This window comes from Pseudomonas sp. NFACC32-1 (genome assembly GCF_900101215.1).
Lineage (GTDB): Bacteria > Pseudomonadota > Gammaproteobacteria > Pseudomonadales > Pseudomonadaceae > Aquipseudomonas.
In genome coordinates this window covers 168,445-282,043 of the sequence record NZ_FMUL01000003.1, presented here as the reverse complement: position 1 = coordinate 282,043, position 113,599 = coordinate 168,445, and the positions used below count along the sequence as shown (strand labels likewise).

Genomic DNA, 113,599 nt, shown 5'->3' with positions numbered 1-113,599 from the left:
GGCCGAGAAGATCCTGCGCGAGCGCCCGGACCACGACATCGACGTGGTGATCCCTATCCCGGACACCAGCCGCACCGCGGCCCTGGAGCTGGCGAACCACCTGGGCGTCAAGTTCCGCGAAGGCTTCGTGAAGAACCGCTACATCGGTCGCACCTTCATCATGCCGGGCCAGGCCGCGCGGAAAAAATCCGTACGCCAGAAGCTCAACGCCATCGAACTGGAATTCCGCGGCAAGAACGTCATGCTGGTGGACGACTCCATCGTGCGTGGCACCACTTGCAAGCAGATCATTCAGATGGCCCGCGAAGCCGGCGCCAAGAATGTGTACTTCTGCTCGGCGGCCCCGGCCGTGCGTTACCCGAACGTCTATGGCATCGACATGCCGAGCGCCCATGAGCTGATCGCCCACAACCGCACCACCCAGGAAGTCGCCGACCTGATCGGCGCCGACTGGCTGATCTACCAGGACCTGCCGGACCTGATCGAAGCGGTAGGCGGCGGCAAGATCAAGATCGAGCAGTTCGACTGCGCGGTATTCGATGGCAAGTACGTCACCGGCGATGTCGACGAGGCATACCTGAACAAGATCGAAAGCGCCCGCAACGATGCATCCAAGGCCAAGACCCAGGCGGTCAGCGCGATCATCGATCTGTATAACAACTGAGTGACGAACCGGCCCCGAGGGGCCGGTTTGCGTTTAACCGAGGAGTGGCAGCATGAGTCAGGATTGGGATGCCGGTCGGCTGGACAGCGACCTTGAAGGCGTAGCGTTCGACACCCTGGCGGTTCGCGCCGGTCAGCACCGCACGCCGGAAGCCGAGCACGGCGATCCGATGTTCTTCACCTCCAGCTATGTATTCCGTACCGCTGCCGATGCGGCGGCGCGGTTTGCCGGCGAAGTGCCCGGCAACGTCTATTCACGTTACACCAACCCCACCGTGCGGGCGTTCGAAGAGCGCATCGCCGCCCTCGAAGGCGCCGAGCAAGCGGTTGCCACCGCCACCGGCATGGCGGCGATCATGGCGGTGGTCATGAGCCTGTGCAGCGCCGGCGACCACGTACTGGTGTCGCGCAGCGTCTTTGGCTCCACCATCAGCCTGTTCGAGAAGTACTTCAAGCGCTTCGGCGTGGAAGTCGACTACGTGCCCCTGGCGGACCTGTCCGCCTGGGATGCGGCGATCAAGGCCAACACGAAGCTCTTGTTCGTCGAATCGCCCTCCAACCCATTGGCCGAGCTGGTGGACATTGCCGCCCTGGCGGAGATCGCGCACGCCAAGGGCGCCATGCTGGTGGTGGATAACTGCTTCTGCACCCCGGCGTTGCAACAACCGCTGAAGCTGGGGGCGGACGTGGTGGTGCATTCGGCCACCAAGTTCATCGATGGCCAGGGGCGTTGCATGGGCGGCGTGGTGGCCGGTCACAGCGAGCAGATGAAGGAAGTCGTGGGCTTCCTGCGCACTGCCGGGCCGACCCTCAGCCCGTTCAACGCCTGGATCTTCCTCAAGGGCCTGGAAACCCTGGGCCTGCGCATGAAGGCGCATTGCGCCAACGCCCAGGCCCTGGCCGAGTGGCTGGAGCAGCAGGACGGTATCGAGAAGGTGCATTATGCCGGCCTCAAGAGCCATCCGCAGCACGACCTGGCCGTGCGCCAGCAACGGGGGTTCGGTGCGGTGGTGAGTTTCGAAGTCAAGGGCGGCAAGGAGGGCGCCTGGCGCTTCATCGACGCGACCCGGTTGATTTCCATCACCGCCAACCTGGGCGACAGCAAGACCACCATCACCCATCCGAGCACTACCTCCCACGGTCGCCTCTCGCCCCAGGAGCGTGAGGCGGCGGGCATCCGTGACAGCCTGATCCGCATCGCGGTGGGCCTGGAAGACGTGGCGGACCTGCAAGCCGATCTGGCTCGTGGGTTGGCGGCCTTGTGATCGAAGGCACTCATGGCCGGGTCGCACTCGTAACGGGTGCCGCCCGGGGCATCGGCCTCGGCATTGCGGCCTGGCTGATCTGTGAGGGCTGGCAGGTGGTCCTGACCGACCTGGATCGCGAGCGCGGCTCCCGGGTGGCCAAGGCCCTGGGGGATGGCGCCTGGTTCATTGGCATGGATGTGGCGGACGAGGCGCAAGTGGCGACGGGCATCGCCGAAGTCCTCGGGCAATTCGGACGGCTCGATGCGCTGGTGTGCAACGCAGCCATTGCCGACCCGCACAACATCACCCTGGAAAGCCTCGACCTGGCCTACTGGAACCGGGTCCTGGCGGTGAACCTGGGCGGCCCGATGCTGCTGGCCAAGCACTGTGCGCCTTACCTGCGCGCTCACAACGGCGCCATCGTCAACCTGGCCTCGACCCGCGCCGCGCAATCGGAGCCCGATACCGAGGCCTACGCGGCGAGCAAGGGCGGCTTGCTGGCCCTGACCCACGCTTTGGCGATCAGTCTGGGGCCGGAAATCCGCGTCAATGCCGTCAGCCCTGGCTGGATCGACGCCCGCGACCCGGCCCAGCGCCGCGCGCAGCCGCTGACCGACGCCGATCACGCCCAGCATCCGGCGGGCAGGGTAGGGACGGTCGAGGACGTGGCGGCAATGGTGGCATGGCTGCTGTCGCGTAACGCCGGTTTCGTCACGGGCCAGGAGTTCGTGGTGGACGGCGGCATGACCAAGAAAATGATTTATGAATGAACAGCAGCCACAAGTCGCGAGCTACAAGCGGCAAGTGGTTATGCGGTGTTGGGGCTTGCGAGTTGCCGCTCGAAGCGTGCAGCTCGAAGCTGTTTTTGAAAAAAATCCAACCCTGCTATTGACTTAGCTTCGGCACCTGCGTAAATTTCGCGGCCTCAGCGAAGCAAAGGGTGATTAGCTCAGCCGGGAGAGCGTCTGCCTTACAAGCAGAATGTCGGCGGTTCGATCCCGTCATCACCCACCATGTTCCATGAGAGTCTTGCGAAAGCAAGATGGAAGCCGTCAAAAGCCTCCACCGACGCGCAGCGGTAGTTCAGTCGGTTAGAATACCGGCCTGTCACGCCGGGGGTCGCGGGTTCGAGTCCCGTCCGCTGCGCCATATTTACCGAGTCAGGTCAGCCTGGTTCGAGATCGAGGCTTCAAAGGCCCTGGTCAGACGAGTTAACTGGACGCAAGTCCATAGCGATACGCAGCGGTAGTTCAGTCGGTTAGAATACCGGCCTGTCACGCCGGGGGTCGCGGGTTCGAGTCCCGTCCGCTGCGCCATATCTGCTTCGAGGCCCACTGAACGCCTTGAAGCCAGGAAGAAAGCCGTACAGCGGACTTCTGATCGATAGCAAAGACCCTGGTCGAAAGACCGGGGTTTTTTGTTTCTGGTGTAACGATATTGCGAAGATCGGAACAAGCCCGTGATAAGCGAGCTTGCTCCCGCTGGGCTGCGAAGCAGCCCTTGCTTGCTGAGTTGGCAAGACTCAGGGGGCGAGCCTCAGAACCCCAATCTATCCCGCAGCCCGTAATACCACGCACCCATCGCCGCAAACGGCGTGCGCAACAGCTGGCCGCCAGGGAAAGGGTAGTGGGGCAGATCGGCAAATGCATCAAAACGCTCAGCCTGACCACGCAGCGCCTCGGCCAGGACCTTGCCTGCCAGGTGCGTGTACGTCACGCCATGGCCGCTGCAGCCCTGGGAGTAGTAGATGTTGTCGCCCAGACGCCCCACCTGTGGAAGACGCGACAACGTCAGCAGGAAATTTCCGGTCCATGCGTAATCGATCTTCACATCCTTGAGCTGGGGGAAGGCCTTGAGCATCTTCGGACGGATGATCGCTTCGATGTTCGCCGGATCCCTCGCGCCATACACTACGCCGCCGCCGAAGATCAGGCGCTTGTCGCCTGTCAGTCGGTAATAGTCCAACAGGTAGTTGCAGTCCTCGACGCAATAATCCTGGGGCAACAGGCTGTGGGCCAACTCTTCCCCCAGAGGCTCGGTGGTGATCACCTGGGTGCCGCAAGGCATCGACTTGGACGCCAGCTCCGGCACCAGATTGCCCAGGTAGGCATTGCCCGCCACGATGATGAACTTGGCCCTGACCTTGCCTTGTGGCGTATGCACCACCGGGCTTGCACCGCGTTCGATGCGCACCGCCGGCGATTGTTCATGAATGACCCCGCCAAGGGACTCCACCGCAGCGGCTTCGCCCAACGCCAGATTGAGGGGATGGATATGCCCGCCGCTCATGTCCAGCATGCCACCCACGTACTCTTCGCACGCCACCACTTCGCGAATGCGGCGTTGATCCAGCAGCTCCAGCTGGGTATGGCCGAAACGCTCCCATAGACGTTTCTGCGATTCCAGATGCCCCATCTGTTTAGCGGTAAGGGCTGCGAAGACGCCACCGTCCTTCAAGTCGCACTGGATCTGATACTTCGCCACCCGCTCACGAATGATCCGACCGCCCTCGAAGGCCATGTTGCCCAGCAATTGTGCCTGCTGCGGCCCGACACTGCGTTCGATCACATCGATGTCGCGGCTGTAGCTGTTGACGATCTGCCCGCCGTTGCGACCCGATGCGCCAAACCCCACCTTCGCGGCCTCGACAATCGTGACCTTGAAGCCGTTCTCCAGCAAAAACAGGGCAGAGGACAGGCCGGTATAGCCAGCGCCGATCACACACACATCGGTTTCGACGTCACCTTGCAGGGCCGGGCGCGACGCAGCCGGGTTGGCCGATGCGGCGTAGTAAGACGCTGGATAAGGAGTGTTCGCCATTCTGCAACCTCTGTTTTATATTTTTTACGAATGCGCCGATCCTACCCGAGATAAAAATCCGCCGCCAGCCACCGCAAATACTTCATTGCCCCGGCGAAATTAAATATTTTGCATATTCATAGGGTTAGGTGAAAAAAAGGTGTTGACACCCCTTCGGAATTCCGTAGAATGCCGCCTCACAGCAGGCACGTAGCTCAGTTGGTTAGAGCACCACCTTGACATGGTGGGGGTCGTTGGTTCGAGTCCAATCGCGCCTACCAAACAAAATCCGCTCTGCTGGGCGGTCTAGAAGGGTCAACCGAGAGGTTGGCCCTTTTTTGTTTGCCGCTGGAAAAAGTCCAGTCCCATCCAGCCGCTCTGGCTCGGCGCAACAATCCCAACAAACTCCTCCCTCTGCGAATAGACAGAAAAGTGGCGTAGGCGCTGTTCCGTCATTCTTTAGCCGTGAGCGACTATAGGGGGACCGTGGCACCGTAACGCTGGTTGATAGGTGGCTTCTTTTCGACAGTGGCGTACGTAGAGACTGGAAAGAGCTCATCGAACGGTGCAAGTCACGGAGGGGAACTATCGAGTAGCGATGGTGAAGGCTTGCGTTGAACCTGGATCCCGAGAAAAAGCCCGGCGCACCGGGCCTGATCGGGGCCAATTTTCAGCGGGAAATTTCTTTCTCTGTCACGCCGATGGCTGATCTTTCCCTGCGTCTGCGAAGCCAGCTATAGAGTGCATGCACGGGGTGCAGAAATGCCGCAAGCACGGCCACCAGCATGACGATGAAGATGATGATCAGTGGGACGCTTTCGTGCGAAAACATGGTGGTCACTCCTGTAGTCACTATGTTGGAACCCGCAGGGTAGACGCATCGGACCTTGCTTGCGGTGAACGTATGTTCATCATGGGACGCTTGATTTGTGCTAAGGCAGGGCTCGAAGAGTGATTGGGTCGAGTATGCAGTCCCAGCGTCGTCACGATGGAAAGCTCCGTATCGGCGAGAACCCGTGTAATGTTCGAGCGTGAGGCGCTCGTGGGGGAGGGAGTGAAGGTTGGCTGCTTGCCGGCTTGGACATCCGCATGGTGTTCTGTTGTTGTGTATTCGCATTGAAGCGGGTGACGCAACACCCTGGAGATAGGTTGATCAATGCCAAAGAAACATCAGGAAAGCAAAGCAGTGACGGCTGCTGATATCGAGCGCTCTATCCAGGCGCTTAATATCATGGCGGAACGCCTCTGGGGCGATGGGCGGGAAGCGGAGGCGAAAGCTCTGCTCAATGCCCTGGATGCCTTAAACAGGGCACTGGATCGGATCAGGATTGGAGAGAGTCGCAGGGTTCTTCATTGAACGGAAAAGGCAGGGTTCTCCTGTAAAAGACTGACCGCTTCGTCAGCTTCTTGACCCGGCTAGTCCTGGGTAGACTTCGCAGGTTGGCTGGATTGGCCGGTCATCTATATGGATTTGGAAATTATGGATAATCCTGCACCTCTGGTTAGGAATATCTCACGCTCGGTCCTGGCAACCTCGCCGTGATCTACTGCCTTTTTCGTACATTCAAAAAATGCCTGCTGGCTGGTCGGCGAGGGCTGGAGCCAAGCCAGAATGGCCGATATCGCGCTCATTAGTCGGCTCCACCTGCTTGCTGCTGGCAATCGCCGGCCTGTTGCTATGGCGGCGTAGCGCAAAGTCATCCTGGGTCCTGTTGGGGGCATTGTTCCTGGGGCTGACATTGATTCCGATCATGCTGCCTGACATCTTCCATATGCCGGCCAGCCTTTACATCCAGCTTGCCTGGTGCCTGCTGCCGGTTATCCTGCAAGCCGTTCTGCTGGTTGCGGTATGGGGCTATAGCCTGCCGGTGCGTAAATCCGGTTATCTGAAATAGAGCTTTCAACTTCGAAGCCCAGCCTATCCCGCTGGGCTTTTTAGTTTCTGGTTCCTCTCTTCTTTCTTCGGCTTTCATGCGATTCGGGGTTTCTTTTCGAGGGCCTCGAAAAATCGAACTGCCAACGCCTTGCATGGCCAAAACCCTTATCCACCCCAGAGGACACTGCAATGGCCGATGAAAAGCAAAAAGACCCGCCCAAGAACGACACCCCTGCGCATTCCACAGAGCAGGAACGGGAGCGTCTGAAGGACTTCAACAAGGACGGTATTCCGCCGGGGGCGTGCTGATCTGGTGATCTGGCATGCTTCGTAATGTTCGAGGCGGTCCCTCCAATGGGGTGGCAGACGGTCGAAAATGTCTTGCTTCGATGAAGGAGCGGTGCGCGCGTCCTCAATATTCATCTCAGGTCCTTGGGGGACCGTTAGCAAGTCATGGACGTGCTAAAGGCATTGTCTGGGATACGGCGCAAGGGCGTCTCCCTGCCGCGCGGGTTGCAGTCCTTCGGGCCGAGCTTTTGTTTCCAACCGTATCTCGCTTTGTTACCGTGACGGCCTTTTGCATGCTGGGAAGAACAGAAGAGATGGTTCCATTAAGAATGCTGGCAATTGCCATTTGGGCATTGCTCAGCGCTGAGGCGCGAGCGTGGTATGTCGAAAATCCGGTCGAGAGAGCGTTGACCGCTACGACGCTGGTGCCGACTATGATCGTTGGCGCAACGACGGCCTTCACCGTAGATGGGCCGGCCATATTCAAGTCCGCCAAGAGTGATGCGATTGTATTCATCGGATCAGATGGCGAGATCAGAGGGGCGCATTTTGAGCAGGCCTCCCGTTACTATCGAGCGACTCACAGCTTGCCTCTGATGTCAGATCGGCAACTGGCCCGAGTGATCGTAACGTCTTACTGACCGATTCTCACCTCCCATGCTCAAGCGGCTCATGCTTGGCGACGCCTCATACTTTTCGCAGAGCCTGGATGAAAATGTTCTGGACTCGTTCGACCTGCCGCTCAGCCTCTTCGCCGATACGCTGTTCCTACCCCGTACCGTCTTTACTCGTCTTGGTTCATCCGCAACAGTATTCAGCGAATATCAACGGTGAATTCTTTGGCAGTGGCTTCGGTACGTTCACATTGGCCTGATGCCGTGAAGCAGAAATAATCCCGCTGTCGGGTGGGGAAGCCCCGGCATATCAGCCGGGGCTTTCTTCGCCCGTGCTGGGAGGCTCCGGTTTTTCTCTAGACGCTCGTTAAAGCCGTCAGATACTCCACGGCCTTGCGATATTTCTCTACCCGCTCCAGGTCTTTCGGTCCGGGCCTGTCGATCCGTGACAAATCGCTGTTTTCCGCAAGATCGGCCAGTTTCACTCGACGAGCCAGGGGATTGCGGGCAGCCCGTTCGATGAAGATTTGGTAAGGCTCGCCTTCGTGCCTGGTGAGAGACTCGATGGCGGCGAGGATCGTTTCGCTGAAGCCATCCTTGCGCAGATCGGCGATGCTCACCCGGGTGTCTTCGATCACATCGTGCAATACCGCGACGATCCGTTCGTCCTCATGGGCCAGGCGCCGCATGACGTTCAACGGATGCAGGATGTAAGGCGCGCCGCCTTTGTCGGTCTGCCCTTCATGGGCCAGAGCGGCAATCGATATAGCCTTTTCAAGTGTGCTCACGACCTTTCCCTCGTCCGCTTTCGATTGTTGCCGGTAAGCGAGAATGTCATGCCTTTTCGACGATTACACCCCGGGACCGTCGGGCTCGTCATTCATCTGAGGTGTCTGCACAGGGACGGCGCCTGATACAGAGGGCGCATTGCACTTGATTGTTGTTCGAGGGAATGAATCCTGGCCGGACGAGACCGAACCACTGCCCAGTCGCCCGCGCAAAAGCGGGCGATGGCTTCCTCAATAGCCAGCCTCGGCAATCAGGCCACGCAGCCAATTCCCTCCGCGAAGCCATGTTCCTGCACCGCGGCCATGAAGTGCAGTGGCATGTCCTGTTTCACTTCGATGGCCGGCATTTCAAAGCCGCCCACGATTTGTCCCTGAAGCCCACTCAGCCGTATCGACTCTTCTTCCTTTGCCTTTGCCATTCTCGCGTGGTTCGCTGCGATTTCGTTGAGAGTTGACACGGTACATCTCCGATGACTGACCAAGCGGTAATTAAAAGGCCGCCGCGTCAGGGTTACGTCGTCCTGAGGCTGCCATGCCAGGTCGGTGCAAGCCTTGAGCCAGACGTGGCGGCTGACGGTGCATGCGGTTCCATTCACGACGAATGGTACGCACGCACAAATTCATACCGGTCACAGATGAATATTTGAAGACGTCAGCCGTCCGTATCGACCCCGTAGCCCTGCGGGCTGCCTTCCCTGTGGCTGAACAACACCAGTACCGCCAGGCCTGTCAGGCTGGTGGCGAGGGCCAGCAGCAGGATCACCTGGCGGGTGCCGAGTGGCGCGGCCAGCAACGCGACCAGCAGGCCCGCCAGGGGTTGCGACAGATTGTTGAGCAGGGTGATGACGCCGACGGTCTTGCCGAAGTCCTGGGGCGGAATGATTTTCTGGCGGACACTGCGCATGTACACGTTGAACATCTTGTCGAAACCGACGATCAGCAGGAAACCAACCACATAGCCCCACGCGGATGGGCTGAGCGCGGTGATGAACGCGCCTGCGGCGATCAGGCTGTAGGACAGGACTCCCAGCAATTTCAGGGGCAAGGTGGCGCGGGCCAGGAAGAACAGGATGAGAATGGTGGTCACGGCTCCGGCGGCTTGCAGTCCGGCATAGTCATCCTTCGTGGCGTCGTATTGACCGATCGCCATGGCGGCGGAAGTGGCGAGGGTGACACCGATGACCAGATTGACCCCGGCTGCCAGGCAGATGAGTTTTTTCAGCTGGGTGAATTTGCCGATGTGGCCCAAAGCAATGCGCAGCGGGCTCAGCCAGGCGTCGTAGCGTTGTTCGAAGATTTGCAGCGTGACCGGGCTGCTCCGCTGCCAGGACAGCATCGCCAGGTCCGCCAGCAGGAACAGGCCGGCAATCGCCAGCACTACCCAATGCCACGCCCATGCCTCGAGCATCAGCGCTGCCACCAGCGGGCCCAGTACCAGCCCGGCCTGGTCGGCGATCTGCGAATAGGACAGGGTCTTGGCATAGGTGTACTGCTTGAAAATGTAGGGCATCACCACTTCGCGGGCCATGATGCCCTGGGTGGTCAGCACGCCGCACAAGGCGGACAGCGCGACGATCCAGTAGACCCCGCCAAAGAGCCCGTAGAGTCCCACGCCGACGATGCACGCCACGGCGCGATAGACCTGGCTGATGTGCAGGATACGAATCGGCGAGAATCTATCGCACAGCGCGCCGCAGATCGGGAACGACAAGTAACGCGGCAAGGCTTCGGCGAAGAAGGCCAGGCCCGCCCAGGACGCACTGCCGGTGGTCTGGAACACCATCAGCGGGACGATGAACAGGAGGATCTGGTCGGCCAGCCGGGAAAGAAACAATGAGACGAAAAAGGCCAGGTAATCCTTGCGCATGAAGCTCCTTGGTGACTGTGACAGCGGTTATCCGGTCCAGGCAAGCGACGCACAGTGTGATATGGAACTAATATCACCGTTAGTCTCTATATCTTTACAGGCAAACCCCTTCTTGAGAGAACGGCCATGTTCAAATCGCGTTCGTTGATTGCTGCAGTTACCTGTTTCGCCCTGGCGGCGGGCCCTGGCATTGTTGTCGCGGACCCGGGCAACGGCAAGGGAAACGCTCAATTCGATCAAGGTCCCGGTCAAGGGCAGGGAGGCAAAGGCGGGCAGGGCAACAAGGGCGGTCAAGCAAATCCCGGCCACAAGGGCAATCAGGGCGGCAAGGGAAACCAGGGAGGTGGCGGCGATTGGCACAACGGCCCGAGCATCGACCGTAGCGGCATCCTGGGGGTGATTGGCGGTTATCGCGATTATTGGAGCCCCGGCCCGGCGTTGCCACCCGGCATCCAGAAGAACCTGGCCCGGGGCAAGCCGCTGCCGCCGGGTATCGCCAAGAAGCTCGATGGCCGGCTGCTGGGGCATCTGCCGCACTATGACGGATATGAGTGGCAGCAGGTAGGCACTGATCTGATCCTGGTGGCGATCGCCAGCGGCATCATCTATGAAGTGCTCAGCGGTGCGTTCGACTGACCCTTTGCCTCAGCGACATGGCAGCCTCTTCGGAGGCTGCCTTCGTATCAGCCTTCAAGTTGTCGCAGGCGTTTATACAGGGTGTTGCGGCTGACGCCCAGCCGTCGCGCCAGATGTGAAATGTTCCCGCCCACCGCCTGCAACTGACGGTTCAGGTCCTCGGCATCGTTCAGGTCCACCGCCAGGGGCTCCGGCTGTTCCACGGGTTCCATTTCCAGGTCGACGAAAAAGTCGTCCGGCAGGTGTTCGGGTCGGATCGGCTGTTCCTCGGCCATGGCGAGGGCCACCTGCAATACGCTGCTGACCTGTCGCAGGTTGCCCGGCCACGGATGGCACTCGAAGAGTTCCAGCACCTCGCGGCTCAGGCCGGCCCACTGGGTCGGTTCGCGATGATGTTCCCAGAGCCGCTTGAACAGGGCCTGCTTGTCGCTGCGCTCCCGCAGGGGCGGCAGCTCCAGGGTCAGGCCGCCGATACGGTAGTAGAGGTCTTCGCGGAACCGGCCCAGTTGCACCTGTTCGCGCAGGGAGCGGTTGGTGGCGGAAATGATGCGGATGTCCACCGGGAACAGCTCGGCGCTGCCCACCGGTTGCACGCAGCGTTCCTGCAACACCCGCAGCAGCCGGGCCTGGGTTGGGAGCGGCATGTCGCCGATTTCGTCGAGGAACAGCGTGCCGCGGTCGGCCTTGCGGATCAGGCCGATGCTGCCCTTCTGGTTGGCGCCGGTGAAGGCGCCTTTTTCGTAGCCGAACAGCTCCGATTCCACCAGCTCGGCGGGGATCGCCGCGCAGTTGACCGCGATGAACGGTTGCTTGCAACGGGAGCTGGCCTGGTGCAGGGCTTTGACGAAGACTTCCTTGCCCACGCCCGTTTCGCCGTGGATCAGCAGCGGAATGTCTTTTTCCAGCAGGCGCTCGGCCTGGCGCACGGCTTTTTCCACGCGACTGTCACCAAAATGCAGGGTGTTGAGGCTGATGGCGTTGCCGGCGGGCGCCGGCGCAGGTGTCGGTTCGGCAAACACGCGCGGCTTGATCGACAACTGGCTCGGACGCTTGAGCATGCACTGGAAACGATTGCGCCCGGCCGCCTGCAAGGAAAACGGCAGGCCGTCGGGTTGGTTCAGCAGGTCCAGCAGCGACACCTTGAACAGGCTTTCGATGCTGACCCGGGACAGGCTCAGCCCCAGCAGGTTGTCGGCCCGGCGGTTGGCGGAAAGCACCTGGCCGGTCTCATCGAAAATCAGCAGGCCGGCCCACTGGCTGTCGAGGTTGTTCAACCCGGTGTTGAACGTCAGCTGGAAATGCTCACCGCGAAACAGGTTGAGGATCAGCCGGTTCTCCACGGTCTGGCTCATCATCTTGACCATGCCCAGGGTATGGGAGGGCGGCAGGTAGCTGTCGCTGGAGACATCCAGCACCGCGATGACCTTGCGCTCGGCATCGAAGATCGGCGCGGCGGAACCGGTCATGAAACGGTTGGCCTTGAGAAAGTGTTCATCGTGTTCGATGTGCACCGCCTGTTCACAGGCCAGCGCCGTGCCGATGGCGTTGGTGCCGGTGCAGCGTTCCATCCAGCTCGCTCCGGCGCTGAAACCATGGGCCAGTTTCGGCTCGATGAAACGCTGGGTACCCCAGGACGTCAGCACCTGGCCCTGGTTGTCCGCCAGCATGATCAGGCAATTGGAGTTGCTCAGGATGTTCTCGTAGTACGGCAGGACTTCCTGGTGAGTGGTCTGCACCAGGGAATGCTGGCTCTCCAGCAACTGGGCGACGCCCTCGGCGGGCAGCGGGTCGAAGGAGGGCACGCTCTGATGGTCGAGGCCGAAGGCACGGCAACGGGACCAGGAGGCCTGGATGATGGCGTCATGGGACAAGACTGGGGCAGGTGCGGCCATGGGGCACTCTCGCAGGAGCTGTTTATTATTGTTGTGGTAAGTCTCGCACAGACTCCTTGTGCGGGGGCAGGCCTGAATAGCACGTAATACACAGCCCCTTGTGGGAGCGGGCGCCCACAGGGATCGAAGTCAGGCCAACCGAAAGCGTTCATTCAGTGTTGTTCAAAATTGTTCATTGTCAACCGGCGAATTGTTCAGTTGTTCAGTTCTGGTTGTTCATTTCTGTTCATCAACGAACGTATTTTTCCCACGATTATTGAGAAAAACCCACTACATCAACGTGTTGTGATTCCTGGCACGGCTTTCGCTTTCAAGCTTCGGTCGCTTGACTCCAAAAATAAAAAGGCCGAGCCATGTCATTAACGCTTGAGCACATCTGTCGCACCGTCGAAGGCCAGATCTGGATCGACGATGCCAACCTGAATTTCGAACCCGGATCCTTTAACGTCCTGCTGGGGCGCACCCTGTCCGGCAAGACCAGCCTGATGCGGCTGATGGCCGGCCTGGACAAGCCCGACAGCGGGCGCATCCTGATGAACGGCGTCGACGTGACCCACCGCCCGGTGCGGTTGCGCAATGTGTCGATGGTCTATCAGCAGTTCATCAACTACCCGACCATGACGGTATTCGAAAACATCGCCTCGCCCCTGCGCCAGGCCGGTGTGGCCGACGAGGTGATCCAGGACAAGGTGCTGGAAACCGCCCGGATGCTGCGCATCGAAAAATTCCTCAAACGCCATCCGCTGGAGTTGTCCGGGGGCCAGCAGCAGCGCACGGCCATGGCACGGGCCCTGGTCAAGGACGCCGAACTGATCCTGTTCGACGAACCGCTGGTGAACCTGGACTACAAGCTGCGCGAGGAACTGCGCCAGGAGATGCGCGAACTGTTCCAGGCCCGCCACACCATTGCTGTCTATGCCACCACCGAGCCCAACGAGGCCCTGGCCCTGGGTGGCACCACCACGATCCTGCACGAGGGCCGGGTGATCCAGAGCGGCAAGTCGTCGTCGGTCTATCACCAGCCGCAGACTGTCCTGGCCGCCGAATTGTTTTCCGAGCCGCCCATCAACCTCATGCCTGGTCGTATCGCCGGCAATGAAGTGAGCTTCGCCAATTTCGTGCACTTTCCGCTGAACGTCGACCTGCGTCCGGTGGGCGAGGGTGAGTTCCGGTTTGGCGTGCGCCCCAGCCATATCTCCCTGGTGCCGAGCAACGACGATGACCTGGAGTTGGCGGTGACCGTCGAGGTGGCGGAGATCAGCGGCTCGGAAACGTTCCTGCATGTTCGCAACGAGCATTTCCTCCTGGTGCTGCACTTGCCGGGAGTGCATGAGTACGACGTGGACGCGCCGATCCGCATCTACATTCCGACCCACAAACTGTTTGTCTTCGATGCCTCGGGCAAGTTGGTCCAGGCTCCCGGCCAGCGTATCGCGAGGGTTGCCTGATGGCTGAAATACGTTTGCAGAACCTCGCCCACAGCTACACCAGCACACCGGCGGGCCCAGAGGACTACGCGATCCGCGAGATGAACCACATCTGGGAGCAGGGCGGTGCCTATGCGCTGCTCGGCCCGTCAGGGTGCGGCAAGTCCACCTTGCTCAACATCATTTCCGGGTTGCTCAGCCCGTCCGAGGGCCAGGTGCTGTTCGACAGCAAGGTGGTCAACGAGCTGAGCCCGGAGCGGCGCAACATCGCCCAGGTGTTCCAGTTCCCGGTGGTGTACGACACCATGACGGTGTTCGACAACCTGGCGTTCCCCCTGCGTAACCAGGGTATGGCCGAGGCGAAGATCCACACCAAGGTGCAAGAGATCGCCGAGGTCCTGGACCTGCAGAACCTGCTGGACAAAAAGGCCCGCAACCTCACCGCCGACGAGAAGCAGAAAGTCTCCATGGGCCGTGGGCTGGTGCGCGACGACGTGTCGGCGATCCTGTTCGACGAGCCGCTGACGGTGATCGACCCGCACCTGAAATGGAAACTGCGGCGCAAGCTCAAGCAGATCCATGAGCAGTTCAACATCACCATGGTCTACGTCACCCACGATCAGTTGGAGGCGTCCACCTTCGCCGACAAGATCGCGGTGATGTACGGCGGCCAGATCGTGCAGTTCGGCACGCCCCGGGAGTTGTTCGAGCGCCCCGGCCATACCTTCGTCGGATACTTCATCGGCAGCCCGGGCATGAACCTGATCGAGGTGACCGCCCAACCGGGTGGCGTCGGTTTCGCATCCACCCATCTGCCCCTTTCCGACACCTTGCAGCGTCGGGTCGCCGAAGCGCAGGGCAAGCGCCTGAAAGTCGGTATCCGGCCGGAGTTCGTCCATGTCTGGGACGGCCCCTACGACGATGCGATGCGGGCCGAGGTGGTACACGTCGAAGACCTGGGCACCTACAAGATCATGACCCTCAACCTCGACGGCGCGCCGCTGAAGGTACGCCTGGCCGAAGACAAGCCTGTGCCGGAGGGTACGGCCTATATCAGTTTCCCGGCGCAATGGCTGATGGTCTACGCCGATGAATACCTGCTGGAACCGTTGAGCGAGGTGCAGCGATGAACAAGGTGCAGAACAACAAGGCCTGGTGGCTGGTATTGCCGGTGTTCCTGCTGGTGGCTTTCAGTGCCGTGATCCCGATGATGACCGTGGTCAACTACTCGGTGCAGGACATTTTCGACCAGTCCAGCCGCTACTTCGTCGGTGCCGACTGGTACAGGCAAGTGCTGATGGACCCGCGCCTGCACGACTCGCTGTTGCGCCAGTTCATCTACTCGGCCTGCGTGCTGCTGATCGAGATTCCCCTGGGCATCGCCATCGCGTTGACCATGCCGACCAAGGGCAAGTGGTCGTCCCTGGTGCTGATCATTCTGGCGATTCCGCTGCTGATCCCGTGGAACGTGGTGGGCACCATCTGGCAGATCTTCGGCCGCGCCGACATCGGCCTGCTGGGGTCCGTCCTGAACAACCTGGGGATCAACTATAACTACGCGGCCAACACCATGGATGCCTGGGTCACGGTGCTGGTGATGGATGTCTGGCATTGGACGTCCCTGGTGGCGCTGCTGTGCTATTCGGGGCTGCGGGCGATTCCGGACGTGTATTACCAGGCCGCGCGGATCGACCGGGCGTCCAATTGGGCGGTGTTCCGGCACATCCAGTTGCCGAAGATGAAGAGCGTGCTGCTGATCGCGGTGATGCTGCGCTTCATGGACAGCTTCATGATCTACACCGAACCGTTCGTGCTTACCGGCGGCGGGCCGGGGAACGCCACCACGTTCCTCAGCCAGACCCTGACGCAAATGGCCATCGGCCAGTTCGACCTCGGCCCGGCGGCGGCGTTCTCCCTGGTGTACTTCCTGATCATCCTGTTGGTGTCGTGGCTGTTCTATACCGCCATGACTCATTCCGACGCCAACCGTTGAGGCCCGTGCGATGAGCAAGAGAAAGCTGATTCCGTTGCTGATCTACATCCTGTTCCTGCTGGTGCCCATCTACTGGCTGCTGAACATGTCGTTCAAGAGCAATACCGAGATCCTCGGCAGCCTGACCCTGTGGCCCCAGGATTTCACCTTCCACAACTACAAGGTGATCTTCACCGACCCGAGCTGGTACACCGGTTACCTGAACTCGCTGTACTACGTCAGCCTGAACACGGTGATTTCCCTGTGCGTGGCCCTGCCGGCGGCCTATGCGTTTTCCCGCTACCGCTTCCTGGGGGACAAGCACCTGTTCTTCTGGCTGCTCACCAACCGCATGGCACCACCGGCGGTGTTCCTGTTGCCGTTCTTCCAGTTGTACTCGTCCATCGGACTGTTCGACACCCATATCGCCGTGGCCCTGGCCCATTGCCTGTTCAACGTGCCGCTGGCGGTGTGGATCCTCGAAGGCTTCATGTCCGGGGTGCCGAAAGAAATCGACGAGACCGCCTACATTGACGGCTACAGTTTCCCCAAGTTCTTCGCCAAGATCTTCATCCCGTTGATCGGCTCCGGCATCGGCGTCACGGCGTTTTTCTGCTTCATGTTTTCCTGGGTCGAACTGTTGCTGGCCCGCACGCTCACCTCGGTGAATGCCAAGCCGATCGCGGCGGTGATGACCCGCACCGTGTCGGCCTCCGGCATCGACTGGGGCGTGCTGGCGGCGGCGGGGGTATTGACTATCCTGCCGGGCATGCTGGTGATCTGGTTCGTTCGCAACCACGTGGCCAAGGGCTTTGCCCTGGGCCGGGTCTGAGGAGTCGATGATGGAATGGATGAACTGGACCGTCCCTACGGCGGCCTTCTTTGGCGTCATTGCCCTGTTGCTGGCGGGCATGACCACGTGGGAAATGCGTTCGCCGAGTATTCCCCGGCGAGGTTTCCTGCCGATTGCCACCACCCGTGGCGATCGGTTGTTTATCGGTCTTCTCGGTAGCGCCTACCTGCACCTGCTGGTGATCGGCGCGACCGACTGGAGCATCTGGATAGCGTTCGCGTTGTCTTTGGTGTGGCTGTTGGCAGTGATGCGGTGGGGCTAAGTGGCCTGTGTGGCTAATTCGTGCAGTCAGATTAACCGTACAGGCCACGTCGAAGGTTCGACGATCAGGCTCTTAAACCCAAACAGGAGGTCTCTATGTTCGATAAAAACAATAAGCTGCGACATAGCGTTTCATTGGCAGCCATGCTGGCACTCAGCGGGCTGAGCGCTGCGGCCTGGGCCGACGCCTATGAAGACGCCGCGAAGAAATGGATCGGCAGTGAATTCAAGCCGTCAACCCTGACAGCCGAGCAGCAACTTGAAGAACTCAAGTGGTTCATCAAGGCGTCCGAGCCGTTTCGCGGCATGAAAATCAACGTGGTGTCGGAAACCATCGCCACCCACGAATATGAATCCAAGGTGCTGGCCAAGGCGTTCTCCGAAATCACGGGCATCCAGCTGACCCACGACCTGCTGCAGGAAGGCGACGTGGTGGAGAAGCTGCAGACCCAGATGCAGTCCGACAAGAACATCTACGACGGCTGGGTCAACGACTCCGACCTGATCGGTACGCACTTTCGCTACGGCAAGACCGAGTCGATCACCGACCTGATGGCCAACGAAGGCAAGAACTTCACCTCGCCGACCCTGGACCTCAAGGACTTCATCGGCATCTCCTTCACCACCGCGCCGGACGGCAAGCTCTATCAACTGCCCGACCAGCAGTTCGCCAACCTGTACTGGTTCCGCGCCGACTGGTTCGAGCGTCCGGACCTGAAGGCCAAGTTCAAGGAAAAGTACGGCTATGAGCTGGGCGTACCGGTGAACTGGTCGGCCTATGAGGACATCGCCAAGTTCTTCTCCGAGGACGTCAAGGAGATCGACGGCAAGCGCGTCTACGGCCACATGGACTACGGCAAGAAAGACCCGTCCCTGGGCTGGCGCTTCACCGATGCCTGGTTCTCCATGGCCGGCGGCGGCGACAAGGGACTGCCCAACGGCTTGCCGGTGGACGAGTGGGGCATTCGCGTCGAGAACTGCCATCCGGTGGGCTCCAGCGTGACCCGCGGCGGCGATACCAACGGGCCGGCGGCCGTGTTCGCCACCACCAAGTATGTGGACTGGATGAAGAAGTACGCACCACCGGAAGCGGCGGGCATGACCTTCTCCGAATCCGGCCCGGTGCCCTCCCAGGGCAACATCGCCCAGCAGATCTTCTGGTACACCGCCTTTACCGCCGACATGACCAAGCCGGGCCTGCCGGTGGTGAATGCCGATGGCACGCCGAAATGGCGCATGGCGCCGTCGCCACGCGGTCCGTACTGGGAAGAAGGCATGAAGCTGGGGTATCAGGACGTGGGTTCCTGGACCTTCATGAAGTCCACGCCTGAGAAACAGCGCCTGGCCGCCTGGCTCTATGCGCAGTTCGTGACGTCCAAGACGGTGTCGCTGAAGAAGACCATTGTTGGCCTGACGCCGATTCGCGAATCGGACATCAACTCTCAGGCGATGACCGACCTGGCGCCGAAACTCGGTGGCCTGGTGGAGTTCTACCGCAGCCCGGCCCGCGTGCAATGGTCGCCTACCGGGACCAACGTACCGGACTACCCACGCCTGGCACAGTTGTGGTGGAGCCATATCGCCGAAGCGGCCAGCGGCGAGAAAACCCCGCAACAGGCCCTCGACGGCCTGGCCAAGGACCAGGACGCGATCATGACGCGCCTGGAACGCTCCAAGGCCCAGGCCACCTGCGCACCGAAAATGAACCCCGAGCGCGACGCGCAATACTGGTTCGACCAGCCGGGCGCACCGAAGCCGAAACTGGCGAACGAGAAGCCTAAAGGCGAAACGGTGAGTTACACCGAACTGCTGAAATCCTGGGAGGCGGCACGCAAGTAAAACGGCATCGCCCATGAACGAACGGCACCGAAAGGTGCCGTTTCTGTTTGTGTGCCACAGGTTGGATGCAACGCCACAGACACCCCAAGTGGTCGTGGATCAACCCGCTTTGGCCGGGCTGGCCTGGGCGTTTCCGGCCACGGGCGACGGTGCGCTTTTGAGCAACGCCTCCAGCGCCTGCCGGTACGTCCGGCCCGCCAGGCTCATGCTGTTGTTATGCGTGGCGCCCGGTACCAACAGCAGACGCTTGGGTTCGCGGGCGGCGTTGAACAATTGTTCGCTGAAGCGTGGCGGCACGTAGCGGTCGGCAGCGCCGTGGACCACCAGCAGCGGCATATTGATCTCGCCGATCTTGTCGATGGAGTCGAATTTCTGCGACAGCAGCCAGCGCACCGGCAGGGAGGTGTTCGCCATGGCGGTGGCGACATCCCCCAGGGACGTGAAGGTCGATTCGATCACCAGGCCTCGAGCGGGCACCGGTTTGCCATGTCTTGCCGCCTCCTGACCCAGTTCCGCGGCAAGATCCACCGCGACGGCGCCACCCAGGGAATGGCCGTAGATCAGCCGCAGGGCCGGGTCGGGTTGCAACACCTCGAGACGCTCCCAGGCGATTCTTGCATCTTCGTAGACGCTGGCTTCGCAGGGCAGGTCCCCCTGGCTTTTGCCGAAGCCACGGTAGTCGATCGCCAGAACCGAATAGCCCAGCGCCCGCAATTGCTGGATGCGCAACAGCTGCCCGGTCAGGTTCCAGCGCACGCCGTGCAGGTACAGGATCGCCGGTGCGTCCCGGCGCTCGGCCGGCCACCACCAGCCGTGGATATTTTCCCCGGCCTTGAAGTTCCTGGGCTTGAGATCGAATTCCTGGACACCGCTGGGCAGGCCGCTGAACCAGCTCGCCGTGCCCGGTTCGATGCGGAACACCAGTTCGCGCTCCTTGTGCTGCAAAACCCCACAGCCCACCGGTAGCCCGACCACCATCGCGGCCATGAAAAACCAGGCCAGCCAGCGTTGCCTGAGGCGAGAGAGTAAGGATGAAGGCATCGGCGCGATTCGCTACTCGGAACGGAAAGTTGCCTTTTAGCAGATTCCTGGGAGGGCCCGCAGGGATTTCGGACGGTTTGCCCATGGTGAGGGAATCTGCCGCGCCAGCCTGTCTCAGGAGAAAACCCGATCGAACTCTCGCCGTTTCGCCCCACTCGAAACTCAATACTCATCCATATCGAGGAACGATGCCATGACGAGTGAGCATTCCAAGGGGCAGGCCCAGGCCGGCAACGCTGCGCCAGCGAAGGACGCTACCGGCGAGCCGGTGGATGTGGTGGAGCGCGATATTCGCCACCCCGATCCGACCACCGACAAGGTGGATAAGACGATCACCCCCAAGTCTATCAAGAGCCACGAGCAGGATGCCGAGAAATTGCGGGACAAAGCCACGGACGTGGAGAAAAAGCTCAACCGATAACCGGGTCGTCAATTTTTTCAATCAGCTTATGAACGACACCGCCTCAGGGTTCGGAACGTGTGCACCGGGTATCTCAACGGCAAGGGCGCGATGCCTGAGAATCTTGTGAGACGGGCGTAGCTCGATCTCACAAGATAAAGGCTTTCATACCAGAGGTGTCATTACGCATCCTCAAGCTGGACGGGTTCGAGCATTCGTTCAGTTTTGCCATACCCCACCTTGGGCACCCCCGCCAGGCGCTGATGCAGTATCTTGCTCAATGAGCAACCAGGAGGCAGGTAGCTATCGCCGAAGTCCCCTTTCAGCTGCGTCGGATGAGTGATCACTTCCAACAAACCGTATTGCGGTGCCGCGGTGTGTTGCAAGTCGGCCGACGTGCAGACGTAGTCAGCCGTCGCGCCGCATAGACGACGCAGGCGGCGGTTGAGCAGGGTCTTGAAGATACGCTTGGCTACATTCAGGTTCGCCCCAACGTTGCGTGCCAGGCGAATGGGCACACCTTGCTGCGCAGCGAAGCGCGCAACCAGTTCGCCGATGGGCCAGATGTTGTGTACATGCTGATGAGAGTCCAGGTGGCTTGGACGCAAACCGTGATCCAGGCAGTGCTGCCATTGCGCCTGAAGTTCGCCCTCGATTGCCGCCAGGTCTTTCGAGCCCAGGCGCAGGCAATAGCGCGACAGGCTGAAATCGAACTGGCCGTGCGCATCGCAAAATGCCCGACGCGATTTTATGGCCTGGCTCAACGGCCACCCATGGCTGAGATTGAAATGCAGGCCGACGCGTCCTTTGAGGCGCGGCCGTCGGGACAGGACACACGCCTGTTTGAAGCCCGGCATATTGGCCATTATGGTGGCGGAACTGATGAGACCTGCTTCGAAGGCTCGAACGATTATCATGTTTTCACTGACGCACAGTCCGAAGTCGTCAGCGTTGATGATCACTTGGCGCGGCATGGGGAATCTCCTTTTCCTTGGGGATAGAAGGTGAATCTGTCGCTTTGGTTTTTTGTGGTGCTTTTTTACGAAGCCAGGGTTTAAGACTTTTCCAGAGACGCAAGGCAAGCCCGAGGACCAGGCCATCGGGTTGCCAGGAATAAAAACTCCAACGCCAATGCTCCAGTTGTCCGGTCATGCGTTCGTGCAATTGATGACTGGAGTTATCGAGACTGACCCGTGACGCATCGATCCACCGCCAGTTTTCCTCCAGTCCCCAGCGGATCCATTCCTCAAGCAATACCCGGCCACTGCCCAAGTCCGAATGCTGCGGCAGGAACGCCAGGTTGTAGTCGTACAGTCGACCTTGATCCAACAGACCGAGGCGATAGCTGATGCACTCGCCATCCAGCTCCAGCATCACTACCCGTACCAGGCCCTGGGCGGCGAGGGCGGTAAAGGCGTGGTTCATCCATTGCCGACGCATGGCGTCAGCGAAGATGCCGACACCTTCCTCGCCTTTCCAGCTGGCGGCCTCGACATCGGCAAGTGCCCGTAGCACCTGTCCCATGCTGATAGCATCCGGGGTCACTCGGCGGATCTGGGCACCGCAGGCGGCGATTCGCTTGCGCGCCCGGCGCAACTTGTAGCGTGGATCACCGGAAATTTCCTGATGATCGCTGTCGCTGATCAGGTGCACCGGCACCCGGCAACTCAGGCGCCGCTCGCCCGTGGAGCTCATGGCCATCCAGGCACTGAGCACGCTTTCTTCCCCGACCGGTTCGGTCAGCTCATTGAATTGCAGCAGTGCGTGGGGCAGGTGCTGGCGAATCTGCGTCAACGCCTGTGCCATGCCTTCGGCATCCAGGCGCACCAGCAGCGCGATGCGGTCGGCCAATGGATAACCCAGGTGGCGCAGTACCCGGAAGCGCAACCCGCCGATACGCTCAAGTCCTGATATCAGGGGCAGGCAAAGGCACAAGGTCTGATCCTGCCAGCCCAGCAGCACATGTAATTGCTGCTCGGGCGACAAGGCGAACTCCGCCGCTTGCAGCCAGGCCAGGGTATTGAACGGTGTCGCGTCGGCCACCCGGGTTCGCAGCTGTTCATAAGCTGTCGCGGGAAAATCCTCTGCGCCCAGGGAGCTACACCATTGGAACCGGATCGCCATGGAAGTCAGGCCGCCGCAGTGGATGCAACCGGCTTGGCCGGTTTGCGAAAAGAGTCGAGGAGCGAGCCGGTGTAGAACGTGTCACGGAAAAACCGCCAGCGGCCGAACAAGCAATACATGTGAGTGATCTGGCCGCGCTCCTGATAGTCCATGCGCAGATGCAGCTTGGCGGCTGGAACGTTGCTCAGTTCGAAGACATCGACCACTTTGTTGCAACCCTGCTCGGCCATGGCTTTCCACAGATCCAGCTGGATATCCACCGATAGCAGGGTCCCCCAGTAAGCGCGGTACAGCTCACCGCCGAACTCGAAGAACTCGCCCGGTCTGACCGGGAACCAGCAGCGAAAGAAATGGCGGTCGAAATAGTCCCGTGTACTGCCCCAGATGAAAGCGACGACGTCGTCCTTGTCGTCCAGGTACATGAGCCCGGTATGGCCTTCGGCAGCCAGTTCGCGCATGGTCTCGACGCGGTCGCCAAAGTACGTGGCGAAGGCATCGGCATTGCCGGTGGTAATGTTCTCCCGGCGCAGCGGCGCATAGGGCCTGAGGTTATTGGGCCGTATCGGACTGACCAGATCGCGTTCCATCCACACCAACTGTTCGTGGAAATACACGTAGTGTCTGCACAGCTGATTCAGAACGGCGCGCAGACCTTTTTTGCGAATGCGATCACGCAGTTTTTGCAGAACGTTCATGGTGCCTCCTGGCGTGGGGCGGGTTGGGGATAAACCCCCTCGCGAGCATGCTCGCGAGGGGAGGTTGAAGCGTCATGGACATCAGGCCGGCGCTGTCGACGCAAGCGGCTGGGCCGGTTTGCGAAAGGCATCCAGTGCCGAGCCGCGGTAGAACGTGTCGCGGAAAAACCGCCAGCGACCGAACAGGCGATACACGTGGGTGATCTTGCCGCGTTCCTGGAAGCCCATGCGCAGGTGCATCTTGATCGCCGGGATATTTTGCAAGTCGCAGACATCGACCATCGTCTGGCAACCTTTGCCTGCCATGACCTTCCACATCTCCAGCTGCATGTCCGCCGACATACTGGAGCCCCAGTAGGCGCGGATCATCTCGCCACCGAACTGAAAGTATTCGCCAGGCTTGATCGGGAAGTTGCAGCGATAGAAATGGCGGTCGAAATAGTCTCGCGTACTGCCCCAGGCGAAACCCACGGTGTCGCCCTGAGCATCCAGGTACATCAAGCCCGTATAGCCTTCGGTTGCCAGCTCGCGCATGGTCTCGACGCGGTCGCCGAAGTGCCGGGCAAAAGCATCGGCATTGCTGGTCGTGATGAATTCCAGGCGCATTGGCGGGTAGGGCTTGAGGTGATGCGGGGGCAGTGGGGTTCGCACATCGTGCTCCAGCCACACCAGTCGGGTGTGGAAAAACACGTAGCGCCTGAACAGTTGTTTGAGGACGGCGCGCAGGCCTTTTTTCCGAATGCCATCACGTAATGCTTGCAGAACGCTCATGGTGCCTCCTGACGGGTGGCGGGTTGGGGGAAAGAGAGGGCGGTCCAGCCCAGGGCAAACACCGTTTCTGCTGGCAGGAGAAAACGGGTCTGCCCGGCCTCGCAGTTGAACGGGGCGCTACGGCTTTGGTTGTCGGGGCCGAAATACATCAGTTCGGCTTTCGCCTGGGGACAGGGCCCGCCGTCCAGGCTGACCTGTTGTGGGCGTGTGCTTTTGTTCACGCCCAGCAGGCTGCGCCTCGCGTCGGTGGCCATGGCCAGCACGTCGACTTCGAAGGCGTCGTTATCCAGGCGTAGCACCTGGCTGAGCCAATGCTGTTGGATGAACTGCTGGGCCAGCCCCACCGGCTTGAGTTCGAAGCGCTGGCTGTCCAGCACCCGGACCATGCCCTTGGGGTACTCGGGTTCGTCGGCGAGCATGAACCAGTTGAGCATGTCCAGCCAGCCGTCGGCCGAGGCGTTGACCACCACGGAGGTCCACCACAGGGCGGCGTAATGGGTTTGCTGCTCATAGGGGCTAAGGCTCGAGCCGCTGGACATGTTGGTCTGGTCCAGCAACAAGGCTTTGCGCGGGCGCCCCTGGCTATCCAATCCCACCAGGCGGGCGGCCTGACGAACGCTGTCGCGATAGGCCCGAGTTGCCAGCAGGTCGCGGATCATCCATTCGTGCCAGGCCAGGGCATCTACCTGGTCGCCGTGCTTATCCAGCAAGCGTCGCGCCCAGTCGATGCCACGCTTGTCGGCAGCGTTCTCGGCCAACGGACCGTTGGTGAAACGTGAGCTGGCCGGTATGGCGATACGAACCCCGGCGCGTGCGTTGGCAGGATCGGCGCGGACCTGAGCCGCCATGCTCTGGAAAACCTGCTGGAAGCTGGTGAAGTCCGGGTAGTTCAGGTTCGGCTCATCGGCAAAGCTGATGTAATGGATGCCTTTGCCGCCCAGGGCGCGGGTCGCGGTGAGCCAGGCTTGCAAGCCGCTGTGGCTGGTCCGGTCGGCCTGCAGGTCGGCCCGACGTTGGCTCCCGGCCAACAAGGTGATGTCCCGGTCGATGACGAAGCGATCCTGATACAGGCGCCGGAATGCGTCTTCATGACTCGCCCTGGCCGCCATGACATCGACCAGGCTGTAGAAGGAAGCCGCTCGGGGTTTGATCGCATCGAGCAGGGGGTAGCTGGACGGCGGCGGCAACACATAGGGCAAATACACGCCCAGCCTCGGGGTTGGGCCGAGCGTCTCGTGGTACAGCATCAGGTGGGTCAGCCCCGGATCCTGGCGCAGCGGCTGCAGGTGCGCCGGGTTCTGGGCGAACAGGTTGGCGCTGCCGTCCAGCCAGAATGCCACCTTGCCATTGCCCTCCAGGCGCAGGCGCCAGATCTGCTCGACGTCGGCAACGGGCAGCGCCAGCTGGTCGAACTGCCAATAGGCGGGGTGCGGCTTGAGGTTGAGCTCAAGCTGCTTGCCGTCGGTGACGCGTCGGGCCTGCAGGCTGCGCACGCCATTGTGGTACTTGCCCGCCAGTACGGCCCGCTCGCCGGGCGCGACCTTGAAATACAGCTCATCGCCATCGTGGGTTTCGGCGCTGAAATGCACCTTGGCCGGCGCGAACAACGCCCGGGTGCGCGCATCGTGCTCGACGCTGTAGCGACGGAAACTGTAGCCGGGAATCTCCAGGCGGTAACTGGCGTCGGCGGGCGGCAGTGGCCACGTTTGCTCGCCACGGGTCTGGGCCGGCTCCACCTGGCGTTCACCCACCAGGCGACCCTGGCCATCCAGCAGGAACAGGTGTTCGGTATTGGCGTCGGCCTGCCAGGCCGGTACCCAGCGCACGACCAGCTGGTCCGGCCGGTCGGTCTGCAGGTACAGGCTGCCGTCGCGGATACCGGTCCATTGCATGGATGCGCCCTGGGCCAGAAGAGCCAGGCTCCAGAGGCATGGAGCCAGAGCCATTCTCCAGCAGAGCCGGACCGGTCCCATCGCGAGCCAGCTCGCGATGGCGGCTGGACTGACGATCACCTTCATGCCGATTTCCCCAGCAGCATCTGCCGCATCGGCAACAGGTCACTGGGCAGGATGATCAGCGTCTGCCACCACGGCACGCCGCTGAGACGGCAATACATCGTCAGCAGGGCCAGGGTCACACCCAGATACGCGATGGAGGAGGCGGCGGCCGCGCCGACAATGCCATAGCGTGGAATCAGCAACAGGTTCAACGCCAGGTTCAACAGCGCGCCGGCGCCCATCAGCCACGACACCAGGCCGGGGCGGTCCTTGCCCAGCAGGTCCAGGCGCAGGATGCTGGCGTAGCACAACCCGAACAGCCCCGGCAGCAACGCCAGCAAGGCCGGGTAGGCAGGCTGGTAGGCGATGCCGAACAGTGTGACGATCAGCCACTGGCCGATCAGCGCCATGCCCAGGCACGCACCGAGCATGACCGTGGCGGTCAGGCGCAGGGCCAGGGGGGTCAGGCGTTGCATGTCCCTGTCCTGTTGCAACAGGCGTTTCATCAACGGCGTAGTGACCGCTTCCGGCACGATCAGCAACAGTTCGGCGGCGGCGCTGGCCATGGCGTAGTGACCCAGGGCCGTACTGCCCAGCAGGGCACCGATAAACAGGAAGTCCGAGCGTAGGATTATCTGCTGGAACAGCAGGTCCGGGTGACTGCGGGCGCCGTAGAGCAGCAGCTCGCCCTGGCCGCTGCGATCCCAGCGCAACGACAGGTCGTGATCGCGTCGCAGCCACATCCAACCGGCCAGCACCACCAGGCTCAGGCCCGCGAGCCAGCTGATCAGCGCCGCCTCCAGGGCGGCATCCTTCCACAGCCAGAACAGCGCCAGGAACAGCAGCAACGGCGCCAGGGATTCGATCAGCCGCAAGGCATTGAAGGCCCCCACGCCGCCGGAGGCATTGTGCAGGGTCAGCAGGCCGCTCTTGAGCACCGTCAGGGGCACGGCCAGCAACAGCAGCCAGGCCAGCAGCCCCAGCTGCGTAGTGATGTCCAGTTCGCTGCCGAACTCCCGCGCCAACGCCACCACCAGCAATGTCAGCAGCCCGGCCATCAGGCAGCCGAAGATCAGCACCTGGCTGAGCAGCAGCCCCATGGAGCGTTGCTGGGCCGCCTGATAGCCCACGGCACTGTTCAGGCCGCCGCTGGTGACGGCGCTGATCAGGTCCGGCAGGGTGCTGAGCAGGGCGAACAACCCGCGTTCGCTGGGTCCCAGGATCCGGGCCAGCAATACGTTGCGCAGCAGGCGCAGGCCGATCATCGCCAGGCGCGTGCCCATGCTCAGGAGCAGGTGCTTGAGGTAATGGGCGCGGCTCATGGGCGTGCTCCGCGGCGGATGCGCCAGGCCAGCAATTCGGGGTGTTGGGCGTTGCGCTGGCTGACACCGAAACGCGGCAGGTTCAGAGGATCGCCGTCGCTGCGATACAGCCCGGTCTCGGTGCCCAGGGCGAACGCAAAGCCATGGGCCGCTACCTGCCGGCGCACGCGTTCGTCGTGATCGCCGTTGGGGTAGCAATACACTGGCAGCGGTTGTGCGCAGCCATTTTCCAGCGCGATGCGGCTGCGGCTGAGCTCCTCATGCAGACGCTGGTCGTCCAGCGCAGTCAGGATCGCATGGCTGGCACCGTGAGGGCCGAAGCGGACCAGGCCGGAGTCTTCGAGCATGCGCACCTGGGTCCAGTCCAGCGCCTGGGGCTGGGCGCCACTGGGACAGGCCTGGTTGAGATCGCTCAACACCTGCGGGTCGAGGGTCTTGAGGCTTTGCAGGTAATGCAGCAGCGACAGGCTGCGACGCTCATCGTCCAGGTCATCGAGCATCACCGGCAACGGTCGGCCAGCCTGTTGCAATTGTTCGATCAACACATGCCGCGCCAACTGGCCATGGCTGCCCCACAGGGTTTCGCCAATGCTTTCCCACCAGAAGTGCTGGCGGCTGCCGATGAAGTCGGTGGACAGGAAAATGCTCGCCGGCACCTGGTACTGGCGCAGCAGGGGAAAGGCGTTCATGGCGTTGTCACGCCAGCCGTCGTCGAAGGTCAGGGCCACTCGCGGGCGGTCCGGGACGCTGGCGGGGTCGGCCAGCAGCAGGGTCATCAGCGGCACGCATTCGAAGTAGCGCTGCAGCCAGATCAGCAGGTGCTCGAAGGCTTCCGGTCCCACGCACAGTTCGTTGCGATGAGGCAGCTCGGCGGCGCGGTCGTTGCTCAGCACACGGTGCAGCATCAGGATGATGCCGGCGCCGCGCAACGGGCCACGTCCCAGGGACGTGTTCAGGTACAGCCAGCCGCCGGTGCGCTTGAAGACTTGTTTGATCGACATCGGCCATGCTCCTCAGCGGTTCTGCTCGGGATTCCATTGGCTGTAGCGCTGGCCGCGCAGGAACTGCCACAGGCCCAAGCTCATGCCCGTCATCGTCACCAGCACGAAAGCGGCCAGGCGAAACGGCCGGGGCAAGCGATGACGGCGGTCCAACAGGCCGACCAGCGCCATGGCATAGCCGAACAGTTGCCCGGCCAGGGTCAGGCGGTAGAACGGGTGGTCGTCCCACAGCCAGGCGTTGCTGAGCAAGAGCGGCAACAGCAATACCGGCGCCAGGCGGCGGATCAGTTTGTGGCTGATCAGGCCGACGGCGTAGAGCCCGTGACGCAGCGGGTTGAGCAACGCCCGGCGATGGGCCAGGCTCAGCAGGCCGCCGACGGTGACCCGCAGGCGCCGGCGAAACTGCTTGTCGGCCTCGTCCACACCCTGGTCGATTACCCGGGCCTGGGGCACGTAGACGATGGACTTGCCGGCCGCCGGGGCGCAGGTGCTGAGAAAGAAGTCATCGTTGACCTGCGCCGGGATCGGCTGGAACAACTCGCGACGCAGGGCCAGCAGGGCTCCGTCGGCCGACACCATGCAGTCGGTGCGGCTCTCTACCCGGCGCAGCCAGCCCTCGTAGTGCCGATACAGGCTGTCGCCCAGGCTCAGGCCCTTGCCCGGCACGGGGATCTCCATATGTCCGGCGCAGGCGCCGACTTCCGGATCGCCCAGGGGCGCCAGTAAATGGCCGAGGGTGTCGTGGGCCCATTGATTGTCCGCGTCGGTGAACACCAGGATCTCGCCACGGCTGTGGGCCACTCCGGTATTGAGGGCGGCGGCCTTGCCCAGACGTGGCAGGTCGAGCACGCTGATGCGCGGGTCGACCACCTTGCGCGCGCAGGCCACCGTGTCATCGCTGGAGCCGTCGCTGGCGAGAATGATCTGCAGCGAACGGGCGTTGTAATCCTGGGCCAGCAAGGTGCGCAGTTTATCTTCGATATGCCGCGCCTCGTTATGGGCGGCGATGACGATGCTGATGTCCATCGGCAGGGCCTTGCCGTAGCGCCGAACAGGAAACAAGGGCGACAGCAGGCTCAACATCAGGGGATAACCGAGGTAGGCGTACACCGGCAGCAACAGGCAGGCCCAGTAAATGAATTCAGCCACGGGCAGGTCTCCTGACAGTCCAATGACACAGGTTGAGCAGCAAGGCGGCGCCGGTCAGGTGCAGGCGCACACCATGCAGGGCCCACAATTGCAGGGTCAGTCGCGGGTCGCGTCGGCTCTGGCGCAGGCTGAGGATCAGGGCCGGCAATGACATCGCCAGCAGGATCAGCAGCGCCAGGCGCGGTTGGCCCTGCAGCAGCGCCACCAGGGCCAGGAAGTCCAGCCCCCAGGCGCCGATGGACAGCGCGGGGAAACGCAGCAGGCGCAGGCTCGGGCCATGGCTGCGCAGCAGTTGCAGATGACTGCCCTGGCGCCACAGTTCCTTGCTCATCCATTCGCGCCAACTGCCTTCATAGCCCCAATGCAGGGCCAGGCTATCGTTGACCAGCAACAGTCGCGCGCCGGCCTGGCGCAGGCGCAGGGAGAAATCCTTGTCCTCGCCGGTGCGCAGGGTTTCATCGAAACCACCCACCCGATCGAACCACGAGCGACGCATCAGCAGATTGGCGCTGGGCAGCCATTGCACCCGGTGCAGGGGGCGGGAATCGGCACGCTGGCTACGCCGTTGCCAGGCTTCGGCGAACCAGGGGGCCTGGCGCGGGGTGTCCAGGTCCAGGCCGAGCACATCGCCTTGGCCTTCCAGTTCCAGCATCAACGTGAGCCAGTCGGCCGGCATCTCGATGTCGGCGTCGATGAACGCCAGCCACTGGCCGCTCGCGAGCGCGGCCCCCCGGTTGCGCAGGGCGCCGATATGGACGCCGGGCACGATCAGCACACGCGCCCCCAGTTCGTTGGCGATGCGTGGCCCGTGGTCGTCGGAACCGTTGTCCACCACGATCAGCTCGCATTCCAGCTGTGCCTGGCGAGCGGCTTGCTGCGCCGCCAGCAAGGTGCGGCCGATGTGCCGCGCCTCGTTGTACATCGGGATCACGATGCTCACCAGGCTCATGCGCGAACCTCCTGGGGGGCGGTCTGCTCGGCGTCATGGCGCAGCACACTGGTGAGGGCGAGCATGATCCACAGCAGCTTGTGGTTCGGCGCGCTGAGGAACATCAGGAACAGTGCCAGCGACAGGAAGCTCATGCCCAGGTGGGTCAGCAGGTCCGCCTGCGCCCAATCCCGGCGACGCAACCAGAGCTGGCGGGCGCGCAGCAGGTTGTACAGGCCCAGGCCGAGCATGCCGACGAACATCAGCCCGCCGGGAATACCGATTTCGCTGAAGATCTCCAGATAGGTGTTGTGAGCCCGGCGGTACAGGTCGCTGAGCTTGCGGTTGGCCGAAAACGCCTTGGCGTAGCCGGTGGGGGCGTAGTGCAGGGGGAAGGTCCCGGGACCGGTGCCCAGCACGGGATTGTCCTGGATCATCCGACTGCCGACGACGATGTACGAGGCACGCCGGCCCAGGGATTCGTCCTGGTGGGCACGGGCGCCATTGCTCAGGATGCTCAGGGACTGGATGCGCGCTACATAGCCGTCCGGCATCACGGCAATCGCCACGGGAATCAGAAGGGCCAGCCCGAGCATGGCGAATCCCAGGTGCCGCGGGCGGATGCGCGGCAGTTGGGCGCGATAGTGATACAGGCCGATCATCAGGCTGAGCATCAACACAACCAGTCCGGAGCGTGACTCGGTCTTGGTCATGCCGCCCAGCAACAGGATGAAGCAGCCGCCCCAGAACAGTCGATGCAGCAGGTTCGGGCCGCGCACCACCAGCAGCAACGCCAGGGGGATGGTAAAGGCAATCAGCAGGGCGAAGGAGTTGGGGTCTTCCAGCAGCCCGGAGGCGCGGCCCTGCTCCTGGTACCGGGCCGAAAACATCGCCAGCACGCAGGTGGTGGTCACGCTCAGGGTCACCAGCCGGCAGAACAGGTCGAGGTTCAGTTCGCGACCGATCAGCAAGGTGATCACGAAGAGAATCAGGCCCACCCTCAACTCGCGAAAATGGGTCAGGGACAGGTCCATGTTCTGCGACAGCAACAGGCTCAGGCCATAGAGCATCATGAAGCCCACCAGAGGGCGCCAGATGTTGCTGCGCAGGCGGGTCCCGGGGATCTGGTGCAGGGCCAGCTGCAACATCAGGATCAGGATCAGCGCCACCCCAAGGAACTTGCTGCCGGAAAGGGAGTTTTCCTTGAACAGGCCTTCGAAGGGCACCAGCGCGGCAATGCCCAGCAAGCCCCAGGCGGGCTTGCGGTACAGCATGGCGACCCCCACCAGGCCCAGCACAGCGCCCGGCGCCAGGAACGGGTAGGGGCTGGCCAGCAATGCCAGGCACACCAGGCCCAGCAGGCTGACGAGCGAGAGCGGGACAATCATGGGCGAGCCTCCCTTGCCGTGCGGATATAGAGCTGCGACCAGCGTTCGGCCAGCGTGCGCAGGTCGTAGCGGTCCCGTTGGGTGCGGCGCGCGTTGTCGGCCAGGATCTGCGCCAGGCGCGGTTCGCTGAACAGGGTTTCGATCTGCCTGGCCAGTGCGGCGCTGTCGGCCGGCGTGGCGAGCAGGCCGTTGTGGCGGTCCTGCAACACGTCGGGGATGCCACCGACGCCGAACGCCACCACCGGCACGCCGGCCTGCATGGCTTCGAGCAGGATCATCGGCGTACCTTCGGTGCGCGAACTGATCACCAGGGCATCGAGGCGGCTCCACCAGGCATTCATGTCGGTCTGGTACCCCGGCAGCTCGATGCGCGTAGGCAATCCGGCATCGGTGATGCGCTTGAGCAGGGCCTGGCGTTCCGGGCCGTCGCCGAGCATCACGGCGTGCAACGACCCATGGCGCTGGCACAGCGGGATCATGGCGTCGAGGAACAGGTCCGGGCCTTTCTCACTGCTCAAGCGGCCGACGTAGCCCACTCGCCAGCGCTGCCCGTCGTCTCGGTGGGGCAAAAGCGTGGTGGTGGCCGGCAGGCCGTTGGGGATCACGTCGAGTTTTTCCGCCCGCACGCTGGCCTGGCGGTGCAGCGCGGCGATGCTTTCGGCCACGCAGACCACGCGCTTGACCGAGGCCGTACGGCACAGCTGCAAGCTCAACCAGGTATAGAAGCGCTGCTTGGGGCTGCGCGGCGTGAAGCCATGCTGCGTGATCACCAGCGGCAGGCGCAGCAGCGTGGCGGCCGCCCAGCCGAACAGCAGCCCTTTGAAGTTGTGGGTATTGAGCAGCGGTCGTTCGTGGCGCCGCTGGCGCAGGTGCCGCAACAGCTCGGCCCACGACCCACAGTGGTGGCAATCGACCCCAGCCTGGCGGAAGCGCGTGATCAAGGTCGGCGGCGCCGCCAGGAACAGCACCTGGTGCTGTCCCGGCGTGGCCAGGCAATGATCGAGCAGCATCCGCTCGGCCCCGTAGAAGCCGCCGCTGTCGAGCAAATGAATGATCGGCAGGGGGCTGCTGCGGTGGGACGGGCCGAACGGCGCGTTCAATTGCGCACCCAATGGACAAGGCTGGGCAGGCTCCAGTTGCGATGCGGGTTGACCGGCTCCGCAGATTGCTCGTTGATCACCAGCAGCACCGGTACCTCAAGTTGCTGGCTGATCTGTGCTGGATGCTTGAAGCGATGGTCGAAGAACTCACGCACGTAGACCAGGGCGATGGCCAGCAGCAGGCCGCTGAACAGGCCGAAGACGATGATCAGCATTGGCTTGGGAAAGGCCGCGGCCGTCGGTTCGAAGGGCGGGCTCAGCACCCGGGCGTTGGACAGGTCGTTGTCCAGCGAGCGGGCGGTGCTGGCTTCGGCGAACCGCTGGGCATAGGTGGAGAACGCCGCATGCAGGGCATTGATCTCGGTGTCCATCTGCCGCAGTTTGCTTTGGGCCTCCTGCAGTTGGTGGATACGCTCCTTGAAGGCGCCGATGCGTGCGACCTTCTGATCGATCACCGAACCGACCACCGCCAGGTCGGTGGTGCGTTCCTGGATCCGGTTGTTCACCACCTTGAGGAACTGCTGGCGGGTCCGGACGATCTGTTCGCGGGCCAGCAGCATCGGTTCGCTGCCGGGCTGGAAGATCGCCAGGTCATTCATGTAGCGGCTGACCTGACTGGTCAGTTGCTCGCCCAGTTGCTTGATCTCCCGGTCCTCGAACGCGATGTTGTCCACCGTGGTGGTGAACGTGAACGGGAAGGTGTAGTCGCTGAAGCGCGAACTGTTCGCCGAGGCCAGGCTGGCCTTGAGGTAGTCGAGCCAGCGCTGGCTTTGCAGCAGGCGGTCGCGGTACAGGTTCAAGGCCTGTTCTTCGGTGTTGATGGCATTCAGGCGGAAGGTGATTTCTTCCTTGGGATCGGACGAGCCGACGCCTTCCAGCAGCGCCAGTCGATGGCCTTCCAGGCCGTCGAGCCGCTGCTGGTACTGGGTCTTCTTCTGTTCGTAGAAGGTTTGCGGCAGTTCGATCGATTGCAGTTCCTGGCGCCCGGTGAGGTAGTTCTGCAGCAGCTGCGCCACGAAGCGCGTGCCCTGGGCCGGATCGCCGAAGCTGTAGACGATGGAGATCACGTTGGAGCCGGGCAGGGTCTCGATCTTCAGGTTTTCGATGGCCTCGTCGGTCAGGGTGTCGAGCACGGTATCGCGCACCGGGTCGACTTCCAGTCCCAGGCCATCGCGCAACGGGTTGATCACGTATTCACGCAGCGGCGTGGTGATATAGCGCTTGAGCGGGTCGCTCACCCACTTGTTGAGGATGCCGGGGCTGGGGGTGTACTCGCCCTGTTCGCGCAAGGTGGCGATGGTCTGCCGGATCAGCGCCGGAGAACGCAGGATATTGCTTTCGGTTTCCATGTCCGCCAGGGACGGTGGAATGAAGGTGGCGTTTTCCTGGTTCAGCGACGTGGTGGCGTCGCCCTGGGAGAGCTTTTTCGACTGGACGATCACCTGGGCGGTGATGTCGAAGCTCTGCTTGAGCATCAACGGCAGCACCAGGGCGATCACGGCGAAGATCAGGAAGACGCGCTTCACCCACTGCTTGTTGGCGAAGAAGATCCTGAAGAACTCGTGCAGATAGTTTTCCTTGGGGTTCATGATCGGTCACCTGAGATTCAGTTGTCGCTGCCTTTGTTGTCGACGCGGTAGCCGAAGCTGAACCCCACGCCCTGGAACAGCACCACATCGGCCAGTTGCCGGGCCAGCTCGCCGGCACTGGCAAGCTTGGTCTTGGGCACGAAGAGCATGTCTTCCGGCTGCAGGTAGGCGATCTGCGCCGCGTCGCCGCTCAAGGCTTTTTCCACGTCGTAGTGCCGGGCTTCGACCTGGTTGCCGTTACGGCGCATGATCACCACCGAGTCGAGCCGGGCCTTGACGTTCGTGCCACGGGCCAGGGTCAGCGCCTCGAGTACCGAGATCGGCCGGCGGATCGGATAGGAGCCGGGCTGCGCGACTTCACCCAGCACATAGATTTCGTTGCCGGCGGTGGACTTGAGCAGCACATCGACGGTCATGCGCCCGGGCAGCTTGGCGTAGCGCTCGTTGAGGAAGGCTTCCAGCTGGTTGACGGTCATGCCTTGCAACGGGATGGAGCCGATTTCCGGGAAGCTCGCATACCCGTCGCTGCCCACGGTGATTTCCCGGCTCATGCCGGTGCCCGGGTGCGTCAGAGTGTTCCTGAGGTTCGTCTCGCTGCTCAGTGGGCTGGTCACCAGCACCGTCAACTGGTTGCGGTTGGGCTGGAACAGCATTTTCTGATCATAGGCACGCTGCACCGTCAGGCGGGCTTCGTCGGTGGTCTGGCCGGCGATCTTCACCGAGGTGTTGGCCCCCGGCAGCTCGATGGTGCCGTCGGGCATCACCTGTTGCGTGCCGTTGAGCTGGCTGGCGGCAGTGAAGTTCAGCGCGACCTGGTCGCCGGGTTGCACCCGATAGGACTGGGGGCCGGTGGTGCTGATGTGGAAAATCACATCCAGCACGTCCTGGGGCCGCAGGGTCTTCTCCACCTTGGGCATGTCGGTGGCCTGGGCGTTGGCCGGTGCGGCCGTGAGGATCTGCACCGGCATGGTCATGTTTTCGTTATGGCTGGAGCAACCGGCAAGCGGCAGCAACAGCAGGACAAGCAGTCTGGCGTTCATCTCGTCATCCTTCTGCAGGCTTACAGGTTGTTGTAGAGCCACTTGGGCATGTAGTACTTGCGGCGGTTGAACACGCTGCCCACCACCTTCGCGCCGGCCTGGGCCAGGCGTTGGCGCGCGGCCTGGGCCACTTCCCAGCGGGTGTCTTCACCGCGTACCACCAGCACCACGCCGTCTGCCTGGGTGCTCATGACCAGGGTGTCGGAGGCCGAGTACACCGCGTCGGCGTCCACCACCACAAAGCGGTATTGCGCCGCCAGCTGCCTGAACAATGGACGCAGTCGCTCGGGGCTCAGGCGTTCGGCGTTGTGCCCCAGGCGGCCGTTGGGCAGCACGTCGAAAGGCATGCCGGAGGCCTGCACCACGCAATCCTGCAGCAGGGGCGGGGCGAGGCTGTTGAACAGCATGTCGCTGAAGCCACGCTCCTTGTGCAGCAACAGTTGCTGGCTGAGGCTGTGCGGCGACTGGCTGGCATCCACCAGCAATACGCGGCCGCTGCTCATCTGCGCCAGTTGGGCGGCCAGTGCCATGGCACTGGTGGTGGTTCCGGTGCCGGTGTTGGCGGCTGTCAGAAGCAGAATCCGCAAGGAAGGGTCGAGCACGGTCGAGGTCAGGTTGGTCTCGCTCGGGCTTGCGATGGTCAGGATATTCGTTGAACCGTCCATTTAACTCGCTCCGTGGCCGCTGAACACTTTGAAAGGGGTAATCATCAGGATCTTCAAATCCAGCAACAGGCTCTGTTCGGCGATGTAGCTGAGGTCCAGTTCCACACGCTGGTCGAAGTCGATATCGCTGCGCCCGGAGATCTGCCAGAGGCCGGTGAGGCCGGGGTAGATGCTCAGGCGCGCGAGGTGGTTGTCCTTGTAGCGATAGGCGTTGAACGAGGTCGGTCGTGGACCTACCAGGCGCATGTCGCCGGTCACTACATTGATCAGGTTCGGCAGTTCATCGAGGCTGCTGCGGCGCAGGAACCGGCCGATGGGCGTGATGCGCGGGTCGTTGTCGATCTTGAAGTCGATGGCATCGGCGCCGTGTTTGTTGAGGTGGCGCAGCGACTCCTTTAGCGCTTCGGCATTGGCGATCATGGTGCGGAACTTGTACATGCCGAAGACGCGGCCTCGGTAGCCGGTGCGTTTCTGCACGAACAGCACCGGACCGGGGCTGGAGACCTTGACCAGCACCGCCAGGCCCAGCAGCAACGGGCTGAGCAGCACCAGCAGCACCAGCGCGCCGAGGCAGGCCACCACACGATTGGTCCGCGAAACGGTCCAGGGTCGCCCGCCATGGCGCCCGGTCAGCCAGCCACGGCCCTGCCGGTGGATGGCGGCATCCAGGCGCCGGCGATGTTCGGGGTCGACACGCTTGTCGCCGGGGACATTGATGGGAATGTGCTGTTCATGTCGGGTCATAGACTCCTCCGTTGAAGTTCGGCCGCAACGGGCAGGTGGGCAACAGGCAGCGCGTAGTAATCGAGGAACCACCGGGTGAAGCGACCCAGGCCCTCGTCCAGCCCGATGGCGGGCTGGAAACCGGTGGCGCGTGCCAGGTCGCTGGCATCGGCACAGGTGTTGAGCACGTCCCCCGCTTGCAGGGGCAGCAGTTCGATGCGAGCGGTCCGGCCCAGGTGTTTTTCCAGCAGCGCGACATAGGTGCGCAGGGTTATCGGGTGCTGGCCGCCGATGTTGTAGATCCGCCACGGGGCCCGGCTGGTGGCCGGGTCCGGTTGTTCGTGATCCCACAGGGGCGTGACCCGGGGCGCTTGGTCGATCAGCCGGGCGATGCTCTCGATGATGTCGTCGATGTAGGTGAAGTCGCGCTGGTGCTCGCCATGGTTGAACAGCTGCAGCACTCGGTCTTCGGTGATCGCCCGGGCGAACTGGATCGGCGACATGTCCGGCCGGCCCCAGGGACCGTACACGGTGAAGAAGCGCAGGCCCGTGCAAGGAATGCCGAACAGATGGCTGTAGCTGTGGGCCATCAGTTCGTTGGCTTTCTTGCTCGCCGCGTACAGCGACAGTGGGTGGTCGACGCCATCCTGCACGGAGTAGGGCGTGCGCTGGTTGGCGCCGTATACCGAGCTGGAGGAGGCGTAGACCAGGTGCCTGACCGGATAGCGCCGGCAGTTTTCCAGGATGTTGAGAAAGCCCGTGACATTGCTGTCGATGTAGGCTTGGGGGTGCTCCAGGGAATAGCGCACCCCGGCCTGGGCAGCCAGGTGGATCACCACGTCCGGGCGGCGCGACTGGAACAGCGCGTCGATGGCCGTCGCGTCGGTCAGGTCCGCCCGCACCAGGGGAAACTCGCCGGCCTGGTCCTGCACCCAGGCCACGCGGTCATGCTTGAGCTGGGGATCGTAGTAGTCGTTGAAATTGTCCAGCCCGCAGACCCGGTGGCCGTCGCGCAGCAGCCGCAGCACACAGTGGGCACCGATGAAGCCGGCCGCGCCGGTCACCAGGATGTTCATGCTTGCGGCCCTTGGACCGGTACCGTGTGCCGCAGTCCGATCCCGCGGTACAGCAGCCCGGCGGCCGCCAAGTGCTCGGGGTTGTACAGGTTGCGTCCGTCGATGACGAGGCGGGCCCGCAGTTTGCTGGCCAGCAGGTCGAAATCCACCACGCGGAAGTTCTTCCATTCGGTGCAGATCACCAGGGCGTCGGCATCCTCCAGGGTGTCGTCACGGGTGGCGCACAGGTTCAGGTCCTTGCGGTAGCCGTAAATACGCCGGCATTCGGACATGGCCTCGGGGTCGTAGGCCTGGACCCGGGCACCTTCGCGCCACAGTGCCTCCATCAGGTAACGGCTGGGGGCTTCGCGCATGTCGTCGGTGTTGGGCTTGAAGGCCAGGCCCCAGATGGCGATCGATTTGCCCGCCAGGCCGTCGGGGAATTGCCCGGCGAGCTTCTCGAACAGGATATGCCGCTGGCTGTCATTGACATCGGTGACGCTGCGCAACAGGCGCAGCGGCATGCCGCTCTGTTCGGCCGTGTGCAGCAGGGCGCGCAGGTCCTTGGGAAAGCACGAGCCACCGAAACCACAGCCGGGGTAGATGAAGTGATAACCGATGCGCGGGTCCGAACCGATGCCCTTGCGCACGGCCTCGATGTCGGCACCCAGGCGCTCGGTGAGGTTGGCCAGTTCGTTCATGAAACTGATGCGAGTGGCGAGCATGGCGTTGGCGGCGTACTTGGTCAGTTCCGCGCTGCGGTTGTCCATGAACATCAGCTTTTCGTGGTTGCGACAGAAGGGCGCATAGAGTTCGCTCATCTGGTCGCGGGCCAGCGGGTCGGCCGTGCCGATGATGATCCGGTCCGGCCGCATGCAATCGGCCAGGGCGCTGCCTTCCTTGAGAAATTCAGGGTTGGACACCACGCGCACGTTCAAGCGTTTCAGGCCGCGCCGGGCCAGTGCCTGGCGGGCGCATTCGGCGACTTTGTCGGCCGTGCCCACCGGCACCGTGGACTTGATGATCAGGGTGCGGTCGCTGTCCATGAAATCGGCGATCTGCCGGGTGACCGCCAGCACATGGCTCAGGTCCGCCGAGCCGTCTTCATCGGCAGGGGTGCCCACGGCGATGAAGATCAGCTCGCCATGGTTGACCGCGTCGCTGGCCTGGGAGCTGAACGACAGGCGCCCTGTCTTGATGTTGTCTTCAAGCAGACCGGACAGCCCCGGCTCGCTGATTGGCGGTACCGCTTGCTGCAGTTGCCGGATCTTGTTCGGGTCGATATCGATGCACAGGACGCGGTGGCCTACATCGGCCAGCGCTGCTGCCTGGATCAACCCAACATACCCCGTCCCAAATACGCTCACGTCCATTTTGGCGCGCCTCGTAAATCGGTTGATGTAACTCGGATGAAACTGTTAGAGGGGGTATAGCGCAGCTTCAGAAAAGCGTGTCAGCAAAATGACAGTTGTCAGTGTTGGCAAAACTAGAAAGGTTCGGGCCTTTTGATATCAAGTTATTGACTGCCTTGAGAAAGTCCCGGTTTTAAAGGGTGAAAATGGATTTTAAGAAAGCGATGAACGGTATTTATCCATAGGTTTTGACGATTTGTGTCTCAAAAGTGTGTCATTTTTGGGCTAACTTTTTTTTGACGCTTGCGCCGTTCGTCTCTTTTCTTGCGCATTAGAAAGTCGCTGCTACTGTGCAGAAACGAACCGTTTCTCAACGTCGCGATTTCTGCCGAGACAGACATGGGCCGATACATCAAGGAACTGCTGCTGGCGCTGTATCTGATTCGGGGGTACGACTATTACGTCGACCGCCTGGCGACGTTGGGCCTGGGTTTGGCGACGATCCTCTTCGGTGCGATGTTCGTGGCGCTGGTGGTCGCGCTGTGGATGACCGCCCACATTCGCCATGCCTTCATCCGGCATCTGTTTGCGCTGGCGATGTTTGCCTCGGCGGTATTCTTCGAGGTCTACACCCGGGTCACCGATAGCTACCTCACCTACGCACAGTTCGTGTCGCTGGTGTATTCCGGTGGCTTTATCCAGGAGGCCGCCTGGCAGTATCGAGAAGTGATCGTCAGGGCGATGGCGGCCGGTTTGTTGCTGTTGTTGGGAATCGGGCTCAAGCCGCGTCGCCGGGTGCCGTTGCCGGGTTATCTGCCCATCGCCGCGCCCATGCTCGGGGTGCTGTTGCTCAGTGCCGTGCTGTTCCTGCGGGCCGGTGAGGGCGCGCGCGGTTTGCCGGTGATGTACACCCCGCTGGCGTACCTGAACCTGTTTGCCTATGAGAGCCTGCACAACACCGTTGGCCCCCGGGAGCCGATCCGCCTGGCGCGGCGAACGTCAGCGATCGGGCATGACCTCGTGCTGATCATCGACGAAAGCATCGCCGGCAACTACCTCGATATCAACACGCCGTACGGGGTGCACAGCGGGCTCAAGGCGCCGGTGCCGGGCGTGGACATATTCAATTATGGTTTCGCCGCCTCTATCGCCAACTGCAGCGCCGATACCAATGTCACGCTGCGCTATGGCGGCACCCGGGCCGATTACATGCGCATCAACAGCACCCAGCCGTCGATCTGGCAGTACGCCAGGGCCGCCGGGTTGCGCACCGTCTACATCGACGCCCAGCGCACCGGAGGCAATCTGCAGAACCTGATGACCGAGCTGGAAAAACAGGACATCGACGAGTTCGTCCAATTCGACCAGACCCGCGTGCGCGACCGGGACATGGCGGTGGCGGACAGGCTCATCGCATTGCTGGGCAACGACCGCGCCGAACTGGTGGTGGTCAACAAGATGGGCGCGCATTTTCCGGTCCATGACAAATACCCCGACGACTTCATGAGCTACCGTCCGGCCCTGCCGCGAGGGCACTTCCAGGAGGTCGCCGATACCGGAAGCCGCGATGGTTTCAACGGCCGACAGGAGGACTGGGTGTTGTACCGCAATGCATACCAGAACACCGTGCTGTGGAACGTCGGCGAATTCTTCCAGCGCCTGTTCCGCCAGGGCGACCTGAGCAACGCTGTGCTGATCTACACCTCCGATCACGGCCAGGACTTGCACGAGCGCGGCAACCCGGGACTCAACACGCATTGTGGTGGCGACCCGGTGGAGGAGGAAGGCCTGGTGCCGCTGGTGCTGATCCAGGGCAGCCAGTTGCAGACCCTCGATTGGCACGGAGCCCTGGCGCAGAACAAGGACCGCTCCAGCCACTACAACATCTTCCCGACGCTGTTGCAGTTGATGGGCTACGATCCGGCCGGTGTCGAGTCGGCTTATGGAAAATCCCTGAACCAACCGACCGAGGACGCGTTCACCTTCAACTATCGCTTCAACGCCCGCCTCGGCGCAAAACCGGCCTGGAAGCACATTGACCTGGACAGCATCGTGACACCTCCACCGGCACAGACTGAAATGGCGGCGGGGCATTGACGGCGACCGCGTCGGGCATCAACCTCGCATGGGGGTGGTCGCGGTATAGGGCGGTTCGTGGGTGCGATGGTCCACCTTGCGCTCAGTCCGCTATCCTGACGCTCACGATTATCCAGTGAGCCTCTTCATGCTTGAAGTCCGCGATGTCTTCAAAAGCTACGCCACGCCCCAGGGCCCCTTGCCGGTGCTGCAGGGTGTCGACCTGACGCTGCCTCCTGGCAGCAGCATGGCGTTGATGGGGGAGTCCGGAAGTGGCAAAAGTACCTTGCTGCACCTGGTCGCCGGGTTGGACAAGGTCGATCGCGGGAGCATTCGCAGCGGCGAATACCGGCTCGATGGCATGAGCGAAAGCCAGCTCGCCCATTGGCGACGCACGGAGATCGGCCTGGTGTTCCAGCAGTTCAACCTCATCAGCAGCTTGTCGGTGGAAGACAACCTGGCGTTCCAGGCGCGCCTGTGCGGTCGCCATGACCCGCGCTGGCACGCGCACCTGGTGCGGCGACTGGGGCTGGGGGAATTGTTGCAGCGCTATCCCGAACAGCTTTCCGGCGGGCAGCAGCAGCGGGTGGCGTTGGGGCGGGCGCTGGCTTCTCGGCCCCCCCTGTTGCTGGCCGACGAACCCACCGGCAGCCTCGACGAGGCGACCAGCGACGAGGTGTTGCGACTGTTGCTGGAACTGCTCGATGACAGTCCCACCAGCCTGCTGATGGTGACCCACAGTCCGCGGGTGGCGGCTCGTCTGGCCCACCGTGTGGTGCTGCAACGCGGGCGGCTGGCGCCGATGCGAGCGCAGTGATGATTTTGCGCCAGACCCTCAAGGCCTTGCTCAGCCACTGGCGCCAGCATCCGGTGCAGTTCTTCAGCGTGCTCACCGGCCTGTGGCTTGCCACCAGCCTGCTCACCGGTGTCCAGGCACTGAACAGCCAGGCTCGGGACAGCTACGCACGTGCCAGCCAGCTCATCGGCGGCGAACCCCAGGCCAGCCTTGATGCGCCCGGCGGTGGCACCTTTGCCCAACAATGGTTCATCGACCTGCGCCGCCAGGGGTGGCCGGTTTCGCCGGTGCTGCAGGCCAGGGTGACCCTGGAAGGGCACGAGGACCAACGCCTGCAATTGATGGGCATCGACCCGGTGTCGCTTCCGCCCGGTGGCGCATTGGCAGGGCAGGCGCGGGAGATGAGCGAGGTGGTGGCGTTCTTCACCGAGCCCGGTCGTACCTGGATTGCCCCGCCAACCCTGCAGGCCCTCGGGCTGCGAGAGGGCGACCGGCCCCGGACTGTCGAGGGGCAGACGCTGCCCCCCCTGCATACCCAGCCGGACATGGCGCCGGGCATCCTGCTGATGGACATCGGGTTCGCCCAACAGGTGTTGCGGTTGCCGGACCAGTTGTCGCGGCTGTCGCTGCCCGCCAGTTTCTCCGCCGCGCTACCGGAGGCCTTCAACGGTCGGCTGCAATTGAAGCACGCCAATGAAGAAAACAACCTGTCGCGCCTGACCGAAAGTTTTCATCTGAACCTGGATGCTCTCGGGTTCCTGTCCTTCGTGGTGGGGCTGTTTATCGTCCACGCGGCCATCGGCCTGGCCCTGGAACAACGTCGTGGTCTGCTGCGAACCCTGCGTGCCTGCGGCGTCAGTGCCCGCTTGCTGATCGGCAGCCTGGCCCTGGAACTGGGGGCGCTGGCCCTGCTCGGCGGAGTCGCCGGGGTGCTCAGCGGCTATTGGCTGGCCAGTTTGCTGTTGCCCGATGTCGCGGCCAGTCTGCGAGGACTCTACGGCGCCGAGGTGGCCGGGCACCTGAGCCTCAGCCCGTGGTGGTGGCTCAGTGGTGTGGGCCTGAGCCTGCTCGGGGCAGTGCTGGCCGGGGCTGACAGCCTGTTGCGCGCCGCGCGCCTGCCCTTGCTGGCCCTGGCCAATCCTCAGGCATGGCATCAGGCCCACGCACGTTGGTTGAAACGCCAGGGATGGATCGCGGCCCTGGCGGCGCTGGTCGCGGTTTCAGCGCTGATGTGGGGCGATAGCCTGGCCAGCGGGTTTGTCCTGATGGCGACGTTGCTGCTGGGGGCGGCCCTGGCCTTGCCGGTGTTGCTCAATAGCGCCTTGAACCTGCTGCGTCACCGCACCCACGCCGTGCTCGGCCAGTGGTTTCTCGCCGATTGCCGGCAGCAGTTGCCGACATTGAGCCTGGCGCTGATGGCCCTGCTGCTGGCGCTGGCGGCGAATATCGGGGCCGGCAGCATGACCTCCGGCTTCCGCCAGACGTTCAATGACTGGCTCGAACAACGGCTCTCCGCTGAGTTGTACGTCAGCCCGCAGAGCCCGGCCCAGGCCGGCGAGCTGCAGGCCTGGCTGAAGCAGCAACCGGCGGTCACCGCCATCTTGCCCAACTGGCAGGTGTCGATTCCGTTGCAGGGATGGCCGACGGATATCTTCGGCATCGTCGACCATCCCGGCTATCGCCAGCACTGGCCGTTGCTGGAAGCCGCCGGCGATAACCCGTGGGAGCAACTGGCTGGCGCCGACACGCTGATGCTCAGCGAGCAACTGGCCCGGCGCCTCAGGCTCGGCATCGGCGACCGGCTGAGCGTGCCGACGCCGCAGGGGCCGTGGGTTGCGCGCATCGTTGGCATCTATGCCGACTACGGCAACCCCAAGGGGCATGTACTGGTCAATGCCGAGCATTTGCTCAGGCATTGGCCAACGTTGACGCCGTATCGCTTCAACCTGCACATCGAAGCGTCGGCGATTGCCGCATTGGTGACGGACCTGCAAGCGCGATTTGCCCTGGATGACAGTCGTATCGTCGATCAGGCCCGGCTCAAGGGGTGGTCGACCCAGATCTTCGAGCGCACCTTCGCCGCCACCGCTGCGCTCAACGGCCTGACCCTGGCCGTGGCCGGGGTGGCGCTGTTCATCAGCCTGCTGACCCAGAGCCAGAGTCGTCTCGGCCAGTTGGCGCCGCTGTGGGCATTGGGGGTGACGCGCCGGCAGCTAATGTTGCTCAACCTGGGGCAGACCTGGCTGTTGGCGCTGTTGACGTTGGTGCTGGCCTTGCCGCTGGGGATCGCCCTGGCCTGGTGCCTGGATGCGGTGATCAACGTGCAGGCCTTTGGCTGGCGGCTGCCGCTACGGGTATTTCCACTGCAACTGGCGCAACTGCTGGCCCTGGCGATGTTCGCCACGCTATTGGCGTCGGCCTGGCCGCTGTACGCGTTGTATCGCACGCAGCCGGCCGATCTGCTGAGGCGCTTTTCCCAGGAAGACAGCCCATGAAATTTCGAATTGGCTTGATGTTGCTGGCGCTGTGGCTGGGCGGCTGTGATGACGCCTCGTCACCCAAGGGCTTTGCCGGTCTTGGTGGCGAGGCCGTTGCGTTCACGCCGGTGGTGCCGGGGCGGGTGTTCGGTTTTCCCCGGGATCACGGAGCCCATGAGGGGTTTCGCATCGAATGGTGGTACGTCACCGCCAATCTCAAGGATGCCCAGGGCCGCGATTTCGGCGTGCAATGGACGCTGTTCCGCAGCGCCCTGAGCGCCGCCCCACAGGCCGAGGGCTGGCGCAACCAGACAATCTGGCTCGGCCACGCCGCCGTCACGTCCGCCACCGTCCACCACGCCGCCGAACGCTACGCCCGGGGCGGGATAGGGCAGGCCGGGGTCCAGGCGAGCCCTTTCGATGCCTGGATCGATGACTGGCGGTTCGCTACCCAGGCCTCGGGAAACGATCCCTTGGCAGACATGCAGTTGAAGGCTCGCGACCCGCGTTTCAGCTATGAGCTGCGGCTCGTTTCAAGCCGGCCGCTGGTGTTGCAGGGAGAAGCCGGTTTCAGCCAGAAATCCGAACAGGGCCAGGCGTCGTATTACTACAGCCAGCCTTTTTTCCAGGCCAGCGGTCACCTCGATATCGACGGCCAGCGCTATCAGGTCAGTGGTCCGGCCTGGCTCGATCGCGAATGGAGCAGCCAGCCGCTGACCGCCAACCAGACCGGATGGGACTGGTTTTCCCTGCACCTGGACAGCGGTGAGCACGTGATGCTCTATCGCATGCGACACAGCAATGGCGAGCCCTACCTCACGGGCACCTGGATCGATGCCCGGGGCCAGGCGCAGACCCTGCATGCCGGGGAAATCAGCCTGGAGCCACTGGACAGGGCCAAGGTCGCCGGGCGAGCGATGCCGGTGCGCTGGTCCATCAAGATTCCCGGCAAGCAGCTGGACATCACCACCGTCGCCCTGAATCCCGACGCCTGGATGGACCTGCGCATTCCTTATTGGGAAGGGCCGGTGAAAATGAGTGGCAGCCATGGCGGCACCGGTTACCTGGAAATGACCGGCTATTGAGAATCCCGGAACTCCCCGCCGACGCCAGCCCTCATAGCTTATGAAGCACCTCATCAGGAGCCCGTCATGAGCGATGACCTCAAACCTCCGTCAGTGGCCGATTGGCAGCGGCTGTTCGACGACAAGGCCTACTGGCAGCAATCGCCCGATGCGCATTTCGCCGAATTGATGCGGGTGGCCAATGATCTGTTCGGCCAGGGGGCCGTCGATCTGGCGCAATGGCAGGACCTCAAGACCCGGGCCGAGCAGCTTCACCAGCGCTCGCCGGACGCCAACGTTGCCGAAGAAGTCGCCGACCCCGAAGCCTGAGCATCCCAGGAGATACCATGAAACCTTCCACCCAGAACCCCGATGAGCCGGCGATGCCCGGCGAAGTGGAGCGCGATAACGACGCCCTGCGTCCCAATGATCCGGCCAAGCGCAAACAACAGCAGGGCGAGCCAGGCGCCGAAGACACCGATGCACAGAAAACCGGACGGCACCCTTCAGGTCATCGCCCGGTGTAGATCGGTCCCGGTAGTGACACTTGCAACTTGCCAGCCGGGGAGTGATAAGTTGTATTTGTACTACCCCGGCTTATTTGTATAACTGTTTGTATAACTCACTGGGATATCTGGAGAAATTGGCATCCAGATTAAATAATTATTTAACTGGGCGGCCGGACATCCTCCTGGAGTTGCTCTATTATTGCTTTCGTTCGCCCAGTGTCTGGCTCTTTACCAGTGCATGGAATGCCGAGGCCGTTGCACTGGGCGAACACCGTTCGAACTTCTCGCCCGTTCTTGTCGGGCTCGCCCATCCCGGCGCCGACAAACCCTAAACCTGAATGTTCAATGCCTCCCTGCATTGATCGATGGAGCGCTGTTGCGTCTCGGCATACAACCGCAGTTCATCGATCGTCGCCCGTCCCAGTGCATCTTCGAAGGCCTGGCGGTTGGACTGCCCGGCATAATGGCTCTGGGCGTCGTCGCCGAGGTTCGACTGGAAGATCCCCGCGGCACTGACCGGCAGGAAATCCTCGTACACCAGAGGCTCGGCGCGCAGGTAACCCTGTTCCACCAGACGTTCCAGCTCAGTTGATTGCTCCAGTGTGCCCTTGGCGGCCAGGCCTTTTGGCGTGACGAAATAGCGGAAGTACGCCAGTGCCTGTCGACGCAATTGATCCTGGTCGTCAGGGAACTGCAGGAAGTGCTCGGCCATCAGTGTGTTGTAGCGCTGGGCATTGGCCTCGTTGGGAAATTCCCCGAGGGCGTCCCGGGCTGCGTTCAGCAACTGATCGTAGAGCGCGCGCCCCTTGGGCGTGAGGGCGGCGCCTCGTTGTTCGATTTCACCAAAGCGGGCGCTATGGCTGCCCTGGGTGCCGGCTGGGTCGGTGAACGCGACTGGTTCGTCCAAGGCTTTGAAACTGGTCTGGCGCAACAGGATCGGACACCGGCGGCGAGGTGGGCCTTCGACCACCGCTTTGGGAGTGATGCCGTGGACGGGCATCTGGGCCTGGACGATGTCGATGTCCAGGGTGCGTGGCGTCAGGTGGTTGATGTGCGGGCCCTTGAAGGCCACCACGTCAGCGATCAAGCGATGCTGGGCGCTGAGTTGACGGTACTGCTCGGCCGTGACGGTGGCGTGGCTGTGCCAGCGAAACGTCTCCAGGGCCTGCAGGACGAAGTCTTCGGCTTGTGGTTCGTTCAGGCCACCCTGGCGCTCGGCAAGGTCGATGAGCTGAAGGGCCAGGGGCGTGAAAATCTGTCGTTTATCCAGCACCGATCGGGCAAAGGCCCGAAGCTCGCTGTTCTCGATCAGTTCCAGGCGCAGCAACGAGGTGAATACCCGGAACGGACTGACCTGCAGTGCGCTTTCATGCACGGCGCGAAACGCGGTGGAGTGCACCGGCACCCCGGCCGGCGTCAGGTCGTAGTAACCCACCGGTTGCATGCCCATGACCGCGAACAGCCGGGCCAGGGTGGCCAGTTCCGTCGCGGTGCCGACGCGGATCGCCCCATGGCGCTCCATGTCCAGGCGTTGACGTTCGCCAGTGCTGTCCAGGTGCTCGGCCAACTGTGGATCGTTGAGCAACACCTGGGCATTGGTGTGCTCCACCAGGTTCATCAGTGCGCCGTACAACGGCACCTCGTCACGGTACATCTCGGACATCGCCTTGGAGAAGCGTTGGCGGATCAGGTCGGGACTGACGAAGCTCATGGCGGGATTCCTGGTTCGGGCAATGGAAATCGGGGGGCAAGTGCAACGAAAGATCGCAGCCTTCGTCAGCGGCGACAAACGAAGAATCTTCACGACTTCATTCTGTGAGGGACTGATCCACCAGTTCGATCCAGTGTCGCACGGGGGTACGCCCGGCGCCGTCCAGGTGGTTCTGGCAACCGACGTTGGCGGTGACGATCAGTTCCGGATGGCCGCTTTCCAGGGCATTGAGGCGGTTGTCCCGCAGCTGTCGCGCCAGGGTCGGCTGGGTCAGGGAATAGGTGCCGGCCGAGCCGCAGCACAGATGGCCGTCGGGAACCGGGGTGAGGTTGAAGCCCAGCCGTGCCAGCAAGGCCTCGACGCTGCCGCCGAGTTTCTGTGCGTGCTGCAGGGTGCAAGGGCAGTGGACCGCGATGCGACGGTCTTTCGCTGCGCAGATCTGTTCCAGGGGTTCGCTGCCGAGCACTTGCACCAGGTCCAGGGCGCGCGCGCTCACCTGTTTCGCCTTGGCGGCATAGTCGGGATCGTGCGCCAGCAGATGGCCGTAGTCCTTGATGAAGGCACCACAACCGCTGGCGGTCTGGACGATGGCTTCGGCGCCATTGGCCAGGTGCGGCCACCAGGCATCGATGTTGCGTCGGGCGCGGTCCAGCCCGGTGGCCTGGGCGTCGAGGTGATAGTCCAGCGCACCGCAGCAGCCCGCTTCTTCACAGGCGACGACGCTGATGCCCAGGCGGTCCAGCACGCGTGCAGCCGCCGCATTGGTGTTGGGAGACAGGCCCGGTTGCACGCAACCTTCGAGCATCAGCACGGTGCGCGTATGGCGCGCCACCGGGCGCTCGGAGAGGCGCGCGTGCGTACGGGGCAGCTTGGCGCTCAACGTCGTTGGCAACAGCGGACGGAACACGCTGCCCAAACGCAGCAGGGCCTTGAACCGCTCGGGGCTGGGAGCCAGGCCCCGCAAACCCAGGCGCAGCGCACGTTGGCCGGCGGGGCGCGGTACCGCGGCATCGACCACGGCCCGACCGATGTCCAGCAGGTTGTGGTAATCCACGCCCGACGGGCAGGTCGTCTCGCAGTTGCGACACGACAGGCAGCGGTCCAGATGCAGTTGAGTGCTGGTGGTGGCCGGTTGGCCTTCGAGCACTTGCTTGATCAGGTAGATGCGGCCTCGCGGACCGTCCAGTTCGTCCCCCAGCAATTGATAAGTCGGGCAGGTGGCGTTGCAGAAGCCGCAATGCACGCAGCTACGCAGGATCCGTTCGGCTTCTTCGGCGCGGGGAAGTTGTCGGGCTTCGTCGCTGAAACGGGTTTGCATCGCAAGGGACCTCCAGGCTCTGTCTGAAATATATCCGTACACGGCCATACCGCGTTGAAACCGGCCTCGCGCACACAGTCCGATCAGAATGCCCATGTGCTCCAGTACACTGCGTTTACTCGCCGTTTTTTGCCTTGCCTGACCGTCATCTCAAGGCTTTTCAAACAGAGCCTAGAACTGCGGATACATCCGTCCCGGGTTGAACAAACCCAGGGGATCGAGCTGGGCCTTGAGGCTGCGGTGGTAGCGCAGCAGCGCCGGGGCCAACGGTTGAAACGGCGTGTCGGTGGCGCCATGACTGTAGCAGGTGGCATGGCCGCCCACTTCCCGGGCCAGGGCCTGCACCGTATCGGCGTCGGTTTTCAGCCAGCGTTGCGCGCCGGCCCAATCGAGCAGCTGCGGGCCTGGCAGGTCCAGCGGGCCGACGTGGTTGGGCACTGACAGGCGCCACAGGGGAAGTCCTTCATCGAAGAAAACCAGGCGATGTTCATTCAGGTCCGACCAGTACCGGCTGTCGATCACTTCGCCGCCGAACCGCTGGTGAGCCGCGCTGACCGAGCCTTCGCCACCTTCCAGGCGCAGGTGCAGGCAGTCGCCGTCATGGCTGGCGGCACTGATGGGCAAGGGCTGCCGGCCCCATTCGGCGAGGTTCTCCAGCGCTTCGGCGCTGCCCATTTCCAGGCGGATGCTCAGGCTGTGGCGGGGCTTGGGCAGGACCTTCAAGGACACTTCGATGATCACCCCAAGGCAACCCAGGCTGCCTGCCAGCAGGCGTGACAGGTCATAACCGGCAACGTTCTTCATGACCTCGCCGCCAAAGCGCAGCAACGTGCCGTGGCCGCTGATCAGGCGGGTCCCCAGGACGAAGTCGCGTACCGATCCGGCCCAAGGGCGGCGTGGCCCCGACAGCCCGGTGGCGACCATGCCACCCACGGTGGCGTGCTCGCCGAACGCCGGTGGTTCGCACGGCAATTGCTGGCCGGCGTTGTCCAGGGCCGCGAGCAGTTCGCGCAGCGGGGTGCCGGCGCGGACGGTAACGACCAGCTCGGTGGGGTCGTAGTGGACGATGCCCCGATGGACCCGGGTGTCCAGCACCTCGCCGGCCACCTCCCGTCCCAGGAAGGCCTTGCTGTTCGAACCCTGGATGCGCAACGGCGTCGTGTTGGCCCGGGCACGGTTGACCTGTTCGAGCAACAGGTCGCTGGCGTCGCGGTCGACTTCGCCGCTCATCAGAAACGCTCCAGTTCGGGGAAGGGCAGTTGCCCGCCATGGATATGCATCGCTCCGAATTCGGCGCAGCGGTGCAGGGTAGGGATGTTCTTGCCGGGATTGAGCAGGCCGGTAGGATCGAACGCCGCTTTTACGGCATGGAACAGGTTCAGTTCGTCGCTGTTGAACTGCGTGCACATCTGGTTGATCTTTTCCCGTCCCACGCCATGTTCACCCGTGATGCTGCCGCCCACCTGGACACAGAGCTCGAGGATCTTGCCGCCCAGGGTTTCGGCGCGCTCCAGTTCGCCGGGCTGATTGGCATCGAACAGGATCAGCGGATGCATGTTGCCGTCGCCGGCATGAAACACGTTGGCGACCCGCAGCCCGTGTTCGGCGCCGAGGCTGGCGATGCGCTGCAATACTTCGGGCAGGGCGCGCCGGGGAATGGTGCCGTCCATGCAGTAGTAGTCCGGCGCCAGTCGGCCCACCGCCGGGAAGGCGTTCTTGCGTCCGGCCCAGAACCGCAGGCGCTCAGCCTCGTCCCTGGCCTGGCGCACCTCGGTGGCGCCGGCCTGGTGCAATACCTGGCGGACCCGTTCGCAGTCGTCATGGACATCGGCCTCGACCCCGTCCAGTTCGCACAGCAGGATGGCTTCGGCATCCACCGGATAACCGGCGTGGATGAAATCCTCGGCGGCGCGGATCGCCAGGTTGTCCATCATTTCCAGGCCGCCAGGAATGATGCCGGCGGCGATGATATCGGCCACCGCCCGGCCGGCCTTCTCCACCGAGTCGAAACTGGCCAGCAGCACCCTGGCGACCTGGGGACGTGGCAACAGTTTGACCGTGACTTCGGTGATCACTCCCAGCAAGCCTTCTGAGCCGGTGAACAGTGCCAGCAGGTCCAGGCCGGGGGAGTCCAGGGCCTCGCTGCCCAGGGTCAGGTGTTCGCCTTCGATGGTGAGCATTTCCAGCTTCAACAGGTTGTGCACCGTCAGCCCGTACTTCAGGCAATGCACGCCCCCGGCATTTTCAGCGACGTTGCCGCCGATGGAGCAAGCGATCTGGGAGGAGGGGTCCGGTGCGTAATACAGCCCGAAAGGCGCCGCCGCCTGGGAGATCGCCAGGTTGCGCACGCCGGGTTGCAGGCGTGCGGTGCGAGCGTCGGGGTCGATGTGCAGAATCTGGTTGAAGCGGGCCATGACCAGCAGCACGCCGCTTGCCAGGGGCAGGGCGCCGCCGGACAAGCCGGTCCCCGCGCCCCGGGCTACCACCGGAACGTTGCGCTCATGGCACAACTTGAGTAGCGCCTGGACCTGTTCGACTCGCCGCGGCAACACCACCAGCATGGGGGTAGTGCGATAGGCCGAGAGGCCGTCGCATTCGTAGGGCTTGAGGTCTTCCTGGCGATGCAGGACTTCCAGGTCCGGAACCTGGGTCAGCAAGGCCTGGAGAAGGGCCTGTCTGTCCACCTTTGGCAGAGTGCCGTCGAGGTGTTCGTCATAGAGAATGTTCATCGCGCGTGTTCCCGTTCAGCGACCGGCCCCGGCATTGGATGACTGTCGTGGCGGGCCAGGCAGTCGGGGAGAAATCCTCCTGCCAGAGCAAGTCGCAAGAGCCTTGAACCATCGTAGGTCATTGCCCTAGTCCCTTGAGAAAATCCCGATACAACGCCGCAGTCCTTGCTGGTTTTTCCATGGGCGGCAAGTGGCCGAGGCCGTCCCAGATTTCCACTCGCAAATCCGCGATGCCCTTGCTCCATACAGGGACGCAGCTGACGTCGATCATCCGGTCTTGCCGACCCCAGACAAGCAACGACGGCGCAGGGATATCACCCAGGCGCGGTTCCATCGGCGGGCTGGCGGTAAAGTCCGCGTAGATCTCCGCCAACTCTTCCCGGCGCTGGACATACTGCTCGGCCACCGCCGCCAGTACCACTTTCGGCACCCAGGGCGGCGAGGCCATGGTCAAGGCGTAGAACGGTGGGAAATCATCCCGCGAACCCATGAGGGACGGGTTTCGGCCGGCGGCCACCAGGCGATCCATGTCGCTGGGTTGCGGGGACGTGACGCCGGCTGGATTGAGCAGCGCCAGGGTCAGTACGCGCTCCGGCGAAGTGGCCGCCAGCCATGCGGCGAGATAGCCGCCCATGGAGTTGCCGATCACGTGGACCTTGTCCAGGCCACAAGCGTCGAGCAGTTCGATCACCCGCCTGGCCTGGGTCGGGATGTCGTAGCCACCACCAGCCTTGAAGCCGGTTTCGCCATGGCCGGCCAGGTCGGGAATCACCACCCGGTAGTCATTGACAAAGGACCTGGCCATGCGCAGCCAGAGGTTCTTGTCGGCACTGTAGCCGTGCAGCATCAGTATGCTGGCGGACGCTTCGTAAGGTCCGCCTTGCAGCGTCGATACCGTCATCTCGCTGATCGGCACCGTGATCTTGCGCAACCGGGAGAGGCGCGTTTCCAGTGCCATGCTCAAGTCGAACAGTACCTGGCCAATACCCGGATAGGTCAGCCAGCACCAGGCGACAAACACGGCGAGGAGTACCCACAACACCAGCATGTATGACCTCCATGAGTCACGACAGAATTCGATTGCCCAGCCTTGGGCTACCTGTATAGCAGTAGTAAGTGAAGCTCAAAGGCGGGCACACCGCGACGGCAGGGTTGCTTTTGCTTGGGTGGAAGTTGTGAAAGCCATGGCATTCCTGATGGTGCGTTGCTTCTTGTTGTGAGTCATCTGGAGTGGCGCGGCTTCTGGTAGCTGTCGAGCGGGACGTGAGGAGGCGAGAGCAAGGGATGTCCCCGGCTTGTACCGGGGGTATGTCGCTTCTTTAATTGGAGGAGTGGTCACCAATGACAGTGATGGATCAAGGCATATCTGAGGTCAAATCTAGTTTGATTCCTTTCAATTCTCCGTTTGTTTTGTAATATGCGGTGTTTCTGTATTTGTAGATCGTATCCAGGGTCGTAAGTTTTACTCTTCCTGGCAGAACTGTTCGGACAGCATTGGGGCTTTTGGTTACAAGAAATGGATGGGATGATTTGATTTTATCAAGTGCCTCAACGGGGTCGTTAATTTTTTCCATAAGGAAATATCGATAGATGAAAGGGACGGTCGCTCCGCCTGAATTGTAAAGTACTTCGTAAATAGCGCCTGTTGAGTCAACAGGGGTTACTGAAATTATTTCTGACGGTTCCGGTGTAGCGGGGGACTCCATGTAAATGTATATCGCCTGCATAATGCAGACTGCTGACAGAATCAGGCAGGTTCGTTTAGATGTCCTTGCTTTGAGCATACCTTATCCCTGCTTTTATCCAGATTTGGTCCAATTCGTCATCGCCGTAAGGCGATTCTGCCCACCACTTTCCAAACTCTTCCTCTGACGTCCCTGCTATGGATTGAGCCGCTCCTGCCGCTCTTAGTAGGATCTGTTCTGAAATTCCTGCTACTGTGCCGGTAGCGCCATAATTGAAATTTCCAAATTCCTCATATTCCCTGCCGCGCTGTTCGGCCTGGACTCTTTTCTCCAGGCTGGCCTTGTCCAGTTGATATCGATTGATAATGGCATTTCTTTCCTGGTGTATCGGTTGGTCCAAACGGCTATATGTTGTTTCTCTTAGCTCCTGTGGTTGCGATGGTTGAGGCGAGTTGCTTGGATTTTTCCGTAAGAATTTTTATTTTTGCGGCAAACATCCTGGCCGTGTACGTAGCGGTGATGGAGGTAAGCCATCTGTTGTAGGTTGTTAGTGAAGGCGCTCTGCTTGTGTGAAAAATATTTACAAAGTCAACGGCGTTTTGTTTGAAGTCTTTATCGAAAGGGCTTCTTCCATAAAAAGTCTTCGCTGTCGCAGTGATTTTTTGCAGTTCGCTGTTCTTGATCTTAAGAAGTTCATCGACGATAGATTTTTCATGTTTGTATTGCTTTAGTGCACTTGGTTACCAGGGGCTGGTTTTTTGGCAATTTCCTCGTCAAGCTCGGACCTGAAAAACGGAGCGTGTGAATTATAGGTTTTTCTATTCTGTTTAGTTGAGTGGCAATGGTAGCGAAGATGATTGTCGATTGATCGGGATGCTTGATGTTTTTCTTACTGAAGAGCGTGTTTATTTCAGGTTGTTCAACAACTATTCCGCTCCAAGGGAGCGGTTTGGCGGTGTACCCAGGGGGATTTTCGGCGAACTGAGCAGTGGCGACGGTTGTGGTGGCTCGGGCGTAACAACTATGGGTGGCAGATTTATTGTTTTAGGTCTGTTTGATTTTTCAAAATGCCTCCCTGGCAATGAGTTTGTAGAGCGTTCGCTAATAACTACGCTAAACGTCCGCCTTCCGAGCGGCAACCTGAAAGGTGCGTCGGAAAGTTCTGGGGAGTTTGTCGTATCGCCCTGCATTTCTTTATTTTGCTTCCCTCGTTTCTACGACTGTTGTCGGTAGAGGACTCGTCCGAGAGGGCTTGTTGATTGTATGGCTAGAGCCTTGCGTCATTGTCGGGTAGGGTGCCAAGGCACTCACTCGATACGGAACAAGGATGAAATCATGACGATTACCTCGCTTCGCTCCCGTCTGGCCGTCAGTCTCGGCTTGAGCCTGGCCCTCGGCGCCTTCGCCCCCGTTGCCTTCGCGCAGCCTCATCAACCGGTATTGACTCAAGCTGAACAGTACAAGGGCGAGGCCCTGAAATTGCTCGAACGGTTGGTGAACATCGATTCCGGTTCCGGCTATGTACCGGGGTTGACTCAGGTCGGTGAGATCGCCATCGATGAGCTGAAGAAGCTCGGCTTCAGCTTCGAAAAGGTGCCGAATTCGGATGGCACTCAGCATGTCCTGGCAACCCTCAAGGGCACCGGCAAGGCGAAGATCCTGCTGATGGCTCACATGGACACGGTGTTCAAGGAAGGCTCGGCCGCCGAGCGGCCTTTTCACATCAAGGACGGGCGCGCCTATGGGCCGGGGGTGATGGATGACAAGGGCGGCATCGTCGCCGGGATTTATGCGCTGAAAGTGCTGAAGAATCTCGACTTCAAGAACTACGCGCAGATCACTTTCCTGCTTGATGCCAGCGAAGAGACCGGCTCGGACGCCGCCACCGACCTGATCAAGAAAACCGCCAAGGCCCACGACGTGACGCTGAACCTTGAACCGGGGCGCCCGGCCGATGGCCTGGTGGTATGGCGCAAGGGCAGTGCCACGGCGCTGGTGGAGGTCAAGGGCAAGGCCTCCCATGCCGGTGTCGCGCCGGAACTGGGTCGCAATGCGGCGATGGAAGCGGCACACCAGATCCTGCAACTGGGCAAGCTCGGCGATGCGGAGAAGAAAACCACCATCAACTTCACGGTGCTCAACGCGGGTGACCGGACCAACGTGATTCCCGACCAGGCCAGCGCCAAGGCCGATGTGCGGGCGGCGGTGCCGGAAGAGTTCGACCGCATCGAAAAGGACCTGGCCCGTGTGTCGCAAGACAAGCTGATCCCCGACACCGAGGTTACCACCAGCCTCAAGCGTGGCTTGCCACCCATGCCGCAGACGGCCGAGTCGGATCGCCTGATGGCCATGGCCCAGGGCATCTATGGCGAGCTGGGGCGCAAACTGACCGAAGAAGGCAGCGGCGGGGCGGCGGATGCCAGCCTGTCCGCCGGCGTCGGTACGCCGACACTGGATGGTTTCGGCGTCGTCGGCGGCAACATTCATACGCCGCAAGAGTACGCGGAAGTTGAGAGCGTGGTACCGCGGATTTATCTGTTGTCGCGGATGATCATGGAGTTGGCTGATCGATAGCCGTCAGCCTGCACAACCTGCCTGCGACAACCCCCTGTGGCGAGGGGATTTATCCCCGTTGGGCTGCGCAGCAGCCCCACACCGGACGCCACGGAGAACAGATGAACCGCGTCGGCTGGTTGACGACTGCTGCGCAGCCGAGCGGGGATAAATCCCCTCGCCACAAAGCTGGTTTCCAGCGATGATAAGTCCCTCGCCACAAGAGTGGCGTCTGTCTTGATATCGCTAGTAGACCCAAACCTCCACTCGTCGATTCCTGATCCTTCCTTCATCTTCGTTGTTGGCCGCCACCGGCATCAGCGCGCCGAAGCCGCGGACTTCCCGCAGTGTCACGCCGTACTTGACCAGTTCACGCCGCACCGCCATGGCCCGCAACCTGGACAGCAGGTCTGCCCGCGCCGGGTCGTCCTTGGCGTCGCCGAAACCCACCAGCGTCACTCGGCGCTCGGTCTTGCCGTGCCTCTGGATATAGTCGAGCACCCGGCCCAGGTCCTGATGAGCCTTGCTGTCCAGGCTGGCGCTGCCTTCCTCGAAGCGGAAATTCACGCTCAGGCGCTGGGCGTGGCGGCTCAGGGCCTGGTAGCCCTCGGGCATCAGTGCATTGGGGGTAACGGCCATGGCCTGGACTGTCTGGGCAATGAACCCGTTGGCCGCGACGATGGCCTGGCCCTGGTCGCTCTGGGCGAACTCCACCAGCGCCTCGGCCCAGGGGTTGTTCGGCGATGCAGGCAGATAGAAGAACAGGCGCCGGGACAGAGGATAGTCTTCGGTGGCAATCAGGCTGTTGAGTGGCAGCATGGGCTGGGAGTCGCCATCGACGATCGCCACTGCCTTGGCCTGGCGGACATAGGGCAGGCCGATGAACCCGATTCCTTGCGGATCCTGGCTGACGGCGTCAGAGAGCTGTTCGCTGGATTCGTAACGTCGGGCTGTAGGATCCAGCCGTTTACCTTGCCGGCTCAGGACCAGTTCCTTGAAGGTATCGTAGGTGCCGGACTGTTCGTCCCTGGCATACAGATGTATGGCGCCGCCAACGCCGCCCAAGGCTTTCCAGGTTTTTGCCTCGCCGCTGAATATTCGGGCGAGCTGCAAGGTATCAAGCTGACGCAACGGGTTTTGGGGATGAAGAATGATCGCCAGGCCATCGATGGCGATGACTTGCTCGGCGCCGGGACTTTTCAAGTCGCCGAGGGACTTCAGTTCCTGCAGCTCGCTGTCCTTGATCGGTCGGGAAGAGGCCGCCAGATCGGCGCTGGCCTGCTTCAGGGCGGCGAAGCCGGTGCTGGATCCGTGGGCCGCAATGTCGATTTCCACGCGCCGGCCTGCGGCGGTCTGGCCGACGATTCGTTGTTCGTTGTCACGTCCGGTGATTTCGCTGCTGACTTCGAGCAGTCCGCGCTCGATCATCAGGCCCCTGACCAGGGCCGGCCCCAGCGCCGCGCCAATGGTATTCGAACCCTGGATGCGCAGCGCCGGCCCGTGCTCGGGGATTGGCAATGCGCTGGCGCAGGCCGCAAGGGGCAGCCAGAGGCCCACGAGAAAACCAATCCACAGCCGCATGCCGGTACCTTCGGAACCTGGGAAGTGCTGGAAGATTAAGTCAATCAGGTTGCTGAAATATGACGGGCGTGCGACGCGGCGCGAATGACAGAGGCGATCCAGTGGGAGCGAGCAGGTTCGCTCCCACCCGGACGGGGTGCGGCCGGTGTCAGCTCAATTCCAGCCAGATCGGCGCGTGGTCCGAAGGTTTCTCCATGCCCCGCAGCTCATAATCCACACCGGCATCCTTGACTCGCGGCAACAGGCCGTGGGAGGCGAGGATCAGGTCGATGCGCAGGCCGCGCTTGGGCTCGTCCTCGAAGCCGCGGCTGCGGTAGTCGAACCAGCTGAAGCGGTCGGCGACGTCCGGGTTCAAATGGCGAAAACTGTCCACCAGGCCCCAGTTCTTCAAGCGGGCCATCCATTCGCGTTCTTCCGGCAGGAAGCTGCATTTGCCGGTCTTCAACCAGCGTTTCATGTTGTCCGGGCCGATGCCGATGTCGCAGTCTTCCGGGGAAATGTTCACGTCGCCCATGACCACCAGCGGCTGTTCGTTGCTGAAGCGGCTTTCCAGCAATTGCTGCAGGTCGCTGTAGAAACGCTCCTTGGCCGGGAATTTGGTCGGGTGATCGCGGCTTTCACCTTGTGGGAAGTAACCGTTCATGATGGTCACCGGCACGCCGTTGGCATCGGCGAAGGTGCCCCAGATAAAGCGCCGCTGGGCGTCTTCATCGTCGCCTTCGAAGCCTTTGTACAGGCTCAATGGCGCCTGGCGGGAGAGCAGGGCGACACCGTAGTGGCCTTTTTGCCCGTGATAGTGAACGTGGTAGCCCAGCGCTTGCACTTCGGCCACTGGAAACTGCTCGTCGTGGACCTTGGTTTCCTGCAGGCCGATCACGTCCGGCTGGTGCTTCTCGATCAGCGCCGCCAGCTGATGGGGGCGGGCGCGTAGCCCATTGATGTTGAAGGAGACGATCTTCATGGTCGGCTGTCCTGGCAAAACTGCGATGCTAGCTGACATGTCGGAACGGGGATAGTGGCCTGTGAGGCGAGCCACCGCGTGGCAGTGGGACAAATGCGCTGCTAATGTCCTTGGCGTGTAGGAACGATCGTAACCTTATCGGGTTCGTACTCAATAAGAGCAGGGCCTCACCGAGCCCCGCCCAGGAGATCCAACGCCATGCCTGAGACCGCCACCGCTGATGTCCATATGCTCGACAGCGGCTATTCCCGCGAAGCACGTTCCCTGCTGTACCAGGCCTACCGCCATGAGCCGACCTTCAGCTACCTGTTCGAATCCGAGCGCCCCGGTTATGAGCAGCGGGTACGGGCGACGGTGCGCGAACTGGTCAAGCAGCATTTTCTCCAGGAACTGCCGGCCATCGGCCTGCTGGTCAACGACAGGCTGGTGGGCATTGCCCTGATCGCCCCGCCGCAGCGGCGCCTGGGCATTACCGAAAGCTGGGCCTGGCGCTTGCGCATGGTCCTGAGCACCGGGTTCCGCTGCACCCGGCGCTATCTGGACTACCATGCGGCGGTGCTGGCGTGCCTGCCCTCGGATGCCGTCCATGTACTGCCGTTGCTGGGCGTTCACCCACAGTTCCAGGGCAAGCATCTGGGCGAGCAGTTGCTGGAGGCCGTGCACAATTGGTGCGCGGTGGACCCGAATTCCCAGGGAGTGGTGCTCGATACAGGCAACCCGCGTTACCTGGAATTCTATAAACGTCAGGGCTACGAGGAAATTGGCGAAATTGCTGTAGGACCGATCCGCGAGCATGTGTTTTTCCACGCCAGTCCTCAGGTCGTGCAAAGCGCCACGGGTTGAGTCGGCGAACTTTTGAGACATGTCCGGCTCTATCAGGCTCCCAACCCCGTGATAGCATCCGCGCCATGAAACTCCCAGGAAGAATGACCAGCGGCGCGCTCCTGCTGTCCCTCAGCTGCGCGGCGCTGGCACAAAGTGAATTGGATGTACGGATCAAACCCTCCAATGACGCGCTCAAGGCCAACGTAGAAGGTTATATCGGTGGGTTGGGCGATCGTGACGAGGAGGCATTGCTGCGCTTCAGTCGCGGTGCCGAAGAACAGGCCCGCAAGGCCGCCCAGGCGCTGGGTTACTACCAGCCGCAGATCGACAGCGAGGTCAAGGGCGGCGAGCGCCCGCGCCTGATCCTGACCATCGACCCCGGCGAGCCGGTGCACCTGCGCAATGTCACGGTGCGCATCGATGGGCCAGCGGCTTCCCTCAAGGCTTTCCGTGTACCGGACAACGATGCCCTCAAGCCCGGCGCGGTGCTCGATCATGGGCGCTATGAAGACGCCAAGCGCATGATTCAGAACCAGGCGTCGCGCTATGGTTTCTTCAGCGGGCATTTCGCCAGCCAGCGATTGCTGGTGGACCCCCAGGCCGGCGTCGCCGATATCGAGTTGATCTACGACAGCGGTCCGCGCTATGCCCTGGGGCCGGTGAGTTTCGAAGGCGACACACCGTTCGACGAAGACCTGTTGCGACGCATGGTACCGTTCAAGGCGGGCACGCCCTACGACTCCGAGTTGATCGCCGAGTTGAACCAGGCATTGCAATCGAGCGGCTATTTCGAGGGGGTTCGTGTGGACGCGGCTCCCGCCGCAGCCACCGACAATGTGATCCCGGTGGCGGTCCGCCTCGACACCCGCAAGCCACGCACCATGGGCCTCGGCCTGGGGTTCTCCACCGATGTCGGGCCACGGGCCAAGGCTAACTGGACGCGCCATTGGGTCAACCCCCAGGGCCACAGTTACGGCTGGGAGGCGGAAGTGTCGGCGCCCCGGCAGAACGTCGGCCTGTGGTATGACGTGCCGCTGGATCCGCCGTTGACCGACAAGCTGCGCTACGCCGGGGGGTACCAGTACGAAGAGCTGGCCGGCACCGACAGCCTCAGCAAGCTGCTGACCGTGGGACCTGAGTGGCACAGCAAGTTGCCCAGCGGCTGGCAGCGGGTGGTGTCGCTCAAATGGCAGCGCGAGGAATATCGCCTCGGCGACGATGCGGGCCTGAGTACCTTGCTGATGCCCGGCGTCAGTTATTCCTACCTGCGCAGCGACAACCGCATCGACCCGCGCAACGGCTACCGCTTGCAGTTCGACACCAAGGTCGCCAAGGAAGGGTTGGGATCGGACAACAACCTGTTATACGGCACCGCGATGGTCAAGGGCCTGACCACCGTGTTCGACAAGCATCGCCTGCTGGCCCGGGCCCAGATCGGCGGCAGCGCCACCAATGGCTACAAATCCATACCGCCGTCCTTGCGCTTTTTTGCCGGCGGCGACCAGAGCGTGCGTGGCTACGACTACCAGAGCCTGTCGCCGGAAAACTCCGAGGGCGATCGCATCGGTGGCCGCTACATGGTGGCCGGCAGCCTCGAGTATCAATATTCCATCGCCGAAAAATGGCGGGTGGCGACGTTCGTCGACCAGGGCAATTCCTTCAACAGCCTTGAGCTGCCGAGCCTCAAGACCGGGGTCGGGGTCGGCGTGCGCTGGGTATCGCCGGTAGGCCCGATCCGCCTCGACCTGGCCCATGCCATGGACGACGATGGAGGCATTCGATTGCATTTTTCCATGGGGCCCGAGCTGTGAATCGTGGTTTGAAAATAACGCTGCTGGCGCTCGCTGCGTTGCTGGCGGTGTTGACGCTGGCGCTGGGTGTCATCCTCGGTACGCAATCGGGTAGCCGCTGGGCGCTGGCGCGGGTGCCGGGGCTGGCGATGGAAAATTTCCAGGGGCGCCTGGGCGGCCATTGGAGCGCCGATCATGTGTCGTGGCAACAGGACGGCAGCCGGCTCGAAGTCGATGGAGTGCTGTTGGCCTGGTCGCCCCTGTGCCTGATGCGCATGACCCTGTGTATCGAACGACTCAAGGCCGACAGGATCAGCCTGCAATTGCCGGCCTCCACCGATGCGCCAGAAAGCGGCCCGATCACCTTGCCCGACCTGGACCTGCCGGTGGCCATCGAGCTGGGCGATGTGCAGGTCGGCAGCCTGCTGTTCAACGGCAGCGAACAGCTCAAGGGGTTGCAACTGGCCGCCCATTGGACCGCCCAGGGCATGCGGATCGAGTCGCTGCGGTTGCAGCGCGACGAACTGAGCCTGCAACTGTCCGGCCTGCTGCAACCGGGGGGCGACTGGCCCCTTCAGGCCCAGGGCCGATTGATCCTGCCGGCGCCGGGCACTACGCCCTGGGCGCTGGATTTGCACGTCGACGGCGACCTGCTCAAGACCCTGCGACTCAACGCCGACAGCAGTGGCTACCTGCAAGGCCGACTGACTGGCGAGCTGCAACCGCTGGCGGACAATCTGCCGGCCAAGGTGCGCATGACCGCCGACGGTTTCAGGGCCAGCGCCGATCTGCCGGACACGCTGTTGCTCAACCAGGTGGAGCTGACCGGCGAGGGAGATCTGGAGCATGGTTATCAATTGCTGGGCAGCGCCAAGTTGCCTGCCGAGCAGGGGTCCGTGGCGCTGCGGCTGCAAGGCAAGGTGGACGCCGACGGCGCGCAGATCGCCGGCCTGGACCTGAACGCCAGCGACCAGCAGCACCTGAAGCTGACCGGGCAGATGGATTGGCGCGAAGGCCTGAGCGCCGAAGCGAAGATCGCCTGGCTGGATTTCCCCTGGCATCGCCTCTACCCGTTGGTCGAAGAGCCGCAGGTGGCATTGCGCAGCTTCAATGGCGAAATCTCCTACACAGATGGCCAATACCTGGGCAACTTCCAGGCTGCGCTGGACGGACCCGCCGGAGCTTTCAGCCTGGACAGCCCGTTCAGCGGCAACCTGACACAAATCCACTTGCCGCAGCTCAAGCTCGTTGCGGGGCAGGGCAAGGCCGAAGGGCACCTGAACCTGCAATTCGCCGACGGCATCGCCTGGGATACCGCACTGCAATTGTCGGCCATCGACCCGGCTTACTGGCTTGCCGAGCTGCCCGGCACCCTGGCCGGATCCTTGCACAGTCAAGGGGCGATGAAAAACGACAGCCTCGACCTCGACGCGAAGCTCGACCTCAAGGGCAGATTGCGTGGCCAGCCTGCGTTGCTCCAGGCCACGGCCCGCGGTGCCGGCGAGCATTGGGATCTCGGTGCACTGGACATGCGACTGGGGGATAACCGCATCAACGGCAGCGCCAGTCTGCAACAGCAGCTCACCGGGCGGATCGACGTCAAGCTTTCCCGCCTGGCCCAGCTCTGGCCGCAGCTGCGCGGCCAGGTCACGGGCCGAGTCGATGTCAACGGGACGCTCAAGGCGCCCCAAGGCAAGCTTGGCCTGCAGGGCACACAGCTGGCGTTTGAGGGCAATCACCTGCAAAGCCTGAACCTGGATGCGACCCTCGACAACGCGCAACGGGGCAAGATCGACCTCAAGGCCAGCGGCATCCGGGCAGGAGAGACTTCGCTGGGCGTCCTGACGGTGAGTGGGCAGGGGGATGTCAGACAGCAGAAACTGAACCTGGATTTGCAAGGCCCTCAGCTGGACACGACCCTGGCATTCGATGGCGCGCTCGACCAGGGCAACTGGCGCGGGCGCCTGGCCAGCGGCGTTGTCCAGGCCGGCGGCCAGGGCTGGCGCCTGCAGGCGCCGGCGAAGCTGGAACGCCTGGCCAACGGCACGCTCAATGTCGGCGCCCATTGCTGGCGTTCCGGGCAGGCCAGCCTGTGCGGCGAAGACCAGCGCCTGATGCCGGAGCCCAAGCTGCGTTATCACCTCAAGCAGTTCCCCATCGAAAGCCTGGCCCAGTGGATGCCCAAGGATTTCGCCTGGCAGGGCCGGCTCAATGCCGACCTGCTACTGGACCTGCCGGCCAGCGGCCCGAACGGTCGCATCCAGGTGGATGCCAGCGCAGGCACCCTGCGTATTCGCGACAAGGCCCGCGATACGGCGCCATGGCTGGACTTCCCCTATCAGACCTTGACCCTCGACAGTCGCCTGACGCCCAAGCGCATCGACACCCAGTTGAATTTCGTCGGTACAAGGCTGGGTGAGTTGATGCTCCAGGCCCAGATCAATCCCTTGCCCGCCAGCAAGCCCCTCAGCGGCTCGTTCCGCCTGACCGGCCTGGACCTGTCGGTCGCCCGGCCGTTCCTGCCGATGGTGGAAACCCTCACCGGGCACCTGAACGGCAGCGGCACGTTGGCAGGTAGCCTGTTGGCGCCCCAGGTCAACGGCAGCCTTGTGCTCAGCGACGGCCAGGTATCGGGCCCGGAGTTGCCGGTCAGCCTCGAAGCCTTGCAGATGCGGGCCATGATCGCAGGCGATACGGTGCGCCTGGACGGCGACTGGAAGAGCGGCAAGAACGGTCGGGGCAGCCTGGTGGGAAGCCTCGGCTGGGGCGAGGCCCTGAGCATGAACCTGGCCCTCAAGGGCTCGCAGTTGCCGGTGACCGTCGAGCCTTATGCACAACTGGACGTGGCTCCGGACCTGGACATCACCCTGCAGGGGGGGCGCCTGTCCATCGCCGGCAAGGTCCTGGTGCCCAAGGGCGACATCACCATCCGCGAATTGCCACCTTCCACCGTCAAGGTGTCGGATGACACGGTGATCGTCGGCCACCAGACCGAAGAGGGCAAGGTGCCCATCGCCATGGCGATGGACATCGATGTCATCGTCGGTCAGGAAAAACTGGCGTTCTCCGGGTTTGGGTTGACCGCCAACGTGCAGGGCCAGGTCCACATCGGCGACAACATGGATACCCGTGGCGAGCTCTGGCTCAACGATGGCCGCTACCGGGCCTATGGGCAGCGGCTGACGGTGCGTCGGGCGCGGTTGCTGTTCGCCGGGCCCATCGACCAGCCTTACCTGGACATCGAAGCAATCCGCCAGACCGATGACGTGATCGCCGGTATCCGCCTGAGCGGCAGCGCCGAGCAGCCGACCACGCAAATCTTTTCCGAGCCGGCCATGAGCCAGGAGCAGGCACTGTCCTACCTGGTGCTGGGGCGACCGCTCAGCACCACCGGCGAGGACAACAACATGCTCGCCCAGGCGGCATTGGGCCTGGGCCTGATGGGCAGTTCGGGGGTGACCACCAGCCTGGCCAATAACCTGGGCATCGACGACTTCCAGCTCGACACCCAGGGCAGCGGCAATACCACCAGCGTGGTGGCCAGCGGCAACCTGTCGGAAAAACTCAGCCTGCGCTACGGCGTCGGTGTGTTCGAGCCGGCCAACACCATCGCCCTGCGCTACAAGCTCAGCAAGAAGGTCTACCTCGAAGCCGCCAGCGGCGTCGCCAGCTCCCTGGACATCTTCTACAAGCGCGATTTCTAGCCTTTCTCCCAAACCCGTGTGGAGCCAATCCCTGTGGGAGCGAGCAAGCTCGCTCCCACAGGGGTGTCTGCGTTTCGTCTGCTAGTTAGTAGCTAGCTATCTATTTGTTTGACATTTGCTGCCTAAGCAGTAATATCTCGACATACATTCACTGCCTAGGCAGCAAACGGTGCCCAGATGAAGCATTTCACTCCAGATGAATTCCACAATTGCCACCTCGGCATGCTGCTCGGACGTGCCGCGCTGCTCAAGGACCGGATCATCGACACCCACATGGAACCCGTCGGCATCACCGCCGCACAGTTCAAGGTGCTGATCATCATGGCCCAGCATGGCATCGACACGCCGGCCGAGCTGTGCCGATACCTGTCCCTGGACAGCGGCTCGATGACACGCATGCTCGATCGCCTGGAACAGAAGGGCTTCCTGGTTCGCCATCGTTCGGCGCAGGACCGCCGCCAGGTGCAGCTGGTCCTGACCGACGCGGGCCAGGCCCTCGCCGATCGCTTGCCGTATATCGGCGCCGACGCCATGAACCAGCTGGCCGGTGCCATCAGCCGCGAGGAGCTGCAAACCCTCGAACAGATCCTCAAGAAAATTCTGCTCGCCGCCGGTGATCCCATCACGGTGCTGCGATTGGGGGACAAATGAAGCGTAGAACCTTGCGTACCCGTTTGAGCCTGGTGCTGCTGGCCATGAGCCTGGCCGGTTGCGCCAGTTACAGCGGCCTTGAAACCCAAGGCGTCAGCCTTGAAGCCCAGAGCCTGAAGGCAGGGCAATCCTTGAATGGCGTCACGCTGTCGCCGGCCTCATGGCCCAAGCGCGACTGGTGGAGCAGCCTCGGCGATCCGCAGCTCGATGGCCTGATCCGTGAAGCCTTGCGCGACAGTCCGGACATGCAGGTCGCCAGTGCCCGCGTCCATCAGGCCAGCGCCGCGGCGTATGCCGCCAATGCGGCGCGCATGCCCACCCTGGATGCCAGTGGCAGCGTCAGCCGTTCTCGGCTGGCCCGGGACCAGGACCCGGCGGGGCAGGGCGGGGCGTACAGCACGCTGCGTTCGCTGAGCGTCGACTTCAATTACAACTTCGACCTCTGGGGCGGCCAGCGTGCCGCCTGGGAAGCTGCTCTGGGCCAGGCCCGCGCGGCCGAGATCGACCGCCAGGCCGCACAGTTGACCCTGGCCGCCGACGTGGCCCGGGCCTATAGCGACCTGGGTCAGGCCCACATCATTTATGACCTGGCTGACGAAGACCTCAAGCGCACCCGGCAGATGCTTGACCTGAGCAAGCGCCGCCTCAGCGCCGGGATCGACAGCGAGTACCAGTTCCAGCAGACCGAAAGCCTGGAAGCCAGTGCCGATGCCTCTCGCATCGACGCGGAAAAACGCCTGCAAAGTGCCCGGATCGCCCTGGCGGTGCTGTTGGGCAAGGGCCCGGACCGTGGCAATGAAATCGCTCGGCCCAACGTGCTGAAAGCCAGCGCGGTCGCCTTGCCATCGAACCTGCCGGCTGAGCTGCTGGGCCGTCGTCCGGACCTGGTGGCGGCGCGCTGGCGGGTCGAGGCGGCGGGCAAGAACATCGAGGCCGGCAAGACCAACTTCTATCCCAACCTCAACCTGAGCGCGGCGGCGGGAGTGCAGTCGCTGTTGGGTGATGCGATGTTCGGCTCGCCCAGCCGCTTCTTCAACGTTGCGCCCACCGTATCGCTGCCGATTTTCGACGGCGGGCGGCTGCGGGCGGACCTGGATGCCCGCGACGCCGATTACGACCTGGCGGTGGCGCAATACAACCAGAGCCTGGTCAGGGCCCTTGGGGATGTCAGCGACACCATCAACCAACTGCGCGACATCGCACGGCAGATCGGTGCCCAACAGCATGCGACCGATATCGCGCAGAGCTCCTACGACACCGTGGTCCAGCGTTACGGCTCCGGTATCGGGAATTACCTGGACGTGCTGAGCGTCGAGCAGCAACTGCTCCAGGCCCAGCGCCAACTGGCGACCCTCAATGCCGAGCAGATCGATCTGTCGATCCAACTGATGCAGGCCCTGGGCGGTGGTTTCGAGACCGACACACTGGCCTCGGCCACGCCGGTCTCCACCACGCCGAATAACTGATTCGAGGTATATGTCATGGCGACTGCCGAAACGACCCAATCCGAAAATGTCCAGGACAACAATCCTCGCAAGCGCAAGGTGATGTTGCTGGCCCTGGCGCTGGTGGTGATCCTGGGCGGCCTGGGTGTCTGGGCCTGGCACGAATTGTACGGGCGCTGGAACGAAAGCACCGACGATGCCTATGTGAACGGCAACGTGGTGGAAATCACACCGCAGGTCAGCGGCACCGTAGTGAGTATTGGCGCCGATGATGGCGACCTGGTTCGCGAGGGCCAGGTGCTGGTGCAATTCGACCCGAACGACGCCGAAGTGGGGCTGCAAAGTGCCCAGGCCAACCTGGCGCGTACCGTGCGCCAGGTGCGGGGGCTGTACAGCAACGTCGACGGCATGCGAGCGCAGGTCAATGCGCAGGAAGCCGAAGTGCAGAAGGCCCAGGAAAACTACAACCGCCGCAAGAACCTGGCGGCGGGCGGCGCGATCTCCCAGGAAGAGCTGTCCCATGCCCGGGACGACCTGACCTCGGCCCAGAACGCCCTCGCCAATGCCCGGCAACAACTCAAGACCACCAGCGCCCTGGTGGACGATACGGTGGTGTCGTCCCATCCCGACGTGCAGTCCGCCGCTGCGCAACTGCGCCAGGCTTACCTGGCCAATGCCCGCAGCACCCTGATCGCGCCGGTCACAGGTTACGTCGCCAAGCGCACCGTGCAACTGGGGCAGCGGGTGCAGCCGGGCACCGCACTGATGGCGGTGATTCCCCTGGACCAGTTGTGGATCGACGCCAACTTCAAGGAAACCCAGTTGCGTGACATGCGCATCGGCCAGCCGGTGGAGATCGAAACCGACCTCTATGGCAGCGATGTGAAGTACAGCGGCACGGTCGACAGCCTCGGTGCGGGAACCGGCAGCGCGTTCGCCCTGCTGCCGGCACAGAACGCCACCGGCAACTGGATCAAGATCGTCCAGCGGGTGCCGGTGCGGATCCATGTCAACGCCGAGGAACTGGCCAGGCATCCGTTGCGGGTCGGCCTGTCCACCGAAGTCAACGTCAACCTGAGGGACCAGAGCGGCCCTGTGTTGGCCCAGCAGCCCCCGCAGAAGGCCACGTTCAGCACCCAGGTCTACGAACGGCAACTGGCTGATGCCGACGCGATGATCACCCGCCTGATCCATGACAACAGTGCGGCTGCCAGCAAGACGGTGCAACGCTGACGAATCTGTGGCGAGGGATTTATCCCCTATGGGCTGCGAAACAGCCCCATCTGATTGAAGCGTTGACCCTGACACTCCGAGCCGCAGGTTCAGGGGCGGCTTCGCAGCCCAGCGGGGATAAATCCCCTCGCCACAGAGGTTAACCATGTTCCTGGTCCAAACAGGGCTGAGTCCGGTCCACTTTGCCCGCGATTTCGCCACCTTCGCTTCATAGGATTTCGTAATGAGCAATAACGCGTCCTTCACGCCGCCCAGCCTGTTGCTCAGCACCATCGGGCTGTCGCTGGCGACGTTCATGCAGGTGCTCGATACCACCATCGCCAACGTCGCCCTGCCGACGATATCCGGCAACCTGGGGGTAAGCTCCGAGCAGGGCACCTGGGTCATCACTTCGTTCGCCGTGAGCAATGCCATCGCCTTGCCGTTGACCGGCTGGCTCAGTCGTCGGTTTGGCGAGGTCAAGCTGTTCTTGTGGGCGACGATGCTGTTCGTGCTCGCTTCATTCTTGTGTGGCGTTTCCACTTCGATGCCGGAGCTGATCGGCTTCCGTGTGCTTCAAGGGCTGGTGGCAGGGCCGTTGTACCCGATGACCCAGACCTTGCTGATCGCGGTGTATCCGCCCGCCAGGCGGGGGATGGCCCTGGCATTGCTGGCGATGGTCACCGTGGTGGCGCCGATTGCCGGGCCGATCCTGGGGGGCTGGATCACCGACAGCTACAGCTGGCCGTGGATCTTCTTCATCAACGTGCCCATCGGGATTTTCGCGGTGATGGTGGTGCGCCAGCAGCTCAAGGCGCGACCGGTGGTCACCAGTCGCCAACCGATGGATTACGTCGGGTTGATCACGTTGGTCATCGGTGTCGGCGCGCTCCAGGTGATTCTCGACAAGGGCAACGACCTGGACTGGTTCGAATCGAATTTCATCATCATCGGCGCCCTGGTCTCGGTGATCGCCCTGGCGGTGTTCGTGATCTGGGAAATGACTGACCGGCATCCGGTGGTCAATCTGCGGTTGTTCGCCTATCGCAACTTTCGCATCGGCACCATCGTGCTGGTGGGCGGTTATGCCGGTTTCTTCGGCATCAACCTGATCCTGCCGCAATGGCTGCAGACGCAGATGGGCTATACCGCCACCTGGGCCGGGCTGGCCGTGGCGCCCATTGGTATCCTGCCGGTGCTGATGTCGCCCTTCGTCGGCAAGTACGCCCACAAGTTCGACCTGCGCCTGTTGGCCGGGCTGGCGTTCCTGGCCATCGGCCTGAGCTGCTTCATGCGCGCCGGGTTCACCAATGAGGTGGATTTCCAGCACATCGCCCTGGTGCAGTTGTTCATGGGCATCGGCGTGGCGCTGTTCTTCATGCCGACGCTGAGCATCCTGATGTCCGACCTGCCGCCCCAACAGATCGCCGACGGCGCGGGCCTGGCGACATTCCTGCGGACCCTGGGCGGCAGCTTCGCCGCGTCCCTGACCACCTGGATCTGGATCCGTCGGGCCGACCAGCACCATGCCTACCTGAGCGAAAGTATCAGCACGTTCGACCCCGCCACCCGCGAGGCGCTCAACCAGCTCGGCGGCGCCAGCACACCGGCCTATGCCCAGCTCGACCAGATTCTCAACAGCCAGGCGTACATGCTCTCCACCGTGGATTACTTCACGCTGCTGGGCTGGGCATTCATGGGGTTGATCATGCTGGTATGGCTGGCCAGGCCGCCGTTCGCGGCGAAGGCGGGGCCGGCGTCGGCGGGGCATTGATCCAACGATTCAATAATCCAGTGTGGGAGCGAGCTTGCTCGCGATGGCGGCATGACAGTCAACTTTTATGCTGACTGAAAACACCGCTATCGCGAGCAATCCCGCCCCCCACAGGGGAATTCAGGTTTGGCTGGGAGGTGTCTCGGGTGCCGATAGCAGCGGCGGTGGGGCGAACCCAAACGAGGCCAGCGCGAAACCCTGTTCATCCACCTGCAATGCCCAGCCTTGCTTGTCCCAGTCCCCTAGCACGATGCGCCGGGCGGCCTGTTCGCCCAGTTGCAGCTTGTGGATGGCGGGGCGGTGGGTATGGCCGTGGACCAGGGTTTTCACGCCGTATTGCTGCATGACCCGCGGGACTTCCTCGGGCGTGACGTCGATGATGTCGTTGGCTTTCATCCGGGTCTGCGTGCGACTTTCGCTGCGCAGCTTGCGCGCCAGTTTCCGGCGGCTGCCCAGGGGCAGGTGGCGCAGGATGAACAGCGTGAGCGGATTGCGCAGCCAGCGTCGCAACTTCATATAGCCTTCGTCGCGGGTGCAGAGACTGTCGCCGTGCATCAGCAGCACCGGCTCGCCGTTGAGCTGCACGACAGTCGGGTCCTTGATCAGGGTGCAGCCGGCCGCTTTGCAGAAGGCCTGTCCCAGCATGAAGTCGCGATTGCCGTGCATCAGGAAAATGGCCGTGCCGCTGTCGCTCAAGGTGCGCAGGGCCTGGCAGATGGAGCGCTGGAAGGGTGTCATGGCATCGTCGCCGATCCAGGCTTCGAAGAAGTCCCCCAGAATGTAAAGCGCTTGCGCCGAACGGGCGCGTGTGGCGAGTAAATCCAGAAACGCCCGGGTAATGTCCGGGCGCTCCTCTTCCAGATGCAGATCTGAAATCAGCAGTATCACTCAATGATCTCGGCTTTCTCGATGATCACGTCGTCTGCCGGGACGTCCTGGTGGCCGGCCTTGGACGTGGTGGAGACGCCTTTGATGCTGTCGACCACATCGGTGCCCTCGATCACTTCACCGAACACGGCGTAGCCCCAGCCCTGGACGGTCTTGGCGCTGTGGTTCAGGAAGCTGTTGTCGGCCACGTTGATGAAGAACTGCGCGGAGGCCGAATGCGGCTCCATGGTACGGGCCATGGCGACGCTGTACTTCTTGTTCGGCAGGCCGTTGTCGGCTTCGTTCTGGATGCTTGGGCGCTTGTCTTTCTTTTCTTTCATGCCCGGTTCGAAACCGCCGCCCTGGATCATGAAGTTGCCGATGACGCGGTGGAAAATGGTGTTGGTGTAGTGACCGGCCTTCACATACTCGAGGAAGTTGGCGACGGTCACGGGGGCTTTTTCGGCGTTCAGTTGCAGAACGATGTCGCCGTGGTTGGTGGTCAGTTTGACTTTGCTCATGATGACTACTCTTTCATGGAATTCGTGGGTTCTGGGGCGCGAACGCCGGCAACCGATCTGGCTTCAATCGGCCAGGCTGGGCAGTTTAGCGTGCCAGGCACGAATTTCGAGGCTGTTTTTCGTCTGGCAGCCGAATAAATTCAATCGTTTGCCGGGCCTGGCGCTGTCAGCGGCTTGACAGCATCGGCTATGATACGGGTTTTGATTTATCAGGCCGCACCCGGCCGCGCACTTGTCTGTTCAAGGATCCTATGAGCAAGCCCACTGTCGACCCTACCTCGAATTCCAAGACCGGCCCGGCCGTTCCGGTCAATTTCCTGCGCCCGATCATCCAGGCGGACCTGGATTCGGGTAAGCACACGCAGATCGTCACCCGTTTTCCGCCTGAGCCCAACGGCTACCTGCACATCGGCCACGCCAAGTCGATCTGCGTGAACTTCGGCCTGGCCCAGGAGTTCGGTGGCGTCACGCACCTGCGTTTCGACGACACCAACCCGGCCAAGGAAGACCAGGAATACATCGACGCGATCGAAAGCGACGTCAAGTGGCTGGGTTTCGAATGGTCCGGTGAGGTGCGCTATGCCTCGCAATATTTCGACCAATTGCACGACTGGGCGGTGGAACTGATCAAGGCCGGCAAGGCCTATGTGTGCGACCTGACCCCGGAGCAGGCCCGGGAATATCGCGGCAGCCTGACCGAGCCCGGCCGCAACAGCCCGTTCCGCGAGCGCAGCGTCGAGGAGAACCTGGACCTGTTCGCCCGCATGCGCGCCGGTGAGTTCCCGGATGGTGCGCGGGTGCTGCGGGCCAAGATCGACATGGCCTCGCCGAACATGAACCTGCGTGACCCGATCATGTACCGCATCCGTCACGCCCATCACCACCAGACCGGCGACAAATGGTGCATCTACCCCAACTATGACTTCACCCACGGTCAGTCGGACGCCATCGAAGGCATCACCCATTCGATCTGCACCCTGGAGTTCGAAAGCCACCGTCCGTTGTACGAGTGGTTCCTCGAGCACCTGCCCGTGCCGGCCAAGCCGCGCCAGTACGAGTTCAGCCGCCTGAACCTGAACTACACCATCACCAGCAAGCGCAAGCTCAAGCAGTTGGTGGACGAGCAACACGTCAACGGCTGGGACGACCCGCGCATGTCGACGCTGTCGGGCTTCCGTCGGCGTGGCTATACGCCGAAATCGATCCGCAATTTCTGCGAGATGGTCGGCACCAACCGTTCCGACGGCGTGGTGGACTTCGGCATGCTGGAATTCAGCATCCGCGAGGACCTGGACCAGAGCGCCCCGCGTGCCATGTGCGTGCTGCGCCCGCTGAAAGTCGTGATCACCAACTACCCGGAAGGCCAGGTCGAGAACCTCGAGCTGCCTTGCCATCCGAAGGAAGACATGGGCGTGCGCGTCCTGCCGTTCGCCCGGGAAATCTACATCGACCGTGAAGACTTCATGGAAGAGCCGCCCAAGGGCTACAAGCGCCTGGAGCCGGCCGGTGAAGTACGGCTGCGCGGCAGTTATGTGATCCGCGCCGACGAAGCCATCAAGGATGCCGACGGCAACATCATCGAGTTGCGTTGCTCCTACGACCCCGACACCCTCGGCAAGAACCCTGAAGGGCGCAAGGTCAAGGGCGTGATCCACTGGGTGCCGGCGGCCGCCAGCGTCGAGTGCGAAGTGCGCCTGTACGATCGCCTGTTCCGTTCGCCGAACCCGGAGAAGGCCGAAGACAGCGCCAGCTTCCTGGACAACATCAACCCTGACTCCCTGCATGTACTCACTGGTTGTCGTGCCGAACCTTCGCTGGGCAACGCACAGCCGGAGGACCGCTTTCAGTTCGAGCGCGAAGGTTACTTCTGCGCGGATATCAAGGACTCGAAACCCGGTGCCCCGGTGTTCAACCGTACCGTGACCTTGCGCGATTCCTGGGGTCAGTGATCAAGTCTTAAGGGAAACCCTGTGCTTACGATCTACAACACGCTCACCAAGAGCAAAGAAGTCTTCAAGCCGCTGGATGGCAACAAGGTCCGCATGTATGTCTGCGGCATGACCGTGTACGACTACTGCCACCTGGGCCACGGTCGCAGCATGGTTGCCTTCGACCTGGTGACCCGCTGGTTGCGTTTCAGCGGCTATGACCTGACTTACGTGCGCAACATCACCGACATCGACGACAAGATCATCAACCGCGCCAACGAGAACGGCGAGTCGTTCGAGGCGCTGACCGAACGCATGATCGCGGCGATGCACGAGGACGAGGCACGTCTCAACATCCTCAAGCCGGACATGGAGCCGCGGGCCACCGACCATATTCCCGGCATGCACGCGATGATCCAGACGCTGATCGACAAGGGCTACGCCTACGCACCGGGCAATGGCGACGTGTACTACCGCGTCGGCAAGTTCATGGGCTATGGCAAGCTGTCGCGCAAGAAGATCGAAGACCTGCGCATCGGCGCGCGTATCGAAGTGGGCGAGTCGAAGCAGGACCCGCTGGACTTCGTGCTGTGGAAAGCCGCCAAGCCGGGCGAGCCGAGCTGGGATTCGCCGTGGGGCAAGGGGCGTCCAGGCTGGCACATCGAGTGCTCGGTGATGTCCACCTGCTGCCTGGGCGAGACCTTCGACATCCATGGCGGCGGCAGCGACCTGGAGTTCCCGCACCACGAGAACGAAATCGCCCAGAGCGAAGCGGCCACCGGCAAGACCTACGCCAATGCGTGGATGCATTGCGGCATGATCCGGATCAACGGCGAGAAGATGTCCAAGTCCTTGAACAACTTCTTCACCATCCGCGACGTGCTCGACAAATACCATCCCGAGGTGGTGCGTTATCTGCTGGTGTCGAGCCACTACCGCAGCGCCATCAACTATTCGGAAGACAACCTCAAGGACGCCAAGGGCGCCCTGGAGCGGTTCTACCATGCGTTGAAGGGCTTGCCCGCCGTGCCGGCCGCCGGTGGCGAAGCGTTCGTGGCGCGATTCACCGAGGTCATGAACGATGACTTCGGCACGCCGGAAGCCTGCGCGGTGCTGTTCGAGATGGTGCGTGAGATCAACCGCCTGCGTGAGAGCGACATCAACGCCGCGGCAGGTTTGGCCGCGCGCCTGAAGGAGCTGGCCAGCGTACTGGGTGTGTTGCAGCTCGAGGCTGACGACTTCCTCCAGGCCGGTGCCGAAGGTCGCGTGGACGCCGCCGAAGTCGACGCGCTGATCCAGGCGCGGCTGACGGCGCGGGCCAACAAGGACTGGGCCGAATCCGACCGTATCCGTGACCAGCTCACCGCCATGGGCGTGGTACTGGAGGACGGCAAGGGCGGCACGACCTGGCGCCTGGCGGACTAAGATCTTCTAAAGCTCGCCGTACCCCTGTGGGAGCGAGCTTGCTCGCGATAGCGGAATGTCAGGCAACATTGTTGTCGATTGATACACCGCCATCGCGAGCAAGCTCGCTCCCACTTTTTTTGTGTCCGGCCTGGCAATCATTTTCTTATGAGCTAGTACTGTCAGGTCGATTCGACGTTCCCTGACAGGATTTTTCCATGTGGGCTCATTGGTCTCTGGCGGCAATTCATCTCCTGGCCTTCGCCCTCGGGCTCTGGGCAGTGCTCACGCGCGGTACGGCCCTGCGGCGCCTGGCCGGTGGCGTGGATGCGGTACGCAATGTGCTGGTGGCCGATAGCGTGTGGGGAGTGTCGGCACTGGTCCTGCTGGTGACCGGTGGGATGCGTGCTTTCGGCGGATTCGAAAAAGGCTCGGACTATTACCTGCACCAGCCTCTGTTCCATCTGAAGATGACCCTGCTTCTGCTGATCCTGCTGCTTGAACTCGTTCCCATGATCACATTGATCAAATGGCGGATGGCCCTGGGCAAGGGGGTGGCCATCGATGCATCCAGGGCAGGCCGACTGGCCCGGATCAGTCATGTCGAAGCGTTGCTGATGATGCTGATGGTGGTCGCTGCCACAGGCATGGCCCGTGGCGTGAGCTTGAGCTGACCGGCACTGATACCCGCTTCGTCGCCATTAAAACGAAATGTCCGACAGCCACGCCAGGGTCATGGCACTAATATCGGTTTCGAGGGTGTGGCGGAAAATCAGAAGCCGGATGGAGCAGGGATGGCGTGGGTGCGCCTGAATCTTTAGCCAGCCATTGCGGCGATGCAAACGGGCTGGCTGCGGACTGCTGCAGGGCTCAGGGAGTTTGCGGCTTGTCGGGGGCGGTAAGGCCGGCCTGAATGCGCTGATAAATCTCTTCGCGATGCACCGCAACGTTTTTCGGGGCATTGATGCCGATCCGGACCTGCTGGCCGCTAACGCCCAGAATGGTGATCGTGATGTCGTCACCAATGTTTATGCTTTCACCGACTTTGCGGGTGAGTATCAGCATGGTGTTCTCCTTGATTGCTTTATAGGGCACCTGATTCAGGCAGTGCAGATGTCGGTACTGCTTATAGATTAGTGCTAAGCGTCACAATGTGGGTGCCTCTTTGTGACGCGCAGACGTAGCATTAATTCCCAGGGTGCGACTATACAGAGACGTCGTGCAGGATTCTCGTGTTTTGAGCATTGTTTGCGGGGTTCTTGGTGGGCGCGGGTGCTAAAATCGCCTCCTCATGTCTTCCAGAGGAAATGTTGTGCGCACATTGGCTTGGGTAATCGCGGTATTGATGCTGGCAGGATGTGGCGAGGGACGTGAGGTGGAAGCACCGAAACCGAAGCCATCCTTGGCTTCCACTCCGGCAGCCGCTGCCGCGCCGCAGTGGGGTGTCGAGGTTCGGGGCGAAACACCTCAAGCGGTCAGTGACCTGACCGGATGGCTCATCGAACACAGCTTCATGTCGACCGTGGTCAAGGAGAACGGCAAGGACCGGGTCCTGGTAGGACCGTTCAACTCCCGGCCCGAAGCCGAAGCCGGGCAGGAGAAAATCAACGCCGCCCTGGTTCGGGCGAAAAAGCGCAACATCGAGACATTGGTGGTGGATTTTCCGGTCACCCGATAACCGGACGCATACCAAAAGGCCCCGGACGCTGGACGTCCGGGGCCTTTTCATTCTCATCAGCCGCAGGCTTTCAGATCCACCGGGCCGACAAACTCGTTCCCGCGACCCATGACACACGCCACGCTCTGGTTTCGTTGGCGCTCCCAGCTTTCCACCGGGTAGGTCTTGTCCCAGGCTTCGTACAGGCGTCGGTCCTGTTTCGAAAGACGCAAGCCGTACTGTTTGCTCATGTAGAAATAGGTCCGGGCGATCATGCCGCGAATGGACGGACGAGGCATGACCTTCTTGGCCTTGAAGTCCACCTGGGTCAGGCAGGAACCATACTGGCCTTTCTGCACCGGCAACCAGCCGAAGCTGAAATTGCTGCGATCACCATTCACTTCCCCGATGCTTGGCACCAGATTGTGAAGGTCGGCTTCGGCCCGCTGGTAGACCGGGTCGTAACGCGTGCAATTCTTGCGGCCGCCTTGCTGCCAGCACTGACGCTGATGACCGATCTGCCACGCCGGGACGATATGTTCCCACTCGATGCGGGCGGCACGGCTGGCGTTCTTGCGCGGTAGGTAGCCGCAAGCCGCCAGGTTCACGCGATTGCCGGTGTACTTGCAACCGCAATAGAACTCGGTGGATTGAGGTGCGTAGAGTTTCCAGGCGATTTTCTTGGCTTCGTTGAAAGTCCGGGGCGCCGCGGCCTGGGCGCCCGTGGCGATGAATACGAGCAATAACGCAAAACAGCGAACGATCATCAGGTTCAATCTTCCTTCGGCACTACCCAGAAAACCTGTACGCCACCGTCATCGCGATAGGCGAGGGTGACGTTGTCGTTCTCATCGATCTCTTCCAGCAGGCGTTCCCATTCCTCCACTGGCTCGTCGGGAAGCCGGAAGATCAGCGCGGCCTTGGCTTTCTGGGCGATGGGAGAGTTGATGATTTTCGAGACCCGCAGGCCGATTCGTGTATAGGCGTCCAAGGGGGTCGCTGCAGTGGAGGGCGTGGCCACAGGATTATCCTTATTTAGGCTGTACGTGCATACAGTATTTAACCGTAGGCATTTACGCAACTGCTTAAAATTCAAGAAAATCGTCTGACAGCGCTTTTTTGGTTTTGATGTAGGAAGTGGGATCTTTTTTTGCCAGTCAGGCAACCAGGCGAGATACTCGATGACCTCGAGCGTTGACAAATGACCGAAGCGTTACCATAGTTCACTTCACGCAAACGTTTGCGCGGCATCCGCACGATGCTTTTGCCCACAATAATCATAAGATCGGAGTGAACCCATGAAGCTGCCATTCGCTGGACGCCTTCTCGCCGTCGCCATGCTCGCGACCGCATCCGCCACGCTGCCTTTCTCCTCGGCATTCGCCCAGACCACTGAAAAACCCAAGGTCGCCCTGGTCATGAAATCCCTGGCCAATGAATTCTTCCTGACCATGGAAGACGGCGCCAAGGCCTATCAGAAGGAACACTCCGCCGAATTCGACCTGATCTCCAACGGGATCAAGGATGAAACCGACACCGCCAACCAGATTCGTATCGTCGAGCAGATGATCGTGTCCAAGGTCGATGCCCTCATCATCGCGCCCGCCGACTCCAAGGCGATGGTGCCGGTAATCAAGAAAGCCGTCGACGCCGGCATCACGGTGGTCAACATCGACAACCAGCTCGACCCGGACGTGGTCAAGAGCAAGAACATCACCGTGCCGTTCGTAGGTCCCGACAACCGCAAGGGCGCGCGCCTGGTGGGCGAGTACCTGGCCAAGCAACTCAAGGCCGGCGACGAGGTGGGGATCATCGAGGGCGTGTCCACCACCACCAATGCCCAGGCACGTACCGCAGGCTTCAAGGATGCAATGGAGGCGGCGCAGATCAAGGTCGTGTCCCTGCAGTCCGGTGACTGGGAAATCAACAAGGGCAACCAGGTCGCGGCGTCGATGCTCAGCGAATACCCGAACATCAAGGCGCTGCTGGCCGGTAACGACAGCATGGCGGTCGGCGCAGTGTCGGCGGTGCGTGCAGCGGGCAAGGCGGGCAAGGTGCAGGTGGTCGGCTACGACAACATCAATGCCATCAAGCCCATGCTCAAGGACGGTCGTGTCCTGGCCACGGCTGATCAATTCGCAGCCCGGCAAGCGGTATTCGGTATCGAGACCGCGCTGAAAATCCTCAAGAAAGAAAAAGTCGAAAGCGGCGCCAACGGCGTTATCGAAACTCCAGTCGAGCTGGTTACCAAGTAGCTGTCCTGGCGACACAACGGCGCTCGCTCATCCGGGCGAGCGCATGGAGAGTCTTTTTATGTCCGTTTGCGATCCGAACGCTGTCCTGACCGTCAGCGGTATCGGCAAGACCTATGCCCAACCGGTGTTGACCGACATCGACCTGACGTTGATGCGCGGCGAGGTGCTGGCGCTGACCGGCGAGAATGGTGCCGGTAAAAGCACCCTGTCCAAGATCATCGGCGGGCTGGTGACGCCCACTACCGGGCAGATGCAGTTCCAGGGGCAGGCCTATCGTCCCGGCAGTCGTAGCCAGGCTGAGGAACTGGGCGTGCGCATGGTCATGCAGGAACTCAACCTGCTGCCCACCCTTTCGGTGGCGGAAAACCTGTTTCTCGACAATCTGCCCAATAGTGGCGGCTGGATCAGCCGCAAGCAGTTGCGCAAGGCAGCGATCGAGGCGATGGCCCAGGTCGGGCTCGATGCGATTGACCCCGATACCCTCGTGGGCGAGCTGGGTATCGGCCACCAGCAGATGGTCGAGATCGCGCGCAACCTGATCGGCGATTGCCACGTGCTGATTCTCGACGAACCGACCGCGATGCTGACGGCCCGGGAAGTCGAGATGCTTTTCGAACAGATCACCCGCCTGCAGGCCCGGGGCGTGTCGATCATCTACATTTCCCATCGTCTCGAAGAACTGGCGCGGGTGGCCCAGCGCATCGCAGTGCTGCGCGACGGAAACCTGGTCTGCGTCGAACCGATGGCCAACTACAACAGCGAGCAACTGGTGACGCTGATGGTGGGCCGCGAGTTGGGCGAACACATCGACCTGGGGCCGCGCAAGATCGGCGCGCCAGCCTTGACGGTGACTGGCCTGACCCGCTCCGACAAGGTTCGCGACGTTTCCTTCGAAGTGCGCAGCGGCGAGATATTCGGCATCTCCGGACTGATCGGGGCAGGGCGCACCGAGTTGATGCGCTTGATCTTCGGTGCCGATGCGGCCGACAGCGGTACCGTGGCACTGGGTTCACCGGCCCGGGTCGTCGATATCCGGTCCCCGGCCGATGCGGTGGCCCATGGCATCGCATTGATCACCGAAGATCGCAAGGGCGAAGGGCTGCTGCTGACCCAGTCGATCGCCGCCAACATCGCCTTGGGCAACATGCCGGAAATCTCCAGCGCCGGCATCGTCAATGGCGGCGAGGAACTCTCCTTGGCCCAGCGGCAGATCGACGCCATGCGCATCCGCAGTTCCAGCCCGACACAGTTGGTGTCCGAACTCTCGGGTGGCAATCAACAGAAAGTCGTGATCGGCCGCTGGCTGGAGCGCGACTGCTCGGTGCTGCTGTTCGACGAGCCGACCCGGGGCATCGACGTCGGCGCCAAATTCGATATCTACGCCTTGCTCGGCGAACTGACCCGCCAGGGCAAGGCGCTGGTGGTGGTTTCCAGCGACCTGCGCGAGCTGATGCTGATCTGTGACCGGATCGGTGTGTTGTCCGCCGGGCGCTTGATCGACACCTTCGAGCGCGACAGCTGGACCCAGGATGACTTGCTTGCCGCCGCATTCGCCGGCTATCAGAAACGTGATGCGTTGCTCAACGAAGCAGCGCCTAGGGAAATTTCATGAAAACCGCATCTGCCGTCGGTAAACCGAGTGGTAACTTCTATGGCCTCGGCACCTACCTGGGGCTGGCCGGCGCTCTGTTGGCCATGGTTGCGCTGTTCTCGGTCCTGAGCAGCCATTTCCTGTCCTACGACACCTTCAGCACGCTGGCCAACCAGATCCCGGACCTCATGGTGCTGGCGGTGGGCATGACGTTCATCCTGATCATCGGCGGCATCGACCTGTCGGTAGGGTCGGTGCTGGCGCTGGCGGCATCCACAGTGAGCGTGGCGGTGCTGGGCTGGGGCTGGAGCGTCTGGCCTTCGGCGCTGCTGGGCATGGCCGTGGCTGCGCTGGCGGGGACCGTCACCGGTTCGATCACCGTGGCGTGGCGGATTCCCTCGTTCATCGTGTCCCTGGGTGTGCTGGAGATGGCCCGCGGCCTGGCGTACCAGATGACCGGCTCCCGGACCGCCTATATCGGCGACTCCTTCGCCTGGCTGTCCAATCCCATCGCATTCGGTATCTCGCCGTCATTCATCATTGCCCTGCTGGTGATTTTCATCGCCCAGGCGGTGTTGACCCGTACCGTGTTCGGCCGCTACCTGATCGGCATCGGCACCAATGAAGAGGCGGTGCGCCTGGCCGGTATCAACCCAAAGCCGTACAAGATCCTGGTATTCAGCCTGATGGGGCTGTTGGCCGGTGTCGCGGCGCTGTTCCAGATTTCGCGCCTGGAAGCGGCGGACCCGAACTCCGGTTCGGGCCTCGAATTGCAGGTCATCGCCGCAGTGGTGATCGGCGGCACCAGCCTGATGGGCGGGCGTGGTTCGGTTATCAGCACGTTCTTCGGCGTACTGATCATTTCCGTGTTGGCGGCGGGCCTGGCGCAGATCGGTGCCACCGAACCCACCAAGCGCATCATTACCGGTGCGGTGATCGTGATCGCGGTGGTGCTCGACACCTATCGCAGCCAACGCGCCAATCGGCGGGCCTGAGCCATGGCGACGATCAAGGATGTAGCGGCGCTCGCGGGGATTTCCTATACCACGGTGTCCCATGTGGTGAACAAGACGCGACCGGTCAGCAAGGAAGTACGGCTCAAGGTCGAGGAGGCCATCGCGCGCCTCGACTACGTGCCCAGTGCGGTAGCCCGTTCGCTCAAGGCCAAGACCACGGCCACCATCGGCCTGCTGGTGCCCAACAGCCTGAACCCATACTTCGCTGAACTGGCCCGGGGCATCGAGGATTATTGCGAGCGCAACGGTTACTGCGTGATCCTGTGCAACTCCGACGACAACCCGGACAAACAGCGCAGTTACCTGCGAGTGCTCCTGGAGAAACGCATCGATGGCCTGATCGTCGCTTCCGCTGGCGGCGATGTCGGCCTGGCCGAGGGACTGGCCAGCGTGCGTACGCCCATGGTCATCGTCGACCGTGGCCTGGACGGCCTCGAGGCGGACCTGGTGCGCATCGACCACGAGTATGGCGCTTACCTGGCCACCCGGCACTTGCTGGAGTTGGGCCACCGTGACATCGCGTTCATCGGTGGCCCGGCGGACACCAGCGTGGCTCAGATGCGCCAGGCCGGATACTGCCGGGCCCTGGAGGAGGCGGGGATCGAGCTGGCGACCGGGCGCATGCTCGATAGCGATTTCACCAGCACCGGCGGCTATCGCGCGGCGGCCAGCCTGCTCGAACACCAGCCGCCCAGTGCGATCTTCGCGGCCAACGACATGATCGGCATCGGTGTGCTGCGGGCCGCCGCGGAACGCAATGTGCGGGTGCCCAGCGAACTGTCGGTCATCGGGTTCGATGACATCCAGATGAGCCGGTATGTCTATCCGGCATTGACCACGGTAGGGCAGTCGATCCTGCAGTTGGGCGAGATGGCGGCCGAGGTGCTGCTGCGGCGTATCGCTACGCCCGCGCTCGCCACCGAGCAACGGATCGTCACGCCCAGCATTGTCTTGCGAGAGTCGACCGCGCCGTTGTCCGGTGCGTTCGCCCAATACCGCTGAACCGAATTGATGAGTGATGATGTATGCCAGCAAAAGTAGTGGTGATAGGCAGCCTGAACATGGACCTGGTGACCCGGGCGCCGCGTCTGCCCCGGGGAGGGGAGACGCTGATCGGTGAATCGTTTTCCACCATTGCAGGCGGTAAGGGTGCGAACCAGGCCGTGGCCGCAGCGCGCCTGGGGGCGCAGGTCGCCATGGTCGGTTGCGTGGGCAGCGACGCCTATGGCCAGCAGTTGCGCGGCGCGTTGGTGAACGAAGGCATCGATTGCCTGGCGGTCAGCGTCGTGGAAGGTTCCAGTGGCGTGGCGCTGATCGTGGTCGATGACAACAGCCAGAATGCGATCGTGATCGTCGCCGGAGCCAACGGCGCGCTCACTCCAGCGGTCCTGGACGGTTTCGACGAGGTGCTGCAAAGCGCCGACGTCATCGTCTGCCAGCTGGAAGTCCCGGATGCCACCGTCGCCCATGTGCTCAAGCGCGGCCGTGAGCTGGGCAAGATCGTCATCCTCAACCCGGCACCGGCCTCCCACGCATTGCCGGCCGACTGGTACGCCTGTGTCGACTACCTGATTCCCAACGAAAGCGAAGCCGCCATGCTGAGCGGTTTGGCGGTGGACTCCCTGGAAACCGCCGAAGCCGCCGCGGCGCAATTGATCGGTGCCGGCGCGGGCAAGGTGATCGTGACGCTGGGCGGCCAAGGGTTGATGTTCGCCAACGGTTCGAGTTTCGAGCACTTCCCGGCGCCGCGGGTCAAGGCCGTGGACACCACGGCGGCGGGGGATACCTTTGTCGGCGGGTTCGCTGCCGCCCTGGCCAATGGGAAAAGCGAGGTGGAGGCCATTCGTCTCGGTCAGGTGGCCGCCGCGCTGTCGGTCACTCGCATCGGGGCACAGCCCTCCATTCCCACGTTGCAGGAAGTACAGGCTTTCGAATCATGAAAAAGACTCCGTTATTGAATGTGGCCCTCTCTCGGTTGATCGCTTCCCTCGGTCATGGCGACAAGGTGGTCATTGGTGATGCCGGCCTGCCCGTACCGCCGCAGGTCGAGTTGATCGACCTGGCCCTGACACCTGGAATTCCCGATTTCATCAGCACGCTGAAGGTGGTGCTCAGCGAAATGCAGGTGCAAAGCCATGTGCTGGCCGAGGAGATCTACGATAAGCAGCCGTCGGCCCTGGCGGCGCTCGAGACGCTTCATGCCCAGAATGCGCTGGGGACGCGGGAATTGGTCAGCCATGAGCAATTCAAAGCCCTTAGCCGACAAGCTCGGGCGATCATTCGCACAGGAGAATGCTCTCCGTACTGCAACATCGTGCTGATCGCCGGAGTAACGTTCTAACTGCCGAGTTCTGTCAAACCCTGCACAAGGAGTGCGCCATGCACCGCTATGCTCAGAAAATGCGCCAACTGTTTCGGAGTCTGCTGCTGTTGTCACTGATCACTGCTACAAGCGCCCAGGCGGCGGAAAAGATCGATCTGATCATCGACACCGATCCCGGTGCCGACGATGTGGTTGCCCTGCTGTTCGCCCTGGCCTCTCCCGAAGAGCTGCATATCCGTGCCCTGACCACCGTTGCGGGCAACGTGCGCCTGGACAAGACCTCCCGCAATGCTCGCCTGGCCCGGGAGTGGGCTGGCCGCGAAGACGTTCCGGTCTATGCCGGCGCGCCCAAGCCGATGATGCGTACCCCCATCTATGCGGAAAACATCCACGGCAAGGAAGGCCTGTCGGGAGTCACCGTGCATGAGCCCAGGAAAGGGCTGGCCAAGGGCAATGCGGTCAACTACCTGATCGATACCCTCAAGGCGGCCAAGCCCCACAGCATCACCATCGCCATGCTCGGGCCGCAGACCAACCTGGCCCTGGCGCTGATCCAGGAGCCAGACATCGTTCAGGGCATCAAGGAAGTCGTGATCATGGGGGGTGCCCATTTCAACGGCGGCAACATCACGCCGGTGGCTGAATTCAACCTGTTCGCCGACCCGCAGGCGGCCGAAGTGGTAGCCAAAAGCGGGGTGAAACTGACCTACCTGCCACTGGACGTTACCCACAAGATCCTCACCAGCGAAGCGCGCCTGAAACAGATCGCCGCAGTGAACAACAATGCCAGCAAACTCGTAGGCGATATTCTCAATGAGTACGTCAAGGGCGACATGGAGCACTACGGCATGAGCGGTGGCCCGGTGCATGACGCCACGGTGATTGCCTACCTGCTCAAGCCTGGGCTGTTTACCGGCCGTGCGGTCAATGTGGTGGTGGACAGTCGCGAAGGCCCGACATTCGGGCAGACCATCGTCGACTGGTACGACGGCCTGAAGGCACCCAAGAACGCATTCTGGGTGGAAAACGGCGATGCCCAGGGTTTCTTTGACCTGTTGACCGAGCGTCTGGCGCGCCTCAAGTAAAGCGTCCTGGCCTACCCGCAGGCTTGTCCCGCGGGAAAGGCCTGCGTTTCAGTCCGTGGCCAGGCTGGCGTCGATGAGAGTCGGGTAGCGTTCGAATGCCTGTTGGATGAAATTCCGCGCGACCTCCGTCCCCAGTTCCCTCACCAGCAACTCGATGCCGATGATCGCCAGCTCCTCGGGACTGCCCGGGCTGTAGGAACTATGGCCCTCCAACCATTTGGCGTTGATGGTGGCTTCGATGCTGACGATGCTCATGATGGCGGCCCGTGACGTGGGAGGTGTGTAGGCTGAGTTAACCATTTTTGCCCCAGCTTTTGCACTGCGACTTAGGCATCAGGATGGGGCTGTGCGACACTTGTTTTTTGATTGCTCAAGGACCTTTTCCGTGCAGATCGATTTGAACGCACCTGACGGGCTGACCCTCGAGGCGGTTCGTCGGTTGCTGGCGTCGGCCAGCGACGACGAGCACACCCAGTTGCGCGTGACCAAGGCCGGGATTGCCTATCTGTCCTCGGGCGTGGTGGGTGGCACCGACATCGACGGCTTGCTGTTTCGGCTCGAGACGTGGGCGAAAGGCTCGGGATACGTCGGGCGGGTCGCGGCCAGTGATGAGGTCTGGGTCATGCAAATCTACAATGCCCTGAAGGAAAACTGGCCGAGTCCGCCCTTCGACTATATCGATGTCTACTGACGCTATTCATATTCAGTCACGATTCATCCCTGAACAGCGGCCCCGGCTCAGGCAAACTGCCGTTCTCCGATGAAGGCATGCTGATGGCTCCGGTGTGAAACCAAGTTTCGTTTGGGTTGTCGCACGCTCTCTCTAACATCAAGAAAAGGAGGCTTCATGCCTTGGAAGCTCGCGTCATTGAGCACTGTACTGGCTGCCGTCGTGTTGAGCGGTTGCAGCAGCACCGCTGAAACCACCGCTGACCCTGTGGCAGGTGAGGCGGGGAGTGGGCGCTGCGAAGCGAAGGCTGCCGAGTTCGCCATCGGTAAACAGGCTTCGCCGCAGTTGCTGGAGCAGGCCCGCAGCCGTTCCGGCGCGCAGGTAGCCCGGATTCTCAAGCCCAACGACATGATCACGCTCGAGTACCGCTCCGATCGGCTGAATCTCAATACCGATGCCAAGCTGGTAGTCAATCGGGTGAACTGCGGCTGAGCCACAGGTTTCGACCGCCCATAAAAAACCCCGTCACATGGACGGGGTTTTTTAGCGCGCCGAGAAATTACTCTGGGCGAACCTGTGCAGCTTGCATACCCTTTTGGCCTTTCTCAGCCACGAAGGAAACGGTCTGGCCTTCTTTCAGGCTTTTGAAACCGTCAGCTTCGATAGCTTTGAAGTGTACGAACAGGTCGTCACCGCCACCTTGAGGAGTGATGAAGCCGAAGCCTTTTTCATCGTTGAACCATTTAACGGTGCCGGTTTGGCGATTAGACATGGTGTATCTCCAAGAAACATATATTTTCAGTAGTGCTGTGCTGCTCAGGCCAACTGGGCACACCGGAGTATCATAGTCGAAATGTTCGATTTGGGAGCCCCCCGGACGTGCGGTTTGCCAATCAGTCGTGTTTTCCCTATCCCCTTGATTGGCTGGAGGCCCCGGTTTTAAAGGCTTTCAGTCGAATGTAAAGAGGATAAAAAAAGCTGTAAAAACAGCGAAAAAAGTACGGAAAAGCGATTTTTCGACGGGTTTTATCGCTCCCCATTCGCTGAAATAACCCAGCATTCAATTATTTTTTGGTGTTGCTGCCGGCCTTGCAGGAAGCGATCTGGCCCAGTGCCTTTTGCTGCAGGTCTTTGCTGGCCTTGTTGTCCATCAGCGCCTGGATATCCTTGGCCGGGTAGGATTTGATTGCATCGGCGCCACAGGCGCAGTGGGATTTCGCGGCGGCGGCTCCGATCTGTGGCGCGGCGGCTTCAATGCACTGGGCCATGTATTTTTCACGTTCGCCCTTGGGCCATTCGGCGTGGGCGGCCAGCGGGAGCAGCAGGGCGAGGGGGGCGACTACTGTCAATAGGGTATTCAGACGCATGCTGGGATGCTCCTTTTACGGTCAATGTCTTGTTATCTGAGGCGTCATGGGCGTTTCAGTTCAGCACTCTGGCATAAAATCCGGCACGAGGCTGCGAATAACCCTCGCATCAATCGGACGCGGCGATGACCGTTCATCTGTGCTAGCATGCCGGGCTCGGGTATTTTCAGGCGCCGGACTCCGACAGGTCTCGGTGGCGACAAATGTTCGAAACAACCCTGATTTGAATCCCAGTCACTCTGGTTTGGTTTCCCGGTTGGCCGAAAGGCTCCTGCCGCTGTAAGGCAGGCGTTCATCATTGAATGGCCTGGACTGGATCTTGTACTGGCTCATCCCAACCCACGTGACCTTTGGTAGGGGTCACCACTAGGAGAGGAGGCGCCATGCCAACTATTACTCTTCCCGACGGCAGTCAACGCTCATTCGATCATCCGGTCTCCGTTGCCGAGGTCGCCGCATCCATCGGCGCAGGCCTGGCGAAGGCCACCCTGGCCGGCAAGGTCAACGGCAAGCTCGTCGACGCCAGCGATGTCATCGACAGCGACGCCACGCTGCAAATCATCACGCCCAAGGACGAAGAGGGGCTGGAGATCATTCGCCACTCTTGCGCGCACCTGGTCGGTCACGCCGTCAAGCAGCTATACCCGACCGCGAAAATGGTTATCGGGCCGGTCATCGACGAAGGCTTCTATTACGACATCGCCTTCGAGCGTCCTTTCACGCCGGACGACATGGCGGCCATCGAACAGCGCATGCAACAGCTGATCGACAAGGATTACGACGTCATCAAGAAAGTCACCCCGCGTGCCGAAGTCATCGAAGTCTTCAAGTCCCGTGGCGAGGACTACAAGCTGCGTCTGGTGGAAGATATGCCGGACGAGCAGGCCATGGGCCTGTACTACCACGAAGAATATGTCGACATGTGCCGTGGTCCGCACGTGCCCAACACCCGTTTCCTGAAATCCTTCAAACTGACCAAGCTGTCCGGCGCCTACTGGCGTGGCGACGCGAAGAACGAGCAGTTGCAACGCGTCTATGGCACCGCCTGGGCCGACAAGAAGCAACTGGCGGCCTACATCCAGCGCATCGAGGAAGCCGAGAAGCGCGATCACCGCAAGATCGGCAAGCGCCTGGGCCTGTTCCACACCCAGGAAGAGTCGCCGGGCATGGTGTTCTGGCACCCGAACGGTTGGACGATGTACCAGGTGCTCGAGCAGTACATGCGTCAGGTCCAGCGTGAAAACGGCTACCTGGAAATCAAGACGCCGCAAGTAGTGGACCGCAGCCTGTGGGAGAAATCCGGGCACTGGGCCAACTACGCCGACAACATGTTCACCACCCAGTCGGAAAACCGCGACTACGCCATCAAGCCAATGAACTGCCCATGCCATGTGCAGGTGTTCAACCAGGGCTTGAAGAGCTACCGCGAACTGCCGATGCGTCTGGCCGAGTTCGGTGCCTGCCACCGGAACGAGCCGTCGGGTGCGCTGCACGGCATCATGCGGGTGCGTGCGTTCACCCAGGACGACGCGCACATTTTCTGCACCGAAGAGCAGATGCAGGCCGAATCCGCCGCCTTCATCAAGCTGACCATGGATGTCTACCGTGATTTCGGCTTCACCGAAGTCGAGATGAAGCTGTCCACTCGTCCGGAAAAGCGTGTCGGTTCCGATGAGCTGTGGGATCGCGCCGAAGCGGCACTGGCGGCTGCCCTCGACAGCGCGGGCCTGGCGTACGAAGTGCAGCCGGGCGAAGGGGCGTTCTACGGTCCGAAGATCGAATTCTCGCTCAAAGATTGTCTCGGTCGGGTCTGGCAGTGTGGTACCTTGCAGCTCGATTTCAACCTGCCGATCCGTCTGGGCGCCGAATACGTGTCCGAAGACAACAGCCGCAAGCACCCGGTCATGCTTCATCGCGCGATCCTAGGTTCCTTCGAGCGCTTCGTCGGGATTCTGATCGAACACTACGAGGGTGCGTTCCCCGCGTGGCTGGCGCCGACCCAGGCAGTGATCATGAATATCACTGATAAACAGGCAGATTTTGCCGCCGAGGTCGAAAAAACTCTCAACCAAAGCGGATTTCGTGCCAAGTCTGACTTGAGAAATGAAAAGATCGGCTTTAAAATCCGCGAGCATACCTTGCTCAAGGTTCCCTTTCTTCTGGTTATTGGAGATCGGGAAGTCGAGATGCAGACTGTCGCTGTGCGTACTCGCGAAGGTGCTGACCTGGGCTCTATGCCCGTCGCCGAATTCGCCGAGTTCCTCGCGCAAGCGGTTTCCCGGCGTGGTCGCCCAGATTCGGAGTAATTATTATTAAGCGTGAAATGAGACAAGATAAACGAGCTGCACCGAAAGCCCCGATCAACGAGAATATCTCGGCACGCGAGGTTCGGTTAATTGGCGCTGACGGCGAGCAGATTGGCATCGTCTCGATTGATGAAGCGCTTCGTATTGCTGAAGAAGCCAAGCTTGATCTGGTAGAAATTTCCGCCGATGCAGTCCCACCGGTTTGCCGGGTCATGGACTACGGCAAGTCGATCTTCGAGAAGAAGAAGCAGATTGCCGCGGCGAAGAAGAACCAGAAGCAGATTCAGGTAAAAGAAATCAAGTTTCGTCCAGGGACGGAGGAAGGGGATTACCAGGTAAAACTGCGCAACCTGGTACGTTTCCTGAGTGACGGGGACAGGGCCAAGGTATCCTTGCGATTCCGCGGCCGTGAGATGGCCCACCAGGAGCTGGGGATGGAACTCCTCAAGCGGGTCGAACAAGACCTGCTCGAGTACGGTTCGGTCGAACAGCATCCTAAGATGGAAGGACGCCAGCTGATCATGGTCATCGCCCCGAAAAAGAAGAAGTAATCACCAGGGCACGGCAGGCCTTGCGATTATGTTTATCAACTGAATGCGGAGTATCCGAACATGCCAAAGATGAAAACCAAAAGTGGTGCTGCCAAGCGGTTTCTGAAAACTGCTAACGGCATCAAGCACAAGCACGCTTTCAAGAGCCACATCCTGACCAAAATGTCGACCAAGCGTAAGCGTCAACTGCGCGGTAGCAGCTTGCTGCATCCGTCTGACGTGGCAAAAGTCGAGCGCATGCTGCGCCTTCGTTAATTTTTGGATCAAGAATAGAGGAAGTAACTCATGGCTCGTGTAAAGCGTGGCGTCATTGCCCGTAAGCGTCACAAGAAAATTATGAAACTTGCTAAAGGCTACTACGGTGCGCGTTCCCGCGTATTCCGTGTTGCCAAGCAAGCCGTAATCAAGGCAGGCCAATACGCCTACCGTGACCGTCGTCAGAAAAAACGTCAGTTCCGCGCTCTGTGGATCGCTCGTATCAACGCTGGTGCGCGTATCAACGGTCTGTCCTACAGCCGCCTGATCGCTGGCCTGAAAAAAGCGTCGATCGAAATCGACCGCAAGGTTCTGGCTGATCTGGCAGTGAACGAAAAAGCGGCGTTTGCTGCGATTGTCGAGAAAGCTAAAGCCATCCTGGCTTAAGTACCCCCGACAGTCACCGAGGCCCACCTCTGTGGGCCCAGGTGCCAAACGTCTTAAATAGGGGAAGAGCCTTAAAGCTCTTCCCCTATTTTGTATCTGGAGTCTGTACATGGAAAACCTGGATGCGCTGGTCTCTCAAGCACTAGAGGCTGTGCAAAGCGCTGAAGATATCAATGCCCTGGAGCAAATCCGGGTTCACTACCTTGGCAAGAAGGGCGAGTTGACCCAGGTGATGAAGACCCTGGGGAACCTGCCGGCCGAAGAGCGTCCGCAGGTCGGTGCGCTGATCAACGTTGCCAAGGAGCGTGTCACAGAGGTCCTCAATGCGCGCAAGGCGTTGTTCGAGGAGGCGGATCTGGCCGCCAAGCTCGCCGCCGAGTCCATTGACGTGACCCTGCCTGGCCGTGGCCAGACTTCCGGAGGCTTGCATCCGGTGACCCGGACCCTGGAACGCATCGAGCAGTTCTTCACTCGCATCGGCTACGGCATCGCCGAGGGGCCCGAGGTCGAAGACGATTATCACAACTTCGAAGCGCTTAACATCCCGGGCCATCACCCGGCCCGTTCGATGCACGATACCTTCTATTTCAATGCCAACATGCTGTTGCGCACCCATACCTCGCCGGTACAGGTCCGCACCATGGAGTCCAAGCGTCCGCCGATCCGCATCGTCTGCCCGGGGCGTGTGTACCGTAGCGACTCGGATATCACCCATTCGCCGATGTTCCACCAGGTCGAAGGCCTGCTGGTGGATCGCGATATCAATTTCGCCGACCTGAAAGGCACCATCGAAGAGTTTCTGCGGGTGTTCTTCGAAAAAGAGCTGGCCGTGCGTTTCCGCCCTTCGTACTTCCCGTTCACCGAGCCATCCGCTGAAGTCGACATGGAATGCGTGATGTGCAGCGGCAAGGGTTGCCGGGTGTGCAAGCAGACCGGCTGGCTGGAAGTCATGGGCTGCGGCATGGTTCATCCCAATGTGCTGCGCATGTCCGGGATCGATCCGGAAGAGTTCTCGGGCTTTGCCTTCGGTATGGGGGTCGAGCGCCTGGCCATGCTGCGTTACGGTGTGAATGACTTGCGCCTGTTCTTCGACAACGACTTGCGGTTCCTCGCGCAATTTCGCTAGGGCTTGTACGAAAAGTCGCCGAGCGGCGATCAGGCAAGGCGAAAACAGGCGAGGAGGATGAGTTTACTGGTTGTAAATGAGCATCCGAGCCTGTTTTAAACGCAGCATGGTCGTCGCGCAGACACTTTACGTACAACGCCTAGGTCGCGGTAACGAATCTATTAGGAGAACAGGATGAAATTCAGTGAACAATGGCTGCGTGGCTGGGTTAGCCCGCAGGTAAGCCGGGACGAGCTGGTCGCTCGTCTGTCGATGGCCGGCCTTGAGGTCGATAGCGTGACGCCGGCCGCCGGCGAATTCAGCGGTGTGGTGGTGGGTGAGGTGTTGAGCACCGAACAGCACCCGGACGCCGACAAATTGCGGGTTTGCCAGGTCAGCAATGGCGTGGAGACCTTCCAGGTGGTCTGCGGCGCGCCAAACGTGCGTCCAGGCCTGAAGATTCCGTTTGCGATGATCGGTGCCGAGCTGCCGGGCGACTTCAAGATCAAGAAGGCCAAGCTGCGTGGCGTCGAGTCCAACGGTATGTTGTGCTCTCAGGCCGAGCTGCAGATCGGCGAAGGGAATGATGGCCTGATGGAGCTGCCGGCCGATGCGCCGGTGGGCCAGGACATCCGCGAATACCTGGACCTGGACGATGCCAGCATCGAGGTCGACCTGACTCCGAACCGTGGTGACTGCCTGTCCCTGGCCGGCCTGGCCCGCGAGGTCGGTGCCCTGTATGACGCCCCGGTGACCCGTCCCGTGGTCGCCTCGGTCCCGGCCGTGCACGATGAAGTGCGTTCGGTCGAAGTACTGGCGCCAGCGGCCTGCCCACGTTACCTGGGTCGAGTGATCCGTAACGTCGACCTGTCGAAGCCGACGCCACTCTGGATGGTGGAGCGTCTGCGTCGCGCCGACGTGCGCAGCATCGATGCCGCGGTCGATATCACCAACTACGTGATGCTGGAGTTGGGGCAGCCACTGCACGCCTTCGATCTTGCCGAAATCAACGGCGGCATTCGCGTGCGCATGGCCGAAGAAGGTGAGAAGCTGGTCCTGCTGGACGGTCAGGAAGTCACCCTGCGTAGCGATACCCTGGTGATCGCCGATCATACCCGCGCGTTGGCGATTGCCGGCGTGATGGGCGGCGAACACAGCGGCGTTGGCGAATCGACTCGCGATGTGTTCCTTGAAAGTGCCTTCTTCGACCAGATCGCCGTGGCGGGCAAGGCCCGTTCGTACGGCCTGCATACCGATGCGTCGCACCGCTACGAGCGTGGCGTGGACTGGCAACTGGCCCGTGAAGCCATGGAGCGCGCCACTGGCCTGCTGCTGGATATCACGGGTGGCGAAGCCGGCCCGATCATCGAAACCGTCAGCGAACAGCATCTGCCTCGGATTGCGCCGGTCACCCTGCGCGCCCAGCGCATCTCCCAGATGCTCGGCATGGACATGGATTCGGCCGAAGTCGAGCGCCTGCTGGGAGCCCTGGGCCTGAACATCAGCGCCGACGGGGCAGGGCAATGGCGCGTCGAGGTGCCAAGTCATCGCTTCGATATCAGTCTGGAAGTCGACCTGATCGAAGAGCTGGCCCGCCTGTACGGCTACAACCGCCTGCCGGTTCGTTACCCCCAGGCTCGCCTGGCTCCCCAAGCCAAGGCCGAGGCCCGTAGCGACCTGCCGGAGCTGCGTCGCCTGCTGGTGGCGCGCGGTTATCAGGAAGCGATCACCTACAGCTTCATCGATCCGCGCCAGTTCGAACTGTTCAACCCGGGCGTCGAGCCGCTGCTGTTGGCCAATCCGATCTCCAACGACATGGCGGCCATGCGCTCGTCCCTGTGGCCTGGCCTGGTCAAGGTGCTTCAGCACAACCTGAACCGCCAGCAGGATCGCGTGCGTCTGTTCGAAAGCGGCCTGCGCTTCGTCGGTCAGCTGGAAGGCTTGAAGCAGGAGCCGATGCTGGCCGGCGTCGTTTGTGGCAGTCGCCTGCCGGAAGGTTGGGCCCAAGGTCGCGATGGCGTGGACTTCTTCGACGTCAAGGCTGACGTTGAGGCCGTGCTGGGCTTCGCTGGCGCCCTCGACGCCTTTACTTTCGTACCTGGCAAGCATCCGGCGCTGCACCCTGGACAGACCGCGCGCATCGAGCGGGAAGGGCGCGAAGTCGGTCATATCGGTGCCATTCACCCAGAACTGTCGAAAGCGTTGGGGCTGGATCGCCCTGTCTTTGTCTTCGAACTGGTCCTGAGCGAAGTGGCCCTGGGTAAAATGCCTGAATTCCAGGAGTTATCGCGCTTTCCTGAAGTGCGTCGTGACCTTGCCTTGCTGGCTGATCGCGAGGTTGCCGCCAGTGCCGTACTGGACGTAATCCGTGAAAATGCAGGTGAATGGCTGACGGACCTCAGGCTATTTGACGTGTATCAGGGTAAAGGCATTGATCCGCATAGAAAAAGCCTTGCAGTCGGCTTGACCTGGCAGCATCCATCGCGCACTCTTAACGACGATGAGGTGAATACCGCAACGCAGAACATCCTCACCTCGCTCGAACAAAGGTTGAACGCCACGTTAAGGAAGTGACGTATGGGGGCTCTGACGAAAGCTGAGATGGCGGAACGTCTGTATGAGGAGCTGGGCTTGAACAAACGGGAGGCCAAAGAACTGGTCGAACTGTTTTTCGAGGAAATCCGGCACGCTCTCGAAGACAACGAGCAGGTCAAATTGTCCGGTTTCGGCAATTTCGACCTTCGGGACAAACGCCAGCGGCCTGGCCGCAATCCGAAAACGGGTGAAGAAATCCCGATCACCGCTCGCCGTGTGGTCACCTTTCGTCCAGGGCAGAAGTTGAAGGCCCGAGTTGAGGCTTATGCTGGAACCAAGTCATAACGACGAGCTACCCGTCATCCCGGGCAAACGCTACTTCACCATCGGTGAAGTCAGCGAGCTGTGTGCGGTAAAACCGCACGTGCTGCGCTATTGGGAGCAGGAGTTTCCTCAACTCAACCCGGTCAAGCGCCGCGGAAATCGCCGGTATTATCAGCGCCAGGATGTGCTGATGATCCGGCAGATCCGCGCGCTGCTGTATGACCAGGGTTTCACCATCGGCGGCGCACGCCTGCGTCTCTCCGGTGATGAGGCCAAAGACGATACAACCCAGTACAAACAGATGATCCGCCAGATGATCGCTGAGCTCGAAGATGTGCTTGTGGTGCTCAAGAAATAAAATTCTGCTTTAAATACTTCCAGTTTTCAAAAGCTTGCGTTATATTCCTGAGCGTTCCGCTGAGAAGCGAAACAAGATTCACGCCTAGTCGGGGCGTAGCGCAGTCCGGTAGCGCACTAGCATGGGGTGCTAGGGGTCGAGTGTTCGAATCACTCCGTCCCGACCATATTTTTCAATGACTTAGCCCAATCTGAAAAGGTTGGGCTTTTTCATGCCCGCAAGAAAGCGCTGCCGTTGAAGGGGCCCCAAGGGGATCAATGCAGTGCCCAGGACCTCGGCACCGGAACATGATCAAACTTCGAAATAGTCTTGATCCAGTAACGGCGATAGTCGGTCTGATCGGGTGCCAGCGGTTTTTGGGTTGACCATAGATGCCCAGACTTCAGGCTGGCGCGATAGGCTTCCCATTCTTTCTGCTCGGCGACTTCCTTGGCTTTGTGTCGGTCGTCGAACCAGCCGAGGACGTAGGGTTCGCTTTGGTCTGTGCTGTGTGCTATCAGCAAATAAATTTCTGTCATGACTGCCCGCCTCAATGCTGTAGTCCAATCGCTGCTCTTGTCATGGTATCGGCAGGTGGTTTGAGTTTTTGAGATCAAGATCCTCAATCGTCTGGTCAGGGGCGGATTGCTGGAGCAGAGCCAACGCGATTCAATTTCAGTCCATTCGTTATTCGGCCACCAACAACAATGACTGCGGCACCGCACTTTGCGGATGTTGCGGTTCCTGCAGGCTCGCCAGGCGAAAGCCAGCCATGTCCAGGGCATTGATCCAGCTGGACAGGGTACGCAGATACCACGGCATGGGTTGCCACTGCCCTTTGAATCCCGCGAAGGTTTCCTGGCGCCAGCCATCCTGGTAGTCGCCCGCGGCGGCGACCCAGGGGTGCAAGGTCTGGATCACCAGGGCGCCGCCCGGGACAAGCAATGCTTTCATGGCCGCCAGCAGGGGGATGATGTCCTGGTGCAGCAGGGCGAAGTTGGCGCAGATCAGGTCGTAATCACGGCCGATGTCCACCTTCGCCTGTGCCAGAGTGTCATAGCTGGCCAGATGTACGGGCGACGAACCGGCCGTCCGTGCGGCTTCCACCAGCGTTGCATCGCCATCCACGCCGACGGCTTCGATGGCCCGTTTGGCCAGGGCTCGCAACAGCCAGCCTTCACCGCAACCCAGGTCGAGCACTCGCTCGGGTTGACGGCTGAGCACTGCCAGCAGGATGGCCTGGTCGGTGACCTCGCGACGGCTTTCGATGGCGCCGGTGCGGACGGCTTCGATCCAGGCTTGGGCGTTGTGGTGCCAGCTGTGCAGAAGCGTGGATTCGGAGGCAGGCATGTCGGTCTCCAGAGGGGGCTGAAGACAAGCATAGGACAAGTCGCCGGCTATCCTGGCTTGTGCCACGGTTAGGGGGGAAGTACGGCGATACACGGTGGGAATGGTGACGACTTGCGTCGAGAGTCGGATGTATCGACGCCTTCGCAGGCAAGCCCGCCCCTGTGGAGGGGAGGGGGAATGCCGCTGCTTGCTGTGGCGAGCCGTCCCTGGCCCTTGGGGAAGTGCTTAGAACTTGAAGCGTCCCACCAGGTTCTTGAGCTGGCTGGAGATGTCCGTCAGGCGGCCCGAGCCGGTCTGTGCGGTGTGGGCGAATTCCTCGACCAGTTGCGCATCGGCATGGATCTGCGCGATGTGCCGGTTAATGTCCTCGGCGACCTGGTGCTGTTGTTCGGCCGCAGTGGCGATCTGGGTGTTCTGGTCGCGGATGGAGTCCACCGAGTTGCGGATCTTGTCGAAGCTGTCCCGGGCCTGCTGGATGCGCTCGACGCTGGTTTGCGACACTTGCAGGCTGCTCTGCATCTGCTGGGTCACTTCCTGGGTGCGCCGGGCGAGGTTGCCGAGCAGGCTGTCGATCTCGCCAGTGGAGTCGGCGGTGCGTCGGGCAAGTGCTCGCACCTCGTCGGCCACCACGGCGAACCCGCGACCCTGGTCGCCGGCGCGCGCGGCTTCGATGGCGGCGTTGAGGGCCAACAGGTTGGTCTGCTCGGCAATGGAGCGGATGGTGTCGAGAATCGTGTTGATGTTCTTGCTGTCCTGCTCGAGGGCCTGCATGGTCTGGGTCGACTGTTGCAGGTCTTCGCTCAGTTTCATCACGCTGCCGGTGGCCTCGCCGATGTGGTGCTGGCCATCATGCACGTCCCGGTAGCCGGTGTCCGCGCTGGAGGCGGCCTGGCTGCAGGAACGGGCCACTTCGTTGGCGGTCGCGACCATTTCGTTGAAGGCGGTGCTGACCAGCTCCACGGCCTGGCGCTGGCGCCCGGCGGCTTCGTTCATGTTCGAGGCGACTTCGCTGGTGTCGGCGGCGGCGCTCTGCAGATCGGACGATGCGCTGCCGATGCGCTGGACCAGTTGCGCGATCATGCCCAGGAACTGGTTGAACCAGCTCGCCAGGGTGGCTGTTTCGTCCTTGCCTTGCACCTTCAACTGACGGGTGAGGTCGCCTTCGCCTTCGGCGATTTCCTGCAGGCCATCGGCGACGCCGCGAATCGGCCGCACGATCATGCGGGCGAAGCTGGCACCGACGAGGGCGAAGACCCCGGCCAGCACGGCGGCTATAAGCGCGATCAACCAGGTCAGGCTCGAAGCCTGGGCCATCACTTCATCACGCTTGATCAGGCCGATGAAGCGCCAGCCCAGGCTCTTGGATGTGATCATGTTGACCATGTACGGCACGCCATCGATTTCGATCTGTGCCGAGCCATCGCTGCTCTTGGCCAGCGCGGCATAGTTGGGGCCCAGGTCAGCCAGGGGCTTGAAGTTGTGCTTGGCGTCGCTGGCATCCACCAGGACGTTGCCATTGGCCTCTACCAGCATCAGGTAGCCGCTGTCCCCCAGCTTGATGTTCTTGACCAGTTCGGTCAGTTGCTTGAGCGATACGTCGAGACCGATCACGCCGATCACATTGCCGGTGGCATCGGCCACGGTGTGAACGGTGCCGATCAACGACACATCGTCCGGCGCCCAGTAATAGGCGTCCGTACGCACGGTGGTCCCGGGCGCGGCCAGCGCCGCCTTGTACCAAGGGCGGGCCCGTGGGTCGTAATTCGAGATTTTCGGATCGTCAGGCCAACTGGCATAACCGCCATCGGCCATTCCCAAGGAGAGGTAGGCAGTGCTGGGGTGGGTCTTGGCGAATCCGTCGAAAATCTCCAGAAGCCTTTTATTGTCTTCGGTCAGAGGGATTTGGGCGGCATCGGCACCGGAGTAGTTCTTGAGACCCTTGGAGGCGACGATTCGTGGATCCTTGGCAATGTATTCGACGTTCTGGCTGATGCCGTCGAAGAAAGTCTTCATGCCATTGTCGATCTGCCGGATTTCACGGCTGCTGCTTTCCAGGAAGTTGATTTGCGCCGCGTCGCGCAGGTTCAGCACCACCAGCACCGCTACCAGGATGACCGGGAGGCAGGCAATGGTCGCGAACGCCCATGTCAGCTTCTGTTTGATGTTCATGACTTCTCCCGCGGGTGTTATAGGTTTTTGAACGGCAGAGACAGTGGCGACGCGCGTTGGTGAGTCTTTATAGATAAAGCGCCCATGCCTACCTACAGCGTATCGACCAAAGTCGTAGGCACTTTAGATGCGCTGCTTTTTTTCGAGGGGCCGGGTTTGCCCCGTATTCTGGGGATATGTCGCGGGGAGCATCGGAAATGACGCACCCGGATTACCGGGTGATGCATTTTTGCGCATCATCGCGTGAACGTGGCGAGATGATTGCCGCCGGTGTCCCTGATCCGGAAGATAGCGGCGATCGTTTCGCCTGCCTTGCACTCGCCCAGGGCGCAAGAAAAAAGCCCAGCCAGATCGTCTTTCCTTAACGAGGCCCTATGCCAAGCGCATTCGAGAGCGTACTGAAAAACAAGAACATGGCTTATCGGCCTCTCGGTTCGCCGAGTGCCGATCAGGCGCCGATACGTGTCGCGTTCGTGCTGATGGACAATTTCTCGATGATGTCTTTCACCGGCGCGGTGGATGCCCTGGTGACAGCCAACCTGATGAGCGACAGGCCCCTCTACGAGGTACTGACGGTCGGTGTGTCGGGCGCTCAGGTGACCAGCGACCTGGGGATCGTCATTTCCACCGACATCGAACTGGCGCAACTGCCGGAGGACCAGGATATCCTGATCGTCGCCGGAGGCTTTCGCGTCAAACTGCAAGGCGTGCCCTTGTTACGGCGCAAGTTGCGCGCCAATGCCGCGTCCGGGGCGATCATGGGCGGGCTGTGGAATGGCGTTTTCTTCGTCGCCGACGCCAACCTGCTGGACGGTTTCGAGTGCGCGGTCCATCCGGAAAGCCGCGCCATGATGCTGGAGGTCTTTCCCCATGTGAAAGTCTCCAGCCGGGCGTACGTGGTCGATCGGGAGCGCGTCAGTTGTGCAGGCGCGAACAGTTCCCTACGCATGATGCTTCAGTTGATTCGCCTGACGGGTGGGCAAGCGTTGGTGGGGGCTATCGAGGAGATCCTGCGCTGCGATGAGTCGGGCGATGAAACCGATTTGCCGCCGGTCTTCGTCGAAACGGATCCGACCCTGCCGGAAAGCCTCAAGCTGGCGCTGGAGCTGATGTGGCAGAACATCGAGGAGCCGTTGACCATCGATGAGCTGGCGGCCTGCGTGAAGATCTCCAAGCGCCAGCTCGAACGACGTTTCTGTCGTTTTCTCGGGGCGACCCCGACGCGTTACTACCTGGAGCTGCGCCTGACCCGCGCGCGCCAGTTGATCCAGCAGACCAACCGGTCCGTGACGGAAATCGCCGTTGCCACGGGCTTCGTCAGCTCTCCGCATTTCCAGCGGCGTTTTCGGGATTTCTTTGGCGTCCCGCCCGGCAGTTATCGTTCAACCTTCGAGCGGAAACAGGCGATGCGTTAAGCCCTGGGGGCCTGCGTATCTTCATTCGGTCGGGGCACCGGCCTTGCGGCCGGATGATCCCCTGGGCGTTCAGGCCTTGCGAGTCTTCTGAACGAGATACAGGGCAATGCAACCTGTGGCGCACATCCAGATGATCGAACCCGTTGCAGCCACGATCAATGAAGTATCGGAATCATATTCGATCATCCCCGGGACCGCGTAACCGAACCAAAGCAATGAAACAAGAATGTAAGCCAACAGCGCCATCAGGATTTCAAAAATCTTTCTTGCATGCATGAGTGTTCCCCGCCCGTCCAGACAAGGACAGGCAATTCAGGTGTCTGGTTGGGTCTTTTTCCTGTCTGCGCAGGAATAAAGGGTCTTTCAGCAGGGGCGAGTTGCCGCAAGGCCTCGCCGTCTGCTTTCAGACATCCATGTCAGGGAGCTTCGCTCTGTATCGACCTTGCAATGGATGCAAGGGCTGGCGCCGCAAGCTAGCGGCGTTGGGATCAGGTCTTGTCGTCCGGTTGCTCGTCAGCGGGCAGTTCGTCCGTTTGCGAGGCTGTCAGGGTTGCGTCTTTACAGAGCACTTGACCCACCTCATCGGCGATCGAACCATCGATGACCCGACCTTGCATCTGATCGAACTGAGCTTTCTCCAGCTCCTCAATGCTGTTGTACATCCCCATGTGACGGACATGACGCTCGGCACAATCGAGTTCCAGTTTTGTGTAGCTGGTGAAGTAGACACCCTGCCTCTGGACGATGGCCTGGATGGCGGAACCACTCCTGGCAAACGAGACAATGGCGTATCGGGCATCCGAATCATCGTAGTTGTAGGTGATCTGCTGCATATCCGCTGTCGCGTGGCACGCTACGGACAGGGTAACGAGGGACATAACCGTCTTCATGTTTCTTCCATGAAAAGAACAAGGTGATGGCCAAGTGGAATCATTCTGCTTGGCTTGCGACACTGAGTCAACATTACAGAATGATGTCACATTTGACCGTTGGTCGGACATAGTCAATTAGTAGGAACTTTTACGGATGTGTGCCTGCCTGGCGAAGCATCCGCAATACCCTTTCCCACAAGCGCCACAACGCATCGCTACAGGGAGGTCCTGGAACGATGCGCCATGTCTCATTTCAGCAAAGCTCGATTTCTACCGGGGTGCCTGACTTTTTTTAGATATTTTCCTCCACACAGAGGCCAAGGCTTATGCCCTGCGGCTTATGGCATCTGCGGCAGTTCCCTCGGTTGCAGGTCGAACACCAGCACTTCGGCATCTTCGCCGTTGTTGAACGTCAGCACCTGCTCTTCACGAACCCGAACGCCATCGCCTTCCTGCAGTTGCACGCCGTTCAGCTCGACCTTGCCACGAGCCACGTGCACGTAGGCGTAGCGATCGGGCGCCAGTGTCAGGGTGGCGCTTTGCTTGCCATCGAACAGCCCGGCGTACACCCGCGCATCCTGGCGAATCTGCAGCGAGCCGTCGGTTCCTTCCGGTGAAATGATCAATTGGAGCCGGCCGCGTTTCTGCTCGGGGCTGAAATGTTGTTGCTGATAACGCGGCGTGGCGCCAGCGACGTTGGGCACGATCCAGATCTGCAGAAAATGCACCGGCTCGCTATCGCTGTGGTTGAACTCGCTGTGGGCCACGCCACTGCCCGCACTCATCAGTTGCACATCGCCTGGGCGAATGACCGAGCCCGTACCCAGGGTGTCCTTGTGCTCCAGCGCACCTTCGAGCACGTAGGAAAAGATTTCCATGTCCCGGTGTGGATGCTGGCCAAAGCCTTTGGCCGCGGCTACGCGATCGTCATTGATGACAAGCAGGTCAGAGAAGCCCTGTTCGTCGAGGTTGCGGTAGTTGGCGAAGGAAAAGGTGTGGAACGAGTTCAGCCAGCCGTGACGGGCGATACCGCGGTCCGAAGCTTTGCGAAGGGTCAGCATGGTGGTTCTCCTGATTCAGTGGGCGGGGCGGTCGTGGCCGTTCGCCGGGTTCAGGGAAAGATTAATGGTTAGTCGGTGATTCAATAAGTAGATGAAAAACGAAAGACTGTCGCCTTGGAGTGGACAATTGTTCAGGCTCGCCAACGGGCGCTTCGCTTGGCCATAATGCGCAGGGTCTGTTGTTCCTGCTACTGCTGCCGGACGATGGAACCTATTGTTTCTTTTGATTTTTTTGGCGTCTTTCTGATGAAAACCGTTGCAATGGTGCTGTTCCCGGACTTTCTGCTGCTCGATATGGCCGGGCCGCTTGAAGTGTTTTCCATCGCCAACCGTTATCTTGAACCAGACCAGCGTTACCAATTGCTCACCCTGGGAACCGAGCGCGGTGCGCTGCGGGCGTCAAACGGGGTGACAGTTCAGGCCGATATCCACATCGACCAGGCCTGGGCGGCGTATGACGTGTTGCTGGTACCCGGTGGGCCGGGCGCCTACAACCAGCAGCATCCGGGGTTGCAGACCTGGTTGAAAGCCGCGGCGCAACGGGCCACCCGCTATGGCTCCATTTGCACCGGGGCCTTTGTGCTGGGCGAGGCGGGATTGCTCGACGGCTATCGCGTCACCACCCACTGGCACTACACCGAGCGCCTGGTCCAGCGTTTCCCCAAGGCCCTGGTGGAAACCGACAGGATTTTCCTGCAGGACCGGCGCTTGATGACGTCCGGTGGGGTCACCGCGGGTATCGACCTGGCGTTGTTCATCGTCGCCCAGGACTACGGGCGCAAAGTGGCGCTGGATGTGGCCAAGGTGTTGCTGGTGGTGATGAAGCGACAGGGCGGGCAAGCGCAGTTCAGCCCGTTGGTGGCGGCAGTGGCGACACAGGAGTCGGCCATTACCCGGGTGCAGAACCATGTGATCGAGCACCTGGACGAGCCTTTTACCGTTGAGCGCATGGCCGAGCTGGCCGCCATGAGTCCCCGGCATTTCGCCCGGGTGTTTGCCCGGGACGTGAAGATGACCCCCATGGAGTTCCTGCAGGGCGCGCGCATCGACCGGGCGCGCCAGTTGCTGGAAACCAGCGACTTGCCCCTCAAGACCGTGGCTTTTCGCAGCGGTTTCGGCAGTGTGCGACACATGCGCTCCCAGTTCAGCGAAAAGCTCGGCCTGACCCCGGTGCAGTATCGCCAGCAATTCAGTTGAGCCTGCGGTGTCCGTCCAGGGCATCGTGATGTCCGTGATGCGTCCTGTGCCAGCATTGTCCTGTCGCCCACGGCTGCCAAGATAACCGGCGAACCCTTGGTAAAGGATGCGCTTGAGCCGGGGCAGACGTGTTGTCGAGTCGTAACGCCTGCCTGCACCGGTTGTCTGGCGCTGGATCGCCCATGAACAACTTCGTCAAACCGGATACCGAACCGACGGTGAGCTTCGGCCCGTTCACCTTCCACCCGCAGCAGCGACTGGTCACCTGCGAGGGCAGGTCCCTGGCGCTGGGGGGGCGAGCCTTGGACATCCTCCAGGTCCTGGTGGAGCATGCCGGCACCTATGTCGACAAACAGACCCTCATTGCACGGGTCTGGCCAGACAGTGTCGTGGAAGACATCAACCTGCGGGTGCATATCGCGGCGCTGCGCCGGGCCTTTCGCGATGGGACGGGCGCGTGTCGGTACATCCGCAACGATCCCGGGCAAGGCTATTGCTTTGCTCCCTCGCCGGTTTCAGCGTCACGGATAGAACGGCACAACCTGCCTGCGCGCCTGAGCCCGGTGCTCGGTCGAGACAGGGTGCTGGGGCAGTTGTTGGCCGAAATACCACGCCACGGCCTGACCACCGTGACCGGGCCGGGCGGCGTCGGCAAGACCACCGTGGCATTGCGGGTGGCAGAGCTGTTGCTGGGGCATCTCCATGACGGCGTCTGGTTCGTGGACCTGGACGCGCTTACGGATCCAGGCCAGGTACGAGGGTGTGTCGCCCGAACCCTGGGCCTGGCGCCCGAATCCCTTGAATGGCAATTGAAGCCCTGTCGGATGCTGTTGGTGCTCGACGGCTGCGATCGATTGCTCGATGGCTGCCGGGAACTGGTCTTGAAACTGCGCGCGGTTGCCCCCGATGTGTCGGTGCTGGTGAGCAGTCGCGAATGCCTGGACCTCGCCGATGAACATGTCGTGCAGCTGTCGGGCCTGGCGGTGACCGATGACCGCGAGGTCGAACAGGCGCTATTGGCCTGTCCGGCGGTGCAATTGCTGGTTGACCGGATTGGCGCCCGCCTGCAAGGGTTCAGGCCGAATGACCGGGAACGGAGGAGCCTCGCACGGATAGGCCAACGTCTCGATGGCTTGCCCCTGGCCCTGGAGTTGGCTGCGGCCCAGGTGGGCGTATTGGGCGTAGCGGGGGTGCTGGAACAACTGGACGACGGGCTGGCGCTGCTGAGCCATGGCCGGCGCACCGCGCTGGCTCGCCACCGCAGCCTGGAAGCCTCGCTGGATTGGAGTTTTGAGCGCCTGGGAGCGGCTGGGCAGGCAGTGCTTCTGCGCTTGGCGGTGTTCGAAGGCCCCTTCACCCTGGAGGCGGCGCTGGCGGTGATCAGTTGTCCGGAGCTGGAGGCGGCGCAAGTGGTATCACTGTTGTCGCAGTTGGTGAAACAGTCCCTGGTGATGCGCGATCGGTGTGGCGAAGAGGGTCGTTTCTTCCTGCTTCACACCACCCGCGCCTATGCCCTGGAAAAACTGCAGCGCGGCGGGCAGTGGCATCACTACCACCGGCGGTACGTGTTGCAGGAGGCCTGGGCCCCCCATTCAAGGCCCATGCCGCCGAGACATGGCTTTGAGCAACGCATCGGCCTGCACTAGATCCGGTGTCTCGAAACCCTCGCTGAAACGGCGATAAACCGGTTCGAGCAGGTTGCGCGCCGCCTGCTCCTGACCCTGGCGCAGCCATAGCCGGGCCAGGGACATGGCGCTGCGCAGCTCCCAGGCCAGGGCATGCTGCTCGCGAGCCACCTTCAAAGCTGCTTGCAGTTGTACTTCGGCCCGTTTTTCCATCGCAGGGTCCTCCTGCGCCAGCAAGGCCTGCGCGCCGGCCCGCAGGATTTCCGCCGTGCACCAGCCTGCGGTACCGTCATGGGCCCGTTCGACCTGGTCCGGGCATACCTGGTCGGCCCGCAGGGTGACGACGATATCCTGGATCAGACCGGTCGCGGCCAGGCCCGCCTGTACGGGAACACCCTCGAAGGCGTCGGCGTAGCGGTCCGCCCAGCCGTGAAACAGCATCACCGAATGCTTCTTGGCCTGGTGCCGCAACATCTGGAGCCGCTCCCGGGCGCTTGCCGGATCGCCGTTGTAGTGCTCGATCACGCAACCGGCCAGGGCCAGGGTGTAGCAGATCGAGGTGCCATGGTTGATCTGCAAGGCGATTTGCAACGCGAGGCTGGCGGTGCGCCGGGCTTTCTCGGCGAAACCTTGCAACCAGAGAATCCGCGCAAGCATGGTCAACGCGGCGACGCTCTGGTCGTATTGCACGCCGAAGCCGTGGGTGAAGCGGCTGAGGTGGCCGCTCTGGGCCAGGCGCTGGAGCACCTGCTCGGCGTCGTGCCGGGCGGCATCCTGGTTTCCGTCGAAATGCAGCGCCAGCACCCGCAGGCGCTGGGTGCTCAGGGACAGGATAGGGTCATGCATGCCCAGCCGGTCGAAATCCTCGCTCTGCTCCAGGGCTTGCCGATAGTGACCACAGCTGAGGTTGACGGCCATGTGGCCCGACACCGCCCGCAGCTCGCTGGTCAGGTCCTGGCACTGCTGTGCCAGCTGTCGGGCGGTGATGAATGCGTCGATGGTCGCGGGTGTGCCGCCTTCGGTGTGATAGCTGAAACTGCCGCGGGCCAGTTCCAGGGCGAGGGTGAGCCTTGGGCAGGGCATTGGGCTCGCCCGGAGCAATGCCAAGGCCTTGTTGACGTAAAGGCCATGTTCCTTGAGCAGCGACAATTCCTGCCAGAGGGGCAGCGTCCGGGCGGTCAGGCGAATGGCGACCGCGTGTGCGCCCTGGGGGGCCAGGCCACGGTCAAGCGCGGCGCGGATGTCGTCGCGATAGTCGGCGTAGCGGGCGATCCAGAGGCGGGTGGGGGTGTTTTCCCAATCCTTCTCGGCCTGCTCCATCAACGCCAGGCAGCGCTCCGCATGGCGAGCCTGGCTGGCGGAGAGCTCCGCGGCCTCGGCCAGTTTTTCCAAGGCATAACTGCGGGTCGTGTCCAACAGGCGATAGCGCACTTCTTCGTCGCCAAGCTCGACGTTGAGCAGCGACTTGGCGACCAACTGGCTGATGGACACCAGCACCTGATCCGGCGCGACATGGGGGCCAATGATCACGGCGGCAGCCGACGCCAGGTTGAAACTGCCCATGAACACCGCCAGCCGTCGCAGGCAGGTCTGCTCGCAGGGCGTCAGCAGTGCGAAGCTCCAGTCCAGCGTGGCGCGCAGGGTCTGCTGGCGGGGGGCGCCGCTCTCGCGGTCCTGATGGAGGAGGGCGACACTGTCCTGGAGTTGCCTGTGCAGGGCGTCGAGCCCGAAGCGGCCGATCTGGGCGGCGGCCAGCTCGATGGCCAGGGGAATGCCGTCCAGTCGCTGGCAGATATCGACGACGAGGGGAACCTCCCGGTCGGTCAGCTCGAAACTCTCCAGGCTGGCCATCGCTCGCTCGGCGAACAGTTGCAACGCCGGGTATTGCAAGGCGGGGTAGCCCTCGATGGGCATCTCCCGGGGCGGGAAGGCCAGGGCGTCCAGGCGTTGCACATATTCACCTTCGGCACGCAGGTCTTCGCGACTGGTGGCCAGGATATGCAGGTGCGGCGCACCGCGCAGCAGGGTTTCGCAGAACTGCGCGACGGCGTCGATCAGGTGCTCGCAATTGTCGATCACCAGCAGCAGGTGCCGCTCCTTGAACTGGCGCACGATGACATCCAGCGCCTCCCCCCCGTAAGGCGGTAGCTCCAGCAGTGCGCACAGGTTCGGCGCGATCATGGCCGGGTCGTTGAGGGACGCCAGGTCGAGCAGGTACGTGCCGTCGCGGTAGTGACCGATCAACCGTTCGGCGACGCGCAGGGCGACGGTGGTCTTGCCGATGCCCCCCGTGCCCACCAGGGTGATGAAGCGTTTGCGCGGCAGTTGGGCCACCAGGTTTTCCAGGATCGCCTGGCGTCCGATCATCCGGTTGCGCGGCAGTGGCAGGTTATGGGTCGATGACGGATGGGGAATGGGCACCTGGCGCTCGAACGGTTCGAAGGAGATCGGTGCCACGAAACTGTAGCCACGTTGCGCCACGGTGACGATGTAGCGCTGGCCGGCCTGGCCGTCGCCCAGGGCCTTGCGCAATGCCGCGACGTGCACCCGCAGGTTGGTGTCTTCCACCACGCTCCTGGGCCAGACACGGGCGATCAGCTGTTGTTTGCTGACCACTTGGCCGGCGTGTTCGAGCAACACCAGCAGGATCTCCACCGCCCGCCGCCCCAGGCGCAGCGGCTGGCCAGCCTCCAGCACCAGGCGCTGGCGGGGATGGACGTGGTAGGGGCCGAAATGCACGGTCTGTTCGACGGGCAGGTCGAGATCGTGGCTCATGTTGCGCTCAATAGGGTGTCTCGGTGCATGGATTTACCCGAGCATATTCTTCAGGTTTGGTTGCAAGTGCAACGGCCAAGAGGCTCTGGCTCCAGCTTTCCAACAGCGGGACCCTTGGCGCGAGAGCGCTCTGGGCGCACCACCAGGCATCGCCATTCGGGCTTTCAACACGCCGTCTTCGGAAAAATTAACAACGTTTAACTCACGCCCATGACGCCGATGGCTGGACCATCTGTCCATCTACCCACCTCAAGGAAGCATGTCATGAGCACCTTCATCACCCGCGATGGCACCGAGATCTACTACAAGGATTGGGGCAGTGGGCAGCCGGTAGTCTTCAGCCACGGCTGGCCGTTGAACTCCGACAGTTGGGAGGCGCAGATGATGTTCCTGGCGTCCAACGGCTATCGGGTGATTGCCCATGACCGCCGTGGACACGGACGCTCCAGCCAGCCCTGGGACGGCAACGACATGGACACCTATGCCGACGACCTGGCCGAGCTGATCGAGCGTCTGGACCTCAAGCAAGCCGTGCTGCTCGGTTTCTCCACGGGCGGTGGCGAAGTGGCGCGCTACATCGGCCGTCATGGCGCCGCCCGCGTTGCCAAGGCCGGGCTGATCTCGGCCGTGCCGCCGTTGATGCTCCGTACCCCGGCCAACCCGGGTGGCTTGCCTGTCGAGGTGTTCGACGGTTTCCGCCAGGCCTCCCTGGCCGACCGTTCTCAGCTATACAAGGATGTGGCCAGCGCATTCTTCGGCGCCAACCGGCCGGGTGCCAAGGTATCCCAGGGCATGATCGACTGGTTCTGGATGCAGGGCATGCTCGCCGGGCACAAGAATGCCTATGACTGCATCAAGGCCTTCTCCGAGACGGATTTCACCGAGGACCTGCTCAAGATCGATGTACCGACGCTGGTGGTCCATGGCGATGACGACCAGGTGGTGCCGATCGAAACCGCCGGTATCGCGGCCGCGAAACTGCTCGCCAACGCCCAACTGCTGGTCTACCCCGGCGCGCCCCACGGCCTGACCGATACCCACAAGGACCGACTGAACGCGGACTTGCTGGCGTTCATCCAGGGCTGATCAAGCCACACACCTGTGGGAGCGAGCTTGCTCCGGGCGGCGTTCCGACGATGGCGGCGCAACAGTCAACATCGCCGCCGACTGACATTCGCCTATCGCGAGCAGGCTCGCTCTCACAGGATCGGTATTCGACAGGACTGATACCCATGAACCGCAACGATTTACGCCGCCTCGACATGAACCTGTTGGTGATCTTCGAGGCGTTGATGTTCGAGAAGAACCTGACCCGCGTCGCCGAAAAGCTGTTCATGGGCCAGCCGGCGGTGAGCGCGGCGCTTGGGCGGCTGCGGGATCTGTTCGACGATCCGCTGTTGATCCGCAACGGTCGCGGCATGGAGCCGACACCCCGGGCCCTGGCCATCCTCAAGGAACTGCAACCGGCCATGGACACCATTTCCGGCGCGGTCAGCCGGGCCAAGGCCTTCGATCCTTCCACCAGTTGCGACGTGTTCCGTATCGGTTTGTCGGACGACGCCGAGTTCGGCCTGTTTCCGCCGCTGCTCAGCCAGCTCCGGGAGGAGGCACCGGGCATCATCGTGGTGGTCCGGCGCGCCAATTTCCTGTTGATGTCGTCGCTGCTGGCCAGCGGTGAAATCAGCGTCGGTGTCAGCTACACCACCGACCTGCCGGCCAATGCCAAGCGCAAGAAACTGCGGGACATTCCCTGCAAGGTCTTGCGCGGTGACAAGCGCCCCGGGCCGCTGACCCTGGACGAATACTGCTCGCGGCCCCACGCGATGGTGTCGTTCTCGGGGGACCTGAGCGGCAACATCGACCTGGACCTGGCCCGCATCGGCCGGACGCGCAAGGTCGTGCTGGCTGTGCCGCAATTCAGCGGTCTGCGGGCGTTGCTGGCCGGCACCGAACTGATCGCCACCGTGCCCGACTACGCGGCCTGCGCCTTGGTGGAAGGCTGCGGGCTGCGGGCCGAGGATCCGCCGTTCCAGATCAATGCCGCCGAGCTGTCCATGGTCTGGAGCGGCGTGCATGACAACGATCCGGCCGAGCGCTGGCTGCGCTCGCGCATCGCCACGCACATGTCCCAGTCGCTGCCGGTGGATGCGCCGGCGACCGCACAAGGAACCCAGCGATGAACCTGGCCGACGAACGCTCGCTGCAGGACTGGGGATTGCTGTTCCTGCGCCTGAGCGGGGCGCTGTTCCTGCTGTGGGTCCATGGGCTGCCGAAGCTGCTGCACTACAGCGCCGAGTTGACCCGCATCGAAGACCCGTTCCACCTGGGCGCGGCGCCGACCCTGGTGTTGGCGATCCTGGCCGAAGTGCTGTGTCCGCTGCTGATCGCCATCGGCGTGCTGGTGCGCCTGGCCTGTCTGCCGATCCTGTTTTTGCTGGCTGTTGCGCTGCTGTTGGTGCATCCCCAATGGAGCCTCGAAGAAGGGCAATTCGGCTGGCTCCTGCTGATCATCTTTACCAGCGTGTTCATTGCCGGGCCTGGGCGCCTGGCGCTGAACGCGCGCTTTGCCGGAGTGTTTCGTCATGTCTGAATCCCAAACCGTCGAACCCGTCGCCAGCCACGCCCGGCCCGGCTTCGATGAAATCGTGACCCTGGTGGTCAAGCACCGGATCAAGGCCGGCCAGGAGGCTGCCTATGAGACCTGGCTCAGGCGCATCGTGCGGGTGGCCGGTGGATGGCCGGGGCACCTGGGCGTCGATGTGGTCCGGGGCCGGCAGGGCGGGTTGTCGCTGTTCACCTGCGTGCTGCGTTTCTGCTCCACCGAGGCCATGCAGCGCTGGCTGGAATCGTCCGAGCGCAGTGAGCTGGTGGCGCAAGCCAAGCCCTTGCTGGCCGACGGTGACCAGACCGAAGTGGCGCCTCACAAGGAGTTCTGGTTCGCCCCGTTGGCGGATGCCGCCGCGCCACCGCCCCGTTGGAAACAGGCCGTGGTGACGCTGCTGGTCATCCTGCCGCACACCTTGCTGGTGCCGCTGCTGTGGGGGCCGCTGCTGCAACTCCATGCATTTCTCTCCAACTATGTCGTCGCCACGTTCCTGATCACCCTGACCATCGTGCTCTCGGTGGTGTACGTATGCATGCCCATGGCGACCCGGTTGTTCGCGCCCTGGCTGGAGGCGTCCAACCTCGAACACCTGGAGCCCGACGATGGCCAATAACGACGATCCACAAGATCCACGCGATCCACTGCGCCGCCAGTTGCTGGCCGCCGGATCCCTGCTCAGCGCCGCGGCGGCTTTCTGGCCGGGCCTGTCCTTCGCTTCTTCACATTCAAAAGGAAATCCGATGAGTGCCGATCTGATTCTGTTCAATGGCCAGTTCCATACCGTCGACCGTGAAAAGCCCCGCGCCAGTGCGGTCGCCATCAGCCAGGGCAAATTCGTCGCGGTGGGCACCGACGCCGAGGCCATGGCCCTGCGCGGCAGCGCTACCCAGGTCATCGACCTCAAGGGACGCACGGTCATTCCCGGGCTCAATGACTCGCACCTGCACCTGATCCGCGGTGGCCTGAACTACAACCTGGAACTGCGCTGGGAAGGCGTGCCGTCCCTGGCCGATGCCCTGCGCATGCTCAAGGACCAGGCCGACCGCACACCGACGCCGCAATGGGTGCGGGTCGTGGGGGGCTGGAACGAGTTCCAGTTCGCCGAAAAGCGCATGCCCACCCTGGAAGAGCTCAACCAGGCTGCGCCCGACACCCCGGTGTTCGTCCTGCACCTGTACGATCGTGCCTTGCTCAACCGCGCTGCGCTGCGGGTAGCCGGCTATACCCGTGACACGCCGAACCCCCCGGGCGGCGAGATCGTCCGCGACAGCAAGGGCGAACCCACCGGCATGCTGGTGGCGCGCCCCAACGCGATGATCCTCTATTCGACCCTGGCCAAGGGTCCGAAGCTGCCCCTGGAGTACCAGGTCAACTCCACCCGCCAGTTCATGCGTGAACTCAATCGCCTGGGGCTGACCAGTGCCATCGACGCCGGCGGTGGCTTCCAGAACTACCCGGACGATTACGCGGTCATCGAACAGCTGGCCCGTGAGCAGCAGTTGACGGTGCGCATCGCCTACAACCTGTTCACCCAGAAACCCAAGGAAGAACTCACCGACTTCAAGAACTGGACCGGCAGCGTCAAGCTGCACCAGGGTGATGACTTCCTGCGGCATAACGGCGCCGGCGAAATGCTGGTGTTCTCGGCGGCGGACTTCGAAGACTTCCTGGAGCCGCGCCCGGACCTGCCGCCCGGCATGGAGCAGGACCTGGAACCGGTGGTGCGCCATCTGGTGGAGCAACGCTGGCCGTTCCGCCTGCATGCCACCTATGACGAATCCATCAGCCGCATGCTCGATGTGTTCGAGAAGGTCAACCGCGACATCCCGTTCAACGGCCTGCCGTGGTTCTTCGACCATGCCGAGACCATCACGCCGAAGAACATCGAGCGGGTCCGGGCGCTGGGTGGTGGCATTGCGATCCAGGACCGCATGGCGTTCCAGGGTGAATATTTCGTCGACCGCTACGGTGCCAAGGCCGCCGAAGCCACGCCGCCGATCAAGCGCATGCTGGCCGAGGGCGTGCCGGTAGGCGCAGGCACCGACGCCACGCGCGTCTCCAGCTACAACCCCTGGACCTCGCTGTACTGGATGGTCAGCGGTCGCACGGTGGGCGGCCTGGCCTTGCACGAGCAAGGGCTGCCGCGCCTGACCGCGCTGGAGCTGTTCACCCATGGCAGCGCCTGGTTCTCATCGGAGCAAGGCAAGAAAGGCCAGATCAAGGTCGGCCAACTGGCGGACCTGGCGGCATTGAGCGCGGACTTCTTCAGCGTCGAGGAAGAGGCCATCAAGTGGATCGAGTCGGTGTTGACGGTGGTCGACGGCAAGGTGGTGTATGCCGCCGGCGATTTCGAAAAACTCGGCCCTGCCAGCGTCCCGGTGCTGCCGGACTGGTCGCCGGTGGTCAAGGTGCCCGGCCACTGGCGGCCGACCTCGCCGCTGCAGGCGCAGGTCCACCAGTGCAGTGGCCCTTGCGCGGTGCATTCCCACAGCCATGAACGCGCGCGGCTGTCGAACGTCCCGGTCAGCGATTTCCAAGGCTTCTGGGGCGCGTTCGGCTGCTCCTGCTTCGCCTTTTGACTAACAACCACTTTCCCTGTGGGAGCGAGCCTGCTCGCGAAGACGTCGGATCCTCCGGCATCGCCGCAAGCTGATACACCGCTTTGGCGAGCAGGCTCGCTCCCACAGGTTTTCGTCATCATCCATCCCAAAGGAGTCATCCCATGAGCAACGCCCCTGTCTACAACCGCCTGAACAAAGATGATGCAGTCGTCCTGCTGGTCGATCACCAGACCGGCCTGATTTCCCTGGTCCAGGACTTCTCGCCCAACGAGTTCAAGAACAACGTCCTGGCCCTGGGCGACCTGGCGAAGTTCTTCGGCCTGCCGACCATCCTGACCACCAGTTTCGAACAGGGCCCCAACGGTCCGCTGGTGCCGGAACTCAAGGAAATGTTCCCGGATGCGCCGTACATCCCGCGTCCAGGCCAGATCAATGCCTGGGACAACGAAGACTTCGTCAAGGCGATCAAGGCCACCGGTCGCAAGCAGTTGATCATTGCCGGCGTGGTGACCGACGTCTGCGTGGCGTTCCCGACACTGTCGGCCCTGGCCGAAGGCTTCGACGTGTTCGTCGTGACCGATGCTTCGGGCACCTTCAACGAAACCGTGCAGCAAGCCTCCTGGGCCCGCATGAGCGCCGCCGGTGCGCAGTTGATGAACTGGTTCTCGGTCGCCTGTGAGCTGCACCGCGACTGGCGCAACGACATCGAAGGCCTGGGTAACCTGCTGTCCCAGCGCATTCCGAACTACCGTAACCTAATGAACAGCTACGCGGCGCAGACCGCCAGGTAAGTCGTTTCCAGGCTGAACAGGTGCCCGCCAATGTGCGGGCATCTTTTTGTCTGGCTATCTGGCCTATATTGCCTGTGGCCAGGGGATTGATCCCCGTGGGGGTGCGCAGCCGCCCCAAAAGTCGGCCAACCGGTTGTGTCAGAATGTTCCTTGGACTAAATGCGGGGTCTGCTGCGCAGCCCAGCGGGGATAAATTCCCTCGCCACAGTTCGTGTTCGGCAAAAATCTTCCGTCTACTTGGAGAGCAATGAATCCTTTCGAAGAAATGCGCATCTTTGCCCAGGTCATGGAGTCAGGCAGTTTCACGGCAGCGGCGGACAAGCTGGGGCTGTCCAAGCAGTTCGTCAGCCGCAAGCTCATGGCCCTGGAACAGCGGCTCGGTGTCAGGCTGCTCAATCGCTCGACGCGGCGCCTGGATGTCACGCCCCTGGGCCAGCGTTATTACGAAGCGGCCCTGCGCCTGCTCGGTGA

Annotated in this window: 107 protein-coding genes, 5 tRNA genes and 1 pseudogene (2 of these 113 running past the window's edge); 65 read left to right on the top strand and 48 right to left on the bottom strand. The window is 62.0% G+C overall.

Features of this window, described 5'->3' with window-relative positions; all coding sequences use genetic code 11:
• From purF to BLP99_RS07470, 6 genes are all read left to right on the top strand, one after another.
• Positions 1-664, top strand: partial view of an amidophosphoribosyltransferase gene (gene purF, locus BLP99_RS07495; RefSeq protein ID WP_072392290.1) — the final stretch only. It extends 842 nt beyond the left edge of the window; only the last 664 of its 1,506 coding nucleotides appear in the window; its start codon lies off the left edge, out of view; the stop codon is at positions 662-664.
• Between the two features lie 52 nt (positions 665-716).
• Complete coding sequence (locus BLP99_RS07490; protein WP_092180066.1) at positions 717-1,928, top strand: O-succinylhomoserine sulfhydrylase; 1,212 nt, start codon at positions 717-719, stop codon at positions 1,926-1,928.
• The gene (locus BLP99_RS07485; RefSeq protein ID WP_092180064.1) at positions 1,925-2,680 is read left to right on the top strand and encodes an SDR family oxidoreductase; all 756 of its coding nucleotides are present in this window, start codon (positions 1,925-1,927) and stop codon (positions 2,678-2,680) included. Before BLP99_RS07490 ends, BLP99_RS07485 begins: the two co-directional genes overlap by 4 nt.
• 168 nt (positions 2,681-2,848) lie before the next feature.
• A tRNA-Val gene (locus tag BLP99_RS07480) sits at positions 2,849-2,924 on the top strand.
• A gap of 58 nt (positions 2,925-2,982) precedes the next feature.
• A tRNA-Asp gene (locus BLP99_RS07475) sits at positions 2,983-3,059 on the top strand.
• A 90-nt stretch (positions 3,060-3,149) separates the two neighbouring features.
• Positions 3,150-3,226, top strand: a tRNA-Asp gene (locus BLP99_RS07470).
• Between the two features lie 220 nt (positions 3,227-3,446).
• Here BLP99_RS07470 and BLP99_RS07465 read toward each other — a convergent pair.
• Positions 3,447-4,730, bottom strand: coding sequence for an NAD(P)/FAD-dependent oxidoreductase (locus tag BLP99_RS07465; protein WP_092180062.1), 1,284 nt, complete (start codon positions 4,728-4,730; stop codon positions 3,447-3,449).
• Positions 4,731-4,913: 183 nt separating this feature from the next.
• Between BLP99_RS07465 and BLP99_RS07460 the strand changes: the two genes are divergently transcribed.
• Positions 4,914-4,990: transfer RNA gene (locus BLP99_RS07460), tRNA-Val, on the top strand.
• A gap of 389 nt (positions 4,991-5,379) precedes the next feature.
• Here BLP99_RS07460 and BLP99_RS26385 read toward each other — a convergent pair.
• The gene (locus tag BLP99_RS26385; RefSeq protein WP_176776496.1) at positions 5,380-5,541 is read right to left on the bottom strand and encodes a hypothetical protein; all 162 of its coding nucleotides are present in this window, start codon (positions 5,539-5,541) and stop codon (positions 5,380-5,382) included.
• 324 nt (positions 5,542-5,865) lie between these two features.
• Between BLP99_RS26385 and BLP99_RS07455 the strand changes: the two genes are divergently transcribed.
• The 3 genes from BLP99_RS07455 to BLP99_RS26800 all read left to right on the top strand — a co-directional run bounded on the left by BLP99_RS07455 (position 5,866) and on the right by BLP99_RS26800 (position 7,514).
• Positions 5,866-6,066: a hypothetical protein gene (locus BLP99_RS07455; protein ID WP_072392303.1), complete on the top strand. Its 201-nt coding sequence runs from the start codon at positions 5,866-5,868 to the stop codon at positions 6,064-6,066.
• A gap of 292 nt (positions 6,067-6,358) precedes the next feature.
• Positions 6,359-6,604 carry a hypothetical protein gene (locus BLP99_RS26155; RefSeq protein ID WP_143007935.1) on the top strand — a complete coding sequence of 82 codons (246 nt, stop codon included), beginning with the start codon at positions 6,359-6,361 and terminating at the stop codon, positions 6,602-6,604.
• A gap of 304 nt (positions 6,605-6,908) precedes the next feature.
• The gene (locus tag BLP99_RS26800; protein ID WP_371128586.1) at positions 6,909-7,514 is read left to right on the top strand and encodes a DUF2388 domain-containing protein; all 606 of its coding nucleotides are present in this window, start codon (positions 6,909-6,911) and stop codon (positions 7,512-7,514) included.
• A gap of 329 nt (positions 7,515-7,843) precedes the next feature.
• On the opposite strand, the gene BLP99_RS07435 is transcribed toward BLP99_RS26800, so the two are convergent.
• The 3 genes from BLP99_RS07435 to BLP99_RS07425 all read right to left on the bottom strand — a co-directional run bounded on the left by BLP99_RS07435 (position 7,844) and on the right by BLP99_RS07425 (position 10,142).
• The gene (locus BLP99_RS07435; protein WP_072392314.1) at positions 7,844-8,275 is read right to left on the bottom strand and encodes an HD domain-containing protein; all 432 of its coding nucleotides are present in this window, start codon (positions 8,273-8,275) and stop codon (positions 7,844-7,846) included.
• Positions 8,276-8,526: 251 nt separating this feature from the next.
• Complete coding sequence (locus tag BLP99_RS07430) at positions 8,527-8,733, bottom strand: hypothetical protein (RefSeq protein ID WP_072392317.1); 207 nt, start codon at positions 8,731-8,733, stop codon at positions 8,527-8,529.
• 194 nt (positions 8,734-8,927) lie between these two features.
• Entirely contained in the window at positions 8,928-10,142 is a 1,215-nt protein-coding gene (locus BLP99_RS07425) for an MFS transporter (protein WP_092180054.1), read from the bottom strand.
• A gap of 126 nt (positions 10,143-10,268) precedes the next feature.
• On the opposite strand from BLP99_RS07425, the gene BLP99_RS07420 reads away from it, so the two are divergent.
• Positions 10,269-10,778, top strand: a complete 510-nt coding sequence (locus tag BLP99_RS07420; RefSeq protein WP_072392322.1) for an anti-virulence regulator CigR family protein — start codon at positions 10,269-10,271, stop codon at positions 10,776-10,778.
• Positions 10,779-10,825: 47 nt separating this feature from the next.
• Here BLP99_RS07420 and BLP99_RS07415 read toward each other — a convergent pair whose 3' ends face one another.
• Positions 10,826-12,670, bottom strand: a complete 1,845-nt coding sequence (locus tag BLP99_RS07415) for a sigma-54-dependent Fis family transcriptional regulator (protein WP_092180052.1) — start codon at positions 12,668-12,670, stop codon at positions 10,826-10,828.
• Between the two features lie 353 nt (positions 12,671-13,023).
• Between BLP99_RS07415 and BLP99_RS07410 the strand changes: the two genes are divergently transcribed.
• The 6 genes from BLP99_RS07410 to BLP99_RS07385 all read left to right on the top strand — a co-directional run bounded on the left by BLP99_RS07410 (position 13,024) and on the right by BLP99_RS07385 (position 19,022).
• Positions 13,024-14,118 (top strand): ABC transporter ATP-binding protein, encoded by a 1,095-nt coding sequence (locus BLP99_RS07410; RefSeq protein WP_092180050.1) that lies wholly within the window; start codon positions 13,024-13,026, stop codon positions 14,116-14,118.
• Complete coding sequence (locus BLP99_RS07405) at positions 14,118-15,227, top strand: ABC transporter ATP-binding protein (RefSeq protein WP_072392331.1); 1,110 nt, start codon at positions 14,118-14,120, stop codon at positions 15,225-15,227. The genes BLP99_RS07410 and BLP99_RS07405 overlap by 1 nt, the downstream gene beginning before the upstream one ends.
• Complete coding sequence (locus tag BLP99_RS07400; protein ID WP_072392335.1) at positions 15,224-16,090, top strand: carbohydrate ABC transporter permease; 867 nt, start codon at positions 15,224-15,226, stop codon at positions 16,088-16,090. Before BLP99_RS07405 ends, BLP99_RS07400 begins: the two co-directional genes overlap by 4 nt.
• Before the next feature lie 10 nt (positions 16,091-16,100).
• Positions 16,101-16,901: a carbohydrate ABC transporter permease gene (locus BLP99_RS07395; protein WP_072392338.1), complete on the top strand. Its 801-nt coding sequence runs from the start codon at positions 16,101-16,103 to the stop codon at positions 16,899-16,901.
• A gap of 10 nt (positions 16,902-16,911) precedes the next feature.
• A complete protein-coding gene (locus BLP99_RS07390; protein WP_072392341.1) occupies positions 16,912-17,184 on the top strand; it encodes a DUF2160 domain-containing protein in 273 nt (90 codons plus the stop codon).
• Between the two features lie 95 nt (positions 17,185-17,279).
• The gene (locus BLP99_RS07385) at positions 17,280-19,022 is read left to right on the top strand and encodes an ABC transporter substrate-binding protein (protein WP_072392344.1); all 1,743 of its coding nucleotides are present in this window, start codon (positions 17,280-17,282) and stop codon (positions 19,020-19,022) included.
• A 99-nt stretch (positions 19,023-19,121) separates the two neighbouring features.
• Here the strand turns inward: BLP99_RS07385 and BLP99_RS07380 are convergent, their stop codons facing one another.
• Positions 19,122-20,063: an alpha/beta hydrolase gene (locus BLP99_RS07380; protein WP_072392347.1), complete on the bottom strand. Its 942-nt coding sequence runs from the start codon at positions 20,061-20,063 to the stop codon at positions 19,122-19,124.
• A 193-nt stretch (positions 20,064-20,256) separates the two neighbouring features.
• Between BLP99_RS07380 and BLP99_RS07375 the strand changes: the two genes are divergently transcribed.
• Positions 20,257-20,484, top strand: a complete 228-nt coding sequence (locus BLP99_RS07375; protein WP_072392350.1) for a hypothetical protein — start codon at positions 20,257-20,259, stop codon at positions 20,482-20,484.
• Positions 20,485-20,645: 161 nt separating this feature from the next.
• Here the strand turns inward: BLP99_RS07375 and BLP99_RS07370 are convergent, their stop codons facing one another.
• The 17 genes from BLP99_RS07370 to BLP99_RS07290 form a co-directional block, all read right to left on the bottom strand.
• Positions 20,646-21,437 carry a carbohydrate deacetylase gene (locus BLP99_RS07370; RefSeq protein ID WP_072430674.1) on the bottom strand — a complete coding sequence of 264 codons (792 nt, stop codon included), beginning with the start codon at positions 21,435-21,437 and terminating at the stop codon, positions 20,646-20,648.
• Positions 21,409-22,587, bottom strand: coding sequence for a GNAT family N-acetyltransferase (locus BLP99_RS07365; RefSeq protein ID WP_072392356.1), 1,179 nt, complete (start codon positions 22,585-22,587; stop codon positions 21,409-21,411). Before BLP99_RS07365 ends, BLP99_RS07370 begins: the two co-directional genes overlap by 29 nt.
• A gap of 5 nt (positions 22,588-22,592) precedes the next feature.
• Complete coding sequence (locus BLP99_RS07360) at positions 22,593-23,282, bottom strand: N-acetyltransferase (RefSeq protein ID WP_072392359.1); 690 nt, start codon at positions 23,280-23,282, stop codon at positions 22,593-22,595.
• Positions 23,283-23,363: 81 nt separating this feature from the next.
• Complete coding sequence (locus BLP99_RS07355; RefSeq protein ID WP_072392362.1) at positions 23,364-24,053, bottom strand: GNAT family N-acetyltransferase; 690 nt, start codon at positions 24,051-24,053, stop codon at positions 23,364-23,366.
• On the bottom strand, positions 24,050-25,999 hold the full coding sequence (locus BLP99_RS07350; RefSeq protein WP_371128590.1) for a hypothetical protein: 1,950 nt from the start codon (positions 25,997-25,999) through the stop codon (positions 24,050-24,052). Before BLP99_RS07350 ends, BLP99_RS07355 begins: the two co-directional genes overlap by 4 nt.
• Positions 26,000-26,067: 68 nt before the next feature.
• Complete coding sequence (locus BLP99_RS07345) at positions 26,068-27,372, bottom strand: lipopolysaccharide biosynthesis protein (RefSeq protein WP_072392368.1); 1,305 nt, start codon at positions 27,370-27,372, stop codon at positions 26,068-26,070.
• Entirely contained in the window at positions 27,369-28,373 is a 1,005-nt protein-coding gene (locus tag BLP99_RS07340; RefSeq protein ID WP_072392371.1) for a polysaccharide deacetylase family protein, read from the bottom strand. The genes BLP99_RS07345 and BLP99_RS07340 overlap by 4 nt, the downstream gene beginning before the upstream one ends.
• A 12-nt stretch (positions 28,374-28,385) precedes the next feature.
• Positions 28,386-29,522: a glycosyltransferase gene (locus BLP99_RS07335; protein WP_072458173.1), complete on the bottom strand. Its 1,137-nt coding sequence runs from the start codon at positions 29,520-29,522 to the stop codon at positions 28,386-28,388.
• A complete protein-coding gene (locus BLP99_RS07330) occupies positions 29,515-30,471 on the bottom strand; it encodes a glycosyltransferase (RefSeq protein WP_092180048.1) in 957 nt (318 codons plus the stop codon). The genes BLP99_RS07335 and BLP99_RS07330 overlap by 8 nt, the downstream gene beginning before the upstream one ends.
• Positions 30,468-31,838: an O-antigen ligase family protein gene (locus BLP99_RS07325; RefSeq protein ID WP_072392382.1), complete on the bottom strand. Its 1,371-nt coding sequence runs from the start codon at positions 31,836-31,838 to the stop codon at positions 30,468-30,470. Before BLP99_RS07325 ends, BLP99_RS07330 begins: the two co-directional genes overlap by 4 nt.
• The gene (locus BLP99_RS07320; protein ID WP_072392385.1) at positions 31,835-32,938 is read right to left on the bottom strand and encodes a glycosyltransferase family 4 protein; all 1,104 of its coding nucleotides are present in this window, start codon (positions 32,936-32,938) and stop codon (positions 31,835-31,837) included. Before BLP99_RS07320 ends, BLP99_RS07325 begins: the two co-directional genes overlap by 4 nt.
• Positions 32,935-34,527: a GumC family protein gene (locus BLP99_RS07315; RefSeq protein WP_072392389.1), complete on the bottom strand. Its 1,593-nt coding sequence runs from the start codon at positions 34,525-34,527 to the stop codon at positions 32,935-32,937. Before BLP99_RS07315 ends, BLP99_RS07320 begins: the two co-directional genes overlap by 4 nt.
• A 17-nt stretch (positions 34,528-34,544) precedes the next feature.
• Positions 34,545-35,567, bottom strand: a complete 1,023-nt coding sequence (locus tag BLP99_RS07310; RefSeq protein ID WP_072392392.1) for a polysaccharide biosynthesis/export family protein — start codon at positions 35,565-35,567, stop codon at positions 34,545-34,547.
• Between the two features lie 20 nt (positions 35,568-35,587).
• Positions 35,588-36,232 carry a CpsD/CapB family tyrosine-protein kinase gene (locus tag BLP99_RS07305; protein WP_072392395.1) on the bottom strand — a complete coding sequence of 215 codons (645 nt, stop codon included), beginning with the start codon at positions 36,230-36,232 and terminating at the stop codon, positions 35,588-35,590.
• On the bottom strand, positions 36,233-36,976 hold the full coding sequence (locus tag BLP99_RS07300) for a sugar transferase (protein WP_072430671.1): 744 nt from the start codon (positions 36,974-36,976) through the stop codon (positions 36,233-36,235). It abuts the gene before it with no gap.
• Positions 36,973-38,031 carry an NAD-dependent epimerase gene (locus BLP99_RS07295; RefSeq protein WP_072392401.1) on the bottom strand — a complete coding sequence of 353 codons (1,059 nt, stop codon included), beginning with the start codon at positions 38,029-38,031 and terminating at the stop codon, positions 36,973-36,975. The genes BLP99_RS07300 and BLP99_RS07295 overlap by 4 nt, the downstream gene beginning before the upstream one ends.
• Positions 38,028-39,383 carry a UDP-glucose dehydrogenase family protein gene (locus tag BLP99_RS07290; protein ID WP_072392405.1) on the bottom strand — a complete coding sequence of 452 codons (1,356 nt, stop codon included), beginning with the start codon at positions 39,381-39,383 and terminating at the stop codon, positions 38,028-38,030. Before BLP99_RS07290 ends, BLP99_RS07295 begins: the two co-directional genes overlap by 4 nt.
• 378 nt (positions 39,384-39,761) lie before the next feature.
• Here BLP99_RS07290 and BLP99_RS07285 point away from each other — a divergent pair, with 378 nt between their 5' ends.
• From BLP99_RS07285 to BLP99_RS07260, 6 genes are all read left to right on the top strand, one after another.
• A complete protein-coding gene (locus BLP99_RS07285; RefSeq protein WP_076406602.1) occupies positions 39,762-41,459 on the top strand; it encodes a sulfatase-like hydrolase/transferase in 1,698 nt (565 codons plus the stop codon).
• Between the two features lie 127 nt (positions 41,460-41,586).
• Entirely contained in the window at positions 41,587-42,255 is a 669-nt protein-coding gene (locus tag BLP99_RS07280; RefSeq protein WP_092180046.1) for an ABC transporter ATP-binding protein, read from the top strand.
• Positions 42,255-44,729, top strand: a complete 2,475-nt coding sequence (locus tag BLP99_RS07275) for an ABC transporter permease (RefSeq protein WP_371128585.1) — start codon at positions 42,255-42,257, stop codon at positions 44,727-44,729. Before BLP99_RS07280 ends, BLP99_RS07275 begins: the two co-directional genes overlap by 1 nt.
• Complete coding sequence (locus BLP99_RS07270) at positions 44,726-45,796, top strand: lipocalin-like domain-containing protein (protein WP_092180042.1); 1,071 nt, start codon at positions 44,726-44,728, stop codon at positions 45,794-45,796. The genes BLP99_RS07275 and BLP99_RS07270 overlap by 4 nt, the downstream gene beginning before the upstream one ends.
• 66 nt (positions 45,797-45,862) lie before the next feature.
• The gene (locus BLP99_RS07265; RefSeq protein WP_072392423.1) at positions 45,863-46,105 is read left to right on the top strand and encodes a hypothetical protein; all 243 of its coding nucleotides are present in this window, start codon (positions 45,863-45,865) and stop codon (positions 46,103-46,105) included.
• A 17-nt stretch (positions 46,106-46,122) separates the two neighbouring features.
• The gene (locus tag BLP99_RS07260; RefSeq protein ID WP_072392426.1) at positions 46,123-46,302 is read left to right on the top strand and encodes a hypothetical protein; all 180 of its coding nucleotides are present in this window, start codon (positions 46,123-46,125) and stop codon (positions 46,300-46,302) included.
• Between the two features lie 310 nt (positions 46,303-46,612).
• Here the strand turns inward: BLP99_RS07260 and hglS are convergent, their stop codons facing one another.
• The 6 genes from hglS to BLP99_RS07230 all read right to left on the bottom strand — a co-directional run bounded on the left by hglS (position 46,613) and on the right by BLP99_RS07230 (position 54,127).
• A complete protein-coding gene (gene hglS / locus BLP99_RS07255) occupies positions 46,613-47,995 on the bottom strand; it encodes a 2-oxoadipate dioxygenase/decarboxylase HglS (protein WP_092180040.1) in 1,383 nt (460 codons plus the stop codon).
• A gap of 97 nt (positions 47,996-48,092) precedes the next feature.
• Positions 48,093-49,313 (bottom strand): glycolate oxidase subunit GlcF, encoded by a 1,221-nt coding sequence (gene glcF / locus BLP99_RS07250; protein ID WP_092180038.1) that lies wholly within the window; start codon positions 49,311-49,313, stop codon positions 48,093-48,095.
• A gap of 171 nt (positions 49,314-49,484) precedes the next feature.
• Positions 49,485-50,543 (bottom strand): glycolate oxidase subunit GlcE, encoded by a 1,059-nt coding sequence (glcE, locus tag BLP99_RS07245; RefSeq protein ID WP_072430664.1) that lies wholly within the window; start codon positions 50,541-50,543, stop codon positions 49,485-49,487.
• Entirely contained in the window at positions 50,543-52,042 is a 1,500-nt protein-coding gene (gene glcD, locus BLP99_RS07240; RefSeq protein ID WP_092180036.1) for a glycolate oxidase subunit GlcD, read from the bottom strand. Before glcD ends, glcE begins: the two co-directional genes overlap by 1 nt.
• A gap of 118 nt (positions 52,043-52,160) precedes the next feature.
• Positions 52,161-53,090, bottom strand: a complete 930-nt coding sequence (locus BLP99_RS07235; protein ID WP_092180034.1) for an alpha/beta fold hydrolase — start codon at positions 53,088-53,090, stop codon at positions 52,161-52,163.
• A 713-nt stretch (positions 53,091-53,803) separates the two neighbouring features.
• Complete coding sequence (locus tag BLP99_RS07230; protein WP_072392444.1) at positions 53,804-54,127, bottom strand: polymorphic toxin type 44 domain-containing protein; 324 nt, start codon at positions 54,125-54,127, stop codon at positions 53,804-53,806.
• 935 nt (positions 54,128-55,062) lie between these two features.
• Here BLP99_RS07230 and BLP99_RS07225 point away from each other — a divergent pair.
• A complete protein-coding gene (locus BLP99_RS07225; protein WP_072392447.1) occupies positions 55,063-56,301 on the top strand; it encodes a M20/M25/M40 family metallo-hydrolase in 1,239 nt (412 codons plus the stop codon).
• Positions 56,302-56,526: 225 nt separating this feature from the next.
• Here BLP99_RS07225 and BLP99_RS07220 read toward each other — a convergent pair whose 3' ends face one another.
• Together BLP99_RS07220 and xthA are read right to left on the bottom strand one after the other, a co-directional pair.
• Positions 56,527-57,861 (bottom strand): substrate-binding domain-containing protein, encoded by a 1,335-nt coding sequence (locus tag BLP99_RS07220; protein ID WP_092180032.1) that lies wholly within the window; start codon positions 57,859-57,861, stop codon positions 56,527-56,529.
• Between the two features lie 148 nt (positions 57,862-58,009).
• A complete protein-coding gene (gene xthA / locus BLP99_RS07215; RefSeq protein WP_072392470.1) occupies positions 58,010-58,822 on the bottom strand; it encodes an exodeoxyribonuclease III in 813 nt (270 codons plus the stop codon).
• 198 nt (positions 58,823-59,020) lie between these two features.
• Between xthA and BLP99_RS07210 the strand changes: the two genes are divergently transcribed.
• From BLP99_RS07210 to BLP99_RS07180, 7 genes are all read left to right on the top strand, one after another.
• Positions 59,021-59,665, top strand: coding sequence for a GNAT family N-acetyltransferase (locus BLP99_RS07210; protein ID WP_072392473.1), 645 nt, complete (start codon positions 59,021-59,023; stop codon positions 59,663-59,665).
• A 65-nt stretch (positions 59,666-59,730) separates the two neighbouring features.
• Positions 59,731-61,458, top strand: a complete 1,728-nt coding sequence (locus tag BLP99_RS07205) for an autotransporter assembly complex protein TamA (protein WP_072392476.1) — start codon at positions 59,731-59,733, stop codon at positions 61,456-61,458.
• Complete coding sequence (locus BLP99_RS07200; RefSeq protein WP_092180030.1) at positions 61,455-65,141, top strand: translocation/assembly module TamB domain-containing protein; 3,687 nt, start codon at positions 61,455-61,457, stop codon at positions 65,139-65,141. Before BLP99_RS07205 ends, BLP99_RS07200 begins: the two co-directional genes overlap by 4 nt.
• A gap of 177 nt (positions 65,142-65,318) precedes the next feature.
• A complete protein-coding gene (locus BLP99_RS07195) occupies positions 65,319-65,792 on the top strand; it encodes a MarR family winged helix-turn-helix transcriptional regulator (RefSeq protein WP_072392482.1) in 474 nt (157 codons plus the stop codon).
• The gene (locus BLP99_RS07190) at positions 65,789-67,258 is read left to right on the top strand and encodes an efflux transporter outer membrane subunit (protein WP_072392485.1); all 1,470 of its coding nucleotides are present in this window, start codon (positions 65,789-65,791) and stop codon (positions 67,256-67,258) included. Before BLP99_RS07195 ends, BLP99_RS07190 begins: the two co-directional genes overlap by 4 nt.
• Positions 67,259-67,273: 15 nt before the next feature.
• Complete coding sequence (locus BLP99_RS07185) at positions 67,274-68,470, top strand: HlyD/EmrA/EmrK family protein (protein ID WP_072392488.1); 1,197 nt, start codon at positions 67,274-67,276, stop codon at positions 68,468-68,470.
• Positions 68,471-68,693: 223 nt separating this feature from the next.
• On the top strand, positions 68,694-70,223 hold the full coding sequence (locus BLP99_RS07180) for a DHA2 family efflux MFS transporter permease subunit (RefSeq protein WP_072430659.1): 1,530 nt from the start codon (positions 68,694-68,696) through the stop codon (positions 70,221-70,223).
• Between the two features lie 120 nt (positions 70,224-70,343).
• Here the strand turns inward: BLP99_RS07180 and lpxH are convergent, their stop codons facing one another.
• Positions 70,344-71,111 carry a UDP-2,3-diacylglucosamine diphosphatase gene (lpxH, locus tag BLP99_RS07175; protein ID WP_072392494.1) on the bottom strand — a complete coding sequence of 256 codons (768 nt, stop codon included), beginning with the start codon at positions 71,109-71,111 and terminating at the stop codon, positions 70,344-70,346.
• Complete coding sequence (locus tag BLP99_RS07170) at positions 71,108-71,611, bottom strand: peptidylprolyl isomerase (RefSeq protein WP_072392497.1); 504 nt, start codon at positions 71,609-71,611, stop codon at positions 71,108-71,110. Before BLP99_RS07170 ends, lpxH begins: the two co-directional genes overlap by 4 nt.
• 251 nt (positions 71,612-71,862) lie before the next feature.
• On the opposite strand from BLP99_RS07170, the gene BLP99_RS07165 reads away from it, so the two are divergent.
• The 3 genes from BLP99_RS07165 to BLP99_RS07155 all read left to right on the top strand — a co-directional run bounded on the left by BLP99_RS07165 (position 71,863) and on the right by BLP99_RS07155 (position 75,617).
• Positions 71,863-73,560, top strand: a complete 1,698-nt coding sequence (locus BLP99_RS07165; RefSeq protein ID WP_072392500.1) for a glutamine--tRNA ligase/YqeY domain fusion protein — start codon at positions 71,863-71,865, stop codon at positions 73,558-73,560.
• 21 nt (positions 73,561-73,581) lie between these two features.
• A complete protein-coding gene (gene cysS, locus BLP99_RS07160; RefSeq protein WP_072392503.1) occupies positions 73,582-74,964 on the top strand; it encodes a cysteine--tRNA ligase in 1,383 nt (460 codons plus the stop codon).
• Positions 74,965-75,161: 197 nt separating this feature from the next.
• Complete coding sequence (locus BLP99_RS07155) at positions 75,162-75,617, top strand: DUF2214 family protein (RefSeq protein WP_092180027.1); 456 nt, start codon at positions 75,162-75,164, stop codon at positions 75,615-75,617.
• Positions 75,618-75,813: 196 nt separating this feature from the next.
• On the opposite strand, the gene csrA is transcribed toward BLP99_RS07155, so the two are convergent.
• Positions 75,814-76,008, bottom strand: coding sequence for a carbon storage regulator CsrA (gene csrA, locus BLP99_RS07150; RefSeq protein WP_003179932.1), 195 nt, complete (start codon positions 76,006-76,008; stop codon positions 75,814-75,816).
• Positions 76,009-76,255: 247 nt separating this feature from the next.
• Between csrA and BLP99_RS07145 the strand changes: the two genes are divergently transcribed.
• Positions 76,256-76,621, top strand: coding sequence for an SPOR domain-containing protein (locus tag BLP99_RS07145; RefSeq protein WP_092180025.1), 366 nt, complete (start codon positions 76,256-76,258; stop codon positions 76,619-76,621).
• 56 nt (positions 76,622-76,677) lie between these two features.
• Here BLP99_RS07145 and BLP99_RS07140 read toward each other — a convergent pair whose 3' ends face one another.
• Positions 76,678-77,367: an endonuclease gene (locus tag BLP99_RS07140; protein WP_092180023.1), complete on the bottom strand. Its 690-nt coding sequence runs from the start codon at positions 77,365-77,367 to the stop codon at positions 76,678-76,680.
• 5 nt (positions 77,368-77,372) lie between these two features.
• Positions 77,373-77,621, bottom strand: a complete 249-nt coding sequence (locus BLP99_RS07135; RefSeq protein WP_076406630.1) for a DUF1654 domain-containing protein — start codon at positions 77,619-77,621, stop codon at positions 77,373-77,375.
• A 277-nt stretch (positions 77,622-77,898) separates the two neighbouring features.
• Between BLP99_RS07135 and BLP99_RS07130 the strand changes: the two genes are divergently transcribed.
• The 7 genes from BLP99_RS07130 to BLP99_RS07100 are packed head-to-tail and all read left to right on the top strand — an operon-like array spanning position 77,899 to position 84,870.
• Positions 77,899-78,855 carry a sugar ABC transporter substrate-binding protein gene (locus tag BLP99_RS07130; RefSeq protein WP_072392519.1) on the top strand — a complete coding sequence of 319 codons (957 nt, stop codon included), beginning with the start codon at positions 77,899-77,901 and terminating at the stop codon, positions 78,853-78,855.
• 58 nt (positions 78,856-78,913) lie between these two features.
• Positions 78,914-80,467: a sugar ABC transporter ATP-binding protein gene (locus BLP99_RS07125; protein WP_072392523.1), complete on the top strand. Its 1,554-nt coding sequence runs from the start codon at positions 78,914-78,916 to the stop codon at positions 80,465-80,467.
• On the top strand, positions 80,464-81,441 hold the full coding sequence (locus tag BLP99_RS07120) for an ABC transporter permease (protein WP_092180021.1): 978 nt from the start codon (positions 80,464-80,466) through the stop codon (positions 81,439-81,441). Before BLP99_RS07125 ends, BLP99_RS07120 begins: the two co-directional genes overlap by 4 nt.
• A 3-nt stretch (positions 81,442-81,444) precedes the next feature.
• A complete protein-coding gene (locus BLP99_RS07115; protein ID WP_072392529.1) occupies positions 81,445-82,464 on the top strand; it encodes a LacI family DNA-binding transcriptional regulator in 1,020 nt (339 codons plus the stop codon).
• A gap of 23 nt (positions 82,465-82,487) precedes the next feature.
• A complete protein-coding gene (gene rbsK / locus BLP99_RS07110) occupies positions 82,488-83,402 on the top strand; it encodes a ribokinase (RefSeq protein ID WP_092180019.1) in 915 nt (304 codons plus the stop codon).
• On the top strand, positions 83,399-83,803 hold the full coding sequence (rbsD, locus tag BLP99_RS07105; protein ID WP_072392535.1) for a D-ribose pyranase: 405 nt from the start codon (positions 83,399-83,401) through the stop codon (positions 83,801-83,803). The genes rbsK and rbsD overlap by 4 nt, the downstream gene beginning before the upstream one ends.
• A 38-nt stretch (positions 83,804-83,841) precedes the next feature.
• Positions 83,842-84,870 (top strand): nucleoside hydrolase, encoded by a 1,029-nt coding sequence (locus tag BLP99_RS07100; protein ID WP_072430655.1) that lies wholly within the window; start codon positions 83,842-83,844, stop codon positions 84,868-84,870.
• A 48-nt stretch (positions 84,871-84,918) separates the two neighbouring features.
• Here BLP99_RS07100 and BLP99_RS07095 read toward each other — a convergent pair whose 3' ends face one another.
• Complete coding sequence (locus tag BLP99_RS07095; RefSeq protein ID WP_072392541.1) at positions 84,919-85,125, bottom strand: hypothetical protein; 207 nt, start codon at positions 85,123-85,125, stop codon at positions 84,919-84,921.
• Between the two features lie 130 nt (positions 85,126-85,255).
• Here BLP99_RS07095 and BLP99_RS07090 point away from each other — a divergent pair, with 130 nt between their 5' ends.
• Positions 85,256-85,561 carry a hypothetical protein gene (locus BLP99_RS07090; RefSeq protein WP_072392544.1) on the top strand — a complete coding sequence of 102 codons (306 nt, stop codon included), beginning with the start codon at positions 85,256-85,258 and terminating at the stop codon, positions 85,559-85,561.
• A 156-nt stretch (positions 85,562-85,717) separates the two neighbouring features.
• Positions 85,718-86,032: an I78 family peptidase inhibitor gene (locus BLP99_RS07085; RefSeq protein WP_072392547.1), complete on the top strand. Its 315-nt coding sequence runs from the start codon at positions 85,718-85,720 to the stop codon at positions 86,030-86,032.
• Between the two features lie 67 nt (positions 86,033-86,099).
• Here the strand turns inward: BLP99_RS07085 and BLP99_RS07080 are convergent, their stop codons facing one another.
• Both BLP99_RS07080 and BLP99_RS07075 read right to left on the bottom strand, forming a co-directional pair.
• Positions 86,100-86,312 (bottom strand): cold-shock protein, encoded by a 213-nt coding sequence (locus BLP99_RS07080; RefSeq protein ID WP_017904083.1) that lies wholly within the window; start codon positions 86,310-86,312, stop codon positions 86,100-86,102.
• Positions 86,313-86,604: 292 nt separating this feature from the next.
• Positions 86,605-86,907 (bottom strand): hypothetical protein, encoded by a 303-nt coding sequence (locus BLP99_RS07075; RefSeq protein WP_072392549.1) that lies wholly within the window; start codon positions 86,905-86,907, stop codon positions 86,605-86,607.
• 383 nt (positions 86,908-87,290) lie between these two features.
• On the opposite strand from BLP99_RS07075, the gene thrS reads away from it, so the two are divergent.
• From thrS to BLP99_RS07030, 9 genes are all read left to right on the top strand, one after another.
• On the top strand, positions 87,291-89,213 hold the full coding sequence (thrS, locus tag BLP99_RS07070; RefSeq protein ID WP_072392551.1) for a threonine--tRNA ligase: 1,923 nt from the start codon (positions 87,291-87,293) through the stop codon (positions 89,211-89,213).
• On the top strand, positions 89,213-89,764 hold the full coding sequence (gene infC / locus BLP99_RS07065; protein ID WP_169432615.1) for a translation initiation factor IF-3: 552 nt from the start codon (positions 89,213-89,215) through the stop codon (positions 89,762-89,764). The genes thrS and infC overlap by 1 nt, the downstream gene beginning before the upstream one ends.
• Before the next feature lie 60 nt (positions 89,765-89,824).
• Positions 89,825-90,019 (top strand): 50S ribosomal protein L35, encoded by a 195-nt coding sequence (rpmI, locus tag BLP99_RS07060; RefSeq protein ID WP_002553160.1) that lies wholly within the window; start codon positions 89,825-89,827, stop codon positions 90,017-90,019.
• 30 nt (positions 90,020-90,049) lie between these two features.
• Positions 90,050-90,406 (top strand): 50S ribosomal protein L20, encoded by a 357-nt coding sequence (rplT, locus tag BLP99_RS07055; RefSeq protein ID WP_072392553.1) that lies wholly within the window; start codon positions 90,050-90,052, stop codon positions 90,404-90,406.
• 109 nt (positions 90,407-90,515) lie between these two features.
• The gene (pheS, locus tag BLP99_RS07050; protein WP_072392557.1) at positions 90,516-91,532 is read left to right on the top strand and encodes a phenylalanine--tRNA ligase subunit alpha; all 1,017 of its coding nucleotides are present in this window, start codon (positions 90,516-90,518) and stop codon (positions 91,530-91,532) included.
• A 174-nt stretch (positions 91,533-91,706) separates the two neighbouring features.
• On the top strand, positions 91,707-94,085 hold the full coding sequence (pheT, locus tag BLP99_RS07045) for a phenylalanine--tRNA ligase subunit beta (protein WP_072458211.1): 2,379 nt from the start codon (positions 91,707-91,709) through the stop codon (positions 94,083-94,085).
• A gap of 3 nt (positions 94,086-94,088) precedes the next feature.
• Positions 94,089-94,391, top strand: a complete 303-nt coding sequence (gene ihfA, locus BLP99_RS07040; RefSeq protein ID WP_002553164.1) for an integration host factor subunit alpha — start codon at positions 94,089-94,091, stop codon at positions 94,389-94,391.
• Positions 94,372-94,728: a MerR family transcriptional regulator gene (locus BLP99_RS07035; RefSeq protein ID WP_003179985.1), complete on the top strand. Its 357-nt coding sequence runs from the start codon at positions 94,372-94,374 to the stop codon at positions 94,726-94,728. The genes ihfA and BLP99_RS07035 overlap by 20 nt, the downstream gene beginning before the upstream one ends.
• An 89-nt stretch (positions 94,729-94,817) precedes the next feature.
• Positions 94,818-94,894: transfer RNA gene (locus BLP99_RS07030), tRNA-Pro, on the top strand.
• Between the two features lie 88 nt (positions 94,895-94,982).
• On the opposite strand, the gene BLP99_RS07025 is transcribed toward BLP99_RS07030, so the two are convergent.
• The 4 genes and pseudogenes from BLP99_RS07025 to BLP99_RS26790 all read right to left on the bottom strand — a co-directional run.
• The gene (locus tag BLP99_RS07025) at positions 94,983-95,246 is read right to left on the bottom strand and encodes a hypothetical protein (RefSeq protein ID WP_072392739.1); all 264 of its coding nucleotides are present in this window, start codon (positions 95,244-95,246) and stop codon (positions 94,983-94,985) included.
• A 148-nt stretch (positions 95,247-95,394) separates the two neighbouring features.
• Positions 95,395-96,057, bottom strand: a complete 663-nt coding sequence (locus BLP99_RS07020) for a class I SAM-dependent methyltransferase (RefSeq protein ID WP_072392742.1) — start codon at positions 96,055-96,057, stop codon at positions 95,395-95,397.
• 225 nt (positions 96,058-96,282) lie between these two features.
• Positions 96,283-97,050 (bottom strand): methyl-accepting chemotaxis protein, encoded by a 768-nt coding sequence (locus BLP99_RS26795; RefSeq protein WP_371128589.1) that lies wholly within the window; start codon positions 97,048-97,050, stop codon positions 96,283-96,285.
• Positions 97,051-97,143: 93 nt separating this feature from the next.
• A pseudogene (locus BLP99_RS26790) lies at positions 97,144-98,226 on the bottom strand (cache domain-containing protein); the annotation flags it as partial.
• A 197-nt stretch (positions 98,227-98,423) separates the two neighbouring features.
• Here BLP99_RS26790 and BLP99_RS26380 point away from each other — a divergent pair.
• Together BLP99_RS26380 and BLP99_RS07010 are read left to right on the top strand one after the other, a co-directional pair.
• A complete protein-coding gene (locus BLP99_RS26380) occupies positions 98,424-98,591 on the top strand; it encodes a hypothetical protein (RefSeq protein ID WP_156682193.1) in 168 nt (55 codons plus the stop codon).
• A gap of 9 nt (positions 98,592-98,600) precedes the next feature.
• A complete protein-coding gene (locus BLP99_RS07010; RefSeq protein ID WP_072392749.1) occupies positions 98,601-99,641 on the top strand; it encodes a GlxA family transcriptional regulator in 1,041 nt (346 codons plus the stop codon).
• Positions 99,642-99,710: 69 nt separating this feature from the next.
• Here the strand turns inward: BLP99_RS07010 and BLP99_RS07005 are convergent, their stop codons facing one another.
• The 3 genes from BLP99_RS07005 to BLP99_RS06995 all read right to left on the bottom strand — a co-directional run bounded on the left by BLP99_RS07005 (position 99,711) and on the right by BLP99_RS06995 (position 101,574).
• Positions 99,711-99,917 carry a hypothetical protein gene (locus BLP99_RS07005; protein WP_072458320.1) on the bottom strand — a complete coding sequence of 69 codons (207 nt, stop codon included), beginning with the start codon at positions 99,915-99,917 and terminating at the stop codon, positions 99,711-99,713.
• Between the two features lie 212 nt (positions 99,918-100,129).
• A complete protein-coding gene (locus BLP99_RS07000; RefSeq protein WP_231991059.1) occupies positions 100,130-100,519 on the bottom strand; it encodes a hypothetical protein in 390 nt (129 codons plus the stop codon).
• A gap of 332 nt (positions 100,520-100,851) precedes the next feature.
• Complete coding sequence (locus tag BLP99_RS06995) at positions 100,852-101,574, bottom strand: pirin family protein (protein ID WP_072392760.1); 723 nt, start codon at positions 101,572-101,574, stop codon at positions 100,852-100,854.
• Positions 101,575-101,820: 246 nt separating this feature from the next.
• Between BLP99_RS06995 and BLP99_RS06990 the strand changes: the two genes are divergently transcribed.
• Together BLP99_RS06990 and BLP99_RS06985 are read left to right on the top strand one after the other, a co-directional pair.
• Entirely contained in the window at positions 101,821-102,771 is a 951-nt protein-coding gene (locus BLP99_RS06990) for a GlxA family transcriptional regulator (RefSeq protein WP_072392763.1), read from the top strand.
• Between the two features lie 182 nt (positions 102,772-102,953).
• Positions 102,954-104,417, top strand: a complete 1,464-nt coding sequence (locus tag BLP99_RS06985; protein WP_072392766.1) for an ATP-binding protein — start codon at positions 102,954-102,956, stop codon at positions 104,415-104,417.
• Here BLP99_RS06985 and BLP99_RS06980 read toward each other — a convergent pair.
• Entirely contained in the window at positions 104,364-107,171 is a 2,808-nt protein-coding gene (locus BLP99_RS06980) for an ATP-binding protein (RefSeq protein ID WP_072430646.1), read from the bottom strand. The two genes, BLP99_RS06985 and BLP99_RS06980, sit on opposite strands and share 54 nt — an antisense overlap.
• A gap of 264 nt (positions 107,172-107,435) precedes the next feature.
• Between BLP99_RS06980 and BLP99_RS06975 the strand changes: the two genes are divergently transcribed.
• From BLP99_RS06975 to BLP99_RS06945, 7 genes are all read left to right on the top strand, one after another.
• Positions 107,436-108,257: an alpha/beta fold hydrolase gene (locus BLP99_RS06975; RefSeq protein ID WP_072392772.1), complete on the top strand. Its 822-nt coding sequence runs from the start codon at positions 107,436-107,438 to the stop codon at positions 108,255-108,257.
• Between the two features lie 146 nt (positions 108,258-108,403).
• A complete protein-coding gene (locus BLP99_RS06970) occupies positions 108,404-109,351 on the top strand; it encodes a LysR family transcriptional regulator (protein WP_072392775.1) in 948 nt (315 codons plus the stop codon).
• Positions 109,348-109,761: a DoxX family protein gene (locus BLP99_RS06965; protein WP_072392778.1), complete on the top strand. Its 414-nt coding sequence runs from the start codon at positions 109,348-109,350 to the stop codon at positions 109,759-109,761. The genes BLP99_RS06970 and BLP99_RS06965 overlap by 4 nt, the downstream gene beginning before the upstream one ends.
• Positions 109,754-110,389, top strand: a complete 636-nt coding sequence (locus tag BLP99_RS06960; protein WP_072430644.1) for an antibiotic biosynthesis monooxygenase — start codon at positions 109,754-109,756, stop codon at positions 110,387-110,389. Before BLP99_RS06965 ends, BLP99_RS06960 begins: the two co-directional genes overlap by 8 nt.
• Positions 110,390-110,516: 127 nt before the next feature.
• Positions 110,517-112,355: an amidohydrolase gene (locus tag BLP99_RS06955; RefSeq protein ID WP_072393070.1), complete on the top strand. Its 1,839-nt coding sequence runs from the start codon at positions 110,517-110,519 to the stop codon at positions 112,353-112,355.
• 143 nt (positions 112,356-112,498) lie between these two features.
• Positions 112,499-113,128 carry an isochorismate family cysteine hydrolase YcaC gene (gene ycaC, locus BLP99_RS06950; protein ID WP_072392785.1) on the top strand — a complete coding sequence of 210 codons (630 nt, stop codon included), beginning with the start codon at positions 112,499-112,501 and terminating at the stop codon, positions 113,126-113,128.
• A 247-nt stretch (positions 113,129-113,375) separates the two neighbouring features.
• Positions 113,376-113,599 carry the 5' portion of a LysR family transcriptional regulator gene (locus BLP99_RS06945; protein WP_072392788.1) on the top strand. 655 nt of this gene lie beyond the right edge of the window, so 224 of the gene's 879 nt are visible here — the first part of the coding sequence; its start codon is at positions 113,376-113,378; the stop codon falls past the right edge of the window.

Coding starts and splice junctions, on each gene's coding strand:
- BLP99_RS06975 (WP_072392772.1), top strand. CDS start 107,436: ATGAGCACCTTCATCACCCGCGATGGCACCGAGATCTACTACAAGGAT.
- BLP99_RS07275 (WP_371128585.1), top strand. CDS start 42,255: ATGATTTTGCGCCAGACCCTCAAGGCCTTGCTCAGCCACTGGCGCCAG.
- BLP99_RS07020 (WP_072392742.1), bottom strand. CDS start 96,057: ATGCCTGCCTCCGAATCCACGCTTCTGCACAGCTGGCACCACAACGCC.
- BLP99_RS07345 (WP_072392368.1), bottom strand. CDS start 27,372: ATGAGCCGCGCCCATTACCTCAAGCACCTGCTCCTGAGCATGGGCACG.
- BLP99_RS07355 (WP_072392362.1), bottom strand. CDS start 24,053: ATGAGCGTTCTGCAAGCATTACGTGATGGCATTCGGAAAAAAGGCCTG.
- ycaC (WP_072392785.1), top strand. CDS start 112,499: ATGAGCAACGCCCCTGTCTACAACCGCCTGAACAAAGATGATGCAGTC.
- BLP99_RS07290 (WP_072392405.1), bottom strand. CDS start 39,383: ATGGACGTGAGCGTATTTGGGACGGGGTATGTTGGGTTGATCCAGGCA.
- BLP99_RS07425 (WP_092180054.1), bottom strand. CDS start 10,142: ATGCGCAAGGATTACCTGGCCTTTTTCGTCTCATTGTTTCTTTCCCGG.
- BLP99_RS06970 (WP_072392775.1), top strand. CDS start 108,404: ATGAACCGCAACGATTTACGCCGCCTCGACATGAACCTGTTGGTGATC.
- BLP99_RS07120 (WP_092180021.1), top strand. CDS start 80,464: ATGAAAACCGCATCTGCCGTCGGTAAACCGAGTGGTAACTTCTATGGC.
- BLP99_RS07190 (WP_072392485.1), top strand. CDS start 65,789: ATGAAGCGTAGAACCTTGCGTACCCGTTTGAGCCTGGTGCTGCTGGCC.
- BLP99_RS07260 (WP_072392426.1), top strand. CDS start 46,123: ATGAAACCTTCCACCCAGAACCCCGATGAGCCGGCGATGCCCGGCGAA.
- BLP99_RS07265 (WP_072392423.1), top strand. CDS start 45,863: ATGAGCGATGACCTCAAACCTCCGTCAGTGGCCGATTGGCAGCGGCTG.
- BLP99_RS07405 (WP_072392331.1), top strand. CDS start 14,118: ATGGCTGAAATACGTTTGCAGAACCTCGCCCACAGCTACACCAGCACA.
- BLP99_RS07075 (WP_072392549.1), bottom strand. CDS start 86,907: ATGCGTCTGAATACCCTATTGACAGTAGTCGCCCCCCTCGCCCTGCTG.
- BLP99_RS07360 (WP_072392359.1), bottom strand. CDS start 23,282: ATGAACGTTCTGCAAAAACTGCGTGATCGCATTCGCAAAAAAGGTCTG.
- BLP99_RS07195 (WP_072392482.1), top strand. CDS start 65,319: ATGAAGCATTTCACTCCAGATGAATTCCACAATTGCCACCTCGGCATG.
- BLP99_RS07385 (WP_072392344.1), top strand. CDS start 17,280: ATGTTCGATAAAAACAATAAGCTGCGACATAGCGTTTCATTGGCAGCC.
- BLP99_RS26800 (WP_371128586.1), top strand. CDS start 6,909: ATGCTTCGTAATGTTCGAGGCGGTCCCTCCAATGGGGTGGCAGACGGT.
- BLP99_RS07185 (WP_072392488.1), top strand. CDS start 67,274: ATGGCGACTGCCGAAACGACCCAATCCGAAAATGTCCAGGACAACAAT.
- BLP99_RS07370 (WP_072430674.1), bottom strand. CDS start 21,437: ATGCCGCGCCAAGTGATCATCAACGCTGACGACTTCGGACTGTGCGTC.
- BLP99_RS07420 (WP_072392322.1), top strand. CDS start 10,269: ATGTTCAAATCGCGTTCGTTGATTGCTGCAGTTACCTGTTTCGCCCTG.
- BLP99_RS07315 (WP_072392389.1), bottom strand. CDS start 34,527: ATGAACCCCAAGGAAAACTATCTGCACGAGTTCTTCAGGATCTTCTTC.
- BLP99_RS07390 (WP_072392341.1), top strand. CDS start 16,912: ATGGAATGGATGAACTGGACCGTCCCTACGGCGGCCTTCTTTGGCGTC.
- BLP99_RS07490 (WP_092180066.1), top strand. CDS start 717: ATGAGTCAGGATTGGGATGCCGGTCGGCTGGACAGCGACCTTGAAGGC.
- BLP99_RS07325 (WP_072392382.1), bottom strand. CDS start 31,838: ATGATTGTCCCGCTCTCGCTCGTCAGCCTGCTGGGCCTGGTGTGCCTG.
- hglS (WP_092180040.1), bottom strand. CDS start 47,995: ATGAGCTTCGTCAGTCCCGACCTGATCCGCCAACGCTTCTCCAAGGCG.
- BLP99_RS07300 (WP_072430671.1), bottom strand. CDS start 36,976: ATGACCCGACATGAACAGCACATTCCCATCAATGTCCCCGGCGACAAG.
- BLP99_RS07140 (WP_092180023.1), bottom strand. CDS start 77,367: ATGATCGTTCGCTGTTTTGCGTTATTGCTCGTATTCATCGCCACGGGC.
- BLP99_RS07010 (WP_072392749.1), top strand. CDS start 98,601: ATGCCAAGCGCATTCGAGAGCGTACTGAAAAACAAGAACATGGCTTAT.
- BLP99_RS07115 (WP_072392529.1), top strand. CDS start 81,445: ATGGCGACGATCAAGGATGTAGCGGCGCTCGCGGGGATTTCCTATACC.
- ihfA (WP_002553164.1), top strand. CDS start 94,089: ATGGGGGCTCTGACGAAAGCTGAGATGGCGGAACGTCTGTATGAGGAG.
- BLP99_RS06985 (WP_072392766.1), top strand. CDS start 102,954: ATGAACAACTTCGTCAAACCGGATACCGAACCGACGGTGAGCTTCGGC.
- BLP99_RS06990 (WP_072392763.1), top strand. CDS start 101,821: ATGAAAACCGTTGCAATGGTGCTGTTCCCGGACTTTCTGCTGCTCGAT.
- BLP99_RS07180 (WP_072430659.1), top strand. CDS start 68,694: ATGAGCAATAACGCGTCCTTCACGCCGCCCAGCCTGTTGCTCAGCACC.
- BLP99_RS07210 (WP_072392473.1), top strand. CDS start 59,021: ATGCCTGAGACCGCCACCGCTGATGTCCATATGCTCGACAGCGGCTAT.
- BLP99_RS07170 (WP_072392497.1), bottom strand. CDS start 71,611: ATGAGCAAAGTCAAACTGACCACCAACCACGGCGACATCGTTCTGCAA.
- BLP99_RS07155 (WP_092180027.1), top strand. CDS start 75,162: ATGTGGGCTCATTGGTCTCTGGCGGCAATTCATCTCCTGGCCTTCGCC.
- glcD (WP_092180036.1), bottom strand. CDS start 52,042: ATGAACATTCTCTATGACGAACACCTCGACGGCACTCTGCCAAAGGTG.
- BLP99_RS07395 (WP_072392338.1), top strand. CDS start 16,101: ATGAGCAAGAGAAAGCTGATTCCGTTGCTGATCTACATCCTGTTCCTG.
- BLP99_RS07280 (WP_092180046.1), top strand. CDS start 41,587: ATGCTTGAAGTCCGCGATGTCTTCAAAAGCTACGCCACGCCCCAGGGC.
- pheT (WP_072458211.1), top strand. CDS start 91,707: ATGAAATTCAGTGAACAATGGCTGCGTGGCTGGGTTAGCCCGCAGGTA.
- BLP99_RS07465 (WP_092180062.1), bottom strand. CDS start 4,730: ATGGCGAACACTCCTTATCCAGCGTCTTACTACGCCGCATCGGCCAAC.
- BLP99_RS07400 (WP_072392335.1), top strand. CDS start 15,224: ATGAACAAGGTGCAGAACAACAAGGCCTGGTGGCTGGTATTGCCGGTG.
- BLP99_RS07100 (WP_072430655.1), top strand. CDS start 83,842: ATGCACCGCTATGCTCAGAAAATGCGCCAACTGTTTCGGAGTCTGCTG.
- glcF (WP_092180038.1), bottom strand. CDS start 49,313: ATGCAAACCCGTTTCAGCGACGAAGCCCGACAACTTCCCCGCGCCGAA.
- BLP99_RS07365 (WP_072392356.1), bottom strand. CDS start 22,587: ATGGCGATCCGGTTCCAATGGTGTAGCTCCCTGGGCGCAGAGGATTTT.
- BLP99_RS07130 (WP_072392519.1), top strand. CDS start 77,899: ATGAAGCTGCCATTCGCTGGACGCCTTCTCGCCGTCGCCATGCTCGCG.
- BLP99_RS07205 (WP_072392476.1), top strand. CDS start 59,731: ATGAAACTCCCAGGAAGAATGACCAGCGGCGCGCTCCTGCTGTCCCTC.
- BLP99_RS07025 (WP_072392739.1), bottom strand. CDS start 95,246: ATGACAGAAATTTATTTGCTGATAGCACACAGCACAGACCAAAGCGAA.
- rplT (WP_072392553.1), top strand. CDS start 90,050: ATGGCTCGTGTAAAGCGTGGCGTCATTGCCCGTAAGCGTCACAAGAAA.
- BLP99_RS07285 (WP_076406602.1), top strand. CDS start 39,762: ATGGGCCGATACATCAAGGAACTGCTGCTGGCGCTGTATCTGATTCGG.
- BLP99_RS26795 (WP_371128589.1), bottom strand. CDS start 97,050: ATGAACGAAGCCGCCGGGCGCCAGCGCCAGGCCGTGGAGCTGGTCAGC.
- BLP99_RS07000 (WP_231991059.1), bottom strand. CDS start 100,519: ATGTCCCTCGTTACCCTGTCCGTAGCGTGCCACGCGACAGCGGATATG.
- BLP99_RS07035 (WP_003179985.1), top strand. CDS start 94,372: ATGCTGGAACCAAGTCATAACGACGAGCTACCCGTCATCCCGGGCAAA.
- BLP99_RS07350 (WP_371128590.1), bottom strand. CDS start 25,999: ATGGCTCTGGCTCCATGCCTCTGGAGCCTGGCTCTTCTGGCCCAGGGC.
- BLP99_RS07295 (WP_072392401.1), bottom strand. CDS start 38,031: ATGAACATCCTGGTGACCGGCGCGGCCGGCTTCATCGGTGCCCACTGT.
- BLP99_RS07340 (WP_072392371.1), bottom strand. CDS start 28,373: ATGTCGATCAAACAAGTCTTCAAGCGCACCGGCGGCTGGCTGTACCTG.
- rbsK (WP_092180019.1), top strand. CDS start 82,488: ATGCCAGCAAAAGTAGTGGTGATAGGCAGCCTGAACATGGACCTGGTG.
- rbsD (WP_072392535.1), top strand. CDS start 83,399: ATGAAAAAGACTCCGTTATTGAATGTGGCCCTCTCTCGGTTGATCGCT.
- BLP99_RS07375 (WP_072392350.1), top strand. CDS start 20,257: ATGACGAGTGAGCATTCCAAGGGGCAGGCCCAGGCCGGCAACGCTGCG.
- BLP99_RS06980 (WP_072430646.1), bottom strand. CDS start 107,171: ATGAGCCACGATCTCGACCTGCCCGTCGAACAGACCGTGCATTTCGGC.
- BLP99_RS07125 (WP_072392523.1), top strand. CDS start 78,914: ATGTCCGTTTGCGATCCGAACGCTGTCCTGACCGTCAGCGGTATCGGC.
- BLP99_RS07455 (WP_072392303.1), top strand. CDS start 5,866: ATGCCAAAGAAACATCAGGAAAGCAAAGCAGTGACGGCTGCTGATATC.
- glcE (WP_072430664.1), bottom strand. CDS start 50,543: ATGAGCGGCGAAGTCGACCGCGACGCCAGCGACCTGTTGCTCGAACAG.
- BLP99_RS07410 (WP_092180050.1), top strand. CDS start 13,024: ATGTCATTAACGCTTGAGCACATCTGTCGCACCGTCGAAGGCCAGATC.
- BLP99_RS07225 (WP_072392447.1), top strand. CDS start 55,063: ATGACGATTACCTCGCTTCGCTCCCGTCTGGCCGTCAGTCTCGGCTTG.
- BLP99_RS07080 (WP_017904083.1), bottom strand. CDS start 86,312: ATGTCTAATCGCCAAACCGGCACCGTTAAATGGTTCAACGATGAAAAA.
- xthA (WP_072392470.1), bottom strand. CDS start 58,822: ATGAAGATCGTCTCCTTCAACATCAATGGGCTACGCGCCCGCCCCCAT.
- BLP99_RS07085 (WP_072392547.1), top strand. CDS start 85,718: ATGCCTTGGAAGCTCGCGTCATTGAGCACTGTACTGGCTGCCGTCGTG.
- BLP99_RS06965 (WP_072392778.1), top strand. CDS start 109,348: ATGAACCTGGCCGACGAACGCTCGCTGCAGGACTGGGGATTGCTGTTC.
- BLP99_RS06960 (WP_072430644.1), top strand. CDS start 109,754: ATGTCTGAATCCCAAACCGTCGAACCCGTCGCCAGCCACGCCCGGCCC.
- BLP99_RS07310 (WP_072392392.1), bottom strand. CDS start 35,567: ATGAACGCCAGACTGCTTGTCCTGCTGTTGCTGCCGCTTGCCGGTTGC.
- BLP99_RS07330 (WP_092180048.1), bottom strand. CDS start 30,471: ATGAGCCTGGTGAGCATCGTGATCCCGATGTACAACGAGGCGCGGCAC.
- BLP99_RS07165 (WP_072392500.1), top strand. CDS start 71,863: ATGAGCAAGCCCACTGTCGACCCTACCTCGAATTCCAAGACCGGCCCG.
- BLP99_RS07270 (WP_092180042.1), top strand. CDS start 44,726: ATGAAATTTCGAATTGGCTTGATGTTGCTGGCGCTGTGGCTGGGCGGC.
- rpmI (WP_002553160.1), top strand. CDS start 89,825: ATGCCAAAGATGAAAACCAAAAGTGGTGCTGCCAAGCGGTTTCTGAAA.
- BLP99_RS07005 (WP_072458320.1), bottom strand. CDS start 99,917: ATGCATGCAAGAAAGATTTTTGAAATCCTGATGGCGCTGTTGGCTTAC.
- BLP99_RS07380 (WP_072392347.1), bottom strand. CDS start 20,063: ATGCCTTCATCCTTACTCTCTCGCCTCAGGCAACGCTGGCTGGCCTGG.
- BLP99_RS07235 (WP_092180034.1), bottom strand. CDS start 53,090: ATGCTGGTGTTGTGGGTACTCCTCGCCGTGTTTGTCGCCTGGTGCTGG.
- pheS (WP_072392557.1), top strand. CDS start 90,516: ATGGAAAACCTGGATGCGCTGGTCTCTCAAGCACTAGAGGCTGTGCAA.
- BLP99_RS07220 (WP_092180032.1), bottom strand. CDS start 57,861: ATGCGGCTGTGGATTGGTTTTCTCGTGGGCCTCTGGCTGCCCCTTGCG.
- BLP99_RS06995 (WP_072392760.1), bottom strand. CDS start 101,574: ATGCTGACCCTTCGCAAAGCTTCGGACCGCGGTATCGCCCGTCACGGC.
- csrA (WP_003179932.1), bottom strand. CDS start 76,008: ATGCTGATACTCACCCGCAAAGTCGGTGAAAGCATAAACATTGGTGAC.
- BLP99_RS06955 (WP_072393070.1), top strand. CDS start 110,517: ATGAGTGCCGATCTGATTCTGTTCAATGGCCAGTTCCATACCGTCGAC.
- thrS (WP_072392551.1), top strand. CDS start 87,291: ATGCCAACTATTACTCTTCCCGACGGCAGTCAACGCTCATTCGATCAT.
- BLP99_RS07095 (WP_072392541.1), bottom strand. CDS start 85,125: ATGAGCATCGTCAGCATCGAAGCCACCATCAACGCCAAATGGTTGGAG.
- BLP99_RS07305 (WP_072392395.1), bottom strand. CDS start 36,232: ATGGACGGTTCAACGAATATCCTGACCATCGCAAGCCCGAGCGAGACC.
- BLP99_RS07415 (WP_092180052.1), bottom strand. CDS start 12,670: ATGGCCGCACCTGCCCCAGTCTTGTCCCATGACGCCATCATCCAGGCC.
- BLP99_RS26380 (WP_156682193.1), top strand. CDS start 98,424: ATGACGCACCCGGATTACCGGGTGATGCATTTTTGCGCATCATCGCGT.
- BLP99_RS26385 (WP_176776496.1), bottom strand. CDS start 5,541: ATGTTTTCGCACGAAAGCGTCCCACTGATCATCATCTTCATCGTCATG.